Source organism: Flavobacterium sp. FlaQc-52 (assembly GCF_044007495.1).
In the GTDB taxonomy this organism is placed as follows: domain Bacteria; phylum Bacteroidota; class Bacteroidia; order Flavobacteriales; family Flavobacteriaceae; genus Flavobacterium; species Flavobacterium cupriresistens.
The window spans coordinates 1-115,343 of the sequence record NZ_JBIPCV010000009.1 but is presented as its reverse complement, the minus strand read 5'-3'; the positions used below and the strand labels follow the sequence as shown (position 1 = coordinate 115,343).

Sequence of the window (115,343 nt, the reverse complement as noted above, 5' to 3'; positions counted from 1 at the left end):
ATTTTATGGCTATTCTACAAAAATAAACTCATTTTTAAGGTTTAGTGTGTTTTTTTAACCATATAAGTCATGTAAGTTCATTTAAACCGGGGCTTAAAAAAGGATTCAAATCTATTTACTGACATGACTTGTATGCTTTAGGGAAATGCTGTGACTTTATAGGCTTTTCATGAAATCAGCGTTTTACAGAAATTAAATAAGTTTTAATTATGAATTAATTAAAATCAATTCATAAAAAAGTCTATTTTTGCACAAAATTTAAAAATCGCAAGAAAAATGGCAACTAATAGAACTTTTACAATGATTAAGCCGGATGCTGTTGCAAACGGACACATCGGGAACATTTTAGCAATGATTACTGACGGAGGTTTCAAAATCGTTTCATTAAAATTAACTCAATTAACTGTAGCTGATGCTCAAGCATTTTATGCTGTTCACGCTGCAAGACCTTTCTACGGAGAATTAGTTGAATTCATGTCTCGTGGACCAATTGTTGCTGCTATTTTAGAAAAAGACAATGCAGTAGAAGATTTCAGAACTTTAATTGGAGCTACAAATCCAGCTGAAGCTGCTGAAGGAACTATTCGTAAAGCATATGCTACTTCTATTGGAGAAAATGCAGTTCACGGTTCAGACAGCGATGAAAATGCTGCAATCGAAGGTGCATTCCACTTTGCTGGAAGAGAGCAATTCTAAATAAAGATTTTAGATTTCTGAAGTTAGACTTCAGATTTAAATCACAAAAAAGAAATCCCGTTTCAAATTTGAAACGGGATTTTTTTATAATCAAATTCAGGTGAAGAACTAAAAATCTCGCAGAGTCGCAAAATTCCTTAAACCTAACAGGTTTTTAAAACCTGTTAGGTTTGTTTTTTGGGGTATTTAATTAGTAATTCCCACCACAGCAATCCAAAAATCACATAAAAAAACCACTCTTTTTTTTTAAGAGTGGTTTCTTGCTTTTATATAACTTATAGAATATTAAAGATTATCAGCCGTCTTTTTAACGATTTTAGCCACTTTTTCATCTAAATCTTTTAGCAGTTCTTCTAATGCACTTTCACACATTGGTAGTACTTTCTCAGGCGTTAAAACAGGAATTCCGCCTACAATAACTCCCGTTTTCTTAGAGTTTTCTCCTTCGGTGAATGCAAATACTTTTTTACCGTTTTTATCGTACAAAGCAAGTCTTACATTCGCTCTCATTTTAACTGTTCCGGTTCCACCAACAGCGAATCCTTTTTGTAGAGAAAAATGGATTTCTGTAAACAAAACACCATCGGCAACTTCTTTAAAGATGGTAGCTGTTCCAACTTCATTGGCTTCACCTGCCATACCTTCGTAAATATATTTGTATCCAGGGTAATTGATGATCGTTTTTCCTGCATCACCTTCTCTGGCAAATTTTGGTGTAAAATCAATATACTCTTGTTTTTGAGTCACTTCATTCTCAGGAATCAAATCAAACGGAAATTTCTTAGAATACACCTCAAAAAAAGCAGTGTGATATTTCTCTAAAATAGGAGCAAGATTAAAATTCGGGTCACTTCCTAAGTCCGCTATTGCGGCTAAACCATTTAGTCCCAGACTAGAAAGATCAATTGTTTTGTCAGTATAAAAACCGACAACTGCCACTTTTTTCTTTTGTGAATAACCGTTTAAAGTGCATAACACTGTTAAAATAAGTAATGCTTTTTTCATTTTTTAGAATTTGTTTTTTTAGGTTTTGATTAATTAAATAAGCACTTTTTTTTATTTATTAAAAAAATACTTACCGGTCAAATGTATCATAAAAAAAACACTTCCAAAACAGAAGTGTTACTTTTATTTTTAAGACCGAAGTCTACTAATCTAATTCCTTTTGAAGGTCAAAAAAGCCTAACGTAAAATAACGTCTTTAACCACGTCTCTACCCAATTCTTCATTAATCATCCTGATGATTTTAGACTTTCCGTGACTCAATTCATCTCTTAAAACAGATGACCCAAGCTCGACATATAAAGTACCATTTTTTAAAACGACGTTTCTGGTATAGGTATTAACACCATTCCCCATCAGCTGTCTCCAGGCCTCCTTTACATCAATCTGATCCATTCCGGGTTGCAATTTGTTTACCTGAATGATCTGCTTTAAAACAGCCCCAATCGTACTTTCGTTATTTAGTCTCTTTGCCATCGTTTATGATATTTATTGGTCCTGCTTTTTTATAATGATACTCTTTATTCTCAGCATTTTTCACCACCAATTCATCATCAGACAACGTTAGTAATTCCTCGCTCCACTTTGCATAATCTGTTTTATAATCCAAATAAACTTTATCATCGGTAAAACGAACGGAAACATCTTCAAATGTATCTGTAGACAAAAAAGTACCATCGAGTTGCGGTGCTACTTTTGTTCGTACTCCTTTGTTATTCTTTTCAATTTTAAAGAAATCAAAAGTTTCATTCATTTTAAAATCCTTTATTTCACCTTTATCAAAAACCACTTTAGTAATTTCCCAATAACCATTTAACTTCGCAATATCTGCCGGTTTAATATCCTGTTTGCATCCCACAAACAAAAGAGACAAAACCAAAATCATAAAAGTGTTTTTCATATTCTAAATTAATTAAAAAATTCAATTGTTCCCATTCTTGCTGCCTTGGGACTATAATTAACAGAAGAGCCTGTTTTTAATCCGACACCGGTCCTGCATTCAAAAGAAAATCCGTGAACTACAAAGTTAACTTTATAAAGATTCAAAAGAAATAAAAATACACAAAACCCATTAAACTATTTTGCTAATTTTAAGTCAAACTCCAAACCAAAACCTAAAAACATGACCAAAGCCATTTTTAAACTCCTGATATTCTTAAGCTTTATCAGTTGTAGTAAAGAGTCCTCCGATACAGCATCTACACCTGCACAAAATATGTATTTCCCTCCATTAACAGGAACTATCTGGGAAACACAATCGGTCTCAGACCTCAAATGGAATCAAAATGCAGTACAGCCTCTTTTAGATTATTTAGAATTAAAGAACTCCAAATCTTTTATTCTTTTAGTAAATGGGCGAATTGTTTTAGAGCACTATTTCAATGACCACACTGCCACCACCAACTGGTATTGGGCAAGTGCAGGAAAGACATTAACAGCAACCATCACGGGAATCGCACAACAAGAGGGTCTGATCAATATTAACAATAAAGTCTCACAATACATCGGCACGGGTTGGACAAGCGAAACAGCCGCGCAGGAAGACGCCATAACCTGTAAACATTTACTAACCATGACATCGGGACTTGACGACAGCTCTGACAATGTAGATCCTGCCAGTTTAATTTACAAAGCCGACGCAGGAAAACGATGGGCGTATCATAATGTATATGTAAAATTACAGGATGTTGTGGCGCAGGCAAGCGGTCAAACCTGGCAAAATTATTTCAACAGTAAATTAAGAGATAAAATCGGCATGAATGGCAACTGGGTTCAACTTGGCCCTAACAGCGTATATACGAGTACCACAAGAAGCATGGCACGCTTTGGACTTTTAATGCTCAACAAAGGCAAATGGAACAACGATGTGATTCTAAATGAAAACTACTTCACAGAGGCCACAAACACTTCACAAGCGATCAATTTAGGATACGGTTACTTATGGTGGTTAAACGGCAAAGCAAATTACCATTTACCACAATCACAGCTTACCTTTCCAGGAAGTATAATTCCAACAGCTCCAAATGATATGTTTATGGCCTTAGGTAAAAACGACCAAAAAATATATGTCGTACCAAGCAAAAATATGGTTGTAATCAGAATGGGGGACGCGGCAGACAATGTCAACTTAGCCTTATCTGATTTTGACAAAACTTTATGGGAGAAAATTAATGCTTTGTATCTCTAACTATTTTTTAGTACGGATTCTTTTTAGCATTCCCATAAAGAAGAATCCTAAACCAAGAACCAATAAGACGTAATAAAACGATAAACTTTTATCTTTTAAAACATTCGCTAATACAAAACTTACAACGCTTGCGAAATAGAAAGCAACAGGCGTTATATTTTTTAAAGAAGAAAAACTCATTCTGCTATTATTTAAAAAAACTATCTACAAATTCATATTTATTAAAGACCTGAAGATCTTCAATACCTTCACCAACACCAATGTATTTTACAGGAATCTGAAATTGATCTGAAATACCAATCACAACACCACCTTTAGCAGTTCCGTCTAATTTAGTTACGGCAAGTGAAGTCACTTCTGTAGCGGCAGTAAACTGTTTTGCCTGCTCAAAAGCATTTTGACCGGTTGAACCATCTAAAACCAAAAGTACATCATGAGGAGCGTCTTCTACTACTTTCTGCATGACACGTTTTACTTTGGTCAGCTCGTTCATTAAATTGACTTTATTATGAAGACGTCCCGCTGTATCAATAATAACAACATCGGCATTTTGAGCTACGGCAGACTGCAAAGTATCAAAAGCAACAGAAGCAGGATCACTTCCCATGTTTTGTCTCACGATTGGCACATCTACTCGATCTGCCCATACCTGCAATTGATCAATAGCAGCGGCTCTAAATGTATCTGCAGCTCCTAAAACAACTTTGTAACCGGCTTTTTTAAACTGATAAGCCAATTTACCAATAGTCGTTGTTTTACCAACTCCATTAACACCAACCACCATCAAAACGTAAGGTTTTTTATCCTTTGGAATTTCAAACTCAGTAGCTTCACCTCTATTGGTTTCAGACAACAAACCACCTATTTCTTCGCGAAGAATTTGATTCAACTCTTCGGTTCCTAAATATTTGTCATCAGCAACTCGTTTTTCAATTCTTGAAATTATTTTCAACGTTGTATTTACACCAACATCAGAAGCTACCAGAATTTCCTCCAGATCATCTAAAACAGCATCATCAACTTTAGATTTTCCGGCAACGGCTTTGCTTAACTTTGAAAAAAAAGTACTTTTTGATTTTTCAAGACCCTTGTCTAAAGTCTCTTTCTTTTCACTAGAGAATAATTTTTTAAAAAAACTCATTTGTTATTTGTTGTTAGTTTTTCAGATTAGCTGATTTTTTGAGGATCTAAATAATCTTAAGATACACAGAAGAGATTTTAGTATTCACCGGCTTTACCACTACCTCATCCATTACTAAAGAAGAGATCGGAAACCTTTTTAAAAGTGCAATACTACTCACTTCTATAAAATTTTAGACAAATATAAAAAATAAAAAAGCTACTTCCGAATGAAAGTAGCTTTTCTATATACTGTGTATGTTATTATTTCTTTTTCAAGAAATTATCAACTTCTTCAGGAGCCATAATAGATTCTACGAATGTATATGCACCAGTTTTAGGAGATTTTATCATTTTAATTGCTTTTGATAATCTCTTAGAAGCTGTCTGTAACGATGCTACGGTTTTCTTTGCCATGACTTAATTATTTAATTTCTTTATGAACAGTTACACGTTTCAAGATTGGATTAAATTTCTTAATCTCAAGTCTATCCGGAGTATTTTTCTTGTTCTTAGTTGTTATATATCTAGAAGTACCTGAAACACCAGAAGTCTTGTGTTCCGTGCATTCTAAAATTACCTGGATTCTATTACCTTTCTTTGCCATCTTGCTATATATTTATTTAGGAAAAGATTATTTGATAAATCCTTCTGACTGTGCTTTTTTCAAAACAGCAGTGATTCCATTTTTATTAATTGTTTTTATCGTAGATGCTGCTACTCTAAGAGTAATCCATCTATCTTCTTCTGGAAGATAAAAACGCTTTTTAACTAAGTTTACAGAAAACTTTCTCTTAGTTTTGTTCATAGCGTGAGAAACGTTATTTCCTACCATCGCTCTTTTACCTGTAAGGTCACAAACTCTTGACATTATACTTTACTTTTATCGTTATTCAAAATCAGGGTGCAAAGAAAAGAAAAATAAACCATTGTAGCAAAAAATTATTGCACAATTTTTAAAATTTCTTTCTGTAATATTTCTAAACTCTTAATACTCGCCCTATCTATCACTTTTTCACGGGGTTGCCCAAAGTTAAACTCTTCGACAATTATATCGTCCGGAGTAGCCAAAGCGATAAAAACGGTGCCAATTTCAGCATCCGAGTCTCCTTTTGACGGTCCGGCGTTACCAGTTGTCGCAATTGCATAATCTGTTTTAAGCAGCTCTTTTACACCCAAAGCCATAGCTGATGCCACCTCTTTACTTACTACCGAAAATTCCTCTACTAATTCCCGCGAGACACCAAGAACATTAACCTTCACATCAGTATGATACGAAACAACACTCCCCATAAAATACTTTGAAGCCCCGGGAACGGCCGACAAAATCGACGCTATTTTCCCTCCGGTAAAACTTTCTGCTGTAGCAATGGTTTTATTTTCTTTTTTAAGCAATTTACCGACTACAGACTCTATTGTTTCATTTTCTTCATAGCCAACTATAATATCATGAATTATAGCGTCTAAAGCCTTTATATTATCCTCTAATGCCGCTTCAAGAACCTCTTTATCCGTACCTCGTGCCGAAAGACGCAAACGCACTCTCCCGGGATTTGGCAAATAGGCCAGTTTAATAAAATCAGGTAAATTATTTTCCCAATCTTCAATACGTTCCGCGACTAAACTCTCTCCCTGACCGTAGGTCAAAATTGTTTTATGAATAATATAGGGACGTTTATATTCGCGAACAATCTTGGGAACTATTTCATTCTCGACTAAATACTTCATCTCATACGGAACTCCCGGAAGCGAAATAAATACGGTGTTTTCTTTCTTCATCCACATGCCCGGTGCTGTACCCACTTTATTAGGCAAAACGGTACAGGTTGAAGGTACCAAAGCCTGATCTTTATTCAATTGCGAAATAGGACGCTTGTAAAAACCTTCAATCAATTCCGTTACATGAGCCAATACTTCAGGATTCACAACTAGCTCATCATCAAAATATTCGCAAAATGTTTTTTTGGTTACATCATCTTTTGTTGGTCCCAAACCACCTGTTACGATTACAACATCGACTTTGTTTTGCAGTTGCGCAAAGGTGTCCAGAATATGCTTTTTGTCATCACTTATCGAAATCATTTCTGTGACTTCTACGCCAATTCTGTCTAATGATTTAGCAATAAAACCCGAATTGGTATCAATGATCTGACCAATTAATATTTCATCCCCAATGGTTATAATCGTAGCCTTCATATAAATGCTGTTTTTATTTATTGTGATTCAGTTAGTATTAAAAGAAAAAATTAACGTAAGAAGCAGAAAAAGTGCTCTTTCACTACAAAAGAAACACTTGATTAATCCAAAATTTCAAAAACAAAAAAAGCCAGCATATAATCCGACTTTAATTTTTAATTTTAAGTTACAAACACAGAAAGAACAAATTCAGGCTAAGCCAAAATTTTACAGGTCAAAGTCTTTTTTAATTTCTTTGACTGCATCTTTTACCTGCTCTCTGATACTTTTGAAAGTTTCGATGATTTCTTTTTTCTTGCCTTCGGCTTTTGTCCAGGCTTCTACTTGAAGAATTTCTTCAAATGCCATATTCAACCCCATTAAATCTAATGTTGGTTTAATCTTATGCGCATAAGAATAAGCGTACTTATGATCTTTCTTTTTAATCCCTTCTTTAATTTGTTTCAAATCTTCAGGGACTTCCGTAACAAATAGTTTTAGAATTTCGTTTACGAATTCAGGATCATTGTCTGAAAGCGCATAAACTTTCGAAAGGTTATACTTTAAAGCCATTATTTTACTTGTATTCTAAATAGTTTTTTATCTTCCAAAAAGCCTTCTAAAACGTCGTTTGGTTTTACAGCAGCAACACCTTCGGGCGTTCCTGTAAAAATAATGTCGCCAATTTTTAATGTAAAATACTGTGACACATACGCAACCAGCTCATCAATTTTCCAAAGCATAAAGCTTGTATTTCCTTTTTGAACCGTCTTAGAATTATTTGTTAATTCAAAAGTAAGATTTTCCATAGAAACAAAATCAGTTTTAGGCAAAAAATCACCAATGACAGCAGAGCCATCAAACGCTTTTGCTTTCTCCCAAGGCAGTCCTTTTGCTTTCAATTTCTCTTGTAAATCTCTGGCCGTAAAATCAATACCTACACTAATTTCATCATAGTACTTATGAGCAAATTTTGGCTCTATATACTTTCCAACTTTATTAATTTTAACGATTATCTCTATTTCGTGATGAATTTCTTCGGAAAATTCCGGAATCACAAACGGATGTTGCTTTAACAAAACAGCCGAATCCGGTTTCATAAAAACAACAGGTTCTGTTGGTCTTTCGTTTTTTAACTCTTCAATATGATTGGTATAATTTCTACCGATACAGATGATTTTCATTCTTTTTTTTAAGTTACTAAGTTTACCAAGCTGCTAAGTTGCTAAGAAAATGAGCCTAAAAACTCAGGATTTTAAAACCTTAGATTCTCAGAATCTTATTTTGTAATATATGATCTAACTTTTACCTATACAGATAAATTTCTTTTTTTACAGACTCTAAGTCACTAAGGTTCTGAAGCTCTAAACAAATAAGAACATAAGTCGCAAAAAACTCAGAAACTCAGAATCTTAGCCTCTCAGAACCTTACTTCGTATTTAATCTTCTTAGTTTAATAGCTGTTAAGACCTTTTTGGTATATAATGGGAAATCCGCATTTTGAATCCAGCTAAAATATCCGGGCTCTGTTTCTAACACTTTCTCTACTTTCGCACCTTTGTGCTTTCCGAAAGTAAAAACTTCTTCATTGTCTTTATCAAAAGCAATCATTCCGGCAAAATCAGCAATTTTTTTTCGGGTTGTAAATTCCGACAACACTTTCATATCATTCTCCAATTCCGGATAACGATCTAATTGTGCTTTTAAAATTTCATACGTTGCCATGGTATCTGCTTCCGCTGAGTGTGCGTTTTCTAAGCTTTTTCCACAATAAAACTTCAATGCAGCACTTAAAGTACGCTCTTCCATCTTGTGAAAAATAGTCTGCACATCTACAGAAACTTTATTTTTCATATCAAAATCAACTCCGGCACGAAGCAACTCTTCAGCCAATAGCGGAATATCAAAACGATCTGAATTAAACCCACCCAAATCACTGTCTTTAATCATCGTATAAACCTGCTGAGCAAGCTCATTAAAAGTAGGCTCATTCGCAACCTTCTCATCTGTTATTCCATGAACAGCAGTAGTTTGAGGCGGAATCGGAATTGTAGGATTCACTAACCAAGTTTTACTTTCTTTATTTCCGTTTGGAAAAACTTTGAATATTGAAATTTCTACTATTCTGTCTTTTCCGATATCAATACCTGTCGTTTCAAGATCGAAAAAACAAATTGGTTTATTGAGTTTGAGTTCCATTTTTGAATTTTATAAGTTTACAAATATAATTTTTAAAGCTGAATTTCACTTCTTTTTTTCATAAAGTTCCCAATTCCCACTTTGACTTTAACACTAAAGCCAAAAGAAAAACCCTTTCAACGTTTAAATGTCGAAAGGGCTTTTTATATATCAAACAGCTACTTTTAGAAATCTCTGTTTACATCAAATGCTTCTAAATATTCTGCCACTCTTTTTACAAAACTTCCACCTAAAGCACCATCTACAACTCTATGATCGTAAGAGTGAGACAAGAACATTTTTTGACGGATTCCAATAAAGTCTCCTTCAGGAGTTTCGATAACTGCCGGCACTTTACGAATTGCTCCAAGAGCTAAAATTCCAACTTGCGGTTGATTGATTATTGGCGTCCCGAAAACACTTCCAAAAGTTCCCACATTTGTAACCGTGTAAGTTCCTCCTTGCGTGTCGTCCGGTTTTAGTTTTCCTGCTTTTGCACGACCACCAAGATCATTAACCGCTTTTGCCATTCCAACAAGATTTAATTGATCCGCATTTTTAATAACCGGTACAATTAAATTTCCGTTTGGTAAAGCCGCAGCCATTCCTAAATTTATATTTTTCTTTTTAATGATATAATCACCATCAACAGAGATATTCATTCCAGGGAAATCTTTTAATGCTTTCGCAACCGCTTCCATCATAATTGGAGTAAAAGTAAGTTTCTCGCCTTCTCTTTTCTCAAAAGCGGTTTTAACTTTATCTCTCCATTTTACGATATTCGTTACATCAACTTCAATAAAGGATTGTACGTGAGCCGAAGTCTGCACGGAAGCCACCATATAACCTGAAATCAATTTACGCATTCTGTCCATTTCGATGATTTCATCACCTCCATTTACAGAAACAGGAACTGCTTGTTGACTTTTCTGAACCACTGGTTCTGCCGCTTTTGGAGCCGCAACTTCTTTAACCGTTTCAACAACCGCTTTTGGAGCAGCTACTGCACCCGCTTTGCGATCACTTATATACTTAAGAATATCTTCTTTTGTAACACGTCCGTCTTTTCCTGAACCCTGAATACTATCCAGTTCAGCAACAGAAACACCTTCTTCTTTTGCAATGTTTTTTACAAGTGGGGAAAAGAATTTTTCTGATGTCGAAAAATCCTGAGGAGCAGCAACCGCCTCTTTAGCTCCTTCAATCGTTTTTTCGATTTCAGTTGCCTCAGCAGGAGTTGATTCTTCGTCTGCAATTTTATCTACCAAAAACGACGATGCTGTTTCAACACCACCTTCAGTTTCGATAATTGCAATTACCTGTCCTACCTGAACTAAATCATCTTTGCCAAATAATCTTTCGACTAAAATCCCAGTTACTTCACTCGGCACTTCACTATCAACCTTGTCAGTTGCTATTTCCAGTACCGCTTCGTCAGCTTCAATTTTGTCTCCAACCTCTTTCAACCAGTTTGTAATAGTTGCTTCAGCTACACTTTCTCCCATTTTAGGAAGCTTTAATTCAAATCTTGCCATATTGTTAACCTCAAGGGTGATTTTGATTTTCCGATTGCGAAATTACTGAATATTTTATATATAAATTACATTTAATATAATTTTTTACTTGATTTTTATAATTTGCCCCCTTTCATTTCTGGAATTGCTTCCAATAATAAAATTTGCATTTTTGGGGAAAATCTTAAAAGTAATACGCTTATCTTTAATAGTTTCTATGATTTTGATACAATTTCTAAATGAAACATGCTGATTATCTAAAATAATCTCCACTCTTTTACCCTTCAAAACCTGCCACGAATTTACCATTTTTTCTTTTTTGAAATCGAATATATCGACTTTATTTTTCAAAATAACAGACAATTTTTCAGACAAATTTATATCTGAAGAATACAAAACATAACTTTCCGGTCCCGGTTTGACTTTTGATTTTCCCTGAAACATTTTAACAAATGAAAAAAAGAGAATTCCCATTTTTATGAAAACAGAAAAAAACAACGATTTCTTAAAATGTTTTTGGTAAAAAAACGTCATAGCTTCCTGGAAATGTTTCATGTATTTTTCGTCTTTCACAGTACTCTCACCCTTGTAATGCAGTACTGTTGTGTCGTGAAAATAATAGTTTTCTTTTCCCTTTAACAAAGCCCGATACGAGAGATCAATATCGTCTGCGTACATAAAACAAGCTTCATCGAAACCTTTCAAATCAAGGTACAAATCTCTTTTCATCAACATAAAAGCACCTACCAGAATAGTCACTTTTCCGGTTTCATTTTCTGAAATATGTTGTGCGTAATATTGATTAAAAAGAGACCATTTTGGAAAAACTTTATACAAACCAAAAATCTTGGTAAAAGCTACCCAAGGTGTTGGGATTCCACGTTTACTTTCAGGTAAAAAATTACCTGTTCCGTCAATCAATTTACAACCTGCAATTCCTAAATTGATTTGTTCTTCGGCGAAAGCCAAAATTTTAACAAAACTATCTTCCGCTACAATTGTATCGGGGTTGAGAATACAAATGTATTTCCCCTGTGCTTGTGCCACTCCAATATTATTTCCTTTCGGAAAACCGAAATTCTCTTTGTTCTCAATTAATTTCACAGTAGGAAATCGCTCTTTCATCATCAAACAGCTGTCATCTGACGAATTATTATCTATTACTATAATTTCGGCATCAAGAGTGGAGATAGCATTTTGAACACTTAAAACGCATTGTTCCAGAAAATAACGGACATTATAATTGAGAATAATAACTGATAATTGCATGAAAAGAAAAAATATAGATTTTTGCGAAAGTTAGAAATTTTCAGCCAATCCCAGTCGCAATGACCAATCGTTTTTACTGACTCCAAAATCTAAAACTAAATTACTGCTGTTTTGTTTGTTCCATTTAATCCGCAATCCTGTCCCGACGGCCGGATTCCATTTGGCGAATTGATAGGTATCCAATTTCGAAACGGAAGAAACATTGGCAAAAAACACCGCGCCAATAAATCCGTTTTTGGTTATATCGGTTCTGTATTCACTTTCAAAATAGAGCAGCGCATTACTTCTGTATCTGTTTTTGGTAAAACCACGTCCTGTTTTTCCTTCACGATCCCAGCCAATACTAGGCAAATCGAGATAATGGGGTTTTCCACCAAAAGTTGACCAATAAAAGGCTCTTGAAGCCCAAACCCTGTGCTTGGTCTTGCTGAACGAATGGTACTTTCTGGCATCAACATACAAAGACCTCCACTTATCCCCTTCTACTCCGCTTGTATTGATCCTTAGATCTGCTTCAACATATAAACCCTGCTCGGGATTAATGGTATTCTTTCTGGAATCGTACAATCCCTGAAAAGCATATCCGAATGAAGTTTCATTAGAAAAATCACCCTTCATATATTTCGAGTAATCCGTTTCTTCTTCGATATAAGACTCCTCGGAAAGATTCTGATAATTATCGAATAACAACCCTAATCCCATTCGGAAATTACCAACGACCTTGCGGTTGGCAAATTGATAAAAACGCCACTGCTGATAATCTAAAGTTGACATTTCTTCTTTGGCATTGTGCTCTCCTAAACCATAAGTGAGCTGGGGATAAATCAGATACCGATAATCGCCTATAAAATTCCATTTATCATCTTTGGTATAAATATAAGTCTGAATCGGAAAAACATACTGATTGGAGAAACTGAAATAGGGCGAAAAAGTAACTTGTGACATTTTGGTTTTTTCATGATCGTCGCCCAGATAAAAACTCGTCAAAAAAGAAACCACCAATCCCGTACTTGAATTGGCATCAACAGGAACGGGTAATAAAGAGAAAGCCAATTTTTTGTCTTTACTTTTTTTAACAGAATCATTTTTATTGAAGAGCTTATAGAGAACATCCCGAATGTCTTTCTTTTCCACAGCGGTACTGTCATTTTGCGAATAACAAACCGACATCAAAAAAAAGAAAAACAAGAGGGATTTTGTTTTCAAACTATTCATTAAAAGCAATTTAAGAATCGATTCTTACAAATTTAAAGTTTTCTTAATAAAATTAGATATATTCGGGGAGAATATTTTCCAGAAGAGTATATTTGGAATTGTTTAAATCCTATAAGTTATTTAAGTTCATTTAACTGGGTATTAATTGAAAAGATCACTGTTAACGAAAATCACTTATTTTTGGGCTTTTTGAATTATCCTTGTTTCTTTTAAAAATAATTATCTAATAAACTAAAAACATGATTCGTTTACCAGTTTCATTTCTTGTTGTTTTATTTTTTATTTCCGGTTTTACTAACAAGAGAAATACTCGGGATCTGGTAAAAGAAAATGATTGGTATATAGCGGGGCCGGCAGAAGAGAATCAGACAACTCTAAACGAAATTCGGAAGAAAGAAGGGGTTCTTCGCGTAACGGCCAAAGACAGTCCGGTTGGGGAAATCGAATTGAATGTGATGATCACAGCATCCGACTCCAATGATGGTGCCGCGACTAATTTATCGGATCACTCTAAATTTGTGAGCATTACCTATAAATCCACCCAACTTATTAAATTGCAGGCTCGCGAAGGAAACGAGGAAGGAACGGGTTGCATACATGGAGGTTCACACCCGAGAGTTGATTTACCTGCAACTCCGAGTAAATTTACAACCTTGAAAATTCCGTGGCCCCATTTTAAACAAGATGGCTTGCCGAACGGAAAACTTTTAGACATACACAATCTTTGCAAATTCAATTTTGTGAATTACAATCCGGTAACGGGATCTGTTCTGGAAATAAAATCGGTTATCCTTCAAAACTAAAATCAATATGAAAAACAAAATTCAGCTCTTTCTTTTCTTCTTCTTGGTGTTTTCAAATTTCGGCTTCAGCCAGGAAAAAACTATTCCGGTAAAAACAAATATAAACGGTGTTTGGGAAGACATCAATTCAGGCGTTCAGAATGCTGTGGCCATTATCACAGAACAAAATGGAAAAGTCATTTTTTCTCATTATTTAGAATGGAAAGGACAAAAATTTACAGAAAGCGGCATCGGAAAAAGAACCGGAAATACCATAATCTATACCGTAGATGTGACACTACCGATTGAAGGCTGGGCAACACAAGGCACCCATACCCTGACGCTTTCTGCAGACGGCAATACTCTTGAAGGCACTTATATAGACAATAAAAAAAGAACCGGAGCGATTGCTTTTAAGCGCGTGAGGTGAGAGTTTTTTAGTCCCGGTCGCAGTTATGCTGAAGGGTGAAAAAAGTCGCAGTCTCAGTTTTCAGTCGCGGTTAACCTGGGACTGAAAACTGGGACCGGAAACTGAGACTGAAAACTGAGACTGAAAACTTTCACAGATGTAACTGAATCTTATATCTGTTGCAGATTTTCATTACCAGTAACATAATTGTCGAAAAAACTAAAGACCAGATAATTCCGGGAAGTCCTTCGCGAAAATAGTCGGGAATTATATGCAGATTAAAAGCCTTACTGAAATAGTAAATAACACCCGGTAAAATATAAATCAATAAAGGATTTGCAGCGGCGGGCATAAAGAAATTACTCCATTTGGTTTGTTTTTTGATCTCCATTAACCAATAAAGAAAATAGAACAACACCGTGCAAATTGTTGCTGAAAACATAGTCCACGATGGAGTTCCTTTTATTTTTGAGATCCCGAAATAGGGTCTTAACAAATAGCCGGTTACAAAAAACAAAACCGCAAAACCGATCACAGCCCAATTTACTTTTGGCGCTACTTTTCGATCAAAAAACAGTAACGAAATAACCACACCTGCCGCTACCAGCGAAGCATGCGTTAAATGTCCTGCAATAAAACTAAACCACGAGTTTTGATGAAGTGCTGATTCCGGTATTAGATTAATTGAATTAGCGACAACACAAACAATCAAAAACAAAATCATTGCTCCTAATTTCCCTGAAACCAACCAATAATAAACTACTGTTAGCAGATACGCCCATCCGATTAAGCCTAAAATTCCCCACCATTGTGGAGTCATCCCTATTGCTCCGGTGTTCTGAACGTATAGAAAATAGAGTGTCACTAACACGGCTATTCCACCATATTGCAAGGTGTTTTTTAGCCACAGCGGGAAATTTTTGTCGTACTTATTCCAAATCGGAATTGGCATTGTAAACGCTAAAAGTCCCCAAAAGGCTGGAGTTATAATCATCTTTGCAGCGTCGTAACCGTCACTTGCATTGACCATAAAAACACCAATAATTATTAAAGCCAAAGCCCTTTTTAAAGTATGTGTCCAAATCGTTTTAGCACTATCACCTTTTACTAATCGCGCATTAAAAGCAAAAGGAATCGACATTCCGACGATAAATAAAAATGCCGGAAAAACTAAATCAACAAAGGTCATGGCATCTGCATCTGCGGGCATGTGCTTCATCCATTGTGGCACATTTTTAACGCTTGCCAGTTCATTGACAAAAATCATTACAAAAATGGTGATTCCACGTAAAGCATCTATCGAAATAATCCTTTGATTGTATAAATTTTCTTTTATTTTCATAAATTCTTGCACTTTTAACACCGCCAAATATACTATAAATCTAAAATGATAACTTAGATTATTGCCTTAATTTTGGGGCTTAAAATTCCATTTAACAAATTCTCTAAAAACACCTCTTTTTTTTTACTTTTGCCGCATGTTATCATTTTTAAAATCAAAACCGTTTCTAAAGGATCTTCTTTCGGAAAACTACGTCGATATTCATTCCCATTTACTACCGGGAATCGATGATGGCGCCAAAACTATAACCGAAACGATCGAACTTACCAAAGGGTTTCAGGAAGTTGGAATTTCTCAATTTATTACAACGCCACATATCAAACATCATATTTGGGATAATTCTTTTCAATCTATTACTGCAAATCAAAAACAAGCAGCACTTGCCTTAGAAGAAAACAGCATTAAAATTCCATTTCAGGCTGCAGCGGAGTATTTCGTTGATGATTGGTTTGAGCATCATTTTAAATCTGAAAAACTACTGACCTTAAAAGACAATTATGTGCTGATAGAGATATCCTATATCAGTCCACCTATACAATTGCATAAAATACTTTTTGACTTACGGGTCGCAGGTTATACGCCCATTTTAGCACATCCGGAAAGATATCTGTATTATCATAAAAACTTCAAAGAATACGAAAAACTAAAGAAAACCGGTTGTTTGTTTCAACTAAATTTACTGGCTGCTGTTGGCTATTATGGTAGTGAAATTACCCAAATCACAGAAGAGTTGTTAAAAAGAGGAATGTATAATTTTGTGGGATCTGATGTGCATCACCATACCCATATTAAGGAATTTTACAAAAAGGTAAAAGTGCGAGACATTACTGCTCTAAAGGAAGTTATCTCGAACAATCAATTTTTTAGGTTCTAATTAATAAGCGTTCTCTTCTCCATTAAAAACATTAATAATCGTTCTGACGATAATTTTCATATCCAATAATAAACTCCAGTTTTCGATATACCAAATGTCATACTCGACTCTGTTTTCCATATCGATAAGTTCTTTTGTTTCGCCACGATACCCATTAACTTGTGCCCAACCTGTAATTCCGGGTTTTGCGTATTGTCTTACTAAGTAATTATTGATCAGTTCACTGTATTCTTTCGCCAGATTTACCATGTGCGGTCTTGGACCAACAACGGACATATCGCCTAAAAAAACATTAAAAAACTGTGGCAATTCATCAACACTTGTTTTCCGAATAAAAGCACCAAACCTTGTAATCCTGCTATCTCCCTTTCCTGCTTGTTTATCGTGTGCCAAATCATTGACATACATACTTCTGAACTTAAAACACATAAAAGTTTGATTGTCTCTTCCTGAACGCTCTTGCTTAAAAAAAATCGGTCCGGGTGATTCTATTTTTATAATCAGCGCTACGATTGGCAAAAGCCATGGAAAAATCAATACAATAACGGCTAGCGAGAAACAAATATCAAATACTTTTTTAACAAGTCTGTTTGAAGCAAATTCTAAAGGTTCAGGACGAAACATGAGAACAGGTGTGTTTTCATAGAAGACCACCTCAACTTTACTTGATTTTGTGTACAATTGAAAATCGGGAATAAACTTGATCCGAATCATATTCTGCTCGCAAATTTTGATGAGTTTATTAATTATTTCCACTTTATCGATGTGAAGTGCTACATACATTTCATCCACTTTTTCTTTGACAATAAAATCCTGAATACTATCAAACTCTCCTAAAAAAGGGCCTGAAATAGTAGACGAAACGGCCGTTCTATCATCAAAAAAACCTAAAAATCGATACCCATAAGTTAAATCCTTGGCTAATATTTTACGCATTCTTTCTCCGGTATCATTGGCACCAACAATAATCACTTTTTGAAAGTTATAACCATTGGCTCTGATTTTCTTTAAAATTTTCATCAGTATATAACGGAAGATCATTATGATAAAAAAGAAAAATAAATAAAAGAACAACAGCCGAAGTCTTGAAACATCTTCGTATTTCAGGAAGACAACAAAAATGGAAACTATTGCAGCATGAATGAGGATTTTGTTTATTGTCCTTCTTAGTATCGATTCTATGCGTTCAATTCGCACCATTCGATAAGAGTCTCTATAAAGCAACAAACCGATCCAGATTAAATTCATCAGCAAAACAATAGCCCTCTCTTCTTTTGAAGAAAGCTCCTCTAAATTTCCAAATCGCGCCAAGGCTGAAAGATTGATTGCCGCATTTAATAATAAGATATCAAAAAAGACAAACAAAAGTTTGAAATAACGGGAAATACGGTAATTGGAGATCTTTTGTGAAATTGTCATATTTGAGGGATCAAGCTTAATCGTTTTGAATCTAAACTTAATAAAATTTTACTAGCGCAAAGTACCATTTTAATTATATAATTCAAGATGTTCGTTATATTAATCTGTTTAATTGTAATGTGAATAGAAAGCGTATTACAACGACTTAAAAAAACTACTCGAGCAAGAGCTATCACATAGCTTGGTTCTTGCAAAAAGGTTTTCAACGGCATTGAATATTGTTTCTGTTCTTCTTTATATCAACTGTCTTCTATTCTAAAGCAACCGTCATTTTAAAATTTAACAATCAGCTACTCTCTCTAAAAGCATACTTTAAAACTTATACTACAAATCTAGCCAGAAATTATAAAATTAAACATCTAAAATCACAATGCGTTAATATCCGCATAGTTTTAATTAATAATCATTGAACTGCTGTCCGTAATCAGTCAAAAAAAGCGAGCTACTTTCCGCTTCTTAAAACATTGATTTTAAATAGGTGTCCAAAAAAACTGCTTCTTATCTTACTTCCTGATCCAAGACCAGTCCTTTAAATTATTTTTATACTGTTCTTTTATTTTTTACTTTTAGCTGACCTGATCCTAAAGTTTGCGCAATGATAAAAACATTTTCCTTATTTTTCTTAATCCTATCATCAACATATGGTCAAGTTTCAGGTTGTACAGATCCTCTTTCTAAAAATTACAATCCGTCTGCCACATTAAATGACGGAAGTTGTTTGTATCAAAATTTAAAAATAAAACCAGAATACTCCATTAGATTAAGTGATTCTATAAAAGAAACCTCAGGACTAATTGCATTCGACAACTTATTATGGACACACAATGACGATCACGATACGACCCTCTATGGATTAGATACTTTAGGAAAAATCAGAAAAAAAGTTGTTCTTAAACCTGTAGTTAATCAAGACTGGGAAGAAATTTCGCAAGACAGCACCCATTTATATCTGGGTGATTTTGGAAATAATTTGCACGGAAACCGAAACGATCTCCATATTTTGAAAATCGAAAAAAGAGGCTTCAGAGAAGGAAACCCCACTATAGACACTATTTCCTTTTCGTATTCCGATCAAAGAGATTTCAAACCACAGAAAGGGAATACAACCAATTTTGACTGTGAAGCGTTTATAGTATCTAAAGACAGTATTTATTTATTTTCTAAACAATGGGGCTCCTCTAAAACCCACATTTATGCATTGTCAAACCAACCCGGAAATCATATTGCCCAATACAAAGAAAGTATTGATACAAAAGGTTTAGTAACGGGCGCCACTTATTTAGAGTCCAAAAAACTGGTCGCCCTTTGTGGTTATTCTAAAACCGGAAAAACCTTTTTATACCTTTTATACGATTTTAAAGACCATCATTTCTCTAGCGGAAATAAAAGAAAAATAGCGCTTAAACTCCCTTTTCATCAGATAGAAGGAATCGCTACGAAAGATGGTTTACATTATTATTTAACTAACGAATCTTTGACTCGCAAACCAATTCTGAATGTACCACAGCAAATGCATTATTTTGATTTGAGTACTGTATTAAATTCTTATCTGAATAAATAATAACAAACCCGTTAACTGTAATTCAGCTAAATGCTATTTAACACATAGATTTAGAATTATCAATTTGAGGTATTTCAAGAAAATCGCAATTTCTTCACATAGCCCTATGTGTTTTATTTAAAGTAAAACGTCTTTTCTAATCTTTGTTAACTATGGCTCTAAGTGTTAAAATTAATTGTACCCAAAGGGTTTAATAATAGTTATGCATTTAATTATTTAAAGCTTCTAATGGCGTTACGGATTGTTTTTCCTTTGCTCCCATTATTAATAGCCACAAACAGGTTCCTATTTCTCCGAGAGTTGCCGGTAGTTGTACAAAAGATGAAATCCCTAAATCTGAATAATTAGACCATAAAGAAAACCCTAAAAAGTTAATCAGATAACTAAAGCAACCCAAGATTAAAAGAACACCCAAAAACTTAGGAATAATTCCTGATTTAAAAACCAAATACCCAAAAGGAAACAGCCATAATCCCCAAAATATCTGAACAATCAAATTGCCATTATCATACTGGTTCAGATGAAACAAAACCTGATCCTGCAGCTGCGTGCCGGTGTAAACTTTGACATTATTATAACCGTTTACAATAGATAGAACCGCATATTTATGCTGTATGTTTATAAAAGATATCGGCACACTGACTACTGCCAAAACAACCATCAGTTTTGCATACGTAGCCTGAACTGACTTTAACAGTCGATATAAAGCAAGAGGTAAAAACAAAAAGAAAGTATAACAAATTAAGCTGCTCACTATCCCTAAACGGAAAAGGAATTCAGCCCCCTTTATGTTATTAAACGTGACTAAAGCATTGTCCCAAACAATTAATTGCGATGGAACATAAGCCAAACTGAAAATACCGGTTAAGACTACAACTAAGTACAATAATCCTGCTATTCTGGCCTTCTTTTTATTGGACATCTTTCTTTGATTCTTCATTTTTTGGTGGTTATTTAGTTAGTCATTCTTTTAGGCTCTTTTTCTAGCGGTTTATTCTGGGCCATTTATAGGCATTCCAAACAATTAGTGCCGTAATAAAACTTTCTACGACTGCCAGAAACACATAAAAAGTCCACCATGGCGCAATTGAAGTAACGGCTATTAAAAGCATAATTGCAGTGTACAAAATTCCAAAAACAATATTCAGCCCTCTATTTATTTTAGGCTTTAGTACCACTGACAAAAAAATCATTAGCGCAGGCACTGTCATTAATAGTGTTGCTGCAAATAATTTAAAAGGAGTATCCAACATTGCTTCTCCATCGATAAATTCCTCTACTTTATTGGGTACGTAAAGCGAAAAATAATCTCCATAAATATAACAAAACATCACCGACGCCCACATCGCCGAGAGTTTGATTTTTATATTGATTTTGAAGTCCTCCAAATTTCCTGATTTTATTTTATTTTCACTCATTTTTAAGGATTTATGTTTTTTAATAGGTCTAAACTTTTTTGAATTTGTTACAGTTTGTTTTACTCCGAATTATTTATTTGAACATTTACTTTCTGCAAAAATTACTTTTTGGGGTTTACTTCAAAAAATTACCATTTCGATCCCGTTTAGTCGTATAACGTTAGTACAAATAATTTATACTAACCGTGTGTAAATTATTTACCTTTGTTATGATGAATAGAAATCTTTATATAATTGCAGGTTGCAATGGTGCGGGTAAAACGACCGCCTCATTTACTATTCTTCCAAAAATATTAGATTGTAAAGAGTTTGTTAATGCAGATGAAATTGCAAAAGGATTATCCCCTTTTCAACCTGAAAAAGTTGCATTTGAAGCAGGCAGAATAATGCTAAACAGAATAAAAGATCTCTTAGAAAATAATATAACTTTTGCTTTTGAAACAACTTTGGCAACTAAAAGTTACAGATCAAAAATAGCTTTAGCACAGGAAAAGGGTTATAATGTCGTATTACTTTTTTTTTGGCTTCAGGATGTTGATCTGGCCATTGAGAGAGTAAAAACAAGAGTTCAGGAGGGCGGGCACAACATTGAAACCGATATAATTAAACGTAGATACATTAATGGTATAACAAATTTATTTGATATATACTTACCCATTGTTAATGAGGCTATGATTTTTGACAATACAAGTGCGAAAGCTGAATTAATTGCAAAAAAAACATTAGATACTACTATTGATATTATCAATAAAATAAAATTCAATAAACTTAAAAACAATCAAATATGAAAGAGCACAAAACAACACCGACCCAGGAGAAAGTTTTAGAGGGAATGGATAAAGTTTATGAAAATTTAATTGAGTTTAAAAAGAAAGCGAATAGTGATTTGGTGGTTATGGAAAATGGCAAAATTATACGAATAAAACCTTCTACGTTATAAAACTTTCAAAAACAAAGAATCTTCAATCGGAGCCCTCTTCCTAACCCTTTCAAATACGACCTAATATCTAAATTATCGTTCTCCAATAACAGCAGAGCACTATCAATTTCAGACTTTCGCTCAACTCTTTGATTACTAAAAAAGCAGCGTTACAAAATATTCAAAATAATCCTGAAAAGAAAAAACGCACTGAATTGCAAGAAACAACCTTAAAAAATCACCCCTAAGCGGCAATTCATAAAAAGATTTAAGGCCATCAAATCATCAAAATCTCAAAGCAAAAAGATAGTTGCAAAGCTCTCTTTTTTTGTTTGCTTCAAAAAGCTATCTTTGCGCCATCTTTTTTAGGGCACTCAAAAGTTAGAGACTAAATTAGTTACCTATTTTTAAACAATAAAAAACTGACTTTCAGTTACCAATTTTCATGAATTACTTATCAGTCGAGAATATATCCAAATCATTTGGCGAAAGAACCTTATTTGACAACATCTCATTTGGAATCAATAAAGACCAAAAAATTGCTTTTATTGCCAAAAATGGTTCGGGAAAAACAACCATTATGAGCATTATTAATGGTCTGGACGAACCGGACACGGGTCAGGTTGTTTTAAGAAAAGGGATCCGAATGGCGTTTCTTTCACAAGACAATAATCTTCAGGAAGAATTGACAATCGAAGAAAGTATTTTTGCTTCGGACAACGAAACCCTTAAGGTAATTGAAGCCTACGAAAAAGCATTAGAAAATCCAAATGATGAAGAAGCCTATCAAAAAGCTTTCGACGGAATGGATCAGCACAATGCGTGGGATTTCGAGACGCAATACAAGCAAATTTTATTCAAATTAAAACTGGAAGATTTTAAACTAAAAGTAAAAAATCTTTCGGGTGGACAGAAAAAACGTCTTTCATTGGCCATTATTTTGATCAATCGTCCTGATTTATTGATTTTGGATGAGCCTACCAACCACTTGGATTTGGAAATGATCGAATGGTTGGAGAGTTATTTTGCGAAAGAAAACATTACGTTGTTTATGGTAACGCACGACCGTTTCTTCTTAGAGCGTGTTTGTAACGAAATCATCGAATTGGACAACGGAAAATTATACCAATACAAAGGAAATTACTCGTACTATTTAGAGAAAAAAGAAGAGCGAATTACTTCTGAAAATGCGAGTGTTGACAAAGCCAAAAACTTATTTGTAAAAGAATTGGAATGGATGCGTCGTCAGCCCAAAGCGAGAACGACAAAATCAAAATCGCGTCAGGATGATTTTTACTTAATCAAAGAAAAAGCACAAAGCCGTCGTCAGGAGAACAAAGTGGAACTCGAAATTAACATGGAACGTATGGGAAGCAAGATTATCGAGCTTCATAAAATTTCTAAAAAGTTTAAAGACCATGTTATACTGGATAATTTTAGTTTTGACTTTCAACGTGGAGCGCGTATCGGAATCATTGGTAAAAACGGAACCGGAAAATCTACTTTCTTAAATCTACTTACCGGAACACTACCGTTAGACAGTGGTCGTGTGGTAAAAGGTGATACTATAAAAGTGGGTTATTATACACAAACCGGAATCAATCCGAAACCCAATCAGCGTGTCATTGACATTATAAAAGAATACGGTGAATTTATTCCACTTGCAAAAGGCAGAATGATCTCGGCCTCTCAATTGTTGGAGCGTTTTCTTTTTGATGCTAAAAAACAGTATGACTTTGTAGAAAAATTAAGTGGTGGTGAATTAAAACGTTTGTATTTATGTACCGTTTTGATTCAGAATCCAAACTTTTTAATTCTGGATGAGCCTACCAACGATTTAGATATTGTAACCCTAAACGTTTTAGAAAGTTTCCTTTTGGATTATCCGGGTTGTTTGCTGGTAGTATCGCACGATAGATATTTCATGGATAAAATTGTCGATCATTTATTTGTTTTCAGAGGAAACGGAGAAATCGAAAATTTCCCTGGAAACTATTCTGACTTCAGAGCTTACGAAGACAGTGCCGATGTGGCCCAAAAAGAAGAAAACAAAGCCGAAAAGAAAGATTGGAAACAAAATAATCCAACCGGAAATTTAACTTTCAACGAGCAAAAAGAATATCAAAAGCTGGAAAGAGAAATTAAAGATTTAGAGATCGACAAAACTAAAATCGAACAATTATTCTCCGATGGTAAAGTTGCCGATGCTGATATCGAAAAGAAAGCAAAAGAGCTTGAAAACATTATCAAGAAAATCGACCAGAAAGAAGAACGCTGGTTCGAGCTTTCAGCTAAAATTGAAGGATAAACACTAATATCCCAAACACAAAAAAGGGAAATTAAAAAACCTAAATTCTCCATATCATACCCCGTATTTCTAGATTTTAACATCTAAAAATACGGGGTTATTTTTTACCCTGAAACCAGTCCTTTATTAGCAAGAATAAAATCTCAAAAAAAGCTTTTATTCTATAATTTGTAGCATTGTTTCTTATATATTCGCCACCATAAATTTTTATTTAATCTAATTTTCTATCACCACGCAGTTCCAGCTACTTACGATAGAAAAACAAAACCAATTAACAATTAAAATAATGAAGAACTATTTTGACTTCACCTTAACAGGGAAGAAACTGTTGCCTGTTTGGCTACTTTTTTATGCTCTTTTTATCACTCCCTATGTTTGTTTAATTTTTACTTTGAAAAACATACAACAAGGAAAAATGCCTAACCCTTACATTTTTCCCCTTTTTCTAGTATTATTTTTGACGGCATTTGCGTTAACTTTTTATATTGTAAAACTAATCATAGGGCATTTTGTCTTTAAGGGAAAAAATATAGTTTTTGAAGGATCATTTGGCGGATTTATTGCAAAAATACTATTAGGCTACCTTTTGAGTATGATAACTTTGGGTATATACATGCCTTGGTTTATGCGTGATATGCATAGTTTTTTTATTGATAATTCCTCATACGATTCGGCTCCGTTTAAATTTAAAGGAACTGGCGGCAAATTATTTAAAATCTTCTTACTTACCTTATTCTTACCTATGATTGTCCTGTCTATCATAATGGTAAAATTTGTCTTAAGTTATTCAGGTCAACAAATACCTCTTTTTATATCGTATATCCAACAAGTAATTACTTGGATAATATTGATTCCCTACATGTATTGTTTTTACAAATGGGCTTTAGATATTGACTATAAAAACTACAATATCTCCTGGGAAACAAAATTTTGGGACTCCTGTCTTCAATTTGCTATTCAAATTTTCTTGACGATTATCACTTTTGGTATCTATATGCCAATGGCTATTCTAAAATTATATAAATATTTCGCAGAAAGAACCGTTGCAGCAAATGGTGAAGTAAAAAGAAATTTTGGATTTGATAATGATGATAGAAAAGACTTCCTTTTTATATGGGGTCAAATACTGCTAACTATCGTGACCTTAGGAATCTATTATCCTTGGCATTTGTGCAATATCTTAAAGAGGCTTACTAGTAAAACTTATTTAGAATAATCTTAGTCTATTTTTACAGATTACAGAAAGACCGGAAAGAAGAGCGTTGGTTTGAGCTTTCAGTCTCAGTCGCAGTTTTCAATTGTATTGCCGAAGTTCTTTAACTATAAAAAATCCGTAACGAAACTAGTTTTGTTACGGACTTTTTTATGTTCTTAATTTTTCGATTAATTGAAATGAACGTTAATAGCACATTTTAATCAAAAACTAAGTCTGAGAATGAGACCAAAAACTTAAATTGTCAGGCTGAGCGAAGTCGAAGCCCTTTCTAATTAACCAGCCTTCGACTACGCTCAGGGTGACACTAAGTACAACTGAGACTAAAACCGAAGACTCAAACTGTCAGGCTGAGCGAAGCCGAAGCCCTTTCTAACTAACCAGCCTTCGACTTCGCTCAGGGTGACACTAAGTACAACTGAAACCGAGGCCGAAAACTCAAACTGTCAGGCTGAGCGAAGTCGAAGCCCTTTCTAACTAACCAGCCTTCGACTCAAGGTAACACTAAGTAAAACTGAGACTGAAACCGAAGACTGAAACCGTCAGGCTGAGCGAAGTCGAAGCCCTACCACGGAATCGGGTTATAATCTTTCAAAAACTTCCCACACCAGTGTTTTCCTGTATTAATACCATCAAACAACGGATCCATAACCCTTGCGGCTCCATCAACAATATCCAGTGGTGGTTGAAAATCTTCCAATTCTTGTTTCTTTTTGGCTAATTCTGCAGGATCTTCGTCGGTTACCCAACCGGTGTCTACCGCATTCATAAAAATACCATGTTTAGCCAATGTTCCAGATGAAGTATGTGTCAGCATATTTAAAGCCGCTTTCGCCATATTGGTATGCGGATGACGGTCTTCTTTAAAAAAGCGATGGAATTTCCCTTCCATAGCCGAAACATTAATAATATGTTTTTTTCCGGTATTGTCTTTCTTCATTACCTCCGAAAGACGATTACACAATACAAAAGGCGCCACCGAATTTACCAATTGAACTTCAATCATTTCTGTCGTTTCTATTTGGCCCAAACGCAAACGCCAACTATTTGTTTTTCTTAAATCTACCTGCTGTAAATCGGCATCTAATTCTCCTTCCGGGAAAACTTCATTAGCGACCAAAGCATTATCAAAAGAATACGGGATTTGAGATAATTTGGCCGAAGCACGTAATCCAATACCCGGTTCCGGTCCGTGCCAGGTGACCGGCATATTTTGATTGGAAGAAGCTCCAGAAGTCAGCACTTTTAATTCGTCCAGACAATTGGTATGATCCAGTAATAATTCTTGCGCTTGTTTTGGTAAAGAACTTATCTGGCGTTCTTCATTTTCCATTAGATGGGTATAGAATCCCGCAGGACGTCTTACCGTTTGCGCCGCATTATTGATTAATATGTCCAATCGTTCGTATTTTTGCTCTATAAAATTGCAGAAAATCTCCACACTTGGAATGTGTCTTAAATCTAATCCGTGAATTTTCAAGCGATGACCCCATTCCATGAAATCATCTTCTTTAGAAAAACGCAATGCAGAATCCACAGGAAAACGAGTTGTTGCAATAACAGTCGCTCCACCTCGTAAAAGCATCAGCGTGATATGATAACCAATTTTTAGTCGGGAACCTGTAATAACGGCAACCTGCCCTTTTACATCGGCCGTTTGAAAACGTTTGGCATAATTAAAATCACCACAATCTGTACACATCGTATCATAAAAATGATGCATTTTGGTAAAACTAGTTTTACAAACATAACAGTTTCTCGGTGTCTCTAATTCTAATTGTTCCTTATGAGCAAGATCATTAAAAGCCAATAATTTGGGGGCTACAAACACACGTGCTTCACGTGCATAACGAATTCCGGTTTCTTTACGAGCCGTTTTATCTTTCTTTTCTTTTTTGCGTTTGGCAGCTTCCTTACCCTCTTTCACTCGTCTGGAAAATTCCCCACGATCCGGTCTGGAAAACATCCCGGCTTCCTTAAGCAAAGCTATTCTTTGCTCTTTAGGAATCTCAAAGATCTGATTCGTTTCTGCATTCAATTGCGCCAAAACAGCGATGCAACGTTCAATATCCTCCGAAGTTAGTATACTCTTATCCTCTATTTCTTCCTTCAACATCATAAAATGTGTATTTTTTCAAGGCCGCAAATATAGTCTTTTTAGCGCCTTAAATGTGAAAAGCAGAAAGGTCTAGTCAGGCTTAATGACTTTTCATATTACGATTCTCACATTTCATGTTTCATGTTTGGTGTTTCATGTTTCATGTTTTACAATTCACATTTCACAATTCTTTAGTATCTTCGCCGCTACTTTGCAACTGTTTCTATGCTATTTCAAATAAAATCATATCTCCAATTTCTTTGGAATTCCAAAAATGAACATGCTGTTCATTCTCCGTTTGTATTTCATTTATTGACGAAATGTTTTTACGACAGAAAACCAAAACCCGAATATTCGATTCTAAAAAAATACCGAAAATCACTTTTGCAAAACAAAAACTTTATTGAAGTAACTGATTTTGGTGCGGGCTCAAAAGTTTTTAAATCGAATACCCGACAGATTGCTAAAATTGCCAAGACTGCCGGAATTTCTCCAAAACGCGCCGAATTATTATTTCGTGTGGTACGCTATTTTCAACCCAATACGATTTTAGAGATTGGAACTTCATTAGGTTTAGCCACGTCTGCTCTGGCTTTAGGGAATCCGAAAGCGAAAGCAATTACACTGGAAGGCTGCCCAAATACAATGGCAATTGCAAAAAATCAATTACAAGATTTCGACTGTAATAATGTCGAAAGTATCGTTTCAGAATTTCAGTTCTATTTGAGCAACTTGAAACAGGAAACTTTAAACTTCGACTTGATCTACTTCGACGGAAATCATTCTAAAAAGGCCACTTTAGCTTATTTCGATCTTTTATTACCAACCATTACCAACGATACGGTTTGGATTTTTGATGACATTCATTGGTCTCCAGAAATGGAAGAAACCTGGGAAATTCTTAAAAATCATCCAAAAGTAAAAGTGACCATCGACACGTTTCAATGGGGAATTGTCTTTTTTAGACGCGAACAGGAAAAAGAACATTTTATCATTCGCGCATAAAAAAATGACAACCATTTCTGATTGTCATTCTTTACAGTAATTCAAAATTTTTATTTTTTTTGCTTCTTTATTTTATTCGTATTTTGCTCCCATATTCTAAATTCGGATACAATATCTTACAAAAAAATGTTTTATGATTTTTTTTTAGTGCAGATAGCTTTATCTTTGAACCTTTAGAAAAACGATACTCATTATGGAACAGAAAATTCATCAAGGAAGAAACGTAAAACGCTTCAGAGAAATGCTTGGCATTAAACAGGAAGCATTGGCTTATGATTTGGGAGAAGACTGGAACCAAAAGAAAATTTCTATACTGGAACAAAAAGACGTAATTGAAGATAATCTGCTTAGACAAATCTCTAATTCTTTGAAAATTCCTGTTGAAGCTTTTCAAAATTTTAATGAAGAACAGGCAATAAATGTTATTGCAAATACTTTTGGAGACAATGCCTGCGTCGGGAAGAATCCTACAATCAACTTCAACCCTATTGAAGAGGTAAAAAAACTTCATGAAGAAAAAATTGCTTTATTTGAGCGTATGTTAAAAGAAAAAGATGAAATGTTGGCAAAGCTTGAAAAATTAATCATCAAATAAATTTCAGGATCATCTCGCAATTGAGCATAAAAAATGACAACCATTTCTGACTGTCATTTCTCGTTTAATATTTACAATTTTTTTATTTTTTAGCTTCTGCGGTTTCTTCTGACTTAGCTCCCATTCTATTTAAGGTATACATTGGAGCAAACTTCAACTTTAAACCGGCAATTTTTCTATTATCTTCACCGGTAAGTCCTTCTTTTTCAACCGTGTTTTTACGACTGTCCAATGCCTCGTACATCAATTTAATTTCATCCCAGTCTTCACGGGAGTAACTGTCCTTGTTATTTTCTACTGTATGAACAAATTGTTGGTACACACTGTGAATATTCTTAGCATTTACCCAGGCAAAACTCATATCATCACCAATTTTTCCTTCGCCAAACAAGGCATTTCGCAATTGTTGTTTTGGACTGGGCTTTGGAGTAAAAAGGACTGTCATTTCATTTTTAAACTCTTCGTATTTTATTTTACTTGTATTTATTTTTTCGGTCGCGGCCGAATTGTCTTTAATGTCCGCTAACGCTACCTGAGCATCTTGAGCTCTTTTGTCGTATTCGGCATCAACTGCTTTCCAATTTTCTTTCAAATCGGCAGCTGCAACCTTTTTCACTGAATCGACATAGGCAACATAGGAGTCGATTTTCTTCTGAGCATTTACTTGTTTTTCATCCTTACATGATGCAAAACTTAAAACAAGCAATGCAATTCCTGATATAATTTGTATATTTTTCATAATCTTGATTGTTTAATTAATAGATATCAAATATACCTATAAAAATGAATAATTATAAATATTTATCATAATTTTAGCATTTTAAATAATTATAATTCAGTAAAAATAATTAAATATGATAATTATGTAAATATCACCTAAAATAATGTAACCCTTTTTCAAACAATTGAAGTATACTTTATAGATAATAGCATCATGATCTGAATACGTCCTTGCCTTTATCCTTTTTTGTAACAAAAATCAAATAATGCCTACTCATTAATTATTGAAAAGCGTTTTGTACTTTTAAATCCAAAATTGTAAACCGAAATGGCAAATCCATTAATTAAAATAACCGACATAAGACGAGACTTTATTCTGGGTAATGAAATCGTTTATGTTTTAAAAGGTATTGACTTAGAAATAAAAAAAGGAGAGTACGTCGCTTTGATGGGACCATCGGGTTCGGGAAAATCGACTTTAATGAATTTATTGGGTTGCTTGGATACACCAACTTCGGGAGGTTATATATTAAATGGTAAAGATGTTAGCCAAATGCGTGACGATGAATTGGCAGAGATCAGAAATAAAGAAATTGGTTTTGTTTTTCAAACCTTTAATTTATTACCGAGAACTACCGCTTTAGACAATGTAGCGTTGCCCATGATTTATGCGGGTCATTCTAAATCGGAACGCGTTGTACGCGCTACACAAGTGCTGAAACAAGTAAATCTTGGCGACAGGATGGACCACCAACCCAATCAGCTTTCGGGAGGACAACGCCAGCGCGTGGCTATTGCCCGTGCTTTGGTCAATAAACCTTCTATTATTCTCGCCGATGAACCAACAGGAAACCTGGACAGCAAAACTTCTGTAGAGATCATGAAGCTTTTTGGCGATATTCATGAACAAGGAAACACTGTCATTCTGGTAACCCACGAAGAAGACATTGCCGCCTACGCACATCGCGTGATTCGCTTGCGCGATGGTATAATTGAAAGTGACACAAGTAAGTAATTTTAGATTTCTGAATTTAAACGTTTTATGTTTCAAGTTTCAAGTTTTAAACTTTAGATCTACATCGAAAAACTTAGCAACTCAGAAACTTAGCAACTCAAAAAAAATGAAAGTATATACAAAAACAGGAGATAAAGGCACTACTGCCCTTTTTGGCGGTGATCGTGTCCCTAAAGACCACATCCGGATTGACAGTTACGGAACTGTTGATGAACTGAATTCTTATATAGGACTTATTCGGGATCAGGAAATGGATGCTCATTATAAAACGATTTTAATCGAAATTCAGGATCGTTTATTTACAGTAGGCGCCATTTTGGCAACTCCGGCGGAAAAAGAAGTTTTGAAAAACGGAGAACTTCGATTAAAAAATCTTGGAATTATCGATACGGATATCGAATTATTAGAAAAAGAGATTGATCAAATGGAAGATAGCCTTCCGCAAATGACTCATTTTGTTTTACCGGGTGGCCATCCAACTGTGTCACATTGTCATATAGCACGCTGTATATGCCGTCGTGCAGAGCGTTTGGCAGTCCATTTAAGCCATAATGAACACGTTCCCGAAATTGCAATTCAGTACTTAAACCGACTTTCTGACTACCTTTTTGTCTTGGCACGGAAGTTGTCCTCAGACTTAAAAGCGGATGAAGTAAAATGGATCCCCAGAAAATAAATTTTCTGTAAATTCCAATTTTTTAAATTCCAAATTCCAAACCGGAGATACCGGAAAACATAGGGTTTCTGATTCCTTTTTGGAATTTGGAATTTAATTTTTGGAATTTTAAAACAAGACGTTCTTAAATTTTCTTAAAATAAATCAAAATTTACTTGTCTTTTTCAGTAAAAAATTTATTTTTGCACAAACTAAACAGATAACAGATGTATTGGACATTAGAATTAGCATCTTATTTAAGTGATGCGCCATGGCCTGCTAACAAAGACGAACTTATTGACTACGCTATTAGAGCTGGTGCTCCGTTAGAAGTAGTAGAAAACCTTCAGTCTATCGAAGATGAAGGAGAGATATATGAATCAATGGAAGAAATTTGGCCTGATTATCCAACAGACGAAGATTATCTTTGGAATGAGGATGAATATTAAAAAATAAACCAAAGGAAAAAGTCTCATCACCGAGGCTTTTTTTTTGGTTCAAATACACATTTACATATAATAGAAATACACTAAATCATGAGTTTCATAAACAGTATTATTAAAGTCTTTGTAGGTGACAAGTCACAGAAAGATGTCAAAGCTTTACAACCTTATTTAAACAAAATTAAAACATTCGAAACCAGCTTAATGGGTTTGTCTCACGACGAACTAAGAGCGAGAACCGTGTATTTTAAAGAAACAATTAAAGAAGCAAGAGCAGACAAAGATGCTAAAATTGCAGCGCTTAAAGCTGAAGTTGAAAACATCGAAGACATCGACAAAAGAGAAGATCTTTATGATGCTATTGATACGCTTGAAAAAGAAGCATACGAAATCTCAGAGAAAACTTTATTAGAGATTTTACCTGAGGCATTTTCTGTTGTAAAAGAAACGGCTCGTCGTTTTAAAGACAACACACACATCGAAGTTACGGCTACTCCAAAAGACCGTGAATTTTCTGCTGCTAAACCTTACATCGAAATTAATGGCGATAAAGCGGTTTGGGCTAATAAATGGAATGCTGCAGGTAAGGAAATTACCTGGGACATGATTCATTATGATGTGCAGTTAATTGGTGGAATGGTTTTGCATGAAGGTAAAGTTGCCGAAATGCAAACGGGTGAAGGTAAAACATTAGTGGCTACACTTCCATTATACCTGAATGCTTTGACTGGAAACGGAGTTCACTTAGTAACCGTGAATGATTACTTAGCAAAACGTGATAGTACTTGGAAAGCACCTTTATTCGAATTCCACGGTTTAACCGTTGATTGTATCGATAATCACCAACCAAGTACAGAACAAAGAAAAAAAGCATACGATGCTGATATCACTTACGGAACCAATAACGAATTTGGTTTTGACTACTTAAGAGATAACATGGCACATTCGCCAAGTGATTTAGTTCAAAGAAAACACAATTATGCCATTGTCGATGAGGTCGATTCTGTATTAATTGATGATGCAAGAACGCCACTTATTATTTCAGGACCGGTTCCACAAGGAGATCGTCATGAATTTAATGAATTGAAACCAAAAATCGAAAACTTAGTTGCACAACAACGTCAACTGGCAAACGGATTTTTATCTGAGGCTAAAAAATTAATCAAAGAAGGAAACACTAAAGAAGGTGGATTCTTATTGTTAAGAGCGTACAGAAGTTTACCTAAAAATAAAGCATTAATTAAATTTTTGAGTGAAGAAGGAATCAAACAATTGCTTCAAAAAACCGAAAATCAATACATGCAGGATAACAATCGCGAAATGCACAAAGTCGATGAAGCTTTGTATTTTGTAATTGAAGAAAAAAACAATCAGGTTGAATTGACTGATAATGGTATTCAATACCTTTCAGGAGATACTGATCCGGACTTTTTCGTACTTCCGGATATCGGAACGGAGATTGCTGCTATCGAAAAACAAAAACTAGACAAAGATTCTGAAGCGGAAGCCAGAGAAAGATTGTTCCAGGATTTCGGAGTAAAAAGTGAGCGTATTCATACTTTGACGCAACTTTTAAAAGCATATGCTTTATTCGAAAAAGATGTAGAATATGTGATCATGGAAAACAAAATCATGATTGTAGATGAGCAAACAGGTCGTATCATGGATGGTCGTCGTTATTCTGACGGTTTACACCAAGCGATCGAAGCGAAAGAAAATGTAAAAATCGAAGCTGCTACACAAACTTTTGCAACTGTTACTTTACAGAACTATTTCCGTATGTACAGCAAATTGGGTGGTATGACAGGTACAGCGGTTACAGAAGCTGGCGAGTTATGGCAGATTTATAAATTGGATGTTGTTGAAATTCCAACAAACCGTCCAATCTCAAGACAAGACAAAGAAGATTATATCTACAAAACGACACGTGAGAAATTCAACGCTGTAATTGAAGATGTAACGGAATTATCAAATGCAGGAAGACCAGTTTTAATTGGAACAACTTCTGTAGAAATTTCAGAATTATTAAGCCGAATGCTAAAAATGAGAGGCGTTACCCATAACGTTTTGAATGCAAAAATGCACAAGCAAGAAGCACAAATTGTAGAAGAAGCAGGTAAAGCCGGAGTTGTAACTATTGCAACCAACATGGCTGGTCGTGGTACCGATATTAAATTATCTCCGGAAGTAAAAGCTGCGGGAGGTTTAGCAATTGTTGGTACAGAGCGTCATGATTCGCGTCGTGTAGACAGACAGTTACGTGGTCGTGCAGGACGTCAGGGAGATCCGGGAAGTTCACAGTTTTATGTTTCTCTTGAAGACAACCTAATGCGTTTATTTGGTTCTGAAAGAGTAGCGAAAGTAATGGACAGAATGGGATTACAGGAAGGTGAAGTTATTCAGCATTCTATGATGACTAAATCGATCGAGCGTGCTCAGAAAAAAGTAGAAGAAAACAATTTTGGTGTTCGTAAACGTTTATTAGAATATGATGACGTAATGAACTCGCAACGTGAAGTAGTTTACAAACGTCGTCGTCACGCCTTATTTGGTGAGCGTTTGAAACTGGATATTGCCAACATGCTTTACGATACTTGTGAAGTAGTGGTAAGTCATAATAAAGCAATGAACGATTTCAAAACTTTCGAATTTGATTTGATCCGTTATTTCTCTATCACTTCTCCAATTTCTGAAGCTGATTTTACAAAGTTAACTGATATCGAAATCACCGGAAAAGTATACAAAGAAACTTTAGCATTCTACACTGAAAAAACAGAAAGAAGTGCCAGAGAAGCTTTCCCAATCATTAAAGGAGTTTATGAAGAGCCTAACAATCATTTTGAGCGTATTGTAGTTCCGTTTACTGATGGAATCAAAACGTTGAATGTGGTTACAGACCTTAAAAAAGCATACGATACCGAAGGAGCTCAGTTAATTGCTGATTTCGAGAAAAACATCACGCTTTCTATTGTTGATGAAGCTTGGAAAAAACATTTACGTAAAATGGACGAATTGAAACAATCTGTTCAATTAGCCGTTCACGAACAAAAAGATCCATTGCTTATCTACAAATTAGAAGCTTTCAAATTGTTTAGAGGAATGTTAGACAACGTTAACAAAGAAGTTATTTCATTCTTATTCAAAGGTGATTTACCGGCTCAAAACGTTCCTGAAATTCAAGAAGCAAGAGAAGTTCGTCAGAAAGAAAATTTCAAATTGAGCAAAGATGAAATTGTAAACAGCGAAGACATCAACCGTGAAGCGGGACAAACGCAAGAACGTCAGATTACAGAAACTATCGTGAGAGATATGCCAAAAATCAATCGTAACGATACTGTAACTGTTCAGGAAGTGGCTACCGGAAAAACGGAAACAATGAAATTTAAAAAAGCAGAAACTTTAATCGCAAATGGCGAATGGGTTATTGTTAAATAATACTATGTTATGAATTAAACCTAACAGGTTTTAGAAACCTGTTAGGTTTGCGAAATATAAAATCTCCAATAGCTTTGTGGCAATTGGAGATTTTTTTTTTGACCTTAAGGACTTCGAATAAAACCTAACAGGTTTTCAAAACCTGTTAGGTTTAAAAAAAATTAAAAAACAACAATAAATAGTCAATCTAAAACGAATAAACTGTATTTTTGCTCCTGAAAACAACGAAACACTCTTTGAAACGCATTTTCATCATATTGCTTTCCTGCATGCTATTAGTTCCCTCTTTTGGCAGTTTCTTTGTTTATACCTCCTTCAAATTAAATCAGGACGAAATTTCAAAAACCATTTGTGTACAGCGTAAAATGCTTTTCAACAATTGTAATGGTCGATGCGAACTTCAGAAAAGTTTGAAGAAATATGCCGATAACGAAAAGAAAATGCAGGACAATCTGAAAGAAAAAGCAGAAATCGTTTACATTCAGAATACCCTTCTAAATACTTTCAAATTAGTAGCCCCAATCGAATCAAAAACAAATCTTTTTGCTTCTTTTGACGGGAAACCAATTTCGGTTTCAAAAACTACTTTCCGCCCTCCCTCCTATTTTATATAATTTTTAAAAATTTATTTCAATTGCTATTGAAATGATTTCTCATTGTTTTTAAAAACAATGAAATAGTGCTTACGCCTATTCTAAATTTAAATTATATAAAATTCATAAAAATGAAAAAAATAGTATACAAGACTATAGTGCTTCTGGCACTTAGTATTTTTATTACAGCCTGTTCTAGCGATGATAACAACGAAAAAAACACAACAGGAACGGGAAAATTAGGTTTGAAATTTGACAATTCTTTTGGAGACAATGACTTAATTTTAGAAACCCAACCCAATACTACCAAAAACAACGAGGTTTTAAAAATCAATCTCGTTCGTTATATTGTCAGCAATATTGTTCTGACAAAAGCAGACGGAACTACTTTTACCTATCCAAAAGCACAGAGCTACTTTATTGCCGATGAAGGGGATGCTACCGCAGGATACCAATTTAATCTTACTGATGTTCCTGCCGGAGATTATACCAAAGTTAAATTTGGCATTGGAGTAGACAAAGAACAATGGCTTTTGGGAGCATCGGGACAAGGTGATTTTTTAGCCAAGGCACAAGCCAAGGATCTGATTTGGAGCTGGTCTGCAGGTTATAAATTTATAGCCTTCGAAGGAACTTTTACCTCCTCTACCGTTAAAACTGCAGTCCCTTTTATGGTGCATACAGGGCAAATTGGTACAGCATATAATTATACAGAAGTAACGCTGGACTTACCTACCAAAGCCTTAGTGCGAACTACTATCACACCGGCTATTCACATCGTAACAGATTTATCTAAAATTCTGGACGGAGAAAACACCATTAAACTATCTGATTACAACAAAGGCGGAATGGGTGCTATGATTATGGGAGGTGAAGCCTTACCTAAAATCACTACTAACATCTCAAAAATGTTCAGAATAGATCACGTACATAACAATTAGTCCAATTCCGAAAATATAGTACTTATTATTTTTCAGAATGCTAATACATCCTTTGCCTTTTTATTTTTCGAGTTTGTTCTAAACTTAAAAAATAAAAAGGACACTGATGGACTGAAAATGTAAAATACTGTTTTCAAAAAGCATCATACCATGCAGAAAATAAAATTTGTTCTCTGGCTGTTTATTCCACTATTTTTAGGTTGCTCCGATAATGAAGAAGATCAAGAATATGTAAATCTTCCTTTAGCGTTTACTGTTCCATCCAATTTTCCGGATATGACCTATAATATAGCTTTAAATAAGCCTACAGAAAAAGGTTTCGAGTTAGGAAAAAAATTATTCTACGACGGGCGCCTGGCCTCTGATGGCTTGGTCTCCTGTGGTTTTTGCCACATACAGGCTAATGCTTTCACACACCACGGTCACACAGTCAGTCATGGCGTAAATAATGAGCAGGGTACTCGTAACGCAACACCAATTCAGAATATGGCCTTCCAGTCTGCTTATATGTATGACGGCGCTGCCACTAATCTGGACTTACAACCCATTATTCCGTTGACAAGTATCATTGAAATGAATGGCGATCTGAACGCTATTCTGGCCATGATGAAAGCAGATAAAGAATACCGAAAATTATTTGGTCAGGCTTTTGACGACGGCACAATCAGCACAGAGAATATGCTCAAAGCTCTCTCGCAGTTTATGGTCATGATGGTTTCATCTAATTCTAAATTTGATAAATACAGACGAAATGAAATTGGTGGCACTTTTACTGCTGATGAAAAAGCGGGTTATGATTTATTCCAATCAAAATGTGCCTCCTGTCATGCAACAGATTTAATGACGGACCATTCCTTTCGCAATAATGGCCTGGCAGTAAATCCTAAAGTAAAAGATGTCGGACGTTACAGAGTCACTGAATTAGTATCTGATTATTATAAATTCAAAGTACAAAGTCTCCGTAATATAGAAGTTTCGGCTCCCTATATGCACGACGGACGATTTGGAACGCTGCAAGCAGTACTTAATCATTATGCCTCAGGAGTAGTGGACTCTGAAACTTTAGACCCTATTTTGAAACAAAATGGAAATCTAGGAATTCCCCTTTCCGAAAATGAAAAAAAACAAATTATTGCGTTTTTAAAAACGCTCACTGATATACAATATTTAACCGATAAGCGATTTTCGGAATTTTAAAATAAAAAAGAATGAAAAGAATACTCTTAACAATAGTGCTTTTAGTTGGGCTTTCGGCCTATAGTTTTACAGAAAAAGACTCTCTGTCAAGTTTTACCTTTCAGCGTTTGGCCATGCTGGAAAATTTTGATTGTGACGCCTGCGGGTGCTCGGCAAGTGGCGGAAGCATGGGATTTAGTTCTATGCTAAATAATAACTTTGTCGGAGTTCGTTACTTCAAACAAAGTTATACCAGCCGCGACGGGATTTTCAACAATTCTCCGTGGATCGACGAGAATTTTAATACTGTTCAGGCCTGGGCAAGGATTCCGATTACGCAAAAAATCCAGATTTCGGCATTGGTTCCGTATCATTTTCACGAACGTGAATTAACATCAGGTACCGAAAGTATTGCAGGTTTGGGGGATATCACCGTAATGGGATTGTATTCTGTTTATGAAACCAAAAAAGACAGCACCCTTTTTACCCATAAAATAAATCTGGGCGCAGGAGTAAAAATGCCAACCGGAAAATTTGCCGAAGCCAATAATTTAGGAAGTATCAATCAGAGCTTTCAATTAGGAACCGGAAGCTGGGATTATTTATTGGTTTCGGAATATGTGATTAAGAAAAACAATTTAGGATTGAACACCATGCTAAATTATGTTTTCAAAACGGAGAACAGTAAAAACTATCAGTACGGAGATCAGTTTAACTATGCCAGTACGCTATTTTATTTATTTAATCTGGAGGCTTTACAATTGGTTCCGCAATTAGGTTTGGCCGGAGAAGTTTATCAGACCAACAAACAACATGGTTTAGATTTACCCGATACGGCAGGTGATATACTGTTTGGAAAATTCGGAATTGAAGTCGGAAGAGACAAATTTTCTTTGGGTATAAACGCCATGTTGCCTATCAACCAAAATTTATCCAGCGGAAAAATGGAAGCCAATTACAGATGGGGTATTAATTTGAATTACACCCTTTAAACATTAAAAAACAAATTCATTAAACAACGAAATTTATCTTGAAACGCTTTCTTATTATATTGCTTTCTTGTATGCTATTAGTCCCCTCTTTTGGCAGTTTCTTTGTATATACTACCTTCAAATTAAATCAGGAAGAAATCTCAAAAACCATCTGTGTACAACGAAAAATGCTTTTTAATGATTGTAATGGTCGATGTGAACTTCAAAAGAGTTTAAAAAAGTATGAGGATAACGAAAAAAGAATGCAAAACAATCTGAAAGAAAAAACAGAAATCGTTTACATTCAAAATCTTGGCATTACTCCTTTTGAACTCCTCCTGCCAATCGAAACTGAAGCAAAACTTTACGCCTCTCTCAATGAGAAACCGGTTTCGATTTCAAAGACTGTATTTCATCCTCCCTCCTGTCTTCTATAAATTTTAGTCCTTTTTTCAATGAAAATTGAAAAAATCTTTCTTGGCATAAAGCCAAAGAATATCGGTTACTCCTTAAAAATTTATAGCATTTAAAATGAAAAAAATATACTTTATCCTACTGATCATAGGACAATGTGTTTTTGCACAAAACAAAATAGAGAAAGACACCACCAAATCTCAGGAACTGGAAAATGTTTTTGTAACGGCCAATCGAACTGCCACTTTACGCAAAGAAACCCCTGTTGCCATTAGTAAAATAACGGCCAAAACCATCAATGAAACCAAGGCAACTGCGGTTTATGAAATCATCAACAAAACACCGGGTGTATTGATGGCCAATATAGGAAACGAACAACACATGATGTCGATTCGTCAACCTATGACAACCAATGCCTATTATTTGTATTTGGAAGATGGTTTACCGATTCGCCCCATGGGAATCTTCAACCACAATGCGTTATTAGAAATTAATCAATTTAACATTCAAAATATTGAAGTCGTAAAAGGCCCCGTTTCTTCACTGTACGGACCCGAGGCTGTGGGTGGAACCATCAATTTAATTTCGCTAAAACCACCTGTTAACCCCGAATTTAAGTTTGGAGTTCAGGCAGATACTTATGGCTACAGGAGATTTCAGGCTGCCGGTGGTGCAACTGTTGGAAAAGTCGGTTTTCATATTGCCGGAATTTCAAGTTTACAAGAAAATGGCTGGATGGCGTATTCTGATTACAACAAAGACAATCTCAATGCCAGAATCGATTACAATATCTCCCCTTCTACCCGATTGATCAGTAACACGATGTATGGAAAATACTATTCGGATATGAGCGGTACGGTCAACGAAGATGCTTTTAACAACAGAACCTACAAAAGCACTTCTAATTTCACGTACAGAAAATCGGAAGCCTTACGAACACGACTAACATTAGAACACGACTGGAATAACAATTCAAGCAGTTATCTTACAGCCTATTATCGTGATAATAAATTAGGACAAAATCCATCCTACGGAATCAGATGGAGTCCTACTGTTAATCCTACCACAGCCAAAGGCGAAGTAAATTCTAATAATTTCAAAAGTTACGGGGCAATTGGGCAGCACACCCAAAAGTTCGATTTACTGAATACTAAAATTGTTGCAGGTGCCTTATACGATTATTCGCCAGTAACCTATCGGTCTTATGTCCTTGATTTGAAAGCCAATCTAAATCCGGGAGAAGCAGGAAAACAAACCGTAGATTCTTATGAAATCATTGCCGAACATCCAGACTCAAAACTCGCGGATTATACTGCCGATATTATCAACACCGCCGGATATGCTCAGGTAAGTATTAATCCGGTAAACAACTTAATCTTTACCGTTGGTGGTCGTTATGACAATATGAAAGTGAAGTATAACAACGCCCTCGATCTTTCCTCCGGGAGTAAGGTTTATGATAAAATAACGTATAAAGCCGGAGCCAATTACAATCCGTTTACATTTGCGGGGATATATGCAAACTACTCACAAGGTTTTGCGCCTCCCGGAATTACCTCCATTTTCAGAACTAAACCCGGTACAGGAGGGACAACAGCTGTTCCTGCCGAGTTTTATTACAATCTGGAACCGGCTACTTTCAATAATGTCGAAATAGGCGGATGGTTTTCTCTCTTAGAAAATAAACTAAACTTGGATTATGCATTCTATTATATGGAAGGCAAGAATGAATTACTAAATGTAAAACTTGCAGATAATACCACTGATTATCGTTCGGCCGGAGAAACCCGCCACAAAGGAATTGAATTTGGTGCTACTTATAAACCTTCCAAACAATTCAATATTCGTCTTGGCGGAACTTACGCACAACATACTTACATTGATTTTAAACTTTCGGACAAACCGTCAGATCCTGTTCAGAATTTAAACGGTAAAGAAATGCCCGCAGCTCCGAGATGGTCCGGAAATTCTGAAGTTAGTTATTACCCCAATTGGCTTCCCAATTTGAGAACTTCAATTGAATGGCAGCTTGTTGGCAGTTATTACCAGGATCAGATTAATACCTTCAAGTACAGCGGGTATAACTTGTTTAATGCCCGAATTGGTTATCAATGGAGAAAAATTGAAATCTATGGAAACGTAATGAATCTTACGGATAAATTATATGCCTACAATGTCTCCAGAGCCAATATAGCAAATGCTCAACCCACTTATACAGCGGCAGCACCGAGAACTTTTGTATTTGGAATTCAGTATAATTTTTCCTTAAAAAAATAACCATGAGTAAAGAAACAAACAGAAAAACGGCTAAAAAGAAGGATTCAAAATTCATTAAAAAAATCAAACAACACATGTACAAATGGCATCGTGTTATTGGATTAATTACAATTGTTCCTGTAATTTTCTGGACCTTATCGGGTTTGATGCATCCTTTTATGGCACATTTTTTTAAACCTGAAATCGCCCGCGAAAAACTGGAACAACAGCATATCGATAAAAATCAGCTAAAGTATTCTATTCAGGAAGTTCTACAAAAAAACGAATTGACACAGTTCAAAAATTTTAGAATTGTATCTTTTAATAATGCTACTTATTACCAAGTAAAAACAATCCTTGGTGAGCTATGGTATTTTGACACCGCCACTGCCAAAAAACTGGAAAACGGAGATCAAAAATATGCCGAATGGCTATCGCGTTACTTTCTGGAGGATCAAAAAAGCGCCGTTAAAAAAAGTGAAGTCGTAACCGAATTTACTTCACAATACAAATATGTCAATCGTTATTTACCGGTTTACAAACTGACATTCGATCGTACGGATGGAATGGAAATTTATGTAGAAACTTCCTCAGGCAAACTGGCTACCTTCAATCCAACTTCAAGGCAAGCTTTTATTTGGTTTTTTGACGTTTTTCATAATTGGTCGTTTATTGATGCCATCTATAACAACAGTATCCGGATTATAACGATGATCCTCCTCTTGTCTATAATTAGTTTTTCTGCTTTAAGTGGTATTGTAATTTATGGTTTACTGTGGAAACAATTTAAAAAAACAGATAATTTACAACCCAAAAAAGGACTTCGAAAATACCACCGCCAAATCGGAATCTGGGTTTCTCTTTTTACTTTGACCTTTGCTTTTAGCGGTGGATATCACGCTACCACCAAATGGGAGCCTTACACTTTATCACAAATGGTTTACGAGCCTACTTTTGAAACCAAAGATATTGGCGTTGCAAACAACATTCTGAATTTAGATTGGAGTCGTTTTCAAAACATTGGAATCATTACTTTAAACGACAGCATTTATTATCGTTGTCAGTTGACCGAAAAAGAAACCGGAAAATTCAAAAAACCAAAATCGGACACAAATTCAAAATGGGGCAAAAAAAAGGAGCCCAAATCAGAAGTGGTTTACCTCAATATGGCGACCAATACCATCACACCCAACCTTGATCTGCAATATGCGGAATTCCTTGCGTATTATTTTACAGATGGCGCCCCAAAAGCCGCTTGCTGCGAAATGACCGAAAGTTCAAATGACGAACCTCAACCCACTCTGGAAGATGTAAAACTACTGGAATCAAAAGTCTTAACTGATTTTGAAAGTCGTGAATATGGCTTTGTCAACAAAAGACTGCCAGTAACCAAACTAGCCTATGATACCCCTGAAAAAACAACTTATTTTATCGAAACAGCAACTTCAAGATTAGCCGCTGTTATCAAAAATTCGGATAAAGTAGAAGGGTACTCTTTTGCCTTTTTGCATAAATTTTTATTCATGGACTGGGCAGGAAAAAACATTCGGGATCTGACAATGGTAGTAGCGGCACTGATTATTTTAGTTGTCAGTGTCTTAGGGTTTGTTCTTTTTTTGAGAAAATAGGTGCTGAGTTATTAAGGTTCTAAGTGCCTAATTATAACTATCAAAAAATCACAATTTTTCTAAACCATATAAGTGATTTAAGAAAATATAAGCTTCAGTTTAAATGAACTTAAATTACTTATATGGTTAAAAATACTAACAATAATCTCTAATGATTTGCTATTCCACTCATAAAGATTCTAAGCCATTTAAGAAAGTACGAGCTCCAATTTAAATGAACTTACATCGCTTATATGGTTAAAAAAACAAAACCGTCAAGTCTTCTTATCGTGGATTTTCCTCAAAATATCTGGCTTCGATTCTCTTAATGTCTTTGATTGAACTTTTAGCCCAAGCTAATCGCTTTTCAAGGATTTCTTCATCAGACAATTGCCAGTTTATAGTTGAATTGCGTAATCGATTGGTAAGGTTTTGAATGATGATTGCTGCAGAAACAGAAATATTTAAACTTTCTGTAAAACCAACCATTGGTATTTTTAGGAAACCATCGGCTTTATCTAATACTTCCTGAGAAAGTCCGTCGCGTTCTGTACCAAAAAACAAAGCACTTGGTTTGGTAATATCGAAATCTTCCAGCAAACAGTCATTTTCATGCGGTGTTGTAGCGATAATTTGGTACCCTTGATTTTTTAAAGTTGAAACACAATTTGCAATCGAATCAAACTGATTGATGTCTACCCATTTCTGGGCACCCATTGCAATTTCTTTATCAATTCTTTTTCCGTAACGCTGCTCTATAATATTCAGTTCCTGAATCCCAAAAACCTCACAGCTTCGCATAACAGCGCTTGTATTATGCATCTGAAAAACATCTTCTACAGCAATTGTAAAATGCTTGGTACGGTTAGATAAAACTTTTAGAAATCTTTCCTTGCGGTTGTCGGTTAGTATATTTTCAAGAAATGCGAGGTAATCTAAATCAATCATTTTGGTTGTATTTGCCGCAAAAATACTAAAAAAGAATTAGTAACAAGGAGCCGTTAATTCCTTCCGGCCAGTTGTGCTGTCAATTTCTCTTGCAGTTTTTCATATAAATGATTCACCTTAACCATGTCAATTGCTAAATTTTCACCTAAAAAAGAATCCCCGTTAAAAACGTTTGTTTCATTTTTAGAATGTTTTTTTAGACGTTCATACATTTGGTCAACCTCTTCGATATAATAATCCACATCTATAATATCCATTACTTTTTCCAGAATTTCCCTCATTCCTTCTTTGTAATTATACACTGCAACATTTTGATCCTTTTCATAAAAATCAGAATACGCCTCAAAATATTTTTCCAGAACCACGGCACCATACTGCTGAAAAGTAAGTTCTTCCATCTGTTGATCATTAATTCCAAAAACTTTAGACGGAAGCAAATTGGGAACCATGTGCATTCCTTTTAGTTTTGAATGAGATTTTAGTACTTCTGTTGGATTTCTGTACAGCAGAATAAAAGGCAATTCAGGAAAAATGGCTCTTAATTGATTTGCTTCAAAAATGTGCCAGGAATCTAATTTCACAATCAGATTCTTTTCTTCCGGGAATCTTTTTTGTCCCAACAAGGCAATTACCGCCTTGATAAGAATCTTTTTTTTATCCAAATCAAAAAGGTCACTTCTTATAATTGCATCAATAATCGGAGCTTCTGCAATTACAATATTTTGCGGAGAAACCGCCAAAGACTGCGCCAACATTGTAGAACCACAGCGCGATACATGAAAAACAAATGCTTTTAAATCAGTAGAAACTAACTGTTCCGACCAATCAATAAGATTTTCAACTGTGCTTACCAGTTTAAATCTTGTTGAATTATTAGAATATCCCACGCATTTCACCAGTGTTTCTTCGAAAAAGGGATCTAAATATCTTTTATCTCCCAAATAAATCCACTCAAAATAGACCTCGCCCTCTTTTTCAATTAACTTATTCGGAATCCAATGTAAAAGGGGATGATCGCTATTTTCCATGTTTAAAGATTTATTTTATTTATAAGATGGTATTGCTCCTGAACAGAATCCGTTAGGTTATCTACTATAAAAGTATAAAGTTTATTAGTTGAAACAGTTTCAGATTCGGAATCTGTTTTTATTATTAAGTCAGCTTTTACGGGGACTTCGTAAACAGCACTGATTCCTGTAAAATTATTGATCTTGTTGCTGTCAGTATCCGGCAGCAGTGCTTTTTTGTATAATCCTTTCGGGTCTCTTTTTATGAGGTTATCTATTGAACAGTCCAAAAATACGGTTCTTACAAAAGAAAATTGACCGATTTCGTTTCTTAACTCTTCATAAGGATTGATGACCGACATTAAAACAATTACTTTTGACTGCACAAAATCCTGACCTACCTTAAATAAGCGTCTGACGTTTTCACAACGGTCTTCTTTAGAGAATCCCAAGTCTTTGCAAAGTGTTTGTCTGTAAACATCGCCATCTATTATTTCTACTTTGTGTCCTTGCTCGGCCAGCAAATACGAAACATTCTTTGCTAATGTAGTTTTTCCGGAACCTGACAAACCTGTAAATTGTATTAGTATCATTTTTAGCTTTTACATAAAAAAAACAAAGCTATATAGAGCAGTAGCTTGTCAATTATTTATAGTAAAAATACTAAAAAAAGAAAACGAAAAGACGAATAATCATTTTAAGATAAAAGTAAATCCTCTACGTTTAATTTCACTTTTGGTTTATCTAACTTTTTGACTGCCTCCTTCACCCTTAATTGCTCTTCATTAGAAAGAAAAAGCGGAATTAATAAGCTCACATCAATTTTTAGTATTCTATTAATAATTACCAAATCTTTTAAAGTAAAGGGCTTTATTCCATTAACAAGCTCAGACATATGAGTCTTACTTTTATGACCTAAGAGCGTAGCCAGATTTTCTTGAGTCAAATCAAGTTCTTTCAATTTTTTCCGAATAGATTGTTTTCGGTTTTCGATAAAAACTCTTTCCAGTTCTGCTATTTGCTCAAACTTTTCAACTTCTAAAAGTTTACTTTCATCAATTAAATTAACATCACCCCATTCCGAACTTTCATATTTCGCAATTAAATCTCGAAGTTTTGATCTCAGATTTTTAAAGTGAATACTCTCTTTTGCCAAAAGTCTTAATTTTCTATCAGCAATAAGCGCTCTCTCATAGTCTAATTCATTTGAAATGAACCCGCTATCAATTATACTTTCAATGTCAAAATTTGCTTTCATTGTGTTATATATCCATTTTTTCTCAACCACTTTTCTATAGTTGATTTGTTATTTTTAAAAACAACTTCATACTCCTGATGCGTTCCTGCCCATGCAATTGTAGCTTCTCCCTCATCATCTAACTCAACTAAAATTAATGTTCTATGAAAATGAATATTGAAAAAGTAAAATCCATCCTTATGAACACAATCTGCATCAGTCCAAACTTCCCTGAGCTTCCCAGTTTTAGAATCAAAGTTTTCCAGATCAGTAATGAGTTTATCAATCGCACTGCATAACTTTTTATTTCCTATATTTTTAATTTTAATCTTTAAGATTATCTTTTTTCCTATAATTCTCATTGCAATGATTTTACAAAGTAAATGAAAAGTTCTGATAAAAACCGAACTTTAACATCTGTTTTTATAATTTGACTTAAAAAAATAAACAAAGTTGCCATATATTACAGCAATACACAATACAAATATATAAGATTTTACTTACTTTTAAGCGCTTTTGTAAAGAATTGATATCACAAATAAAAACATCTAATACAGCAATTTCCTTATATTTGAAATTCAAAAAATCAAAATGAAAAAGAAACTAGTCGTTTTAACCGGTGCCGGAATTAGTGCCGAAAGCGGAATAAAAACTTTTCGCGACAGCGATGGTTTATGGGAAGGACATGATGTTATGGAAGTGGCTACACCAGAAGGCTGGTATAAAAATCAGGAACTGGTACTGGATTTTTACAATAAAAGACGCCGACAACTCAAAGAAGTAAAACCCAATTTAGGCCACGAGATTTTAGCCGAACTAGAGCAAGATTTTGAGGTACATATTATTACTCAAAATGTTGACGATTTACATGAACGTGCCGGAAGCACAAAAGTCCTGCATTTGCATGGCGAATTGTTAAAAGTAAGAAGCACTCAAAATAAAAACCTGATTTTAGACTGGACAGAAGATTTATATACCGGTGACTTTGATGAAAATGGACACCAACTCCGCCCCCATATTGTTTGGTTTGGCGAGGAAGTTCCCGCTCTTGAAGAAGCTATTGGTATAGTGGAGAAAGCAGATTATCTTGTTGTAATTGGAACTTCATTACAGGTATATCCAGCTGCCGGACTAATTTCATATACCTACAGCACAACGCCAGTCTTTTACATTGATCCAAAACCAATTGCAATTCCTAATATCAGTAATAAAGTAGAAACGATTGCCAAAATTGCTTCAGAAGGGATGCTGATTTTAAGAGAGCGATTAAATTCAATTTAAAGAGAGAAAGGAAATCCTTTTTAATCTTAAAAATCTGTGGCTATCTTTTTATTTTGCCACAGATTAAAGGATTAAAATGATTAATAATTTGTGACGCAAAAAAAACAGACACGAATTGCACGAATTACACAAATTAATTCGTGCCAATTTGTGTAATTCGTGGCAAAAAGAGCAAAATAGTCAAAAAACACGCTATAAAAACTATCTATTTACCAAGAGCAAAAAGGGTTCGATAGAATTAAAGAATTAGATAATCCGTGCGAATCTTTTAATCTGTGGCAAAAAAATAATTCGTGCAATTTGTGTAATTCGTGGCAAAAAGATCCTAATAATCAAAAAACACGAAATAAAGACACGACAACTTTTAGATTTGATCCCACAATTGCCCCTTTTGATTACTTTTTATCCCCAAATTCTGTTTATATTTGCTCCTTTCGAACAAACAACATAACAATGACTACTTTAAACGAATTGAATGCTATATCACCAATTGATGGAAGATATAGAAATAAAACCCTTTCATTAGCGCCTTTTTTCTCAGAAGAAGCTTTAATCAAATATCGCGTATTAGTTGAAGTTGAGTACTTTATCGCCTTGTGCGAAGTACCTTTGCCACAACTAAAAGACGTAAATTCTAATTTATTTGACAGCTTACGTGACATTTACAAAAACTTTTCTACTGAAGATGCTCTTTGGATCAAAGAAACAGAAAAAGTAACCAATCACGATGTAAAAGCAGTAGAGTATTTTATTAAAGATGCTTTCGAAAAGTTAGGTTTATCGCAATACAAAGAGTTTATTCACTTCGGATTAACATCACAGGATATCAACAATACTGCTATCCCGCTTTCTACAAAAGACGCTTTTGAGCAGGTTTATATGCCTTCCTTGATCACTTTAATTTCTAAATTAAAAGAATTGAGTGTTGAATGGGCAAACATCCCGATGTTGGCACGTACGCACGGACAACCGGCTTCTCCTACCCGTTTAGGAAAAGAAATCCTGGTTTTCGTAGAGCGTTTAGAAGAGCAAATGCGTTTGTTGTTTAATATTCCTTTTGCTGCTAAATTTGGCGGAGCAACCGGAAATTACAATGCCCACCACGTAGCTTATCCACAAATTGACTGGAAACAGTTTGGAAATAAATTTGTTGAAACAGATCTTGGTTTACACCATTCTTTTCCAACAACTCAAATTGAACATTACGATCACTTTGCAGCCTTTTTTGATGCTTTAAAAAGAATCAACACTATCGTAATCGATTTAGATCGTGATATCTGGACGTATGTTTCGATGGATTATTTCAAACAAAAAATCAAAGCAGGTGAAATTGGTTCATCGGCTATGCCACATAAAGTAAATCCGATTGATTTTGAAAATTCGGAAGGAAACTTAGGAATGGCAAATGCTATTTTTGAACATTTAGCTGCTAAATTGCCTGTTTCAAGACTACAACGTGATTTAACAGACAGTACTGTTTTGCGTAATATCGGAGTTCCAATTGGACACACCATTATTGCTTTTGAAGCTTCTTTGAAAGGTTTAAACAAATTACTTTTAAACGAGGCAAAATTTGCTGAAGATTTAGAAAAAAACTGGGCAGTTGTGGCTGAGGCAATCCAAACGATTTTACGTCGTGAAGCTTATCCAAATCCTTACGAAGCGCTAAAAGGTTTAACAAGAACCAACGAAGCAATTGATAAAAAGGCTATTCATAATTTTATTGCCACTTTAGAAGTTTCTGATGCTGTTAGAGCCGAATTAATGCAAATAACACCTGCTAATTACACAGGAATTTAAAGAAAACCTAAAATATTTTACCAAAAAAAGCTATCTTTAACGGTAGCTTTTTTTATTTAATCCGATTGGAAGTTAGCCCAGATTATTTCACTTAATTTTTATTTTATAAGAGTTGAGTGAATTTCATTTGAAATAAAAAGCTTTGTGTACAAAACTACATTTTTTTCACAAAAGTTTGAAATGGAAAACTGGATTAAACTCCTGAAAAAACATTCCCTATATGATTGCCATAAACGCCGCCGCCGCAACTACACACCACTTACAACCTTTAATCAGCGACTTGGGATTAATCCTGATCACCGCCGGAATTGCTGTGCTTCTCTTTAAAAAAATGAAACAGCCTCTTGTTCTGGGCTATTTAATTGCAGGTTTTTTGGCAGGAAATCATTTTGATTTTTTCCCTTCGATTACAGAGATGAAAAGTGTTGAGGTCTGGGCTGAGATTGGTGTAATTATTCTCCTTTTTAGTCTCGGACTCGAATTTAGTTTCAAGAAATTAATGAAAGTCGGCGGTACCGCATCGATTACGGCTATTACCCAGATTATCACTATGGTCATCATGGGGTATCTGGTCGGGCAATGGATGGGCTGGTCACAGATGGACAGTATTTTCCTCGGGGTGATTTTATCGATTTCGTCAACGACCATTATCCTGAAAACTTTTGATGAACTGGGTGTAAAAGCGCAAAAATTTGCCGGAATTGTTATTGGTTCCCTGATTGTACAGGATCTCGTTGCTATTTTAATGATGGTTTTACTTTCAACAATTGCAGTCAGTCAGCAATTTTCGGGTAGCGAATTGATGATGTCTGTTCTAAAATTAGTTTTCTTTCTGACCGCTTGGTTTGTCGGTGGTATCTTTTTTATTCCGACACTTCTAAAAAAAGCCAAACATTTACTGACAGACGAAATGTTACTTATTATCTCCCTTGCTTTATGTTTGATGATGGTAAGTTTTGCTGCAAATGTCGGTTTCTCTCCAGCATTAGGTGCCTTTATAATGGGTTCAATTATTGCCGAAACTACACAGGCTGAGCATATCGAACATTTAATAAAACCTGTAAAAGACTTATTTGGGGCGATCTTTTTTGTATCGGTCGGAATGTTAATCGATCCTAAGATGCTTTACGAACATGCTGTTCCTGTAGCGATTTTAACGATTTTAACAATCGTAGGTCAATCGGTAAGCTCTACTATTGGTGCTTTACTGGCCGGTCAACCCTTAAAACAGTCTGTACAAACCGGAATGAGTTTGTCGCAAATTGGGGAGTTCTCCTTTATTATTGCCACTCTCGGGATGACGCTAAATGTCACAAGCTCCTTTTTATATCCAATTGTGGTAGCCGTTTCTGCTGTTACTACTTTTACGACTCCGTTTATGGTAAAATATGCAGTTCCTTTTTCGGAACTTTTAGAACGTAAACTTCCAAAAAAATGGGTCAAAAACATCAACCGTTATAGTGTCAACGCACAAGCTATAAAATCGGTCAGCACTTGGCAAAAAGTACTTCATGCCTATATTATTCAAATTATACTGCATACGATTATCATTGTTGCTGTAATTCTATCGTCGTCAAAATTTATAGCGCCACTAGTAGCCGATACGCGATTTGGAAACACTTTAGCTGCTCTGATCACTTTGGTAGTAATTGCTCCGTTTTTATGGGCACTTTCTTTGCGACGTGTGGCAGTAGAAGAAGTTGAAGAGTTATGGGCAGAACGCAAATACAGAGGGGCTCTTTTAATGTTGATTTTAATCAGAATGAGTCTTGGTTTGTTCTTTGTCGGATTTCTGTTGAATATTTTCTTTTCGCCCCTAATCGCTTTTATCGCCTTGATTATTGCTATTGGAGCGTATCAAATATTTCCTAAAAAGTTAAACGAACAATATCATAAAATCGAAAATCACTTTTTGAAGAATTTAAACGATCGCGAAAACAAAAAAATCGACAGAAGATATGCCAACTTAATGCCTTGGGACGGACACATGTCGTTTTTTGACATTGGAAAAGAATCCAATTTAGTGGGTAAAACACTCGAAGAATTAAGAATTCGGGAGCAATTAGGAATCAACATTGCGTATATAAAACGTGGCGATGTAACCATTCCAATTCCAACCAAAAATGAACGTTTATTCCCAAGCGATGAAATTTGTGTCATCGGTACCGATGCTCAGGTTACTGAGTTTGCACAATATCTGAATCAAAATGAGGTAGAAGCTCCTAAAAAAGCAGAAGAAACAGATATTGTATTGCGCCAACTGGAAGTTTCACAAGACGAATTTATACAAAAAAGCATTGGACAATTTCGAGTAAAAACCAACGGTCTGGTAGTAGGTATAGAACGAAACGGTAATAGAATCCTAAATCCCGAATCCCAATTAATCTTAGAAAAAAATGATATTCTTTGGGTGGTTGGAGACAAAAAAAGAATGTCGGATTTATTGAAATCCTAAGGTTCTGAGTTACTAAGGTTCTGAGTTACTAAGGCTCTAAGTGACTAAGTATAATACTTTAAAAAAAAGAAAGCCCTTAAATCTCTAAAACTTTATTTTAGGGACTTAAGGGCTTAATAAATTACTAGTTAAATTCACCCGGCAAAAAACTCCTATCTTAGAAATTTAGTCCCTCAGAACCTAAGCAACTTTATTTATTCGGTTGCGGAGTCATACGTAAATAAGGTTTTATAGGTGTGTGTCCTTTTGGGAACTTTGCAGGGATATCGCTGTCCGGAACTGCCGGAGTAATAACCACATCTTCTCCATCTTTCCAGTTTGCCGGAGTTGCTACACTATAATTTGCTGTTAATTGCAAGCTATCAATAACACGTAGCAATTCGTCAAAATTTCTTCCTGTTGATGCAGGATAAGTTAGCGTCAATTTTATTTTTTTATCAGCACCAATTACAAATACCGAACGCACTGTAAATTTATCACTGGCGTTTGGATGAAGCATATCATATAACGTTGCTATTTTTTTATCTTCGTCTGCAATGATCGGAAAATTAACCGTTGTATTCTGAGTCTCGTTGATATCTTTTATCCACTCCAAATGAGATTCTAAACCATCTACACTCAAAGCGATAACTTTTGTATTTCTTTTTGTAAATTCCGGAAGATAATTGGCAACTGTTCCTAGTTCAGTTGTACAAACCGGAGTAAAATCGGATGGATGCGAAAATAAAACACCCCAGGAATCTCCGAGCCACTCATGAAAATGAATGGGTCCTTCGGTTGTTTCAGCCTGAAAATCGGGAGCTATATCGCCTAATCGTAATGTTGACATAATTGTACTTTTTTTAGTTCCTCTAAAATTACTCAAAAAAAGAACAAAGAAAACATTGATTTTCACAAAAATAGTTAAAAAACGCCCCTACTTTTTCGTTTGAATATTCGGTAAAAAGTAAGCCAAAACTCCAATTAAAGGCAAATAGGAACTTATTGTATAGACATATTCGATACTCGTTTTATCTGCAATATAGCCCAAAATAGCCGATCCTAAACCGCCCATTCCAAAAGCAAAACCAAAGAACAAACCAGAAATCATTCCGACTTTTCCGGGTTTCAATTCCTGAGCATAAACTAAGATTGCCGAAAATGCAGAAGCGATAACAATTCCGATAATAACGGCCAAAACTCCTGTCCAGAACAAATTAGCATAAGGCAAAAGCAGGGTAAATGGCGCTGCTCCTAAAATAGAGAACCAAATAATATATTTTCTTCCAAAATGATCCCCTAATGGACCACCTATTAAAGTTCCTGCCGCAACAGAAGCTAAGAAAATAAACAGATAGTACTGCGATTCCTGAATGTCTAAAGAAAATTTACTCATTAAATAAAAAGTGAAATAACTGGACATACTGGCCATGTAAAAGAACTTAGAGAATATTAACAACAATAAAACAATAATCGAAATAGTGATTTTTCTATTGGATAATGGAACTGTTTCCTCTAAACCTGATTTTTTTGCCGCTCTCAGGCTCATATGATTTTCATACCAAAGTGCAATTCTCGACAGAATCATGATTCCTAAAACTCCTGCTATTACGAACCAAATCACATACGATTGTCCATAAGGAGCAACTACCAAAGCAACCAACAAAGGTCCGATAGCACTACCGGCATTTCCTCCCAACTGAAAAATTGATTGTGCCAAACCACGCTTCCCTCCTGAACCCAAGAAAGCAACACGGGAAGCTTCAGGATGGAAAATAGAAGAACCAACTCCTACCAAGGCCACCGAAGTCAAGATCATCCAAAAGGAAGTTGAGATAGACAATAAACCTAATCCAAGAATAGTAAAAAGCATTGCAGCCACTAGTGAGTATGGTTTTGGCTTTTTATCGGTATAAAATCCAACAAAAGGCTGTAACAAAGAAGCGGTTAACTGAAAAACAAACGTAATTAATCCGATCTGTGTAAAACTCAGATTGAAGTTTTCTTTTAAAATCGGGTAAGTAGATGGAATTACAGATTGCATTAAATCATTCAGCAAATGGGCAAATGCAATGGAGAATAATACCGAATAAACGGTTTTTTGAGCTAAAGCACTGCTATCAATTGTAGCAATCTGAGTAGATGAATTCATATTATGGTAACAAAAAAATTATATATAACTAACTATAAAATACCAGATGGTAAGGGTGATGAAGGAAGCCGGTATTCCGAAACCAATCATCATGCTGCTGAGCTTTGGTTTTAATCCGTAAGTCGAGGCCAAAATTGCACCGGTTATCATGGGTGCCATTGCCATTTCCATAAGGGTGATTTTGATCGCTTCTGAATGTTGTTTTAAAATAAAAACATACAAAACCAGAATGATAAAAGGAGCCAGAATAAGTTTGTAAAAAAGCCCTAATTGCAAGAATTTCCAATGTCGGCTTCTTCGGTCAAACGTAAGTTGCAACCCTACAGAAAGCAAGGCTAAAGGAGTTACAAAACTTCCAATCTTCAACAAAATGGCTTGCAGGCTTTCGTCAAACTCCACTTGAAAAACATTCAGCAGACAGGCGACAACAAACGTAATAAATGGAGGAAAAAGAACAACCTTCTTTAAAATCCCTAATGCATCAGGACTTCCCTTTGAATAAAATGCAGCCACAAAAATCCCTAAAGTCGAAACCACCACAAAGGTTCCCGGCTGATCGACAAGAACGGCGGTTTCCAAACCTTTTTTTCCAAATAAAGCCTCAATAATCGGATAGCCTAGAAAGGAACTGTTACTTAATCCTGCCGTCAGAATCAAACAACCGATCAATTTATTAGACCAGCCTAACTTTTTTCCCAGAAAATGAAAAAACACAAAGGCAAGTATAAAACTAATCCATCCTGATCCTATCGGAAACAGTAAGTCAGCATTCCATTTTATTTTCGGTATGTGATACAAGGTAATGGCCGGCAGACAAACGTAAATGACTATTTTATTCAAAAGCTTATAAACAGAAGTCGGAAACTGCTTTACTCTTTGTAAAAGCAAACCCAAAGTCAAAAAGAAGAATATTAGAATAAAATTGTTCATAGCGCAGAATGATTGCAAAAATAAGGTTTTATAAAACATTGAATACTATTAATTTTCAGTTAAAACTTTTTTTTATTGAATAAAACCTTATACATTTGTAACATATTTTATTACAGTATGATTTCAGGTAAGTTTGCCATAACGATTCACATTTTAACTTTACTCACTAAATTCCCAAATGATTATTTGTCTTCCGAATTTATTGCAGGAAGCATTAACCTTAATCCGGTTTTGGTTAGAAAGGAAATTGCGAATCTAAAAGCGAATCATATTGTAGAAAGTAAAGAAGGCAAAAACGGCGGTACAAAATTGTCTAAAGCGGCTTCGAATATTACTTTGAAAGAAGTATTTGAAATGACGCTTGACACAATCAATTTAGGTTATGCGAAAAATCAGCCTAATCCTGATTGTCCGGTTGGAAAAAAAATCAACCAAAATTTAGCCGAATTATATGCCGAAATGAATGAAAAAGTTAGTCTGCAACTGAGTGGTATCACCTTAGAAGATTTTTCAAATCAGTTCTAAAACTTTTTTTTATACAAAACTGTAACATTTTTTATTACTAATAAAACAGATATATTATGAAAATTGCAATCATTGGAGCTACCGGATTTGTTGGCTCCGCTATTTTAAACGAACTGGCTACAAGAAATCATGAAATTACAGCCATTGCCAGAACTCCAAAAGAAACTCCAAATGTAAATTGGGTAGCTGCGGATATTTTTAACACGGCTGCATTGGCTGATGCCTTAAAAGGAAATGACCTTGTAATCAGCGCGTACAACTCCGGTTGGACCAACCCAAATATTTACGATGATTTTATTGCCGGTTCAAAAGCCATTCAGGAAGCGGTAAAAAAATCGGGAGTAAAACGTTTTATTACCATTGGCGGAGCCGGAAGTTTATTTGTAGCTCCCAATCTACAAGCAGTGGACACTCCAGATTTCCCAAAAGAATACCATGCAGGTGCGACTGCAGCAAGGGATTACTTAAACCTCATCAAAGAAGAAAAAGAATTGGATTGGGCCTTTTTCAGCCCTGCTTTTGAAATGCACCAAGGTATTACAACTGGAAGAACAGGTAACTACCGTTTAGGACTGGAAAATCCGGTTTTTAATGACGAACAAAGAAGTATCTTATCAGTACAGGATTTAGCGGTTGTTATCGCTGATGAAGCAGAAACTCCAAAACATCATCAAGTACGTTTTACGGCGGCATATTGATTTTTTTTTAAGTTGCTGAGGAACTAAGATTCTAAGGTTCTGAGTTTTTCTTATAGCCACGAATTACACTAATTACCGCTAATTTTTTTTCTCACTTACAGCAAAAACGATTCGTGAAAATTCGTGTAATTCGTGTTAACCAACCTCAACAGTTTCAAAAGCTAAATCGCCTTTTGAAACTATTTTTGTTTTCTGAGTCGTTAAGTTTCTACTTTTTTATAGTCCTGAATTTTCACAAATTTTTCGTTCTCACCATAAAGCAAAAAAACAATCCGTGAAAATTCGTGTAATTCGTGTTACTAACCTCAACAGTTTCAAAAGCCAATTTGCCTTTTGAAACTGTTTTTGTTTTCTGTACTTTTACACTACCAAAAAGAATGTTTTGTCGAGTTCAAAAAAACAAGTTAGCAGTCTGCAAGAAAAAGCCGGAATTTCACCTCCTGAAATTACCAGCATTTCTGCTATTAATCAGATTCAGAAAAACAGAAAAAAACAACCTTCTGCCGAAGAATTGATTGATGGAATTCTTAACGCCAACAGGACTTCCTTAAGTCGGGGCATTACTTTGGTTGAAAGTACCAATCCCGAGCATGCCGAAAAAGCAAATGAAGTTATCAAAGGTTGTCTTCCTTATGCCAATAAATCGATCCGAATAGGCATCACAGGGGTTCCCGGTGTTGGAAAAAGTACTTTCATCGAAACCTTTGGAACCTTTCTGACTGGCTTAGGTAAAAACGTAGCGGTTTTGGCCGTTGATCCCAGTAGTTCACTTTCTCACGGCAGTATTCTAGGCGATAAAACCCGAATGGAAGAACTCGTAAAAAATGAAAATGCTTTTATAAGACCCAGCGCATCAGGAGATACTCTAGGCGGAGTGGCCCGAAAAACAAGGGAAACAATTATACTTTGTGAAGCCGCTGGCTTTGATACTATATTAATCGAAACAGTAGGTGTCGGACAAAGTGAAACCGCTGTCCACAGCATGGTCGACTTTTTTCTTTTATTAAAAATTTCGGGTGCCGGCGACGAACTTCAGGGCATCAAACGGGGTATTATGGAAATGGCGGATGCTATTGTCATCAATAAAGCTGATGGTGATAACATCAAAAAAGCTACTCAGGCCAAATTGGAATTTAACCGGGCTTTGCATTTATTTCCACCAAAAAAATCAACCTGGCAACCCAAAGTAACTACCTGCAGTGCCATTACCCACGAAGGAATTTCTGAAATCTGGGAAACCATTTCCAGTTACTTCGAAATGACAACTAATACGGGCTATTTTCACGAAAAACGAAAAGATCAGAATCATTTTTGGATGATGGAAACCATCAACGAACAACTCCGATTGAACTTCTACAACCAACCGGAAATAATTTCACAACTGGAGCAAAACAAAAAAGCAGTGCAAAATGATGAATTATCACCTTTTGCAGCTGCTCAAAATTTGTTGGCGTTATATTTTGGAAAAGATACTAAGTAACTAAGTTGCTAAGATTCTAAGAAAATTAAACTTAGAATCTTAGTCACTCAGAACCTCAGCCTCTTAAAAATTACTTTTTTCGAAGCTTATACTTATTCTCCTTATATAAATTTCCTGCCGTAATAACGTGTGCCAAAGCATCTTTGGCTAATTCTTCGTTTAGTTTTACAGGAACTAAAGTTGTATCATTTTTGATTTCAAATTGCAGAGGCTTTAAATTGGGCTGCATGATTACAACCTGATTCTCTACTCTGAACGCATTGATATCATTAAACTGCATAATAGATCTTCCCTGAACTTTAGCATCGAGTTTATTTAAATTTCTACCTACCATCGGTGTCTCAAACGGAATTCCTAAATACCCTAATAAAGTTGGGGGAATATCGATCTGACTTGCCAATTTGCTGTAAACACTTCCTTTTTGAACTCCAGGTCCCATTATTAAAGCCGGAATATGAAATTTATTGATCGGCACTAAATTCTTTCCGTAAGTTCTTGTATTATGATCTGCAATGACAATAAAAATGGTGTTTTTAAAATACGCTTCTTTTTTAGCCATTTCAAAGAATTTTCCAATTGAAAAATCCGCATACTTCATGGCGTTATTTACAGTTGCCGGTTTTTGATCGTAAGGTTTTATTCTTCCGGCCGGATATTCAAAAGGCTCATGATTGGAAGTCGAAAACATTAAAGAAAAGAACGGTTTATCGCCTTTAGCTTTAAAATAATTGTTTGCTTTTGTTACCAGATCTTCATCTGAATACCCCCAAGTTCCTTTGAACGCATATTTGTTTCCATCCGATTCAAAGTCTGCCTGATCTACAATGTCCTGAAAACCATTTCCGTTGAAAAACGAAGCCATATTATCAAAATTTGCCATTCCACCATAAATAAAACTGGTATCGTAACCTTTTTGTTTTAAGGCATCAGCCAATGTAAAAAAGCCTTGTTGTGAATTTCCTAATTTCACCACACTTTCAGATGGCGATGGTAAAAATCCTGTTACAACTGCTTCGATACCACGAACACTACGCGTTCCTGTACAATACAAATTGGTAAACAATAATCCCTCTTTTGATAATTTATCAAATTCCGGTGTCAGGGGTTTTCCTCCTAAGATTCCAACGTATTCCGCACCTAAACTTTCTTGTAGAAAAATAACCAGGTTATACGGTTTTGCTACAGCAGTATCCGGTTGTTGCACATGCAGAAACGGAATTTCAGCATCAGTAAAATCTGTTGGTCCGGCAATCATGTATTTTTTCACACGAGCAATAGCTTCCGCTTCCTCCATTTTTCCGTACATTTTGGTGTTCCCTTCGTTTTTAATCGAATAGGCTGCAAAGGCAACCGTATAAAAAGAATTCAACCCCAAAGTATTGGTTAATTGATCAGTAGAAAACACTGCATTACTGGCGTTAATTGGTCGTTTTGAAGTCAAACTGGAACGTGCTCCAAAAAACAATAAAAAAGCCACTAACGGAAAAAGCATCAATTTGAATTTATATTCGGTATTGGTGGTGTGAAAGAAACGTTTTCCTTTTTTGAAAGCAAAATAAAGTACCACTCCCAAAATTAAAAACGTAACGATAATAGACGTCAGATAACTTTTCAACAACATTCCCACCACTTCTTTTGGGTAGATCAGATAGTCCAGAAAAATTTTATTGGGACGTGTGTCGTATTGTTTTACAAAATCGGGCGTTGCTAATTCTACGAAAAGAATTAAAAACAGGAACAAAAAACTATAAATCACCAAAAAGTTATTCGTGAATTTTATCCATTTAGCAGGCAAAAATGTAATTAAAACAGCCGGAAGAAAAGACAAATAACACAATAATATTAAATCCATTCGCAGACCGATTGGGAAAATATACCAGAAATTTGGTGTTTCGACCACTCTGTCTTTAAAGATAAAAAATAAAAATAGTCGGCTTAAAGTACTAATTAGCAATCCGATTGCTATAAAATTAAAAACGGGTTTTAAAAAACTTATTTTTTTCATTAAAGATAATTTAAGGTGAAATTTTTGGGTAGACGCACAGTAGAGACGCACTGCTGTGCGTCTCTACCAATGTGTGTGTGTCTATTCTTCGTAACGATTTATTTCTCTGTCGTAAAAGTCGTTGGCCAAAACAATCAAACCTTCCATTTCGGCATTTAATTCTGCTTCATCAAGGTCTTCGGCTTCTTCCATAAACTCCACCTCATCATCTTTTAAATTGATTATAAATCTTGGATAATCAAGGTGAATGATAAAAATATCATCCGGGAAATCAGTATTGTCTCCGAGTAAAAATTTAGGTAATTCCATATTATTTATTTTATTTTTTTAGTCTTTGTAATAATCTATCAAACCGATTATTAGTTTGCCACAGATTACACGGATTAAAAAGATTTTAAAATAATCCTTTGAATCCTTGTAATCTGTGGCATTATTTATTTTTAAGTTTCAAATTTAGTTATTTGCAACTGAATTATTAATTAATTTTTTGGTTAAGTAATGAAAACGTATGTACAGGAATATGGCTGCTGTGGTTAAACCTGCCAAAAGTCCAATCCAAACCCCCTGTGCCTTCCAAGGCGTGTATTCTGCCAAATAGTACGAAATCGGGAAACCAATTACCCAATACGCCACAAACGTAATGTACATGGGTATTTTCACATCTTGCAAACCACGTAAAGCTCCTAAAACAACCACCTGAATTCCGTCAGAAATTTGAAAAACGGCTGCAATTAAAAGCAATTTCGAAGCAATACTTATCACTTCGTTGTTATCCAGCAATTGTCCTCCATTTTCCATATTCAAAAAGAGATGAGGCAGATAATTATGAAAAACAACAAACAGAATAGCAAAGAAAGTTTCTAATATAATAGCCAGCAAAAATATAGAACGGGCCACCACGACTAATTTTTTAAAATCATTTAATCCTCTTTGGTTACTAACTCTAATCATCGAGGTTACGCTTAATCCCATAGCAAACATAAAAGTCAAAGAAGACAGGCTCAATGCAACCTGATTTGCTGCCTGACTTGTTTTACCGATATTACCACAAAGCCAGATCGAAGCTGTAAACAAGACCACTTCAAAAAGCATTTGCATAGCCGAAGGAAAACCAATACTTACGATCTTTTTTATGGTTTCTTTTTTAATTTCATTGAAACTGAAACCATTGAAAAAACGCTTTAAATCATTTCTTCTCGAGAGCATGATATGCATAAACATCACCAAAAAGATTCTGGAAATTACGGTTCCGAGTGCTGCTCCAATAATTCCCATTTTAGGAAAAATCCAGATACCGTAGATCAAGAGATAATTTATCCCTACATGCAGGACATTTGCCATTACCATCGCATACATCGAATATTTAGTCATCGACATTCCGTCAGCAAATTGTTTGTATCCCTGATACATAATTAATGGAATCAATGAAAACGCCACCCAATCCAGATACGGTTTTGCAAGTACAATTACCTCGGCTGGCTGATCTAACATTTCCATTATTGGTTTTGCTAAAACAATCACACCGAACATCACCAATCCTAAAATAGTACATAAAAATAGACCGTGATGAAATGCAGAACGAATTTTGGTATCATTTTGCTCCGCATCACCTTCTGCAACAATTGGGGTTATTGCGGTCGAAAATCCAATTCCTAATGACATTGCAACAAAGATCATACTGTTTCCCAACGAAACTGCCGCCAGCTCTGTACTACCTAATTTCCCAACCATAATATTATCGACGATACCTATTAAAGTATGTCCAACCATTCCCAAAATAATTGGGTAGGCTAATCTAAAATTATAAGAGAACTCTTTTGTGTATTGTTTTATATTCAATTTTAATGTTTTTAAGTGAACAAAGATACTCAGAAGCTTTGAATTCTCTCCTATTATCAGAAATATAAGCCAATGTTAAGAATATCCTTAATAACGCTAAGATTATATAACAATTCCTGCGAATTGTATAACAACCTCCGAGTGGTTAGAATCTACTTTTACCTTATTAATAATTCAAAAAAAAGGATCATGAAAAAATCTGAAAATCTAAAAATGTTATGCGTAGCGGTTATGGCATTTTTATTCGCCAATACAACTTTTGCCCAAGAGACTGAAGCAGTTAAAAACGAGGGTGAAATCAAAACTTACAAGCCAGGTTTTAGATTAGGTTTTGGCTTAAACGGTGGTCTCCCGACAGACAATGCTTACGATTGGTCGCTTGGAGGAGATGTGCGTTTGCAATATGATTTATCTAAAAGAACTTCACTAACCCTGACTACAGGTTTTACAAATTTATTTATCGGAGATGATGTAAAAGACCTTGGATTTATCCCTGCAAAAGCGGGTTTTAAAGCCTTTATCTGGGAGGATCAATTTTATGTATTAGGAGAAGTTGGTGCAGGTTTTGCGGTAACAAACGGATACAACGACACCACTTTTTTATGGGCTCCGGGAATCGGATATGCCAACAAATACATTGACATCAGTGTACGATACGAAGATTACAACAAATTCAAAACCAATCAGGTCGCGCTTCGTTTAGCGTACGGTTTTGATTTGTAAAAATACATTCATTATTGATCCGTTGGGTGTAATTAGATAAAGGATTATTTAACATATAGAAACATAGACTTTGAATTCACAATTTGAGATGCTTCAAGAAAATCATATTTTTTTCACATAGTCTCAAGTAATTTATTTCAAGTAAAACGTCTTTTTAGGCCCTGTTATCTATAGTCTCTATGTGTTAAAATTAATTGCACCGAACGGATTCATTATTATTCTTTTGTTTTTGGTAAAACCCGGCAGTTTCTCATGGACTGTCGGGTTTGTAATTTTATTACGCTCCCAATTCCTTTTTGTACATTTCAAAATTGGCTCTTATTTTATCGTCTAGTTCGGGTTCTTTGATATCGGTGTGTTTTTGCATTTCTTCCCAAATAATTTTGGCTACAATATAACGGGCCATTTCTTTATCGTCTGCCGGAACAATATACCAGGGCGCGTGCTCTGTTGAAGTCTTATTTATTGCTTCTTCATAATATTTCTGATATTCATCCCAACGCTCCCGTTCTTTCAAATCAGCAGGAGAAAATTTCCAGTGGTGTCTTTCTTCTTCCAAACGTCGCAGTAAACGTTGACGCTGTTCTTCCTTACTCAAGTGCAGAAAAAACTTTAATACGATCGTTCCGTTTTGTGCAATGTGTTTTTCGAAATTCGTAATCTGTTCCATCCTATTTTCCCAAAAATCGGGTGTAATATCATCAATCGTATTAATTCCGGGTAAATTCTCTCCTAAAATATATTCCGGATGCACCCGTGTTACCAAAACATTCTCGTAATGGGTTCTGTTGAAAATTGCAAACTTTCCTTTTTCGGGTAATGCGATATAATGCCTCCACAGATAATCATGCTCTAATTCAGCTGAAGTAGGCGTTTTAAAACTATGCACCACTACTCCACGCGGATTAAATTCTTTAAAAACCTCGCGAATCAAACTGTCCTTTCCCGAAGTATCCATTCCCTGCAGGCAAATCAGAACACCGTATTTGTTGTGGGCATACATCACATCCTGCAAATTGCTCAATTTTGCCTGAACCTTATCGAGCTTATGTTCCTTTTCATCCTCATCTGCTTTTATGTCCAACAAAGTCGGAATATGCTTTAAACTTATTTTTTTTACAACTTTAAAATTATTCGGATCTATAGATTTCATACTATCAGTTTTATCATATAAGTAAATATACTACTTTTACGAAGCATATTTTTGCTATTTATGGTAATACTTTTTCAATAGGTTATTTTCATTTTTAGCACGATTAAACTTTAGTTTTCAAAACAACATTCATGGAAAAATTCACACTGGAAATATTATTTCAAATCATCGGAATCGGGTCTGCTTCGGGATTATTCTTCAATAACAATTCTCTTTATGTCATTGGTGATAACAGTGGATTCTTGTACGAATACAACATGCAGAATCAGCAATTAAATCAACATGCTTTAATCGATAATCCGACGCAAAACATTCCAAAAAATCTAAAACCGGATTTCGAATCGATCACCAATCACAATGATACTTTATATGTATTTGGTTCGGGCTCTACTGAAAAACGAAATAAAATGATCTCGTTTGATCTCAAAACGAAAACCATTCTTCAGAAAAACAATCTGGTTGATTTATACGGCTTAATGCAAAGTTTTGGCGAAATAAAACCGGAAGACTTCAATCTGGAAGGGGCTATTTTCGATGGAGAAAACTGGTATTTATTCAATCGTGGTAATGGAATTTCAAACAAAAACACCATTTTTACGATCCATGCGAAAAACCTGGGCGAAGAATTTGCTTTGGTCGCTGTCAATTATAAACTGCCCAAAATAAAAGGAGTTCGTTCCAGTTTTACAGATGCGATTTTAGTCGAAGATAAAATTTATTTCCTCTCTACAGCCGAAGACACCAAATCGACTTACGACGACGGAGAAATCCTCGGAAGCTTTATCGGACGCATCGATCTTAAAACTATGAAAATCGACTTCACGCAGAAAATAACGTCAACCAATAAATTTGAAGGTCTGACCTTCTATCAAAAAGCAAACGGTAAAATCGAGTTTTTACTGTGCGAAGACAATGACACCGAAGTTCTGGAAACGAAAATCTTTAAACTTAGTTTGCCTTTAAAAGACTAGTTTTTCTGGTGAAGTAAAGGTTCAGAAAAGCAAAGGCCCAGAACTTTCCTATCCGGTCGCAAAAAAAAACAATTCGTGAAAATTCGCGAAATTCGTGGCAAAAAATAAAAAATAATTCACTCCCAATCCAGTATCGGATTGCACTTTTTACAAGAATGAAACAAACCATCAAAAGCTTACTTATCTTCTTACTCTTTCTTAACACTTCAATTTATGCACAAGATCGAGAATGTATCATTTTTTTTCACGAAGGAGATTCTATTGAAGGTGTTGGCCAAATAAAAAATAATAAGGTAAAATTTAAAATTACTCCAGACAGCAAGGCTGATTCCTGGGATTTCGAGACTATTTCCAAAATTAAATTCGTTGGACTTGATTTTGTGGAAACCTATGAATATGTAAAAATAAATTCGTCTGACAAACCGAAACTACTGGAACTTGTTCTTGATGGAGAAGTCCATTTGTACCGAATGACAAAACTGCAATACTTTACAATGCCGGATTTAAAACCAACAGCCATAGCGAAAGGTGGTGTACGCTATTCGGAGACTACAGAACAATTTACGGAGCTTTACTATTTGAAACGAAAAAAAGAGCAATACCCAACTTATATCAATCTTGGAATTCTTTCTAATTGGAAAAAAACGGCTACTAATTACTTTTCCGATTGCGATATTCTTATTAGAAAAATAAAAGACAAGACGTTTAATTCTATTCAAATTAAAGAAATCGTCGAATATTACAACTACATTTGTTACGAGCAATAAGAAACATAAAATCAACCACTTACAACCAATCATAAATTATTTTTACTTTTTTTTAATAATCGTCCCAACCTTTTTATCTTTTTATCTCTCTTTAGTATAAAGACAACAATTGTGATAAACGAAACTCAAATTTCTAACTGTAAAAAAATGAACCGCGATGCACAGCGTCAGGTTTATGAGTATATGGCTCCAAAGCTGTATCGCCTCTGCAAGCGCTATCTAAAAAAGGAGGAAGAAATCGAAGAGGCTATGGCCGACGCTTTCTATACCATCTTTACAAAAATGGATCAGCTTAAAGAAGTTCAGGCTTTTGAGGCCTGGGCCAGAAAAATAACAGTGAATCATTGTTTGGCAACCATCAGAAAACATACTAATTTCAATATGTATCTTGATGATGTCAAATTGCAGTCTCAGCCTTTTACAGACGAAATCAATCACTTAGAAGAAGAAGATTTACTCAATTTATTAAACCATATTCCAGACGGCTGTAAAACGGTCTTTAACCTTTTTGTAATTGAAGGCTACGGACATAAAGAAATAGCCAGCATGCTAAACATTTCGGAAGGCACCTCCAAATCACAATTGAATGCCTCCAAAACCAAGCTAAAGGATTTAGTAAATAAGTTGTATTATCAAAAAGCAAAATAGTCATGGACAATCAAGATAAATTATTCGAAAAAATTAAACAAGCTTCGCATAACGCCGAAAGCAAAGATTTTCCGGCAATGGAAAAAGTCTGGTCGCGTGTTGAAGAGAAGCTTGACAAAAAAGAAGCTAAAAAAACAATCGCGTTATGGAAAAAGATTGCAATTGCTGCTTCTCTTTTACTCGTGATTTCTTTAGGATCTCAGTTTATAAAAACAGACAACAGTCAAACTATTCAAAACACCAATAAAGTAGTCACAACCGATACTAAAACAGAACCTGTTCAGAAACCAATTTTAGAAGAAAGTAAAGTCGCTGTATCAGAAAACTCAAAAATAGTTTCCCAAAAAGAGGCTGAAAAAATCATAGACAACCAAATTAAGCAACAAAAAGAGGTTGTACAAAACGACATACAAAGTCCAAATGCTGCAGCGGTAATTGCTTATGAAACAGTAAAGGCCGAAGCTTCTACTAAAGCTTACATTCCGCCTCCGGTAATGGAACCCGCTTATGCAACAGAAGAAAGATCTTATCTAAAAGACAAAGCTTTTGCAACTGAAGAATTATCAAAATCGGCAAAAAACGAATCTTACCGAATTGCAGATGCTGAGGCGTCCCCGCAAATGGCTAAAAAAAGCGCTCCACTAGTCATCATGAACGGAAAAGCAATTTCTCACAATGATGATGTTAAGAGAGACAAAATGATGCAGGCCGAACTTTCGAATCTGAGTCCTGAAAATGTAGAGTCTTTGGTAGTACTAGCAGAACCTTTGTATATCATTGATGGAAACTACTATTCTGAAAATGATTTATTCGGAAAGAATCCGACAAGTCCTTACGCTCCTTTAAACAAACAGGAAATTAAAACCATCACCATCCTTCAAGATCTTGAAGCCACCTCAAAATATGGCGAAAAAGGAAAAAAAGGAGTCATAATCATCACTACCAAAACAGGGAAACCAGCTTCGCAGCACTAGTTAAAACCTAAAATTCAATCTTAAAATTTACTATCATGAAAAGTCTAAAACTTATTTCATCAGCCATTACTATGCTTATATGTTTCGTATCTATGGCGCAGGAAAGAACAATTAAAGGAACGGTTTCAGATTATAGTTCTGTCGCACTTCCGGGGGTTAGTATCACCATAAAAAAAACAAAAACGGGAACTGCAACAGACTTTGACGGGAAATATTCGATTCGAGCTCAAAAAGGAGATATTCTTATTTTTAGTTATATCGGATTTAATACGGAAACTGTTGTTGTAAATGACAAAGACCTTATCAATGTTAAGATGAAAGAAGCTTCACAAAATCTAAATGAGGTTGTCGTTGTAGGATACGGAACAAGTGATTCCGAATATACAACTCAAAACTACACCCGCTCGGAAAGAAAAAAAGATAAAAAATCAGTTACCGAAATGCTTCAGGGGAGAACTCCTGGTTTGCAAGTTCAAACTAACACGCAATATGTCGCTCCTTCGAACATCAAAATTCATGGATCCCAGTCTCTTCCATCATCAAATGAGCCTTTGTATGTTCTAGATGGTGCTCCTGTAAAATCGCAGCAAATAGCAAGAATAAATCCAAATGACATTCAGGACATGAAAGTCTTAAAAGAAACATCGGCTACTTCTATTTATGGAAGCAGAGCAGCAAACGGTGCTATCATAATTGCTACTAAAAACAACATTTACAAAAATCTTACGGAGCAGGAAATTAACAAAAAACTAAACATAACCGTTCCTGTTCAGCCAGAAGTAACTAATGAAGATTATGATACGTTTACCGAAAATGCATTCGAGAGCCCAAAAGCAGCGCCTTTGTCAACTTTCTCAATAGATGTTGATAATGCTTCTTATACGAATATCAGACGTTTTATAAACAATGGACAGGCGGTTCCAAAAGATGCCGTTCGTGTAGAGGAAATGATCAATTTCTTTAAATATACCTATCCGCAGCCAAAAGATAAAGATCCGTTTTCTATTAATACCGAGTTAAGCGAATCTCCATGGAATCCTGAAAGCAAAATTCTAAGAATTGGTTTACAGGGTAAAAATATTCCAACCGAAAATCTACCGGCATCAAATCTTGTTTTCTTAGTAGATGTTTCGGGTTCTATGAATAATGCTAATAAGTTGCCTTTATTGAAACAATCTATGAAAATATTGGTAAACGAACTTCGCTCAAAAGACAAGGTAGCTATTGTAGTTTATGCCGGTGCAGCCGGATTGGTTTTACCTCCAACTTCTGGAGACGAAAAAGAAACTATTATTAAAGCGTTAGACCATCTTAGCGCCGGAGGAAGTACAGCCGGAGGTGCCGGAATTGAATTGGCTTATAAAGTTGCGGTCGAAAATTTTATTAAAGGCGGCAATAACAGAGTGGTTTTAGCAACAGACGGCGATTTTAATGTGGGCAGTTCATCTAACGCTGATATGGAAACTTTAATTGAACAAAAAAGAAAAACGGGTGTTTTCTTAACTTGTCTTGGATACGGCATGGGAAATTACAAAGACAGCAAAATGGAAACACTGGCTGATAAAGGAAACGGAAACTATGCTTATATTGATAACATTCAGGAAGCGAATCGTTTTTTAAGCAAAGAATTTAAAGGTTCGATGTTTGCTATCGCGAAAGATGTAAAAATCCAGATTGAATTTAACCCCAAACAAGTTCAGGCATATCGATTGATTGGGTATGAAAACAGAAAACTTCGTGCAGAAGATTTTAAAAATGACGCTATCGATGCCGGCGAATTAGGAAGTAATCATACGGTTACGGCTTTGTATGAAATTATTCCGGCCGGAGTTAAAAGTGATTATTTAAATCATCAGCCGGATGCCTTAAAATATACTCCCGTTGAAGAAAACACAACTAAATACAGCACGGAATTGGCGACGATAAAATTCCGTTACAAAAAACCCGACGGAGACAAAAGTATCGAAATGGTAGCTATAATTGAAAATAAAACCATCTCACTAGAGAGCTCAAGTACCGATTTTAAATTCAGCACAGCCGTTGCCTGGTTCGGATTAAAATTGAGAGATTCAAAACTAATAACGAACAAATCTTCTGATGCTATTTTAAAATTGGCCAAACAAGGAGTAGCGAACGATACTGACGGATATAAAGCAGAATTTATTCGTCTTATTGAAGGAGTAAAGCTAGCTTATTAATAGCGGTTTTATTACATTTGGTCTCGCTTCAAAATTGAAGATTTCCATTTATAACCTAATTTTAAAAAATTAAAATGAACCCTATTTTAAACCAGAATTTATTTCTTGTAAAAGAGCATGTTGGGATGTTTAAAGCAGCAAACAATTACGACATTTACAATCCGGAAACCAATCAGATTGTTATGAATTGCCGTGAAAATAATCTTGGCTTTTTCACAAAAGTATTGCGTTTTACTGATTATAAAAGAATGACTCCTTTTAATGTTGAAATTACAACTGCCTCAGGAGAAAAATTAGTAACCGTGAGACGTGGCATCGCTGTTTTTCGTTCAACAGTAGAGGTTTTAGATGAAAAAGACCGTTTGATCGGAACTTTCAAACAAAAATTCTTTTCTTTTGGAGGCAGATTCGAAATTCTGGATAAAAACGAAAGACCATGCGCTACCCTTCAAGGAAAATGGACGGGTTGGGATTTTAAATTTTCGCATGAAAACAAACCATTGGCTCAGGTAAGTAAAAAATGGGCCGGATTGGGGAAAGAGTTTTTCACAAGTGCTGACAATTATGTCCTTCAAATCGAAGAAAGTGTAGCGGCAGACAGTCCACTTAGACAATTAATCCTTGGCGCGGTAATGTGCATTGATATGGTTCTTAAAGAATAACAAAGTTGTTAAACTTAGATTAAGAAAACGGCGGAGAGCATCATTTTAGTACGCAAATGAATTATTTTTGTATGACTAAAAATGATGCTTTCTGCATTTCAAAAATACTATCATGACAGATTTAAAAAATAAAAATGCTCTTATTACCGGAGCTGGAAAAGGAATCGGAAAAGCCATTGCAATTGCTTTAGCCAAAGAAGGCGTAAATGTAATTTTAGTTGCAAGAACGCAATCTGATGTAGATCAATTAAGTACTGAAATCTCCGCTTTTGGTGTAAAAACTTTGGCATTGAGTGCTGATGTTTCGGACATTAATTCCATAAATACAGCAGTAGAAAAAGCTTTAGCTGAATTTAAAACTATCGATATTCTGATCAACAATGCCGGTATTGCTGCTTTTGGTAAATTCCTTGACTTAGAGCCAGCAGCCTGGGAAAAAATCATTCAGGTGAATCTTATGGGAACGTACTACGCTACTCGTGCTGTTTTACCTAATATGATCGAAAGACAAACGGGAGACATTATCAATATATCCTCTACAGCCGGATTAAACGGAAATGCTTTGACCAGTGCATACAGCGCTTCTAAATTTGCTGTTTTGGGTCTAACAGATTCCTTGATGCAGGAAATGAGAAAACACAACATACGTGTTACCGCTCTAACCCCAAGTACTGTTGCAACCGACATGGCAAAAGACCTGAATCTGACGGATGGCAATCCCGACAAAGTAATGCAATCGGAAGATATTGCAGAATTGATTATTGCTCAACTTAAATTAAACCGCAGAGTTTTTATTAAAAACAGCAGTATCTGGTCTACAAACCCTTAAACTTACAGTAAATTTCAAATTTTAAAATTCCAAATTACAATTCTTCTTTGGATTGAATTTGTTTCTTTGAAATTTCAATCGCATTGATTGGAATTTGGAATTTTCGGATTTGGAATTTAAAAAAATAATATTATGGAACAGTATTTAAGACAATTAATTGCAATAGAATTTACCGATAAAAAAGAAATTTTTACCGGATTTCTTATCGATTATTCTGATGACTGGATTTTATTGAGAAATAATCCGGTTGACTATATCCTTGATGGTTTTGTGATTTTGAGAAACAAAAATATCGAAGCCGTTCACAGAGACCAGGATCTTGCTTTTACCGAAAAAGTAATCCGAATGAAAGGCCTGAAAACAAATGCCGAAGATATTATTCCGATTAGGGACCTTGCGGCTATCATAAACTTCTTAACGAATAAATACGAGATTTTTCAGATTTCAAAAAAATCAGCCAAATCTGCTTATTTAGGCAAACTAATCGAATTAACAGACGAAGAACTCACCATCGACTTCTTAGACACAAGAGGTAAATTTGGAGGCGAATTGAGCTTTAATCCGCAAAAAATTAGAGTCATCGAGTTCGACACCGATTATATCAATTCCTTGAAATTGGTTGTTCAGGAAGATGTGAAGTAATATTTCACTTTATAAAACAGAAAAGTCCTTTACAATAAAGGACTTTTCTGTTTTACATTGTCATTTCGAGCGAAGTCGAGAAATCACACAAGAGACTCCATACAGTTTGTCATCCAGAGGAACGAAGGATCTTCGTTTGCTGAATCGATACCGTTGAAGTTCACTTTACAGAATTACTTGTGAAGATACTTCGTTCCTCAGTATGACAAAACTGCGCAAAATAGAAATGGAATACCTGGTGTGATTTCTCGACTTCGCTCGAAATGACAGACTGTATGTAACACTCTTTAAACCAAAAACTATAAAGAAGTTATGAGATTTTCATTTTAAATTCAAAAAAATAAGAGTCATTGAGTTTGACACCGATTATATCAATTCCTTGAAATTGGTTGTTCAGGAAGATGTGAAGTAATATTTCGCTTTATAAAACAGAAAAGTCCTTTGTAATAAAGGACTTTTCTGTTTTACATTGTCATTTCGAGCGAAGTCGAGAAATCACACAAGAGACTCCGTACAGTTTGTCATCCTGAGGAACAAAGGATCTTCGTTTGCCGAACCGATAACGTTGAACTTCACTTTACGGAATTACTTGCGAAGATACTTCGTTCCTCAGTATGACAAAATTGCGAAAAATAGAAATGGAATACCTGGCGTGATTTCTCGACTTCGCTCGAAATGACAGACTGTATGTAACTTTTTCTAAACTTTAACTATATAAAAGGCTCTGAAATCTCAAATTTCCTACCTCATCATACATTTCACATCTCACAAAGAACATTTCGCAAAGAAACATTTTACACCTCTGCCAATTTATTCAAAAACTCTAAACGAACGCTTCCGTCTTCGTCTATTTTGGTCAGGTTAATTTCTTGTAATGTATTGATTAATTCGGGATTCCAAGGTGTTTTTACTTTTACGTAGTTTTCAGTAAAACCGTGAATATAACCTTCTTTATTTTCGCCTTCAAACAAAACAGTTCTGTTTGTTCCTAATTGACCTTCGTAAAAAGCACGACGTTTCTTAACCGACAATCCACGCAACATTTTACTGCGTTTTGCTCTTACATTTGCAGGAACTGCTCCCGGCATATTTGCTGCCTCGGTATTGTCTCTTTCCGAATACGTGAATACGTGCAAATACGAAATATCCATTTCATTCAGAAAATGGTAGGTTTCCAGAAAATGATCGTCTGTCTCACCAGGAAAACCAACAATAACATCAACACCAATACAGGCATGTGGCATTACTTCGCGAATTTTATTGACACGTTCTGTATAAACTTCACGTAAGTAACGACGTTTCATTAATTTTAAGATATCATTACTTCCGGATTGTAGCGGGATATGAAAATGCGGTACAAAAGTTCTGCTTTTAGAAACAAAATCAATGGTTTCATTTTTCAATAAATTAGGCTCAATCGAAGAAATACGCAAACGCTCAATTCCCTCTACTTTGTCTAAAGCCTGAACCAAATCCAGAAAAGTATGCTCGTGTTTTTTATTTCCGAATTCTCCTTTTCCGTAATCCCCGATATTTACTCCGGTTAAAACAATTTCTTTGATGTTTTGTGCTGAAATTTCTTTTGCGTTTTGCAAAACGTTCTCCAACGCATCACTTCTTGAAATTCCTCTTGCTAATGGAATGGTACAATACGTACATTTATAATCACAACCATCCTGAACTTTCAGAAAGGCACGGGTTCTGTCACCAATAGAGTAACTTCCCACATAAAAATCGGCCTCAGCAATTTCGCAGGAGTGTACTTCCCCCATGTCGTTTTTGCTTAAGTCGTGAATATAATCGGTGATTTTAAATTTTTCAGTGGCCCCCAAAACCAAATCAACTCCATCAACGGCTGCCAATTCTTCCGGTTTTAATTGCGCGTAACACCCAACGGCAGCTACAAAGGCTTTTTCGTTGAGTTTCATTGCTTTTTTTACGACCTGCTTAAATTGTTTATCAGCATTCTCTGTAACAGAACAGGTATTGATGACATAAATGTCTGCTATTTCTTCAAAATCAACACGATCAAATCCTTCGTCGTTAAAATTTCGGGCGATTGTGGAAGTCTCTGAAAAATTCAGTTTGCAACCAAGCGTATAAAAGGCAACTTTTTTTCTATTTTCCATAGGAATACACTACGTTTTAAGTAGTAAGATATTATATTTACATTCTCAATTGAAGAGTTGGCAAATTTACATACAATATTCTTTAAAATAAAATCAATAATACACTATATATCAACATTTTGCATTATCCAGACAATTAAGTTTGGCTTAAAAACTATAAATTGAACCTGCTAATGACTAAAATAAGTTTTATATTTAAAAGATCTTAAATGTCCTTTCAATAGGAATAAAATGACAAAAACATCGATTAAATGCAAATAATATCGATTAAATACATTTTTTAAAAAATTAGATTAAAATTTTCTTACATTTAACTGTTCAAAATAATGCTTTCGGCTAAAAAAGTTAAGCAATTAATAAATTAATTGATCTCTCGACAGATTTTACCATAACAATTTTGATATTCTGTCGTTATGTTGTTGTTTTGTTTAATAAAAATAATGGGGAAAGCCGAAAACCATAAAGAGTAGGCAACAATTAAAAATTCCAGACTTACTATGAAAGCATTTTTACCCACAATCTGCTTGATGTTCTTAACCCTTTTCAGTTCGCAAGCGCAAACTGCAGCTGCCCCTGCAACTAACCCATTCCCGTCAATTAGCACTTTAACAGGTTGGGCCAGTTTAAACAATCAATCACAATTTGATATTGCAATCCGTGCCGTTGGGTTTAAATTTGAAGTAAAAGAACCAAGTGAAGGATCTACAGCTTACACTTACATCCGTAAGGTAACGGTAAATGAAGTAAACTATACGGATAGAATTGTTTACAGAATTACAAACAATAATTCTGCAAGTATTATCTCTTTAGTAACTGCTTCTACTGATTTAGTTAGTCTGTACACTCCACAATTGTCAACTTTCAAAAACAACAATTGTAAAACAGAAATGTCTAAGGACAAAAACACTACTTGTGCTTGTTACGAAAGCGTGAATTTCGCAATCGATCTTTGCGACGAGCGTGTAAAGCTAACTATGGGTGACGGAAATAAATATTTTGTTTCTGTAGCTAAAAAATAATTCGAAACATTTCGGAAACCTAAACTACGAGCTGTTTTCCAAATCTTTTTAATCTGTAAGAAGTACATTTGAAAAGATTTGGGATGCATTTCTTAGGGTATTATATCAAGTTTGGATTCTTATATTCATACCAAACTTCTCTTTCGTCTTCGTAATCAAACGAATTCACATAACGGAAACCCAGTTTTTCTAGAACCTTTCTTGAGTTTTCGTTTCCTTCATCTGCATAGGCATAGAGCGCCTTTACTTTCATTTCATTAAACGCATAATCCACAAAAGCTTTTCCGGCTTCGGTAGAATAGCCCTTTCCCCAATGTTTTTCAATGAAACGGTATCCGATTTCATAAAAATCTTTATGGTTATTGATTTCGTCTGTGATAAACTTTATTCCGGACCAACCCAAAAACTCATTGGTTTCTTTTAAAACAACCGCCCAGCGGCCAGTGCCAAAAGTTTTGTATTGCTGTTGCAAATTTTCAATATAAGCAATGCTTTCGGCAATAGTGGTAACGGGTTTCTTTCCCACAAAAAGATGCACATTGGGATTCGAATCCAATTCAAACATTCCATCTACATCAGCAGAAATCACTTCTCTTAAAATCAGTCGTTCTGTTTCAATTGGTTTTCTCATCCGGTTTTAGTTTTAATTTAAAATATAACGTTGTACTACTTCTGCCACTCCATCATTATTATTTGAAGCCACAATTATATCAGCTCTGTCGCGCAATTCGGGCGTCACATTATCTACCCAAACACCCAATCCGGCATATTCAATCATACTTAGATCATTTCCGGCATTTCCTACTGCAATAATCTCACTTTGTTGGATCTTTAGCTTTTCAGCCAAAATTTTTATGCTTGCTGCTTTATCGATTCCATATTGAGCGGCTTCTAAGAAAAACGGTTTAGACATTGAAATACTTAAATGTGGCATCGCCTCTTTCAGATCCTGCTCTACTTCTTTCAAATAAGAAGGTTCCTCCAACAAAATACATTTTACTGCAGACCTGTCAACAGCCTCTTTAAAACTTGGTACTTTGCGATGTGGCATTCCGGTAATTACTTTTTCAATTTCAATAAACTCTGAATCGGTTTCGCTTATAATTTCTCCGTCAAGATAGGTAATGATATGCGTTTTCATCTTCACACTGTAATCGTACAGTTCGTGAATCTGCTTTTGTGTCAGCGTTTGCTCAAACAAAATAACGTCGTCTTTAACCGTACTAATAATAGCACCATTAAACGAAATGATATACGAGTTATTCAAATCCAATTCCAACTCTTTAGCATAAGCCGTCATAGCAGAGGTTGGCCGACCTGAAGCCAAAACCACATAAACCCCCTTGGCCTGCGCTTCAAGAAGTACTTTTTTATTTAAATCAGAAATTTTATGATCGTCAGTCAACAAAGTATCATCCATGTCGAGCACCAGCATTTTGTATTGCATTTTTTATTAGTTTACTTTTCTCCGTCCTCAGTCGCGGTTTTCAGTCGCAGTTTACAGAAGACTGAGACTGAATACTGAGACTGAGAGCTATTAAATATTCATTCTAAAATCCTCTATAACGGGATTTGCTTTTGCAAAGTCAGTTTCCTGAATAAAAACTTCAACCGCTAAATCTGAACCTCCAAAACCACCTAGTCTTGCCGATTGAATGTTGTCTTTTTTTACCGTTTCTACTCCGGCTTCTTCTAATCTTTCTTTTAAAGCAATTGCTAATACTTCACTTCCTGAAAATACCTTCATTAATCCCATAACATTGTTTTTTATTATTATTTTTTATTTTCTATTCTAATATTGTCTTTAAATGATTTTGAAAATCTTCATTTTCGTTCATTCCAATGTGTCCTTGCTTTTTTAATGGATAAAAAGAGCTGTTAGACCTCAATAATTTGTTTAAGCGAATTGAATTCTCATAGGGAATTAATTGATCGTCAACTCCGTGAAAAATGTAAATCGGCGCTTTTATTTTCGGCAAATATTCAAACGTTTCCAAATGAAACTTTTTCATGAAATTTGGAAAATAGGGCACTTTACTACTCGATAATTCTGTAAAACTGTAATAAGGCGATTGCAGAATTAAAGCTTTTGGTTTATTCTCCGCAGCCAAAATTGTAGCTAATCCTGAACCTATAGAATAACCCGCAATAATGATTTTATCTTCAGAATAGCGCTTCTTTAGTGTTTTATAAACCGTAGCCACATCTTTATTTAACTGTTCTTCATTTTCAATTTCACCTTCACTCTTTCCAAAACTTCTGTAATCTAAAATAAAAAGATCGTAACCTAAATGGGTATAAACTTTAGCCATCTTCCCCCAGGTTTCCAGTGTTCCTGCATTTCCATGAAGATAAAAAACCAAGCCTTTTGATTTTTCGCTTTTAAACAACAATCCATTTAAGGTTGTACCGTCGTAAGATTTGATATTTAGCTCTTCGAATTTCTCCTGATAATCAAACTGATATTCTTTGGGAAGCGCGGCACTTTGAAAAACCATCCCAACCTGATTGAAATACACATAAGAAATCAGCAGCAGATAAATCACAACAAAAAAGACAACAAGTACAATCGATAAAAATTTAAGCGTTTTAAATATCTCCATAAAATTTATCGCTTCGCCACCTTATTCCTCTTCAGTCTGATCTTCTTCTTCGTCAAGTTCTTCTTCCTCATCAAATTCTTCATCCTCTTCTTCTTCCTCCATATCAAAAATATAAGGCTCCAGTAAAAATTTCTCCGCCAAAATTTCGATACGTTCCGTTAATTGCTCAGCAAAAATGATTCTTTGTGTTTTTGCAATACTATTCGAGATACGCATGATTTTAGTTTCATGACGTAACTTCAAAATTGGATCTGCATCATCTAAAACAAACATTTTCAAACGGTTTACATTATAACCTGCCGTTGTAAACATGTCGCTTAATTTATTTGGTGTTCCGATTAAAACATCAATTCCTGTTGAAATATAGTTTTTATCGTAATCCATATCTCCTTTGTCATGCACTCCGTACACTTCAAGATCGGTATACTTTCCGTATTTTGCAAAAAGCTCTACCATTTCCAAAACTTTAGTTTTGTCTTCTACAATAATCAACGCTCTTGGAGATTCTTCGACTGAACCTGCCAATTGCTGAATTACATTGATTACTATGGTAGTCGATTTTCCGCTTTTTTCCGGAGAAAGAATGATACAGTCAGCACCACTTTTAATAGTCGAAAAAGTCTCTTGTTGCAATACATTTGCCTCTGTTAAACCATTTTCGATTAAAGCGTCTTGTAATTGTTCTTTTATTTTTTTTAGTTTCATTTTTTTTATGCTTTATGCTTTAAGCTTTATACTCTAAGCAAAAATTATTTATATTATTTAACGAAGTCCAAAGCTTAAGGCCTAAAGCCTATTGCTTATAGCCCACTACTTGCTTGCGAACATTTTCACATCCGTTTCAGAGATTTCGTTTCCTCCTAAGATAATCAATCTTTCTACTACATTTCGAAGTTCACGGATATTCCCTGTCCAATCGTATTCCTGTAATAGTTTTATGGCCTGTGTTGAAAATACTTTGATTGCATTTCCTTGCTCGGAAGCAATTTTCTCTGTAAAATGGGTAATCAAAGCCGGAATATCGTCACGTCTTTCGTTTAAAGGCGGTACTTTAATCAAAATAACAGCCAGCCTGTGGTACAAATCTTCACGAAAACGACCTTCGGCAATTTCTGTTTTTAAATCTTTGTTGGTAGCTGCTACAACACGAACGTCAACTTTTATATCTTTTTCGGCACCGACTCTTGTAATCATACTTTCCTGCAACGCACGCAATACCTTTGCTTGCGCAGAAAGACTCATGTCACCAATTTCATCTAAGAAAATAGTTCCTTTGTCTGCCGCTTCAAACTTTCCGGCGCGATCTTTCACTGCTGATGTAAAAGCACCTTTTACGTGTCCGAACAATTCACTCTCGATCAACTCACTTGGAATTGCAGCACAATTGACCTCAATCAAAGGGAAATTAGCACGTTCACTTTTTTCGTGTAATTGATGTGCTACTAACTCTTTTCCGGTTCCGTTTGGTCCTGTAATTAAAACCCTGGCTTCTGTTTGTGCTACTTTATCAATCATCACTTTGATATGAGAGATTGCTTCACTTTCGCCAACCATTTCGTAATTTTTACTGACTTTTTTCTTCAGAATTTTATTCTCAACTACCAGTTGTTTTTTATCTAAAGCATTACGAACGGTATTTAACAAACGATTTAAATCGGGTGGTTTTGAAATATAATCAAAAGCGCCTAATCGCATGGTATGAATCGCCGTTTCCATATCCCCGTGACCTGAAATCATCACCATCGGGATTTCCGGTTTTATTTTTTTGGCTGCTTCTAAAACCTCAACGCCATCCATTTTTGGCATTTTGATATCGCACAAAACCAAATCGTAGTCGTTATTTTTTATTTTTTCGAGACCCACAGCACCATCCTCAGCTTCTTCGACCTGATAGGTATCATTTTCTTCTGATAAGATTTTTACCAAAACTCTTCTAATCGCTGCTTCGTCTTCTATAATTAATATTTTACTCATCTTTATTAAATTTGAAACCAGTACTTATTCTTTCTCTTTTTTTGAAGCCAAATTTACCGGCATGCTTATTACGTTTAAGTCCCTTTGCGGGAACGGAATTGAAATATTGTTTTCTGCAAACAGATCATTTATTCGGAACCTAATTTCGCTTTGAATCCCCGGCGTCTGCATACCATGAATAACATAAAAGTGAACTGAGAAGTTTAGCGAAGAATCTGCAAAGTCATCAAAAGTAACTTTAACCGTTCCTCCTTTGACAATTCCTTCAACTGAATCTACTGCCTGATGCAATAATTTTTCAACTAAACGAACATCGCTTCCATACGCTACTCCAACGCAAACACTTTCCCGGTTACTCGAATTATTCTGAGTCCAATTAAAAAGTGTGTCGTCCATAAATTTATGATTCGGAATGATCATCACACGATCATTTCTGGTCACAACAATGGTGGTTCTTAATTTGATCTCTTGTACCAATCCAACACGACCATCGACTTCAATGATATCACCAACATGCAAAGACTGATCCAAAATGATTAGAACTCCCGAAATAATATCCTGAAAAAATGTTTGTAACGCAAATCCCAAACCTACAAACAAGGCAGCAGAGGCGGTTAAAAACACATTGACATTTACTCCGGTTGCGTTTAGCATTAATACAATTACAAAAAGGTAAACGATATACTTAACGACCTGAAAAACACTATTGAACTTCTTTTTGTCTGCGACAGGAAGTTTTTTACTAAACAACTTCTGAATTAACTTTAATACTATTGATGTTGCCGTTATAGCAAGAAAAAGCAGCATTAAATCAAGTAGCGAGATTTTTACATTTTCGCCATTAATAAAATTGTAATTAATAAATTCAATAATATCCTTCCACATAATTTTTAATATTTAAGCCATTTGTACAACTCTTTCCAGGTTGGTTTCTTTCCGTACATTAAAATACCGACACGATAAATTTTTGCAGCGAACCAAACGACAAGCAAAAAGGTCGCAAACAATAAAGATACTGAAATTGCAATTTGCCACCAAGGCACACCAAACGGAAGTCGCATTAACATTACAATCGGTGATGTTAACGGAATCATCGAAAACACCACTGCAATAGTTCCATGCGGATCATTCACAACGGTAAAAAATCCGATATAAACACTCAGAATTAGAGGCATAATAATTGGCAATAGGAATTGTTGTGAATCGGTTTGATTATCAACAGCAGCCCCAATCGCGGCATAAAATGAACTATATAAAAAATACCCTCCAATAAAATAAATAACAAAACCAATTACAATACTGGCAATAGGCAAATTCCATAATTCGGCAATGTACATTTGTGCTGTTCCTGAAAATTCCTGTTGTGCAGACTGCATTACTTCGGGAGGAATTCTTCCTTCGGGTCCTACATTCACGCCAAAAAAAGCAGAAGCGACAAACATTAATCCGAGACCAATGACGACCCAGATCAAAAACTGTAACAATCCTGCAAGTGAGGTCCCGACAATTTTACCGATCATCAACTGAAAAGGTTTCACCGACGAAATAATGATTTCAATAATACGATTCGTTTTTTCTTCGATCACGCTGCGCATTACCATATTGCCATAAATGATAATAAACATCATAATCAAATAACCAAATCCGCCACCGATTACAATTTTCATCCAATTCAACCCTTTGAATCTCTTTTCACCCTTTGTATTTTTCAAAACCACATCTACTTTAGATTGTGCTTTTTTAATTTGCAAAGTATCTATGTTTGCTTTTTGCAGGTTGAATGCGGTAAGCTTTTTCTCTACTAAATTTTGTACATCTTTTATGAAAGGTCCCGGAAGACTTTCGCCCGAGATCAATTCTACTTTACTTTCCAGATCTTTTAAATTACCGGTTTTAGGGATCACAATTAAACCACTAAAATTTTCATTGGTAATACTATCCTTTAAACTCTTAACACTTAGCTCCGATAAATTCAGGTAATGGTATTCGGCCTCTTTTTTATTCTCTTTCAGAAAATCGTCTGCAAACAAACCCGTTTCATCATGAATTGCAATACGTTTTGTATCTGCTTTCATTGAAGCTAAATAACCAATAAATACGGTAATGGCAACAAACAACAACGGACTCAAAAATGTCATGACAACAAAAGACTTGTTACGAACTTTTGCTATAAATTCTCTTTTTATAATTAATGATATAATGCTCATTTTTTATTTTAGATTTTAGATTGCTGACTTTAGATTTTCAGATCTTAGGTTTTCACTCTAAAATCTAAAATCCAAAATCTAGTTTTTGTTTTCCGTTACGGTTTTAATAAAAATATCATTGATACTTGGAATCTTTTCTACAAAATGGGTGACTTGTCCACGCTGTGTCAAAAGATGCAATAGTTCGTTTGGAGTCGCATTTCCGATTTGGATCTCTAACTTCAGATCTTCATTTAAGGATTTAAATTGCGCCGGGGCAACGGTAAACTTCTGTGTAATATCATACATCAGACCTTCTACATTATCGCTCAGGATACCCACTTCAAAACTATTGGTTCTAAACTGGCGTTTTACATCGCTAACCTTTCCTTCGATTAATTTATTTGATTTATGAATCAGCGCAATATGGTCGCAAAGTTCTTCTACACTTTCCATACGATGCGTAGAGAAAATAATTGTTGCGCCTTGCTCTTTTAATGCCAAAATTTCATCTTTTATGACATTGGCGTTTACAGGGTCAAAACCTGAAAAAGGTTCATCAAAAATCAGTAATTTAGGCTTATGCAAGACACAAACTACAAACTGTATTTTCTGTGCCATTCCTTTAGAAAGTTCCTGAATTTTCTTGTTCCACCAACCTTGAATTCCCAGACGGTCAAACCAGTATTCTAACTGTTGTTTGGCTTCGGCCTTAGAAAGACCTTTCATTTGTGCCAGATACAAACATTGCTCGCCTACTTTCATTGAAGTATACAAACCTCTTTCTTCGGGTAAATACCCTATTGTTTGTACATGTTTGGGTTGTAATTTCTCTCCGTCCAGAATTATTTCACCGCTATCGGGCAAAGTAATCTGGTTTATAATACGAATTAGAGATGTTTTTCCGGCTCCATTGGGACCTAATAGTCCATAAATACTACCTTTTGGTACATTTAATGAAACTTCGTTAAGCGCTACATAATCACCGTATTGTTTTACGACTTTATGTACTTCGAGTAAGTTGCTCATGCTGTTATTAGAATTTTCTGCGTCAGTTTGATCATTGTGCTATCACGGGGTTGTAAAAGTAAATAATTCGAAGCGAATCTGCGTTACAATACGCAAAAAACCCATCCTAATGTTTCTATTAGAATGGGTTTTAGTATTTATTTCAATTTTTTAAAAAGAGTTTGCGCTATGAAAACATATCTTTCACTTTCTCAAAAAATGATTTTTCTGACTTTTCAGGACTTGGAATAAAATGATCGTCGTTTAACGCATTTTCAAAAAATTGTTTTTGCTCTTTATTTAACGTTTTTGGTGTCCAAACATTAACGTGCACTAACAAATCTCCGCTTCCGTAACCATTTATACTTGGAATTCCTTTTCCTTTTAATCTTAAGATTTTTCCGGATTGAATACCTTCTTCTAATTTGATACGAACTTTTCCGTTGATAGCTTCGATATCCTTAGAAATTCCTAAAACGGCTTCCGGAAAACTGATATATAAATCAAAATGAATATTCTCTCCTTCGCGTTTCAAAAACTCGTGTTCTAACTCTTCGATAGCAACAATCAAATCACCAGGAATACTATTTCCCGGAGCATCATTTCCTTTTCCGGAAACTTTAAGCTGCATCCCGTCAACAACACCGGCTGGAATTTTGATTGATACGGTTTCGTCTTCCAAAACCATTCCTTGAGAATCTGCTTCAGAAGGTTTTTTATCTAAAATTTGTCCGGAACCACCACAAGCAGGACAAGTAGATGCTGATTGCATTCTTCCTAAAATAGTGTTGGTAACACGCATCACCTGACCTTGACCGTTACAAGTCGTACAGGTTTTGTAGGTAGCTCCTTTGGCTTGAACTTTACGTTTTACTTTTACTTTTTTCTCTACTCCATTGGCAATCTCTTCTAAAGTCAATTTAACTTTAATTCTAAGATTACTTCCTTTTGAGCGACGAGGGCCTCCGCCTCCGCCACCACCGAATCCACCAAATCCGCCACCAAAAATATCACCAAACTGACTGAAAATGTCATCCATATTCATCCCGCCATGGCCACCACCGCCAAATCCGCCGGAACCATCAAATGCCTGGTGTCCGTATTGATCGTATTTCGCTTTTTTGCTCGGATCACTTAAAACTTCATAAGCTTCTGCTGCCAATTTGAAGTTTTCTTCTGCCTCTTTGTCGCCCGGGTTTTTATCCGGGTGGTATTTTAGTGCACTTTTTCGGTACGCTTTTTTAATTTCAGCAGCATCGGCACCTTTTGAAATGCCAAGTATTTCGTAAAAATCTTTTTTCATAATCTAAGTTAAATTCCAAATCTTAAACTCTAAATCCCAATGCTTAAAAAATTGACTTTCAGAATTTTATTTGCATTTTAGTTACCGATAACTACTTTAGGGAAACGGATAATTTTGTCTCCTAATTTGTATCCTTTTTCTATAACATCAACAATTTTACCCTTCATTTTATCAGAAGGTGCAGGAATTTGAGTAATTGCTTCAGCAAAATCGGCATCAAAAGCATCACCTGCTCTAACTTCAACCTGCTCTAAACCTTTACCTACTAAAGTGCTTTTTAGTTTTTCATGAATTAACTCCACTCCTTTTGTCAAAGTTTCATCTTCAGATTTGTTAATTTCTACAATTGCTCTGTCAAAATCATCTAAAACAGGAAGCATTGCTAACAAAACCTCTTGATTTGCCGATTTAAATAAATCGATACGCTCTTTTGAAGTTCTTCTTTTGTAATTTTCGAATTCGGCAAATAATCTCAGAAACTTATCTTTTTCTTTTGCCAAGTCTTGAGCTAATTGCTCTTCAACACTTAATTCTTCAACAATTAACTGCTCACCGTTGGCATTGTTCTCTAACGTTACATCATCTAATTCCTGATCGAATTCTGTATTTTCCGTAGTCATATTACTATTATTTTTAAAAATATTTTTAAACTTCATTTTTTATTCTTTCTGTTGGACTGCAAAAGTACTGCCAAATCTTCTAAAATGTCAAATTGTCACTTTGTCAAGAATAGTAGCAGTCCCTCAAAGAAGTAGTCCTCAAAATACATTCACAAAAACAAAGGGCAACATACAGCTACAAACAACTACATATCAACAAATTAACAACCAAGTAATTTATAACTCACCTCCTGACTTGTTAAACTGCTAAAAAAACAAATAAAAAGTAAGAATATTACTATATTTGCAATATACTATAACGTAAACAAATCTGATTTTGCAAAACTTTTATATCGTAACGTAATACTAAAATAAAATGATTAAACTTTATAAAACAATCCAAAACCAACTCCATTATTGGGAGATCTGGCAAGTGGATGAAAAAACAGCCATCGTCTATTGGGGTATTGTTGGGAAATTGGGGCAATACAAAGAAATTAAAAGCGGTATTTTTATCAATTTGCCAAGAACGCTTAAAAACAGAATTAACGCAAAACGAAAAGAAGGATATACAGAGCTTGATGAAAAGCAATTTCTATATCTGGAGATTGCATATAAAAATCAAACTTTCGAGAAAGAAAACGACTTAGAAAAACGATACAATCTTGAAGAACGAATCAGTCATATACTCGAATTAAGAAGTCTTGGTCATTGCAACAGCATTGCTACCAAATGTGATAGCTTAGAAATTGGGTGTATCGTTACCGATTATAATCTTGCAAAAAAAGTAATTGACGAGGAATTAAAAAATATCGAATTTGGTGACTTTACCATAATTTACAAACACTCCTGCAAATCCAACCTGACCAAAATGCTTTTGCGCACCCAACAGAATTGATTACCTTCAAAAACAATTAATTGCACTTTAAAAAAAGTAGTCAATCGTTCGTTTTTCACTTTAAAAATTTAGTATAATTTTAAGACTATTACGTTTTAGTATATGGTATATTTGAGCATCAAACAAATACAAAAGTATTACCAAATTAAAATTGAATTTAAGGGTTTAGCCTCGGCTTTATAAATAATTATTAATTCAAGTTTACCTTATATTAAAAAAAAGCTTCGTCTACATTCAGACGAAGCTTTTTTTATACTTTTTTCTTTCGAAAACCTCTCAAAAAATAATCAATAACTATTTTATGTTGAATATGGTTTTATTGCACGGGCGGAGGGATTCGAACCCCCATCAACGGTTTTGGAGACCGCTATTCTACCCTTGAACTACGCCCGTAACTTAGTGCCGCAAATTAAAAGGTTTTTTTCTGTTCCTGCAATTATTTTAGGCAGTTTTAGAAAGATTTTAGCTGATTTTTTTAATTAAAAATTAATCCAAATCCACTAAAATTCGCTAAAGTCATGTGACACAAAACCTTACCAAATTATTCCTTAAAGCAATGCTTCTTTCAATCCTTCGAAATCAACAGAAATTTGTTCACCACTTACTAAATTTTTAAGCGAATAAGAATTGGAAGCTATTTCCTGCTCGCCTGCGATTACGGCAAAAGGAATTAATCGTTTATCTGCGTATTGAAATTGTTTACCCACTTTTACATTATCAGGATAAAGTTCCACCTTTATATTTTCTTTTCTTAATTTCTGAATAGCTTGTGAAGCATATAACGCCTCTGTATCTCCATAATTTATGAATATCGCTTTGGTAGTTGCTGCAACGGTTTCAGGAAACAACTGAAGCTCTTCGAGAACCAGATAAATTCGGTCTAATCCAAAAGAGATTCCAACTCCACTCATATTTTTCAAACCAAAAATACCCGTTAAGTCATCGTATCTTCCACCACCACCGATAGAACCCATCGCAACTGTTTTTGGCGCTGCTACTTCAAAAATCGCTCCTGTATAATAATTCAAACCACGCGCTAAAGTCACATCAAGATCTAAGGTTGCTGTTGACAAACCTAAAGTAGCTACATTATCACAAATAAAACGCAACTCTTCTACTCCTTTCATCCCTTCCTCAGACGAAGTCAATAAACTAGAAAGCTGAGCGATTTTATCTGCAAAAGTTCCTGTAAAACCAAAAAGCGGTTGTACTTTAACTAAAGCTTCTTCAGAAATTCCTTTTTCGATCATTTCTTTTTTTACACCTTCTTCACCGATTTTATCCAATTTATCCAAGGCAACCGTAAAATCAATCAATTTATCCGAAGCACCGATTACTTCTGCAATTCCGGATAAAATTTTTCTGTTATTGATTTTAATGGTTACACCTTCTAAACCTAAAGCTGTAAAAACAGTATCATACAATTGAACCAATTCTACTTCCTGCCACAATGATTTTGAACCTACAACATCGGCATCACATTGGAAAAACTCCCTGAAACGCCCTTTTTGTGGATTATCTGCTCTCCAAACCGGTTGAATTTGATATCTTTTGAAAGGGAATTCAATTTCGTTTTGGTGTTGTACCACGTATCTGGCAAACGGAACGGTTAAATCGTAACGCAATGCTTTTTCTGAAATCGTTCCGGTAAATTTATTCAACTGAATTCTTTGATTCGTATCAATTGTTTCAGCAGAATTTATTTGCAACTCTGCTATCGCTTCCGGCAATTCGATTTTGTTCTTTTTATTGTAGAAAAAATTACCTGAATTCAATATCTTAAAAATCAAACGATCTCCTTCTTCTCCATATTTCCCCATTAAGGTTTCAGAATTTTCAAACGAAGGTGTTTCAATAGGCTGAAAACCAAATTTCTCAAAATTACTTTTTATGGTTTGAATAATATATTGACGTTTTGACACCTCTGCAGGTGAAAAATCTCTCGTTCCTTTTGGTATACTTGGTTTAGAAGCCATCTTTAATATTTTAGATTGTCGATTCTAGATTTTAGATTTTCTTTGAAACCTATAAATTAAAAATCTTTAAGTTAATTTATTCCTGATTTTAGAATTTTATTCAAGTCTTAAATCGTTTGCAAATATCTTATTTTTTAAAATAAATAATGCCCGATCGAAAACAAACTTGTAACAAAAAACGTATTTTCGTGACAAATTGGTCATGATGCTAAAATTATTCAGAGAAAATATTCGAATTGCGTTTGGTTCTATCAAAACACAATTACTCCGTACTATTCTTACCGTATTAATTATTGCTATTGGAATTACGGCTTTGGTTGGAATTCTTACCGTTGTAACGGCATTAGAAAATACCATTTCTACCAATTTTGCGTCTATGGGCGCTAATACTTTCAACATTAATCAGTACGAGAATAATCTTAAAAACAGAGGTGGGAATGAGCGTGAAATCGTAAATCCGATCATCTCTTACCCGGAAGCAGTCGCTTTTAAAAACAAATACAAATATCCTTTTACCGAGACTTCGCTTTCGTTTACAGCGACTTCAAAAGCGGAAGTAAAATACTTAGACCAAAAAACCGATCCGGAAATTACAATCCTTGGTGTCGACGAACACTTTATAACCAACTCAGGTTTAGAGGTAAGTTCAGGTCGTAGTTTTAATCAGTTTGACATTGACAACAATACCTATTCTTGTGTTGTAGGATCCGATTTTGAGAAAGGGCTTTTAAAAGATGTGAATCCAATTGATAAAATAATCTCAATACGAGGTGCCCGATTTAAAGTTATCGGCGTTTTAAAAGAAAAAGGATCAACGTTTGGGAACAGTCAGGATTTAAGGGTTTTAATCCCAATTCAGGTGGCACGTTCCTTATTTACCGCTCCTAACATTAATTACACCATAAGCGCCATGGTTTCAAAGAAAGAATTTTTGGACGAGGCTGTTGATAATGCCACCAGTACGATGCGAAGAGTACGAAAATTAAGTCCCGTTCGCGATTCCAATTTTGGTATCGGCCGAAGTGACGACTTAATCAACCGAATTTTAAGTATTACGGTCTACTTGCGCTGGGCTTCCGTGATTATAAGTGTCATCACCATATTAGGTTCTTCAATTGCCTTAATGAACATCATGATTGTCTCGGTTACGGAACGTACTCGAGAAATCGGGGTTCGAAAAGCATTGGGAGCAAAAAAATCAACGATTGCCGTTCAGTTTTTTATCGAAACTTTATTGATTGGACAAATTGGCGGTTTAGTTGGGATTATATGGGGAATACTGTTGGGTTATGGTATCGCCACCGCCATGGATTTTGTTTTTGTTATTCCGTGGGTAGCGATTATTGCCGCTTTTATAACCAGTTTCCTTGTTGCATTGGCCTCTGGTTTGTACCCTGCTATAAAAGCTTCTAAACTAGATCCTATCGAAGCTTTGAGATACGAATAGTTCTTAGTTTTCAGTCGCAGTCGCAGTTTACAGTAAAACTGAGATCGAAAACTGAGACTGAGACTGAAAACTGAGACTGAGACTAAAAAGAACCTCTCAACATCCTGTCATTATCATAAATATCCTTACGTAATTCGATGTTTTTAAATTCCATTTCTTCAAGTAAATCAATCATTTCCTTGCCCAGGTATTGATTAATTTCAAAATACAACTGTCCATTTTTGAATAGATTATCCTGAGCCAGAGTAGCAATTTTTTTGTAAAAAATCAAGGCATCATGATCTTCGACAAAAAGCGCTAAATGCGGCTCATAGTCCAATACATTTTTTTTGATTTCTTCTTTTTCCAGATGGCGAACATAAGGCGGATTCGAAACTATGATATCAAAATCATAAGGCAGCTCCTCTAATTCCAGCACATCATTTAGTAAAAAAGTAACTTCTACTTTATTATTTATCGCATTTCGTTTCGCTGTCTCCAATGCTTTTTTCGACACATCAATGGCATAAACCTTTGCGTTTGGTAAATTCTTAGCCAATGAAACCGCGATGCAGCCGCTTCCTGTACCGATATCTAAAATTTTTAAAGTCTTAGTTTTATCCGTTTTTGCGTTTTCTTTTACAATCCATTCTACCAGCTCTTCGGTTTCCGGTCTCGGAATCAGAACATTCTCATTGACTTCAAAATCCAAACCGTAAAAATTCGTTTTCCCTAGTAAATACTGAATCGGAACTTCTTTTTTTAACTCCTGCAAAATGACATCCCAAAACGCAAAATCAGATGGATTAAAAACCAATTCATGATTTAAAGCCAAATCAATTTGTCGTAGTTTATGTTTGTTTTCTAAAATTAAATAGAAAAAACTTTCTGCTTCATAAGCATCATAAAAAGATGACAGCTCTTGTATAAATTGGGTACGGTATTGTTTGATTTTCATTTTGGGTATTTGAGCATTAATTTTCGATTAAAACCGGCAGCATTTCAGGATAATAAGTAATGAAAAGTAAAATATGTTACAATTCGCTTCGTAAATCTTTCAACATCCAAACAGGGCAAGAACTGTGCCCAGTATTTCCCATCGGAGCATCGAGATACTCAAAACCCGCTTTTTTATATAATTTTTGGGCCGCATGCATAAAAGGCATTGTTTCGATATAACATTTTTCAAAACCAAAATCCCGTGCTTGTTGCAAACACATCTCCATCATTTCGCTGCCAATTCCCAAACCTCTTGTTTCAGGCAAAAAGTACATTTTTTGTAATTCGCAAATTTTAGAATCCCCATTCTCTAAAGGCGCAATTCCGGCACAACCCAAAACTTTACCCTCAGATTCAACTACAAAATAAGCCGATTTTGGTTTTTGATATTCTTCAAACATCAAATCTAAATAAGGATCCTCATAAGCAGTTCCAACTTTTGGAATTTCCATTTCATCAAAAACGGATCGTATTAATTTTGCAACTTCTTGATTGTCTTGTTTTTGAATTATTCTAATACTCCAATTTTCCATTTTACTTTATTCAGCTTATAATTACAAAAGTAAAAATAGTTTTCCGATAGTTTTCTTAACGAAATCGTAAACTGAAAAATAACTACTTTTGTAGTGTGAATATACAGGAGAAATATATCAAACGTTGCATCGAATTGGCCAAAAATGGTCTGGGAACGACTTATCCGAACCCAATGGTAGGAAGCGTGATTGTTTACCAAGACCGGATTATTGGTGAAGGCTGGCACAAAAAAGCAGGAGAACCGCATGCAGAAGTAAATGCGATTCGATCCGTAAAAGACAAATCGTTATTAAAAAAAGCTACCATTTATGTAAGCTTGGAACCTTGTAGTCATTTTGGTAAAACACCACCCTGCTGCGATTTAATTATAGAACATAAAATTCCAAATGTAGTAGTAGGCACTGTCGATCCAAATGAAAAAGTCGCCGGAAGAGGAATCAAAAAAATAATCGAATCGGGCGCTACTGTTATTGTAGGCGTTTTAGAAGACGAATGCAATGAACTCAACAAACGTTTTTTTACTTTTCACCAAAAGCAAAGACCTTATATTATTCTGAAATGGGCAGAAAGTCAGGATGGCTTTTTGGCACCAGAAAAAGAAAACAACCCAAGCAGAAAACCTGTTTGGATCACCAATGCTTATTCGAGACAATTGGTTCACAAATGGCGCAGTGAAGAACAAGCTATCCTTGTGGGAACACAAACTGTGGTAGATGATAATCCAAAATTAAACGTTCGGGACTGGAGCGGAAATAATCCGACAAGAGTTGTTTTAGATCAGCACAATCGAATCGAAAAAGACAGTTTTATTTTCGACGATAGTGTTAAAACGATCGTATTAACAGGCTCAAAAATTGCCAGCGAAAAAGAAAACACTACCTTTGAAGTAATTGATTTTAATCAAAATATAATACCACAACTCTTAACGATTTTGTATCAAAACCAGATACAATCTATTATAATTGAAGGTGGACTACAGACGTTACAAACTTTTATTGATCAGAATATCTGGGACGAAGCTTGTATTTTTATCGGAAAATCTACTTTCGAAAAAGGAATAAAGGCACCGACAATAACACGAAATAAAACAGCTACAACGCACCTTATAACTGATGAATTAATACACATTAGAAATCATGATTGATACTATAATTTTTGACTTCGGAGACATTTTTATCAATTTAGATAAACAAGCTACCATTTCTAAATTGCAGCAATTAGGCATGACAGAATGGAGTTCTGAATTGGATCGTTTAAACCTGTTGTTTGAAACCGGTGATATTTCACCCGAGGAATTTATTGGTGGTTTTCAAAAAGAACTTCCAAACGCATCAAAAGAAGAAATTCTTGAGGCATGGAATGCTATTTTGGCAGATTTCCCTTTGTATCGTTTAGAGTTTCTGCAGATGCTTTCCAACAGATACCGTTTGTTTTTATTGAGCAATACCGATTCTATTCATATTGAAACTTTCGAAAACAAAAGCGGCATTTCCTTTTACAGCGATTTCTATCAATGTTTTGAAAAAGTTTATTTTTCATTTGAAATTGGAATGCGCAAACCCAATGCAGATGTTTTTCAATACCTGATCAACAAACACGAGCTGTCTCCCAAACGCACCTTATTTATAGACGACAAAAAAGAAAACACAGACGGTGCTGCTTCTTTGGGCTTTAATATATGGAATTTACAAGTTGGACAGGAAGACGTAGTTGATTTGTTTGAAAAAAACATACTTTAATTTTTTTACATTTCACCTCTCACTTTTAACTTCTCACTTTTAACTTCTCACTACTAACTCTTGGACTACAACGACACCTATCAAACCATTGCCTTTGAATCAGAAGAGATTTTATTAAAAGAAAAAGGCAGCAAATTCTTTGGTTATGCTTTCCCTATCGAAAACGAAGAAGAAGTAAAACCCATCATTGAGACTTTAAAAAAACAACATCCTCATGCGGTTCATTTTTGTTACGCCTATCAATTAGGTACCGCGCCCAACATTAGCTATCGCGCCAATGACGACGGAGAGCCGAGCAATACAGCCGGCGCACCTATATACGGACAAATACAATCTTTTGGTGTAACAAACGTTCTTATAGTCGTAGTTCGAATTTTTGGCGGTGTCAAACTGGGAGTCGGCGGATTGATTGCTGCTTATAGAACAACAGCCCAAATGACACTTGAAAGTTGTGAGATCATCGAAAAAACGATCGACGTGCATTTTTTAATCTCTTTTGATTACAAAAACATGAATAAAGTGATGCGGGTTATCAAAGAAAAAAAACTGGATATCGTTTCTCAGGAAATGGAAATGGATGAAGATTCGGGACTGCCAATTGGCAAAATTGAGACCAAAACGAGAAAAAAAAATGCCGAAATAATATTCGACATTTTTGATTTAATGTTTGAAATCGATATTAAAACTTTATAAATTCTAATAAAAATACCCCTCATTTTAACAATTATACCAGAGTTTCAAACAACTCTAAAATGTATTTTGGAGGAGCTGTCGGGCGACCTGTTTTTAACGAAATAAATACCAAAATAAACACTGCAGTTGTTAATAACTCATTTGCTTCATTGTAGATCTCGCAATCGAATTCGATCTTTACAGAGGATTGACTTTTGAACTTGGTATGGATGGTTAACAGCTCATCATAGCGTGCCGATTTTTTATAATTTATTTGCATCGAAACAATCGGCAATCCAATACCGCTTTCTTCCATGCTTTTATACGAAACCCCTTTATCTCTAAGCCATTCCACGCGTCCTATCTCAAAATAAGGAACATAATTTCCGTGGTAAACGACCCCCATTTGGTCGGTTTCAGAGTAACGAACTCGTACTTGAGTTTGATGATTTTTCATTATTTATAGATTAAAAAATTTTAGTTCCTAAAAGCCCCCTTACAACATTTTTTTATAAAATTAGACTTCAAATTATTTTTTTTTAAAGAAATTTGTTCACATATTTGTTATCCCGAAATACGGAATAAAATTGCTCCTTTTTTATTAGGAGAATCTTTATCAATAATATAAAAATTTATTCGAATATATGACTAAAACTGCTCAATCGGTATGGGAAAACTGTTTGTCTTTTATAAAAGACAATATTCAAGACCAGGCGTACAAAACTTGGTTTGAGCCAATCAAATCAGTTGAGCTAACCGACAATGCATTATACATTCAAGTACCGAGTAAATTTTTCTACGAATGGCTAGAAGAACATTACGTTAAATTATTGAAAGTTGCGCTTACCAAAGAACTAGGAAAAAACGCAAAGTTACTGTATAAAATTAAAATGGAAAACACTTATGGTAATAAACAGCCGTTTACTGAACAGCTGCCAAGTGCCAACAGAGTGCCCATGAAACCGCAAGAGGTTGATGCTCCGTTTAAAAACTTAAATCCGGAACTTAAAAATCCATTTGTAATTCCCGGAATCAGAAATTTAAAAATTGAATCGCAATTAAATGCCAACTACAGTTTTGACAATTTTCTTGAAGGGGATTCGAATCGTTTGGCTCGTTCCGCAGGTATGGCTGTTGCCAACAAACCTGGGGGAACTTCCTTTAACCCGCTATTAATCTTTGGTGGTGTTGGTTTAGGAAAAACGCACTTAGCGCATGCGATAGGTGTAGAAGTAAAAGACAAATATCCAGAAAAAACGGTTTTATATATTTCTGCCGAAATTTTCACACAACAATATATTGACTCGGTAAAGAAAAACAATCGTAACGATTTTATTCACTTTTACCAATTGATCGATGTTTTAATTATTGATGACGTTCAGTTTTTATCCGGAAAATCGGGAACTCAGGACGTTTTCTTCCATATTTTTAACTACTTACATCAAAACGGAAAACAGGTAATTTTAACCTCTGACAAAGCGCCTGTTGATATGCAGGATATTGAGCAGCGTTTATTATCCCGTTTTAAATGGGGATTATCTGCAGAATTGCACCAACCGGACTACGAAACCCGTATTTCGATCTTAAAAAATATCTTATACCGTGACGGTGTTGAAATGCCGGAAGACATTATTGAATATGTTGCCCGCAATATCAAATCTAACGTTAGAGAATTAGAAGGTGCTATTATTTCGTTAATCGCTCAATCTTCTTTCAACAAAAAAGAAGTAACAATTGAGTTGGCTAAAAGTGTAGTAGAGAAATTTGTTAAGAACGTAAAAAGAGAAATTTCAATTGATTATATTCAAAAAATTGTCTCTGATTATTTCCAATTAGACATTGAAACACTTCAATCTAAAACCAGAAAGAGGCATGTCGTGCAAGCAAGACAATTGGCCATGTTTTTTGCAAAGAAATTTACCAAAGCTTCTTTAGCAAACATTGGTTCACAAATTGGAGATCGCGATCACGCTACAGTATTGCACGCCTGTAAAACGGTTGACAATTTAGTTTCTACAGACAAACAATTCAAGAAATTTGTCGAAGATATCAACAAAAAACTAACGCTATAAACGCGCATCATGCCAGTAAAGATTCTAATGGTTTGTTTGGGAAATATTTGCAGATCTCCTTTAGCTGAAGGAATTTTAGCTTCCAAATTACCCCAAAATACATTTCTGGTAGATTCTGCAGGAACCGGTTCCTGGCATGTAGGTCATTCACCCGATAAACGTTCGATTGCTGTTGCCAAAAAAAATGGCATCGATATCAATCATCAAAAAGGAAGACAATTTAAAACTTCTGACTTTGATGAATTTGACTATATCTACGTAATGGATATTTCCAATTACGATGATGTACTACTTCTTGCAAAAACAGCCGAACACAAAAACAAAGTACAACTTATTCTGAACGAGTTATTTCCTGACGAAAATGTAGATGTCCCTGACCCTTACTTTGGCGTCTCTAATGGTTTTGACAATGTTTACGAAATGCTGGATGAAGTTACGGACATCATTGCCCAAAAACTTATCGAAAAATATTCATAACTTACCTCCTTTCAATTCGTTTGTAAAATGACAATTGAGAGCTAATTCGTTTTATAAATTTAAAAAAACGCACATGAAACTTCTAGGAAAACTATATTTAATTCCAACCACTATGGGCGAAAGCGATCCGATGGACGTTTTACCGCAAACAGTAAAAAGAAGTATCGAGCTTATAGACCACTACATAGTCGAAAACGACAAAACAGCCCGAAAATCCATAAAAGCAGTTTATCCCGAAAAGAAACAATCCGAATTGGTTCTTTTTACCTTAAACAAACGTACGGAGCCAAACGAACATTTAGACTTTATAAAACCTTTGCTAGAAGGAAAAAACATGGGTTTAATGAGCGAAGCCGGATGTCCCGGTGTTGCTGATCCCGGTGCTGTAATTGTAAAATTAGCACATGAAAAAGGAATCCAGGTTGTTCCTTTAGTAGGACCTTCTTCTATTTTATTGGCTATGATGGCTTCAGGAATGAACGGACAGAGTTTTACTTTCAACGGTTATTTACCTATTGATAAAGACGAAAAAAAATCAGCATTAAAGTACTTTGAAAAATTATCTCAGGATAAAAATCAATCGCAGCTTTTTATCGAAACACCGTACCGAAATAACAAATTGGTCGAGGATATTTTGCAGATCTTAAACCCTGCAACGCATCTTTGTATTGCAACTGATATTACCTTACCAACAGAATTCATTAAAACAATGCGCATTTCAGATTGGAAGAAACTTAAAGTTGACCTTCATAATCGACCGACTATTTTTATCATTCATAAAATGTAAACCAACCAAAAAAACCACCATAAAATGAAGAAATTTCTAATTTTGATTCTGATTTGCACTGTTCAAAGTGTTTTTTCTCAAACGGAAATTATTACCATAGACGAGCCTACAAATAAAATACCGCCACAAGGAGCTGTTCCAAATGACGATAATAGTATTTACAGTACAGCAGGAATAGAGGTAAAGCCGGAATTCCCTGGCGGAATAGCCGTTTTTAATACCTACATGGAGCAAAACTTCCAAATTCCAAATGTAACTCCGGCACTTAAAGGAAGAATTTATGTCACCTTCATAATAGAAAAAGACGGATCTTTAAGCGACATTAAAGTACTAAGAGATTTGGGCCATGAAACGGGTCGCGAAGCTATTCGTGTTCTAAAAAATGCTCCAAAATGGATTCCCGGAAAACAAAACAATAAGTTGGTCAGAGTGCTTTATTCACTCCCAATTCCTATAAATATTCCTGCAAAATAATTTTAGCAAAAAACTATTACTTATCGTACATTTAACTCACAAGTTTCTAACCTCAAAACTTTTTCATGAGTAAATTACCTAATATCACCACCAGTATTTTTACGGTAATGTCAAAAATGGCCGCAGAATACAATGCCATTAATCTCTCGCAGGGATTCCCAAATTTCCCTGTCGACGAAAGATTAACAGACATTTTAGCGAAGTTAACCAAAGAAAATGTACACCAATATACTCCAATGGCAGGTTATCCGCCGTTAATGAGTCAGATTGCTAAATTGGTTAAGAGTTCTTACAACAGAACGATCGATCCTGAAACCGAAATTTTGGTTACGGCTGGTGCAACTCAGGGAATTTTTACCACTATTTTGGCTTTAGTAAAAACCGGCGATGAAGTACTAATTCTGGACCCGAGTTACGATTCTTATGAATCTCCTGTTTTACTTTGCAACGCAAAACCCATCAGAGTTGCCCTAAACGATGATTACACCCCAAACTGGGAACGAATAGAAAAATCCTGCTCTTCAAAAAGCAAGATGATCATCATCAACAATCCGCACAATCCAACAGGAAAAATCCTGAAGGAAGCTGATTTTCTTGAACTCGAAAAAATACTTTCAAAATATCCCGATCTCCTTGTTTTATCTGACGAAGTGTACGAATACATCACTTTCGAAGAAAAACACATTTCGGCACATACCCGACAAGCTTTACTAGATCGTTGTATAATGATTTCTTCTTTCGGAAAATCATTTCATATCACGGGTTGGAAAATTGGCTATACCGTAGCACCGGAATATTTAATGAAAGAAATCAAAAAAGTACATCAGTTTTTGGTTTTCAGTGTCAATAGTATTTCACAAGCCGCCATAAGTCAATATTTAGAAGTTGTCGACGTCAATCTTTTAGGGAAATTCTATCAGGAAAAAAGAGATTATTTTCAAAAACTGTTGCAGAATAGCCGATTTGAATTAAAGCCCTGTGAGGGAACTTACTTTCAGGTTGCTTCTTATGCCGCTATTTCAGAGGAAGATGATGTTACTTTCTGCAAGAAACTCATTACAGATCATGGTGTTGCAGCAATTCCGATATCGACTTTCTACTCCGATCATAAAGACCAGAAATTAATACGCTTTTGTTTTGCCAAAGATGATTTTACTTTAGAATCGGCTGCAAAAAAATTATGTAATATATAAAGTTTATCAAAATTTTATAACAATATTATGCACGCATACTATATATTTGATTAATATTGTAAAAAAAAAAAAATATGAGCTATACAGATAAAATGTTACGAGATGATGCTTTAAAAGGCAAAGTTATCGTAGTTACAGGCGGCGGAAGTGGTTTAGGAAAAGCCATGACCAAATACTTCTTAGAATTAGGAGCTCAGGTGGCGATTACTTCAAGAGATTTAGAAAAACTAAAAAACACGGCTACCGAGCTGGAAGCAGAAACTGGCGGAAAATGTTTGCCTCTTCAATGTGATGTTCGTCACTATGAAGAAGTAGAAAACATGCTTCAGGAGGTTCTGAAAGCTTTCGGAAAAGTAGATGTTCTTTTGAACAATGCGGCCGGGAATTTCATTTCTCCAACAGAAAGATTGTCTGCAAATGCATTTGACACTGTTATAGACATCGTTCTTAAAGGTTCTAAAAACTGTACACTGGCTTTTGGAAAACACTGGATCGACAGCAAACAAAAATCAGCTACGATTTTAAATATCGTGACCACTTATGCCTGGACAGGTTCTGCTTATGTAGTACCTAGTGCAACAGCAAAAGCGGGAGTTTTGGCAATGACACGCAGTCTTGCTGTAGAATGGGCCAAATACGGAATCCGTTCTAACGCCATTGCTCCGGGACCATTCCCAACTAAAGGTGCGTGGGATAGATTATTACCTGGAGATTTAGCTGAAAAATTCGACATGGCTAAAAAAGTACCTTTAAAACGTGTAGGTGATCACCAGGAGTTGGCCAACTTGGCAGCTTATTTGGTTTCAGATTTCTCTGCTTATGTAAATGGTGATGTGATCACAATTGATGGTGGTGAATGGTTGAAAGGTGCCGGACAATTTAACTTATTAGAGGCTATTCCGGAAGAACTTTGGGATCAGCTTGAAATGATGATAAAAGCAAAAAAGAATAAATAATTAATGTGCTTACTAAATTCAGAATATTTTCAAAAGACTATACTGATTGCACTAAATCCCGACGGTAGTAACTGTCGGGATTTTTTTTTATTTTTTTCACCATATAAGTCATGTAAGTTCATTTAAATGCAATGCGAATCTACGGGACTGCTTATATTTTCTTATATAACTTATATGGTTTAAAAAAAGCGTTAAACAATTCGCAATTAAGGCAAACAATTCTAAACCTTCTTTAAACTTCTTATTATAATATTGACTTAAATTATTATTTTTGCAATACAAATATATAACAACAAATTTATGCTCATTATTGGACTTGCAGGAGGAACAGGAAGTGGAAAAACAACAGTAGTACACCAAATCATGAACGAATTACCAGACACAGAAGTTGGCGTAATTTCTCAGGATTCATATTACAAAGAAACCACTAATCTATCATTTGACGAAAGAGCATTAATTAATTTTGATCACCCACGTGCGATTGATTTTGAATTATTAGTAAAACATTTAAAAGCATTAAAAGCAGGAGAAACGATTGATCAACCTGTATATTCTTTTATACAACACAACAGAACAGACGATACGGTTTCAACACATCCGAGAAAAGTAATGATCGTTGAAGGAATCTTAATCTTAACAAATCCGGAGCTTCGTGATCTTTTTGATATTAAAATATACGTTCATGCCGATTCAGATGAAAGATTAATCCGTCGTTTAAAACGTGATATTTCAGAACGTGGTCGTGATATTGATGAAGTTTTAACACGTTATCAGAACACCTTAAAACCTATGCATGAGCAATTTATCGAACCATCAAAAGCTTTTGCAGACATCATTATACCAAATGACAAATACAACACCGTAGCTATTGATGTAGTTCGTGCCGTAATAAATCAGCGAATTTTATAATTTTTATTGTAAATTTATTGCATTAAAGCTAAAAGCCATAACCCGCTTTTCCTTTATCCTTTTATGATCGTCAAACCATAAAAGATAAAGGAGCAGCCGGGTCAAAAAAGGAATCAAATACTAAAATTACAACCGTTTAAAATGAAAATAACAAACCCTTTCAAAGGAAAATCCTGGCTCAGTCTTCTGGGCAATAAATACGTTTGGGTATTATTATTTTTTGTGGTCTGGATGCTATTTTTAGATAATTACTCCTATTTTGATCACCGTTTCCTGGACCATCAAATTGATGAACTCGAAGACAATAAAAAATATTATCAAGAGGAAATCCGAAAAGATCAGGAACAAATCAAACTATTGAAAAATCCCGAACAAATAGAAAAATATGCCCGCGAGAAGTACTATATGAAAAAAGACAGCGAGGACATATACATCATTCAATTTGAAGGAGACACTATTCCCGAAACCAAAGAATAATCAGAAAAAAAAACACTAAATGGCTACTACCCTATTCGACGATTTTAGTCCTATTTCATCCAAACAATGGAAACAAAAAATTCAGTTTGAATTGGATGGAGCTGATTATAACGAAACCGTAATCTGGAATTCCCCTGAAGACATTCAGGTAAAACCATTTTATCATAGAGATGAATTCTCAAAAGCTGCTGCCGTAGAGACAAAAGTCACTGAATTTAAAATATGTCAGAACATCTTTGTTTATGATATTGATAAGTCCATTCAAAGAGCTTTAAATACCATTGAAAGAGGTACTGAAAGCCTTCGTTTCACGATTGAAAACGAAAAAACTGACGTTCAGCAATTATTAGAAAATCTTCCTTTAGAAAATAGAATTGTTTACTTTAATTTGAATTTCATTTCAATCGATTTCGTAAAACAACTCGACACTATTGCCATTCAAAAAAAGAGTACTTTTTACTGTAATTTAGATCCAATTGGTCATTTTGCAAGAGAAGGAAACTGGTTTACTACTTCTGATAAAAATAATTTTGAGACGATTGAAAACATTTCAAAAGCAACTTCAAATACAACATTATTAAGTGTAGATTTAGGTTTGTATCAAAATGCAGGAGCCACAATCACACAACAAATCGGGTATAGTTTAGCGCACGCCAACGAGTACCTGAACCGTACACCCAACGCGCTAAAACAGATTGTATTTCAGGTTTCGGTTGGAACTAATTATTTCTTTGAAATTGCTAAACTTCGCGCCCTGCGAATGCTTTTCAAATTAATAGCCAACGAATACCATCCGGATATTGACTGCCATTTATTAGTTACACCAACAAAACGCAACAAAACGATTTACGATTATAATGTAAATATGCTTCGTACCACCACCGAATGTATGTCGGCTATTCTTGGCGGAGCAGATTCAATTGCCAATTTGCCTTATGACTCCTTATATCACAAAGACAATGAATTTGGGGACCGAATTGCGCGGAATCAATTATTGGTCTTAAAACACGAAAGTTACTTTGACAAAGTAGACAATCCGGCCGATGGAAGTTATTATATTGAAAGCCTGACCATGCAACTTGCAGAAAAAGGACTAGCATTATTTAAAGATATTGAAGCCAATGGAGGTTTTCTGAAACTTTTAAACGATGGAACCATCAAAAAGAAAATTCAGGAAAGCGCCGCTAAAGAGCAGGAATTATTTGATTCTAAAAAAGAAGTTTTACTGGGAACCAATAAATACCCTAATAAAGACGACAAAATGAAACATGATTTAGAGTTGTTTCCATTTGTAAAAGTAAAACCTAGAAAAACGTTAATTACGCCAATTATAGAAAAACGATTAGCTGAAAAACTGGAACAGGAACGTCTGGAATTAGAATAATAGTTTTCCATAGTAATTAATCAAACTACTCAAAAGAGTATTTCCATGATAAGAAAAGACCTTACACATATAAAGTTAGATTTTAAAAGCGAGAAGCCCACTGTTGAACAACAACCGGCAAGCAGCTTTTTAACTGCTGAAGGAATTGAGCTGAAACAAACCTATTCTGAAAAAGATATAGAGAACTTAGAATTTTTGGACTTTGGAGCAGGCTTTGCCCCTAATTTACGAGGCCCTTATGCGACCATGTACGTAAGACGCCCGTGGACGATTCGTCAGTACGCAGGATTTTCTACAGCAGAAGAAAGCAACGCATTTTACAGACGAAATCTTGCAGCAGGACAAAAAGGGCTATCGATTGCCTTTGACTTACCTACACACCGCGGCTATGATTCAGACCACGAACGTGTAGTGGGCGATGTCGGAAAAGCCGGTGTAGCCATAGATTCTGTTGAAGATATGAAAGTACTCTTTGACCAGATTCCTTTAGATGAAATGTCGGTTTCAATGACCATGAATGGCGCAGTATTGCCAATTATGGCCTTTTATATTGTGGCAGCCGAAGAACAAGGAGTCGCCATACAAAAACTTTCAGGAACTATACAAAATGATATCCTGAAAGAATTTATGGTTAGAAATACCTATATCTATCCGCCCACCCCTTCGATGAAAATAATTGCAGATATTTTTGAATTTACGAGCAAGAAAATGCCCAAATTCAATTCGATCTCAATCTCAGGATATCATATGCAGGAAGCCGGTGCAACCGCCGATATTGAATTGGCATACACTCTGGCTGATGGTTTAGAATACATCAGAACCGGTCTTTCTACGGGAATGACCATTGATGAGTTTGCTCCGCGCCTTTCTTTTTTCTGGGCCATTGGAATGAATCATTTTATGGAGATTGCCAAAATGAGAGCGGGAAGAATGATCTGGGCAAAATTAATCCAGCAATTTAACCCAAAAAGCGATAAATCTCTCGCATTAAGAACCCACTGCCAAACCAGTGGTTGGAGTTTAACTGAGCAAGATCCTTTTAACAATGTGGCCAGAACTTGTATCGAAGCAACTGCAGCCGCTTTTGGAGGAACCCAATCTTTACACACCAACGCCTTAGATGAAGCAATTGCTTTACCAACCGATTTCTCGGCAAGAATTGCCCGTAATACACAAATCTTTTTACAAGAAGAAACAAAGATCACCAAAACAGTCGACCCTTGGGCCGGTAGTTATTATGTTGAAAGCCTGACAAACGAAATTGTAAAAAGTACTTGGAAACTGATTGAAGAAGTAGAAGAATTAGGCGGAATGACCAAAGCCATCGAAGCCGGAATTCCAAAACTAAGAATCGAAGAAGCTGCGGCCAGAAAACAGGCAAGAATTGATAGCGGACAAGATATTATCGTAGGTGTAAACCAATTTAGATTAGAAAAAGAAGATCCTTTACATATCCTCGATGTAGACAACCAAATGGTTCGAAAACAACAAGTAGAGCGTCTGGAAGAAATAAAATCAAATAGAGATACTGAAAAAGTAAATCAATCACTGGAAAAATTAATTCTTTGTGCTAAAACCGGACAGGGAAACTTACTCGAAATTGCTGTTGAAGCTGCCAGAAACAGAGCAACTTTAGGCGAAATCAGTGATGCTCTGGAAAGTATCTTCGGAAGATTTAAAGCACAAATTAAATCCTTTAGCGGTGTGTATAGTGCAGCAATAAAAAACGACGAGACTTTTGAAAAGGCAAAACAACTAGCAAATGTCTTTGCAAAACAAGAAGGAAGACGCCCAAGAATCATGATTGCCAAAATGGGACAAGACGGACATGATCGTGGCGCAAAAGTAGTAGCAACAGGTTACGCCGATGTTGGTTTTGACGTAGACATTGGCCCACTTTTTCAAACTCCTGCCGAAGCAGCCAAACAAGCGGTCGAAAATGACGTACATATATTAGGCGTTTCATCATTGGCCGCCGGACATAAAACATTGGTCCCTCAGGTAATTGAAGAACTTAAAAAACACGGTCGCGAAGATATCATGGTAATTGTAGGTGGCGTAATTCCCGCACAAGATTATCAATATTTATTCGATGCCGGTGCCGTTGCCGTTTTTGGCCCTGGAACTAAAATTAGTGAAGCAGCTATAAAAATTCTAGACATTTTAATTGACTAGAAAATTAAACATCATAAAAACTACTTTTTTTGAGCAGGTAAAGTAATTCTAAGAGAGACAGTTGTCTCTCTTTTTTTTGTCCCATTGTAAGAAATGATAAAGGCGGTGAAAACTGCTATCAAACATTGGACGCGATTTCTCCTTCCTCGAAATTTCGATGAAGGAGAAATCACACCAGAAGTCACGCCCAGTATGTCATCCTGAGGAACGAAGGATCCACGTAAGAAACTCCGTAAAGTAAAATTCAGCACAATCGATTCAGTAAACGAAGATCCTTCGTTCCTCAGGATGACAAGATTGCGTGAAATTAAACAAAAAAAAACCTGCTCTAAAAAGCAGGTTTCCTCATAAAGCTCACACTCTATTAATCATTAATTGTAGCATTACTATCTGCTTCGATATAAGAAAGGTCATAACCTCCGAAAGCTTTCATATAACTTCTCAACGAAGTACCAAAAGCATCTCTGAAATGCCTATTTCCTTTGTTTTTAAAGAAGTTTTTTACTGAACCAGCTCCTCCAAGGTGTGCGGCAGCCAAAATTCCAGATTCTGTAATTTCGATACCACTAATCACTTTCCCTTCATACTTTTCAATTTCGTTACGCAAAATCCATTTGTTTTTAGACAATAACGCCACGAATGCTTTTTCCTGTAAAGCGGGATCTTTCAAAAAGGCTTTTTCATTACGGACACCGATTGCTCGTAAAGCTTGAGAACCAAATTGGTATTTCCCCATATATCCTAGGGAATTTACTAATCGGTATTTACCTTGAGATTCTTTAAAAGCTACTGCTTCTTTAAAACCAATAAGATGATTTCCGGTGTAGGGAAAGTTGTAATTTAAATTAGGATAATCATCCTTTTCTTGCGATGGAAATAAGTATTCGGATCCATCTGTTTTTTCGATTAAAAACCAAGGTTTGGTTTTTAGATTAAAGGGTTTAAAACCCAGGCTTAAAAATGTAATAACTACGATCAAACTCGAGTAAAAGTACCATTTCTTTATCATAAATTGTTTTTCTTCAAAACGCTGTCACCTTTTTGAAATTTCTACGGTGCAAAGGTAAAACAATTTACAAATATACTGATAATCAATTAATTAACTTTTTTAAAAATAAAACGCATGTGCTTTAAGCCCTTTATTGGCGGAGTATTCCAAAGTTGGCGCCGGAATTTTAATCGTGTTCAAAACCGAGAAAATAGTTTTCAAAAAATGCGATTTTGTGTTAATTTTAGCTAAATCAACATCAAAACTAAGAAAAAACTGACGATATCTTTCGGGATTTTCGACCGAAATCGGAATTTCGTTTTGCACATTTCCCGATAACATGCCTTCGGCTCCATATCCAAAAGCAACATTAAACCACTTCGGAATTTTTGATTTTTTTGTAAAAGAATGAAGATTTACAGAAAGCCAATACGTCTGTCCATTATAATCTTTTAGTACTTGCTCATTAAGAGATTTTCCTAAAACATTTGGTCTTTGATTGGCATATGAAGTTGTATGAAAAGAAAACTTAGGTGTAATGCGCTGCTCTTTCCAAAGTAATTCCTGAGAAACATACAATGCGGTTCCTGCAGTATTAGCAATAATATCGCCCGAAGAAGCTCCCCATTCAGACGAATAGCCATCCATTACTTCAACGGCAGCCAGAAAAACAAAACCGATACCCGCACCATAAATTAATTGCTTTTTAGTATCAGCGCCGCTCCAATTAAGCGCTTCCGCACCAAATCTTCCCAAATGATAAGCAGAGTAGAAATGACCTACTTTATCCATTTGCAGCCACTCTTTATTATCATTTATAAAATGAAAATTTGACTTCGGATAATCAGAATACCAGATCTGATTTAAACCCAATAAAGTGACTGAAGCTAAAGCAGCTTCAGTCACTATAACTGTATTTTGTCTCTTTAGATTTAAAGTATCCGAGGGTGTTAAAAAAGCATCGATTTTACTTTGAGCTTCCATCCAATGAAAATTCAAAAAAAATAAAACCGATAAAATAAGGATCTTTTTAAAACTCAAAACTATCTTGTTACGCCCTGACTAGCGATCCAGTCTGAATATTTTTTTGCATTTACAGTATGTTGCTCATAAGTAGAAGCAAATTCATGGTATCCAAAACGATCTACGCTGGCACAAAAATAAATATAATCATGCTTCTCCGGATTTAAAACCGCATCAAGAGCCGTAATGTCAGGCATCGCAATTGGCCCCGGAGGAAGACCTACATTTACATAAGTATTGTAAGGAGATTTCATAATCAGATCATTATAAAAAACTCTTTTTATAACCTGATCAAAATCATTCGCTTTTAATTTTAAAGCATAAATAACAGTCGGATCAGCCTGTAACGGCATCGCCAAACGCAAACGATTTAAATACACACCTGCAATACGAGGTCTTTCATCTTTTTTAACGGATTCTTTATGAACAATAGAGGCCAAAATTGTAGCCTGAACCGGAGTTAATCCCTGAGCTTTTGCTTTTGCAATACGATCAGCTGTCCAGAAATTATGGTATTCCTTGATCATTTTATCACGAAACTTTTCTGCAGAAGTATTCCAATAAATTTCATAAGTATTCGGAATAAACATCGCAAAAACATTCTCTTCATTAAAACCGTTTGCTTTTAAGAAAGTCGAATCTTTAATCGCTTTCATTAACGACAAACTGTCCGCTTCGATTTCTGCTCCTACTCTTCCGGCAAAATTCTCTAAACGTTCCTGGTTATTAAAAGCTAATTTCACAGGAACATTAGAACGCATCGCACGAACCAAATCGATATTATTCATATCTTTTTTAAGCAAAAAACGACCTGATTTTACATTTTCAGGATAACTTCTTTTATTGGCAACCATTTCAAAATTATCGAAATTCTTGATATACGGTTGTATTATCTTTTTCACATCCGTATAATTGGTTCCGGTAGGAACGTATACGTACACTTCTTTTTCTTCGAATTTAGTATTGGCACTAAAAATTCTACTGATTAAAATAAATCCGTAAATCATTAAAACTGAAATTACGGCTACGGCAGCTAACGTGATTATTTTTTTTATACTCAAAGCTAAGATTTTAAATTTGTTTGTTAATTAACTGAAAAATTGCTTCGTCCTGATATTGGTTGTTTACCAGAATCCAATCTTTTTTAATTCCTATTTCCTTGAAGCCAAATTTAGTAAAAAGTGCTATACTAGCTACATTCCCTACATTAATATTTGCATATAATTGATGCAGATTTAAATTGTGAAAAGAGTATTTAATCAGTAGCTCTAAAGCCTCAGAACCAATATTTTGCTTTCTGTTCTCTTTACTTTGAATCACAATTCCAACTCCGGCTCTGTTATTTTTAGGATCAAATTCAAATAAATCAATCAATCCGACAGCCGGAAAATCTTCATCCTGACAAATCGCCAATCGCAATTGTTTGGCTTCATAAATATCCTGATGCGCATTTTCGAGATACTGCCGAACTAAAAACCTACTATAAGGCGTTTGGGTATTACTAACCTCCCAAATACTCTGATCGTTCTCCATTGCATACACAAATTCCAGATCATTAGGTTCTAATGCCCGCAGGTAAACCGATTCTCCTTTTAGAGTTATCATAGTTGATTTTAGATTTTAGACTGTAGATTTTAGATTGCTGATATTCGATTTCTGATTTCAGATCTTTCACTTATAACTTTTAAACCTCAATAGTTCCTTTAAAAACAAATTTTGCAGGTCCGGTCAAAAACACATTCGAAAAATGATCTCCGGTTTTATCAAAAGAAACGATTAGTTTTCCACCTTCAACATTCAAATTAATTGAAGTTTTATCGGTTTGACCAATTGCATTCATTGCTATTGCAACAGCTGTTGCACCGGTTCCACAAGCTAAAGTTTCATCTTCAACACCGCGCTCGTATGTACGAAGCGAAAAAGTGCTGTCATCAACTTTTTTAACAAAATTAATATTGCTTCCTTTTTCTCCATATAAAGCACCATAACGAATTGCCGCTCCATTTTCTTTCACATTGTAATGCTCTAAATCTTCAACAATTTGCACGTGATGCGGAGAACCTGTATTCAGAAAAGTATAAGAATCTTTCTTTTGAATTTCATCAACATCTATCATTTGCAATGAAATAATAGCATCCTCTCCAACAGACGCGTGGTGTAAACCATCTGTTGCTATAAAAGTTGTTTTATTTTCAATTACTCCTAACTGATTAGCAAAAGCAACCAGACAACGACCACCGTTTCCACACATGGAACTCTGATTTCCGTCTGAATTATAATAAACCATTCTAAAGTCAGTTTCGGAATCATTTTCCAGCAAAATAAGTCCGTCAGCTCCGATTCCGAAACGTCTGTCGCACAGGCGTTCAATCAGTTTTATATTGTCTTTAGGAAAAAATTCAGAACGATTGTCAATCATCACAAAATCATTCCCTGTACCTTGATATTTATAAAATTCTACTTGCATTTTTTGTCTTTAAGAAGTACAAAAGTACGAACTATTAATTAATGAAATGTTAATCATTGTTAAAGAGCGTTAAACCATTTTTCTAAATAATTTTTTGAAGTAATTTTACGTTAAATAACTTAAATATAAATTCTAATTATGAAAAGATTTTCAGCCTTATTTTTAGTGTCATTATTTAGCGGCGCTATTACCCTTGGTGCTTACAAGTTATTATTTGAAAGCAACACTTCTTTTTTTGGAAAAGGAAATTCTGTTGTAACTCTTGCTCCCAATTCGTTTGGCAGAAATGTTGCATTAGCAGCAGAAACTGTAGATTTCACAGCAGCCGCAGACAAAACAATCCACACCGTTGTTCACGTAAAAAACGTCTCGCGACGAACTGTCAGTAACCCCATGATGGAATTTTTCTATGGTTATGGCGGACAGCAGCAGCAGGAACAAGTAGGAACCGGTTCGGGTGTAATTATTTCTGAAGACGGGTACATCGTAACCAACAATCACGTAATTAAAGATGCTTCGGAAATTGAAATTACGTTGAACAATAAAAAATCATATACAGCCAAACTTATTGGTACAGATTCTAAAATGGATATTGCTTTATTAAAAATCAATGCAGACGAAAAACTTCCTTACACCACTTTTGCGAATTCAGATTCTGTAAAAATCGGTGAATGGGTTCTGGCCGTTGGAAATCCGTATAATTTAACTTCGACTGTAACTGCGGGAATTGTTTCGGCAAAAGCCAGAAATTTAGATACAAAGGGCATTCAGTCCTTCATTCAAACGGATGCTGCCGTAAATCCCGGAAACAGCGGTGGCGCTTTGGTGAATACTCGTGGAGAATTAATTGGAATTAATACTATGATTTCTTCAATGACGGGTTCTTATGTTGGATACTCATTTGCCGTTCCGTCTAATATTGCCCGAAAAATTATCGAGGACATTATGGAATTCGGGAATGTTCAAAGGGGTATTCTAGGTGTTGAAGGAGGAGAATTAAACAGTACTGCTTCAAAAGAATTGGGAATTACTGAAACGCAAGGTTTTTATATTAGTAAAGTTTCCAAAAATTCCGGTGCAGAAAAAGCCGGACTGACAAAAGGTGATATAATTGTAAAACTGGACGAACAAAATATTTCAACTTATGCAGACCTTTCAAGCTACATCAATGCCAAACGCCCAAATGATGTTGTTAAAGTGACTTATATTAAAGACGGGAAAACAAAAACTGTTCCGGTAACTTTAAGCAAAAATGAATTTTACAGCACCGAATTTAAAGGTATAGAACTTGAAAATATTGATGCTGCCGATAAAAAGAAATTCAACATAAATTACGGCGTAAAAATCAGAAGTATTTCTAATGAAAACTTAATGCAGTACCAAAATGAATTACAAGGCAATATTATTTTAAGTATAGATAATGTTAAAGCGACAAATATTGAAACGGTTTCAAAACTCTTAAATAAAAAAGATGAGGGACAAAGTATGCGTCTTGAAATGATCAATAAAAATGGAGAAATTCTAAGAATTATTATCTAAACATCTTACTCAAATTAAAACGGAAGGCCATCTTATTTTTAAGGTGGCTTTTTTATTTTTCTTCCCAAAACCATTTCCGTTTTTGTTTTCAGGAACCCAATTTTAATTTAACAGGAATAAAATATTTTTTTCGTGAGTTTCAAAAAAAAATGCTAAAATAGTTTACGAAATCGATTGAAATGGGTACTTTTGCGCAAAATTTTAAAATAGTCCTCTATTTATTTTTCCAAATTTCCAATTATGAGCAAAAAATCTTTGTACCAAAAAGAAGTATCACTTCAAGTCGACCGAAGAAGAGCTGGTGTCGAATTAATCAAAATCATAAGTGATTTATGGTATGACAAATCCATCGAAATGGTTTTATTCAAGAATCAATTATTGGATAAAAATGTAAGCGATATTATTAATTTACATCAATACGCAGGTGAATTTGTTGGTAAGCCAATCACCATTTTTGATTCAGTTGAAATTGCTCAGGTTATCCTGTCGTTAGATCTTCCGCCTTCAAAATTAGATTTAGGAAAACTAACTTACGAATATCGTCTGGAAGATGAGAAATATCCTGACGCAAGATATTTTGTACTTGATAAATTAAAAGAAGCCAAATCATCAGAAGAAATTCAACCAAAAGATGTGGTTTTATATGGTTTTGGAAGAATTGGTCGCTTATTGGCCAGAGAATTAATGTCTAAAACTGGAAAAGGAAATCAATTGCGTTTAAGAGCAATTGTAACTCGTGATACAAACGATGCCACTAGTTTAGAAAAAAGAGCATCTTTATTACGATACGATTCAATTCACGGAGATTTCCAAGGTTCTGTAACTACTGACCCTAAAAATAATGCTTTGATCATCAACGGAACTACAGTTCATATGATCACAGCCAATACACCGGAAGAAATAGATTACACACAATACGGAATCAATGATGCTTTGATTATTGACAATACCGGAGTTTTCACTACCGAAGTTGCTTTACAAAGACACTTGACTTCAAATGGTGCCGGTAAAGTTTTATTGACTGCGCCAGGAAAAGGAGTTCCTAATATTGTACATGGGGTAAACCATAACGAATACAATCCTGATGAGATTAATATTTTCTCAGCAGCTTCTTGTACTACAAATGCCATTACACCGGTATTAAAAGCTATCGAAGATACATTGGGAGTTGTAAAAGGTCACCTGGAAACCATCCATGCCTACACAAACGACCAGAATTTAGTAGATAACATGCACAAAAAATACCGTCGTGGTAGAGCTGCAGCTTTAAATATGGTAATCACTGAAACAGGAGCCGGAAGTGCTGTAGCAAAAGCTTTGCCTTCGCTAGAGGGTAAATTGACTTCAAATGCAATTAGAGTTCCAGTTCCAAATGGTTCATTGGTAGTGCTGAATTTAGAAGTTAAGAAAGGAACAACAGTTGCTGCGATCAATAAAATAATGAAAAAATATGCTTTAGAAGGAGAATTGGTAGAGCAAATTAAATATTCATTAAATAATGAATTAGTTTCTTCAGATATCGTTGGTACATCTGCGCCTTCAATTTATGACAGTAATGCTACAATTGTATCTAAAGACGGAAAAAATATTGTATTATACATCTGGTACGACAATGAATACGGTTATAGCCATCAGGTTATCCGTTTAGCCAAATATATTGCAAAAGTAAGACGTTTCACTTACTATTAATATAAACCAAAACCAGTGTTAAATAAAACCATCAAGTTTACTTGGTGGTTTTTTTATTTAGATAGGCAAGACCGTGGTACTTTTTACTTCAGAAATTACAAAAACGGTATTTAACAAAGAGACTTCCGGTAAAACTGATAATTTCTGTTGGTGAAAACGATGGTAGCTTTCCATGTCCGGAATGATAATTTTGAGCATATAATCAAAATTTCCCGAAACATAATTACACTCTACCACTTCCGGTAAATTCAAAATAGATTGATTAAACCCCTCCGAAGTGTCATAAGTTTGTTTGGTCAACGTAACTTGGCAATACACAGTAAGATTATTTCCGAGTTTTTTCTTGTTTAAAATCGTGACATATTTTTCTATAACACCCTCTTTTTCAAGACGTTTGACCCGATCATGAACCGGCGTTAACGATAAATTAATCTTATTTGCAATGTCTTTTAACGTGTAATGCGCATCTTCCTGTAAAAGTCGTAGGATTTTTTTGTCAGTTTCATCTAAAGCCATAACGAAAACGATATAAATTTTGATTTAAAAAAAGTCTTTTTTTCTCTTTCACGAAAGAAAAGCACTTCTCAAAAGAATATTTTTCTGTAAAAGTAACAAATAAAATAATATTTTCTTATTTATCAATCAATTATCAATAATATATTCTCTAACTGTAAATTTGTAAAAAACAATTTCAAAAAACAAAAAAATATAACAATATGATAATAGGTGTTCCAAAAGAAATCAAGAATAACGAAAATCGTGTAGCTTTAACTCCAGCAGGAGTTTCTGAAATGAAAAAACACGGTCATGTAGTTTACGTTCAGGCAACTGCAGGTGTAGGTAGTGGTTTTGCTGATGAAGAATATGCAAAAGCTGGTGCAACAGTTTTAGCAACTATTGAAGAAGTATATGCTATCGCTGAAATGATTATCAAAGTAAAAGAGCCTATTGCTTCTGAGTACCCATTAATCAAAAAAGATCAATTACTTTTCACTTATTTCCACTTTGCATCATCTGAGCCATTAACACACGCTATGTTAGAAAGAGGAGCGGTATGTTTAGCTTACGAAACAGTTGAAAAAGCAGATCGTAGTTTACCTTTATTAGTTCCAATGTCTGAGGTTGCAGGTCGTATGGCTATTCAACAAGGAGCAAAATACCTTGAAAAACCATTAAAAGGAAGAGGAATCCTTTTAGGAGGTGTTCCAGGTGTTCCACCGGCAAAAGTTTTAGTTTTAGGTGGAGGTATCGTTGGTACTCAAGCAGCTAAAATGGCAGCAGGTTTAGGAGCTCAAGTTACTATTATGGATTTAAGCTTACCACGTTTACGTCAGTTAGATGATATTATGCCAGCTAACGTAAATACAGAAATGTCAAATCACTATAACATTACCAGAGCAATTGCTGATGCAGATTTAATTGTTGGTGCAGTTTTGATCCCAGGAGCAAAAGCGCCTCACTTAATCACTCGTGATATGTTAAAATTAATGCGTCCGGGAACTGTTGTTGTTGACGTAGCGGTAGATCAAGGTGGTTGTATTGAGACTTGTACTCCAACAACTCACGAGAACCCAACTTTTATTATTGATGATATTGTTCACTATTGTGTAGCAAATATGCCGGGAGCTGTTCCTTACACTTCTACATTAGCTTTAACTAATGCTACTTTACCGTATGCTGTACAGTTGGCTAACAAAGGATGGGAAAAAGCTTGCGCTGAAAATGAAGAATTGAAAAAAGGATTAAACGTTGCTAATGGTAAAATCCTTTACAAAGGAGTTGCTGAAGCATGGAATCTTCCTTTTAACGAAGAAGTAGTGTTAGCAAACGCATAGTTGCTAGCATTATAATAAGTGCTTACTAAATAAAAAAGGCTTTTCTTAATTGAAAAGCCTTTTTTGTTACAAAAAACCCTGTCTCGAATTAAGACAGGGTTTTTAAATTTAATATTGTCTAGTACTGAAATAACGATGTTTTTACCTCAATTATTTAGAACTACCAATCCTAGATTACTTCTTTTCATCCAAAACTTCTTGAAGTACTTTCGCTTCTGTTCCATTTGGAAAGGTAACTTTTATTTTTTGTGCTATTGTTGGTGCAATTTCAGTTATCCCTTTTTTATCATACGACTCTCCTTTTTTGATATGCCAGCCATAAAAAATCGCAGGAACATGCGTATCATAACTATAAGGTGTCCCGTGTGAAGTTCCCGTATTTGAATATTCAATATCACCCGGTTTGTCTACAATAATCAAATCTCCATTTTGAGTTACATCATACCCTTTTGCGACAAAGTTTAAATAATAATCATTTCCGGAATTAGCCAAAATTTCTTCCTCGGTATACACTCTCTTTACTTGTGGTTGTGCAATTAAAAAACTTTTAAAAGCCTTCTTTACATTAACTAAATCCAATTTTTTATCCTTAACAAGTTTCTTATTGAAGAAAATATTAAAGTTAGAATAATTTAAAATTAAATCTACTCCAAAAGTTTTCACAGAAAAATCCTGTAAGCTTTTCCTAACGTCTTTTGATGGATAATTATCTACATTATATTTATGATCTTTTAAATAGATAACATTTTCTGCCCCTGCATGATCAGCAGTTAGAAAAAGTAAATAATTGTCTTTTCCAACCGTTTTATCAAGATAAGCTAAAAAGTCAGCAATAGTCTGATCCAATCTCAAATAAGTATCCTGAAGCTCCATAGAACGAGGCCCAAGTAAATGACCAACATAATCAGTCGAAGAAAAACTAACAGTAAGGAAATCGGTAGTATTGTCTTTACCCAGATCTTCCTTCGCAATAGCTTCCATAGCAAACTCAGCTAACAAATCATTCCCATACGGAGTCGCTCTTAAGATACCTGCATCATTTTTCTCATACATTGTTTTCAAATCATATGGAAAAACAGGCGCTGCACTACCATATAGTTTCCCTTCATACGGGTTATTATCCGGTAAGCTTTCATTGTATGTGCTAGCTGGTTTATATAAATCCCAACCTTTATTAATATACTTCAAATAACGCTTCTCATTATTGAACTGGGTAACCCAATCAGGTAATTTATCCCCATAAAAAGTACTTGAAATAAAAGAACCTGTTTTGCTGTACCAGAATGCCCAATTTGCAAAATGTCCTGCAGGCAAAATTGCTCCACGATCCTTCAAACTAAGACCGATTACTTTTCCAGTAAAATTTGTTGCCATTCTAACTTCGTCAGTTATAGTAGTACTTTGCAGATTCTTTGGTGACATTGCACCCTCTTCTACAGTACCATCTCCAACCGTTTTAACAGATGCATCATCTGTACAGTACATTTCTTTACCAAGCGTTCTGCTAAACCATTCATTACCTACAATTCCATGTGTTGCCGGTGTCGTCCCTGTATAAATAGAAGCATGTCCCGGTGCAGTATAAGTTGGCATGTAATTATAATGCATATTCTGAAAAGTATATCCATTATTTATTAATCTATTAAAACCATTTGGAGAAAAATCATCTGAAAACCGATAGAGATATTCCATTTTCATTTGATCAACTACAATACCTACAACTAATTTTGGGCGCTCTTGAGCACTTAAACTTGTGATAGCAAATAATACCAACAATAAAATACTTTTTTTCATATTTAGATTATAATTAAAAAACAAAAATACAGATTCGCATTTAAAAACTCTAGTCGCTCCTACTCTAAAATCCTTTATTTACTATAATTTAACAGATTTTCAGAAGTTTAATAACAATAACTAGTCATTTAATTTTAAAGTTAATCCGTTACTTGCGAAGATTTCTAATTTGTAATACTAAACAAACACAAAATTACCCTCTAACCTCTTCTAAACACCAAGTTCGCAAAGATTTCATAAACAATACAAAGAAAAATTTTGGATGAAACTGCCCAATTTATATCTGTAAATTTGATCATTACTGCAGTTATAATGGCGTTTCTTATATGTGCTGCTTAACCCAAAGCACGCAAGGATTTACGCAAGGAGTCGCAAAGTAAATCTAAAATGAACTTACATCACTTATATGGTTAAAAAAAAAAAAAACAACAACCAAAAAGCTATATAAAACAAAAAACCCTATCCGATTTGGATAGGGTTTTTCAAAAGAAAGGCGACGACATACTCTCCCACATAACTGCAGTACCATCTGCGCAGGCGGGCTTAACTACTCTGTTCGGGATGGGAAGAGGTGAGCCCCGCCGCAATAACCACCTTAAGGTCGTTGTTAC

At 35.2% G+C, this 115,343-nt stretch carries 114 protein-coding genes, 1 tRNA gene and 1 rRNA gene (1 of these 116 running past the window's edge); 58 read left to right on the top strand and 58 right to left on the bottom strand.

The genetic code is table 11. From position 1 onward, the window contains the following. Together ACHRV5_RS16050 and ACHRV5_RS16045 are read left to right on the top strand one after the other, a co-directional pair. A protein-coding gene (locus ACHRV5_RS16050) for an acyltransferase family protein (protein WP_395427411.1) crosses the window boundary here: on the top strand, window positions 1–45 show its final stretch. It extends 1,227 nt beyond the left edge of the window; the window shows 45 of its 1,272 coding nt (coding positions 1,228–1,272); its start codon lies beyond the left edge, outside the window; it ends in the stop codon at window positions 43–45. Window positions 46–276: 231 nt separating this feature from the next. Further along, entirely contained in the window at window positions 277–696 is a 420-nt protein-coding gene (locus ACHRV5_RS16045; RefSeq protein ID WP_047778452.1) for a nucleoside-diphosphate kinase, read from the top strand. Window positions 697–981: 285 nt separating this feature from the next. Here the strand turns inward: ACHRV5_RS16045 and ACHRV5_RS16040 are convergent, their stop codons facing one another. The 3 genes from ACHRV5_RS16040 to ACHRV5_RS16030 form a co-directional block, all read right to left on the bottom strand. Next, window positions 982–1,701, bottom strand: a complete 720-nt coding sequence (locus ACHRV5_RS16040; protein ID WP_230002947.1) for a hypothetical protein — start codon at window positions 1,699–1,701, stop codon at window positions 982–984. 177 nt (window positions 1,702–1,878) lie between these two features. Beyond that, on the bottom strand, window positions 1,879–2,175 hold the full coding sequence (locus ACHRV5_RS16035; RefSeq protein ID WP_047778454.1) for a DUF721 domain-containing protein: 297 nt from the start codon (window positions 2,173–2,175) through the stop codon (window positions 1,879–1,881). Beyond that, complete coding sequence (locus tag ACHRV5_RS16030; protein WP_395427410.1) at window positions 2,156–2,599, bottom strand: lipocalin family protein; 444 nt, start codon at window positions 2,597–2,599, stop codon at window positions 2,156–2,158. The genes ACHRV5_RS16035 and ACHRV5_RS16030 overlap by 20 nt, the downstream gene beginning before the upstream one ends. A 222-nt stretch (window positions 2,600–2,821) precedes the next feature. Between ACHRV5_RS16030 and ACHRV5_RS16025 the strand changes: the two genes are divergently transcribed. Beyond that, the gene (locus tag ACHRV5_RS16025; protein ID WP_395427409.1) at window positions 2,822–3,886 is read left to right on the top strand and encodes a serine hydrolase domain-containing protein; all 1,065 of its coding nucleotides are present in this window, start codon (window positions 2,822–2,824) and stop codon (window positions 3,884–3,886) included. Here ACHRV5_RS16025 and ACHRV5_RS16020 read toward each other — a convergent pair whose 3' ends face one another. The 12 genes from ACHRV5_RS16020 to ACHRV5_RS15965 form a co-directional block, all read right to left on the bottom strand. Beyond that, the gene (locus ACHRV5_RS16020; protein ID WP_230002950.1) at window positions 3,887–4,066 is read right to left on the bottom strand and encodes a hypothetical protein; all 180 of its coding nucleotides are present in this window, start codon (window positions 4,064–4,066) and stop codon (window positions 3,887–3,889) included. It lies immediately after the preceding gene. Window positions 4,067–4,073: 7 nt separating this feature from the next. Next, complete coding sequence (gene ftsY, locus ACHRV5_RS16015) at window positions 4,074–5,027, bottom strand: signal recognition particle-docking protein FtsY (protein WP_047778458.1); 954 nt, start codon at window positions 5,025–5,027, stop codon at window positions 4,074–4,076. A gap of 242 nt (window positions 5,028–5,269) precedes the next feature. Continuing rightward, window positions 5,270–5,422 carry a DUF4295 domain-containing protein gene (locus ACHRV5_RS16010; RefSeq protein ID WP_082210668.1) on the bottom strand — a complete coding sequence of 51 codons (153 nt, stop codon included), beginning with the start codon at window positions 5,420–5,422 and terminating at the stop codon, window positions 5,270–5,272. Between the two features lie 7 nt (window positions 5,423–5,429). Continuing rightward, window positions 5,430–5,612, bottom strand: a complete 183-nt coding sequence (gene rpmG / locus ACHRV5_RS16005) for a 50S ribosomal protein L33 (protein WP_047778459.1) — start codon at window positions 5,610–5,612, stop codon at window positions 5,430–5,432. 27 nt (window positions 5,613–5,639) lie between these two features. Then, window positions 5,640–5,876, bottom strand: a complete 237-nt coding sequence (gene rpmB, locus ACHRV5_RS16000) for a 50S ribosomal protein L28 (protein WP_008468080.1) — start codon at window positions 5,874–5,876, stop codon at window positions 5,640–5,642. A 71-nt stretch (window positions 5,877–5,947) separates the two neighbouring features. Then, window positions 5,948–7,201 (bottom strand): CinA family nicotinamide mononucleotide deamidase-related protein, encoded by a 1,254-nt coding sequence (locus ACHRV5_RS15995; RefSeq protein WP_230002951.1) that lies wholly within the window; start codon window positions 7,199–7,201, stop codon window positions 5,948–5,950. 207 nt (window positions 7,202–7,408) lie between these two features. Beyond that, complete coding sequence (locus ACHRV5_RS15990; RefSeq protein ID WP_047778461.1) at window positions 7,409–7,753, bottom strand: Hpt domain-containing protein; 345 nt, start codon at window positions 7,751–7,753, stop codon at window positions 7,409–7,411. Next, window positions 7,753–8,364, bottom strand: coding sequence for a fumarylacetoacetate hydrolase family protein (locus ACHRV5_RS15985; RefSeq protein WP_047778462.1), 612 nt, complete (start codon window positions 8,362–8,364; stop codon window positions 7,753–7,755). The genes ACHRV5_RS15990 and ACHRV5_RS15985 overlap by 1 nt, the downstream gene beginning before the upstream one ends. Window positions 8,365–8,608: 244 nt before the next feature. After that, window positions 8,609–9,379 carry a 3'-5' exonuclease gene (locus ACHRV5_RS15980; RefSeq protein WP_047778463.1) on the bottom strand — a complete coding sequence of 257 codons (771 nt, stop codon included), beginning with the start codon at window positions 9,377–9,379 and terminating at the stop codon, window positions 8,609–8,611. A 164-nt stretch (window positions 9,380–9,543) separates the two neighbouring features. Continuing rightward, window positions 9,544–10,893, bottom strand: a complete 1,350-nt coding sequence (locus ACHRV5_RS15975; protein WP_395427408.1) for a dihydrolipoamide acetyltransferase family protein — start codon at window positions 10,891–10,893, stop codon at window positions 9,544–9,546. A gap of 84 nt (window positions 10,894–10,977) precedes the next feature. Then, a complete protein-coding gene (locus ACHRV5_RS15970) occupies window positions 10,978–12,141 on the bottom strand; it encodes a glycosyltransferase family 2 protein (RefSeq protein ID WP_395427407.1) in 1,164 nt (387 codons plus the stop codon). A 30-nt stretch (window positions 12,142–12,171) separates the two neighbouring features. Beyond that, the gene (locus ACHRV5_RS15965) at window positions 12,172–13,356 is read right to left on the bottom strand and encodes a hypothetical protein (protein ID WP_395427406.1); all 1,185 of its coding nucleotides are present in this window, start codon (window positions 13,354–13,356) and stop codon (window positions 12,172–12,174) included. A gap of 239 nt (window positions 13,357–13,595) precedes the next feature. On the opposite strand from ACHRV5_RS15965, the gene ACHRV5_RS15960 reads away from it, so the two are divergent. Both ACHRV5_RS15960 and ACHRV5_RS15955 read left to right on the top strand, forming a co-directional pair. Further along, complete coding sequence (locus tag ACHRV5_RS15960; protein WP_395427405.1) at window positions 13,596–14,159, top strand: hypothetical protein; 564 nt, start codon at window positions 13,596–13,598, stop codon at window positions 14,157–14,159. 7 nt (window positions 14,160–14,166) lie between these two features. Then, window positions 14,167–14,568, top strand: coding sequence for a hypothetical protein (locus tag ACHRV5_RS15955; RefSeq protein ID WP_395427404.1), 402 nt, complete (start codon window positions 14,167–14,169; stop codon window positions 14,566–14,568). Between the two features lie 130 nt (window positions 14,569–14,698). On the opposite strand, the gene ACHRV5_RS15950 is transcribed toward ACHRV5_RS15955, so the two are convergent. Continuing rightward, window positions 14,699–15,889 (bottom strand): DUF5009 domain-containing protein, encoded by a 1,191-nt coding sequence (locus tag ACHRV5_RS15950; protein ID WP_395427403.1) that lies wholly within the window; start codon window positions 15,887–15,889, stop codon window positions 14,699–14,701. 136 nt (window positions 15,890–16,025) lie between these two features. On the opposite strand from ACHRV5_RS15950, the gene ACHRV5_RS15945 reads away from it, so the two are divergent. Further along, a complete protein-coding gene (locus ACHRV5_RS15945; RefSeq protein ID WP_395427402.1) occupies window positions 16,026–16,763 on the top strand; it encodes a tyrosine-protein phosphatase in 738 nt (245 codons plus the stop codon). Here ACHRV5_RS15945 and ACHRV5_RS15940 read toward each other — a convergent pair whose 3' ends face one another. Beyond that, window positions 16,764–18,182 carry an undecaprenyl-phosphate glucose phosphotransferase gene (locus ACHRV5_RS15940; RefSeq protein ID WP_395427401.1) on the bottom strand — a complete coding sequence of 473 codons (1,419 nt, stop codon included), beginning with the start codon at window positions 18,180–18,182 and terminating at the stop codon, window positions 16,764–16,766. It lies immediately after the preceding gene. Between the two features lie 595 nt (window positions 18,183–18,777). Between ACHRV5_RS15940 and ACHRV5_RS15935 the strand changes: the two genes are divergently transcribed. Beyond that, window positions 18,778–19,743 carry a T9SS C-terminal target domain-containing protein gene (locus tag ACHRV5_RS15935; RefSeq protein WP_395427400.1) on the top strand — a complete coding sequence of 322 codons (966 nt, stop codon included), beginning with the start codon at window positions 18,778–18,780 and terminating at the stop codon, window positions 19,741–19,743. Between the two features lie 208 nt (window positions 19,744–19,951). Here the strand turns inward: ACHRV5_RS15935 and ACHRV5_RS15930 are convergent, their stop codons facing one another. Further along, window positions 19,952–20,683 carry a DUF4386 domain-containing protein gene (locus ACHRV5_RS15930; RefSeq protein WP_395427399.1) on the bottom strand — a complete coding sequence of 244 codons (732 nt, stop codon included), beginning with the start codon at window positions 20,681–20,683 and terminating at the stop codon, window positions 19,952–19,954. A gap of 43 nt (window positions 20,684–20,726) precedes the next feature. Further along, window positions 20,727–21,161: a DUF6326 family protein gene (locus tag ACHRV5_RS15925; protein WP_395427398.1), complete on the bottom strand. Its 435-nt coding sequence runs from the start codon at window positions 21,159–21,161 to the stop codon at window positions 20,727–20,729. Between the two features lie 209 nt (window positions 21,162–21,370). Between ACHRV5_RS15925 and ACHRV5_RS15920 the strand changes: the two genes are divergently transcribed. The 4 genes from ACHRV5_RS15920 (at window position 21,371) to ACHRV5_RS15905 (ending at window position 25,604) form a co-directional block, all read left to right on the top strand. Further along, on the top strand, window positions 21,371–21,949 hold the full coding sequence (locus ACHRV5_RS15920) for a zeta toxin family protein (protein WP_395427397.1): 579 nt from the start codon (window positions 21,371–21,373) through the stop codon (window positions 21,947–21,949). Next, window positions 21,946–22,101 carry a hypothetical protein gene (locus ACHRV5_RS15915; protein ID WP_165579390.1) on the top strand — a complete coding sequence of 52 codons (156 nt, stop codon included), beginning with the start codon at window positions 21,946–21,948 and terminating at the stop codon, window positions 22,099–22,101. Before ACHRV5_RS15920 ends, ACHRV5_RS15915 begins: the two co-directional genes overlap by 4 nt. Window positions 22,102–22,525: 424 nt before the next feature. Then, window positions 22,526–24,388, top strand: coding sequence for an ABC-F family ATP-binding cassette domain-containing protein (locus ACHRV5_RS15910; protein ID WP_047778474.1), 1,863 nt, complete (start codon window positions 22,526–22,528; stop codon window positions 24,386–24,388). Window positions 24,389–24,674: 286 nt separating this feature from the next. After that, window positions 24,675–25,604 carry a DUF898 family protein gene (locus ACHRV5_RS15905; RefSeq protein WP_395427396.1) on the top strand — a complete coding sequence of 310 codons (930 nt, stop codon included), beginning with the start codon at window positions 24,675–24,677 and terminating at the stop codon, window positions 25,602–25,604. A gap of 562 nt (window positions 25,605–26,166) precedes the next feature. Here ACHRV5_RS15905 and ACHRV5_RS15900 read toward each other — a convergent pair. After that, entirely contained in the window at window positions 26,167–27,717 is a 1,551-nt protein-coding gene (locus ACHRV5_RS15900) for an SDR family NAD(P)-dependent oxidoreductase (RefSeq protein WP_395427484.1), read from the bottom strand. Between the two features lie 207 nt (window positions 27,718–27,924). Between ACHRV5_RS15900 and ACHRV5_RS15895 the strand changes: the two genes are divergently transcribed. Both ACHRV5_RS15895 and ACHRV5_RS15890 read left to right on the top strand, forming a co-directional pair. After that, window positions 27,925–28,704, top strand: a complete 780-nt coding sequence (locus ACHRV5_RS15895; protein ID WP_395427395.1) for an O-methyltransferase — start codon at window positions 27,925–27,927, stop codon at window positions 28,702–28,704. A 193-nt stretch (window positions 28,705–28,897) separates the two neighbouring features. Further along, window positions 28,898–29,299, top strand: a complete 402-nt coding sequence (locus ACHRV5_RS15890) for an XRE family transcriptional regulator (RefSeq protein ID WP_395427394.1) — start codon at window positions 28,898–28,900, stop codon at window positions 29,297–29,299. Window positions 29,300–29,381: 82 nt separating this feature from the next. Here ACHRV5_RS15890 and ACHRV5_RS15885 read toward each other — a convergent pair whose 3' ends face one another. Further along, window positions 29,382–30,038, bottom strand: a complete 657-nt coding sequence (locus tag ACHRV5_RS15885; RefSeq protein ID WP_047778479.1) for a DUF6565 domain-containing protein — start codon at window positions 30,036–30,038, stop codon at window positions 29,382–29,384. Window positions 30,039–30,347: 309 nt separating this feature from the next. On the opposite strand from ACHRV5_RS15885, the gene ACHRV5_RS15880 reads away from it, so the two are divergent. From ACHRV5_RS15880 to ACHRV5_RS15830, 11 genes are all read left to right on the top strand, one after another. Continuing rightward, complete coding sequence (locus ACHRV5_RS15880) at window positions 30,348–31,034, top strand: ABC transporter ATP-binding protein (RefSeq protein ID WP_395427393.1); 687 nt, start codon at window positions 30,348–30,350, stop codon at window positions 31,032–31,034. 106 nt (window positions 31,035–31,140) lie between these two features. Continuing rightward, window positions 31,141–31,710: a cob(I)yrinic acid a,c-diamide adenosyltransferase gene (locus ACHRV5_RS15875; RefSeq protein ID WP_047778481.1), complete on the top strand. Its 570-nt coding sequence runs from the start codon at window positions 31,141–31,143 to the stop codon at window positions 31,708–31,710. Window positions 31,711–31,916: 206 nt separating this feature from the next. Continuing rightward, entirely contained in the window at window positions 31,917–32,138 is a 222-nt protein-coding gene (locus ACHRV5_RS15870) for a DUF2795 domain-containing protein (protein ID WP_007138072.1), read from the top strand. 87 nt (window positions 32,139–32,225) lie between these two features. After that, on the top strand, window positions 32,226–35,567 hold the full coding sequence (gene secA / locus ACHRV5_RS15865; RefSeq protein WP_230002967.1) for a preprotein translocase subunit SecA: 3,342 nt from the start codon (window positions 32,226–32,228) through the stop codon (window positions 35,565–35,567). A gap of 269 nt (window positions 35,568–35,836) precedes the next feature. Further along, entirely contained in the window at window positions 35,837–36,181 is a 345-nt protein-coding gene (locus ACHRV5_RS15860; protein WP_230002968.1) for a hypothetical protein, read from the top strand. A 110-nt stretch (window positions 36,182–36,291) separates the two neighbouring features. Beyond that, window positions 36,292–37,101, top strand: a complete 810-nt coding sequence (locus ACHRV5_RS15855; RefSeq protein WP_395427392.1) for an MbnP family protein — start codon at window positions 36,292–36,294, stop codon at window positions 37,099–37,101. A gap of 150 nt (window positions 37,102–37,251) precedes the next feature. Continuing rightward, window positions 37,252–38,298: a cytochrome-c peroxidase gene (locus tag ACHRV5_RS15850; protein WP_395427391.1), complete on the top strand. Its 1,047-nt coding sequence runs from the start codon at window positions 37,252–37,254 to the stop codon at window positions 38,296–38,298. 11 nt (window positions 38,299–38,309) lie between these two features. Then, window positions 38,310–39,269: a transporter gene (locus tag ACHRV5_RS15845; protein WP_395427390.1), complete on the top strand. Its 960-nt coding sequence runs from the start codon at window positions 38,310–38,312 to the stop codon at window positions 39,267–39,269. A gap of 71 nt (window positions 39,270–39,340) precedes the next feature. Next, a complete protein-coding gene (locus ACHRV5_RS15840; protein ID WP_230002972.1) occupies window positions 39,341–39,685 on the top strand; it encodes a hypothetical protein in 345 nt (114 codons plus the stop codon). A 94-nt stretch (window positions 39,686–39,779) separates the two neighbouring features. Beyond that, window positions 39,780–41,939 (top strand): TonB-dependent receptor, encoded by a 2,160-nt coding sequence (locus ACHRV5_RS15835; RefSeq protein WP_395427389.1) that lies wholly within the window; start codon window positions 39,780–39,782, stop codon window positions 41,937–41,939. Between the two features lie 2 nt (window positions 41,940–41,941). Then, window positions 41,942–43,546, top strand: a complete 1,605-nt coding sequence (locus ACHRV5_RS15830) for a PepSY domain-containing protein (protein WP_395427388.1) — start codon at window positions 41,942–41,944, stop codon at window positions 43,544–43,546. Between the two features lie 264 nt (window positions 43,547–43,810). Here ACHRV5_RS15830 and ACHRV5_RS15825 read toward each other — a convergent pair whose 3' ends face one another. From ACHRV5_RS15825 to ACHRV5_RS15805, 5 genes are all read right to left on the bottom strand, one after another. Beyond that, window positions 43,811–44,473 carry an RNA methyltransferase gene (locus tag ACHRV5_RS15825; RefSeq protein ID WP_047778492.1) on the bottom strand — a complete coding sequence of 221 codons (663 nt, stop codon included), beginning with the start codon at window positions 44,471–44,473 and terminating at the stop codon, window positions 43,811–43,813. Between the two features lie 53 nt (window positions 44,474–44,526). Then, window positions 44,527–45,501 carry a sulfotransferase family protein gene (locus ACHRV5_RS15820; RefSeq protein WP_395427387.1) on the bottom strand — a complete coding sequence of 325 codons (975 nt, stop codon included), beginning with the start codon at window positions 45,499–45,501 and terminating at the stop codon, window positions 44,527–44,529. A gap of 2 nt (window positions 45,502–45,503) precedes the next feature. Beyond that, entirely contained in the window at window positions 45,504–46,073 is a 570-nt protein-coding gene (cysC, locus tag ACHRV5_RS15815) for an adenylyl-sulfate kinase (RefSeq protein WP_230002976.1), read from the bottom strand. 104 nt (window positions 46,074–46,177) lie between these two features. Then, complete coding sequence (locus ACHRV5_RS15810; protein ID WP_047778495.1) at window positions 46,178–46,738, bottom strand: helix-turn-helix transcriptional regulator; 561 nt, start codon at window positions 46,736–46,738, stop codon at window positions 46,178–46,180. Next, the gene (locus ACHRV5_RS15805) at window positions 46,735–47,079 is read right to left on the bottom strand and encodes a type II toxin-antitoxin system HigB family toxin (RefSeq protein WP_395427386.1); all 345 of its coding nucleotides are present in this window, start codon (window positions 47,077–47,079) and stop codon (window positions 46,735–46,737) included. The genes ACHRV5_RS15810 and ACHRV5_RS15805 overlap by 4 nt, the downstream gene beginning before the upstream one ends. Before the next feature lie 229 nt (window positions 47,080–47,308). Here ACHRV5_RS15805 and ACHRV5_RS15800 point away from each other — a divergent pair, with 229 nt between their 5' ends. From ACHRV5_RS15800 to ACHRV5_RS15790, 3 genes are all read left to right on the top strand, one after another. Beyond that, window positions 47,309–47,998 carry an SIR2 family NAD-dependent protein deacylase gene (locus ACHRV5_RS15800; RefSeq protein ID WP_395427385.1) on the top strand — a complete coding sequence of 230 codons (690 nt, stop codon included), beginning with the start codon at window positions 47,309–47,311 and terminating at the stop codon, window positions 47,996–47,998. 453 nt (window positions 47,999–48,451) lie between these two features. Next, window positions 48,452–49,798 carry an adenylosuccinate lyase gene (purB, locus tag ACHRV5_RS15795; RefSeq protein ID WP_047778498.1) on the top strand — a complete coding sequence of 449 codons (1,347 nt, stop codon included), beginning with the start codon at window positions 48,452–48,454 and terminating at the stop codon, window positions 49,796–49,798. Between the two features lie 220 nt (window positions 49,799–50,018). Next, window positions 50,019–52,253, top strand: a complete 2,235-nt coding sequence (locus ACHRV5_RS15790; RefSeq protein WP_047778499.1) for a cation:proton antiporter — start codon at window positions 50,019–50,021, stop codon at window positions 52,251–52,253. A gap of 190 nt (window positions 52,254–52,443) precedes the next feature. Here ACHRV5_RS15790 and ACHRV5_RS15785 read toward each other — a convergent pair whose 3' ends face one another. The 3 genes from ACHRV5_RS15785 to ACHRV5_RS15775 form a co-directional block, all read right to left on the bottom strand. Continuing rightward, entirely contained in the window at window positions 52,444–53,082 is a 639-nt protein-coding gene (locus ACHRV5_RS15785) for a peroxiredoxin (RefSeq protein ID WP_047778500.1), read from the bottom strand. A gap of 87 nt (window positions 53,083–53,169) precedes the next feature. Then, complete coding sequence (locus ACHRV5_RS15780; protein ID WP_395427384.1) at window positions 53,170–54,384, bottom strand: MFS transporter; 1,215 nt, start codon at window positions 54,382–54,384, stop codon at window positions 53,170–53,172. A gap of 18 nt (window positions 54,385–54,402) precedes the next feature. Continuing rightward, entirely contained in the window at window positions 54,403–55,314 is a 912-nt protein-coding gene (locus tag ACHRV5_RS15775) for an AEC family transporter (protein ID WP_047778502.1), read from the bottom strand. A gap of 117 nt (window positions 55,315–55,431) precedes the next feature. On the opposite strand from ACHRV5_RS15775, the gene ACHRV5_RS15770 reads away from it, so the two are divergent. From ACHRV5_RS15770 to meaB, 3 genes are all read left to right on the top strand, one after another. Beyond that, entirely contained in the window at window positions 55,432–55,839 is a 408-nt protein-coding gene (locus ACHRV5_RS15770; protein ID WP_395427483.1) for an Rrf2 family transcriptional regulator, read from the top strand. A gap of 56 nt (window positions 55,840–55,895) precedes the next feature. Continuing rightward, the gene (locus ACHRV5_RS15765) at window positions 55,896–56,537 is read left to right on the top strand and encodes an NAD(P)-dependent oxidoreductase (protein WP_395427383.1); all 642 of its coding nucleotides are present in this window, start codon (window positions 55,896–55,898) and stop codon (window positions 56,535–56,537) included. A 382-nt stretch (window positions 56,538–56,919) separates the two neighbouring features. Then, window positions 56,920–58,017: a methylmalonyl Co-A mutase-associated GTPase MeaB gene (meaB, locus tag ACHRV5_RS15760; protein ID WP_230002983.1), complete on the top strand. Its 1,098-nt coding sequence runs from the start codon at window positions 56,920–56,922 to the stop codon at window positions 58,015–58,017. A 70-nt stretch (window positions 58,018–58,087) separates the two neighbouring features. On the opposite strand, the gene ACHRV5_RS15755 is transcribed toward meaB, so the two are convergent. From ACHRV5_RS15755 to ACHRV5_RS15745, 3 genes are all read right to left on the bottom strand, one after another. After that, a complete protein-coding gene (locus ACHRV5_RS15755; RefSeq protein ID WP_395427382.1) occupies window positions 58,088–60,022 on the bottom strand; it encodes an LTA synthase family protein in 1,935 nt (644 codons plus the stop codon). Window positions 60,023–60,103: 81 nt separating this feature from the next. Continuing rightward, window positions 60,104–60,331, bottom strand: coding sequence for a hypothetical protein (locus ACHRV5_RS15750; RefSeq protein WP_047778507.1), 228 nt, complete (start codon window positions 60,329–60,331; stop codon window positions 60,104–60,106). A 144-nt stretch (window positions 60,332–60,475) separates the two neighbouring features. Next, complete coding sequence (locus ACHRV5_RS15745; RefSeq protein ID WP_395427381.1) at window positions 60,476–61,861, bottom strand: MATE family efflux transporter; 1,386 nt, start codon at window positions 61,859–61,861, stop codon at window positions 60,476–60,478. 189 nt (window positions 61,862–62,050) lie between these two features. Here ACHRV5_RS15745 and ACHRV5_RS15740 point away from each other — a divergent pair, with 189 nt between their 5' ends. Next, complete coding sequence (locus ACHRV5_RS15740) at window positions 62,051–62,584, top strand: hypothetical protein (protein WP_047778509.1); 534 nt, start codon at window positions 62,051–62,053, stop codon at window positions 62,582–62,584. 277 nt (window positions 62,585–62,861) lie between these two features. On the opposite strand, the gene ACHRV5_RS15735 is transcribed toward ACHRV5_RS15740, so the two are convergent. Beyond that, window positions 62,862–63,737 (bottom strand): PPK2 family polyphosphate kinase, encoded by an 876-nt coding sequence (locus tag ACHRV5_RS15735; protein WP_047778510.1) that lies wholly within the window; start codon window positions 63,735–63,737, stop codon window positions 62,862–62,864. 131 nt (window positions 63,738–63,868) lie between these two features. Between ACHRV5_RS15735 and ACHRV5_RS15730 the strand changes: the two genes are divergently transcribed. The 8 genes from ACHRV5_RS15730 to ACHRV5_RS15695 all read left to right on the top strand — a co-directional run bounded on the left by ACHRV5_RS15730 (window position 63,869) and on the right by ACHRV5_RS15695 (window position 71,428). Next, entirely contained in the window at window positions 63,869–64,708 is an 840-nt protein-coding gene (locus ACHRV5_RS15730) for a DUF6929 family protein (protein WP_395427380.1), read from the top strand. A 155-nt stretch (window positions 64,709–64,863) separates the two neighbouring features. Further along, window positions 64,864–65,475, top strand: coding sequence for a hypothetical protein (locus tag ACHRV5_RS15725; RefSeq protein WP_395427379.1), 612 nt, complete (start codon window positions 64,864–64,866; stop codon window positions 65,473–65,475). Window positions 65,476–65,622: 147 nt separating this feature from the next. Continuing rightward, the gene (locus ACHRV5_RS15720) at window positions 65,623–66,123 is read left to right on the top strand and encodes an RNA polymerase sigma factor (RefSeq protein ID WP_395427378.1); all 501 of its coding nucleotides are present in this window, start codon (window positions 65,623–65,625) and stop codon (window positions 66,121–66,123) included. Window positions 66,124–66,125: 2 nt separating this feature from the next. After that, window positions 66,126–67,097, top strand: coding sequence for a hypothetical protein (locus ACHRV5_RS15715; protein WP_395427377.1), 972 nt, complete (start codon window positions 66,126–66,128; stop codon window positions 67,095–67,097). 35 nt (window positions 67,098–67,132) lie between these two features. Then, a complete protein-coding gene (locus ACHRV5_RS15710; RefSeq protein WP_395427376.1) occupies window positions 67,133–69,295 on the top strand; it encodes a von Willebrand factor type A domain-containing protein in 2,163 nt (720 codons plus the stop codon). 74 nt (window positions 69,296–69,369) lie between these two features. Then, complete coding sequence (locus tag ACHRV5_RS15705; protein ID WP_395427375.1) at window positions 69,370–69,957, top strand: LURP-one-related/scramblase family protein; 588 nt, start codon at window positions 69,370–69,372, stop codon at window positions 69,955–69,957. A 112-nt stretch (window positions 69,958–70,069) separates the two neighbouring features. Continuing rightward, entirely contained in the window at window positions 70,070–70,786 is a 717-nt protein-coding gene (locus ACHRV5_RS15700) for a 3-ketoacyl-ACP reductase (protein WP_047778517.1), read from the top strand. Window positions 70,787–70,918: 132 nt separating this feature from the next. After that, window positions 70,919–71,428, top strand: coding sequence for a hypothetical protein (locus ACHRV5_RS15695; RefSeq protein ID WP_047778518.1), 510 nt, complete (start codon window positions 70,919–70,921; stop codon window positions 71,426–71,428). Window positions 71,429–72,222: 794 nt separating this feature from the next. Here ACHRV5_RS15695 and mtaB read toward each other — a convergent pair. Continuing rightward, complete coding sequence (gene mtaB, locus ACHRV5_RS15690; RefSeq protein ID WP_395427374.1) at window positions 72,223–73,557, bottom strand: tRNA (N(6)-L-threonylcarbamoyladenosine(37)-C(2))-methylthiotransferase MtaB; 1,335 nt, start codon at window positions 73,555–73,557, stop codon at window positions 72,223–72,225. A 497-nt stretch (window positions 73,558–74,054) separates the two neighbouring features. On the opposite strand from mtaB, the gene ACHRV5_RS15685 reads away from it, so the two are divergent. Next, window positions 74,055–74,576 carry a hypothetical protein gene (locus tag ACHRV5_RS15685; protein ID WP_047779176.1) on the top strand — a complete coding sequence of 174 codons (522 nt, stop codon included), beginning with the start codon at window positions 74,055–74,057 and terminating at the stop codon, window positions 74,574–74,576. A 100-nt stretch (window positions 74,577–74,676) separates the two neighbouring features. Here ACHRV5_RS15685 and ACHRV5_RS15680 read toward each other — a convergent pair whose 3' ends face one another. From ACHRV5_RS15680 to ACHRV5_RS15630, 11 genes are all read right to left on the bottom strand, one after another. Beyond that, the gene (locus ACHRV5_RS15680; RefSeq protein WP_395427373.1) at window positions 74,677–75,207 is read right to left on the bottom strand and encodes a GNAT family N-acetyltransferase; all 531 of its coding nucleotides are present in this window, start codon (window positions 75,205–75,207) and stop codon (window positions 74,677–74,679) included. Window positions 75,208–75,219: 12 nt separating this feature from the next. Then, window positions 75,220–76,023: a Cof-type HAD-IIB family hydrolase gene (locus ACHRV5_RS15675; RefSeq protein ID WP_395427372.1), complete on the bottom strand. Its 804-nt coding sequence runs from the start codon at window positions 76,021–76,023 to the stop codon at window positions 75,220–75,222. Window positions 76,024–76,113: 90 nt separating this feature from the next. Next, the gene (locus ACHRV5_RS15670; protein ID WP_047779179.1) at window positions 76,114–76,332 is read right to left on the bottom strand and encodes a putative signal transducing protein; all 219 of its coding nucleotides are present in this window, start codon (window positions 76,330–76,332) and stop codon (window positions 76,114–76,116) included. Window positions 76,333–76,363: 31 nt separating this feature from the next. Beyond that, window positions 76,364–77,179 (bottom strand): alpha/beta hydrolase, encoded by an 816-nt coding sequence (locus ACHRV5_RS15665; protein ID WP_395427371.1) that lies wholly within the window; start codon window positions 77,177–77,179, stop codon window positions 76,364–76,366. A gap of 21 nt (window positions 77,180–77,200) precedes the next feature. Then, the gene (locus ACHRV5_RS15660) at window positions 77,201–77,884 is read right to left on the bottom strand and encodes a DEAD/DEAH box helicase (protein WP_395427370.1); all 684 of its coding nucleotides are present in this window, start codon (window positions 77,882–77,884) and stop codon (window positions 77,201–77,203) included. A 105-nt stretch (window positions 77,885–77,989) separates the two neighbouring features. Continuing rightward, window positions 77,990–79,153, bottom strand: coding sequence for a sigma-54 dependent transcriptional regulator (locus ACHRV5_RS15655; protein WP_047779182.1), 1,164 nt, complete (start codon window positions 79,151–79,153; stop codon window positions 77,990–77,992). A gap of 24 nt (window positions 79,154–79,177) precedes the next feature. Next, window positions 79,178–80,038, bottom strand: a complete 861-nt coding sequence (locus ACHRV5_RS15650; RefSeq protein WP_395427369.1) for a mechanosensitive ion channel family protein — start codon at window positions 80,036–80,038, stop codon at window positions 79,178–79,180. Between the two features lie 5 nt (window positions 80,039–80,043). After that, window positions 80,044–81,360, bottom strand: a complete 1,317-nt coding sequence (locus tag ACHRV5_RS15645; RefSeq protein WP_395427368.1) for an ABC transporter permease — start codon at window positions 81,358–81,360, stop codon at window positions 80,044–80,046. Window positions 81,361–81,438: 78 nt separating this feature from the next. Next, a complete protein-coding gene (locus ACHRV5_RS15640; RefSeq protein ID WP_395427367.1) occupies window positions 81,439–82,368 on the bottom strand; it encodes an ABC transporter ATP-binding protein in 930 nt (309 codons plus the stop codon). 166 nt (window positions 82,369–82,534) lie between these two features. Next, window positions 82,535–83,650 (bottom strand): molecular chaperone DnaJ, encoded by a 1,116-nt coding sequence (dnaJ, locus tag ACHRV5_RS15635; protein WP_047779186.1) that lies wholly within the window; start codon window positions 83,648–83,650, stop codon window positions 82,535–82,537. A 77-nt stretch (window positions 83,651–83,727) separates the two neighbouring features. Then, complete coding sequence (locus tag ACHRV5_RS15630) at window positions 83,728–84,306, bottom strand: nucleotide exchange factor GrpE (protein ID WP_047779187.1); 579 nt, start codon at window positions 84,304–84,306, stop codon at window positions 83,728–83,730. A 319-nt stretch (window positions 84,307–84,625) separates the two neighbouring features. Between ACHRV5_RS15630 and ACHRV5_RS15625 the strand changes: the two genes are divergently transcribed. Next, complete coding sequence (locus ACHRV5_RS15625) at window positions 84,626–85,147, top strand: hypothetical protein (RefSeq protein ID WP_395427366.1); 522 nt, start codon at window positions 84,626–84,628, stop codon at window positions 85,145–85,147. A 322-nt stretch (window positions 85,148–85,469) separates the two neighbouring features. On the opposite strand, the gene ACHRV5_RS15620 is transcribed toward ACHRV5_RS15625, so the two are convergent. Continuing rightward, window positions 85,470–85,540: transfer RNA gene (locus ACHRV5_RS15620), tRNA-Trp, on the bottom strand. 155 nt (window positions 85,541–85,695) lie between these two features. Next, a complete protein-coding gene (gene hisS, locus ACHRV5_RS15615; protein ID WP_395427365.1) occupies window positions 85,696–87,123 on the bottom strand; it encodes a histidine--tRNA ligase in 1,428 nt (475 codons plus the stop codon). A gap of 202 nt (window positions 87,124–87,325) precedes the next feature. Here hisS and ACHRV5_RS15610 point away from each other — a divergent pair, with 202 nt between their 5' ends. Continuing rightward, complete coding sequence (locus ACHRV5_RS15610) at window positions 87,326–88,570, top strand: ABC transporter permease (RefSeq protein ID WP_395427364.1); 1,245 nt, start codon at window positions 87,326–87,328, stop codon at window positions 88,568–88,570. A gap of 82 nt (window positions 88,571–88,652) precedes the next feature. Here ACHRV5_RS15610 and prmC read toward each other — a convergent pair whose 3' ends face one another. After that, window positions 88,653–89,507, bottom strand: coding sequence for a peptide chain release factor N(5)-glutamine methyltransferase (prmC, locus tag ACHRV5_RS15605; protein WP_395427363.1), 855 nt, complete (start codon window positions 89,505–89,507; stop codon window positions 88,653–88,655). Window positions 89,508–89,583: 76 nt separating this feature from the next. Then, entirely contained in the window at window positions 89,584–90,081 is a 498-nt protein-coding gene (locus ACHRV5_RS15600) for a GNAT family N-acetyltransferase (protein WP_047779192.1), read from the bottom strand. Window positions 90,082–90,176: 95 nt separating this feature from the next. Here ACHRV5_RS15600 and ribD point away from each other — a divergent pair, with 95 nt between their 5' ends. The 3 genes from ribD to ACHRV5_RS15585 are packed head-to-tail and all read left to right on the top strand — an operon-like array spanning window position 90,177 to window position 92,514. After that, the gene (gene ribD, locus ACHRV5_RS15595; RefSeq protein WP_395427362.1) at window positions 90,177–91,226 is read left to right on the top strand and encodes a bifunctional diaminohydroxyphosphoribosylaminopyrimidine deaminase/5-amino-6-(5-phosphoribosylamino)uracil reductase RibD; all 1,050 of its coding nucleotides are present in this window, start codon (window positions 90,177–90,179) and stop codon (window positions 91,224–91,226) included. Then, window positions 91,219–91,821 carry an HAD family hydrolase gene (locus ACHRV5_RS15590; RefSeq protein WP_395427361.1) on the top strand — a complete coding sequence of 201 codons (603 nt, stop codon included), beginning with the start codon at window positions 91,219–91,221 and terminating at the stop codon, window positions 91,819–91,821. Before ribD ends, ACHRV5_RS15590 begins: the two co-directional genes overlap by 8 nt. Before the next feature lie 60 nt (window positions 91,822–91,881). Beyond that, entirely contained in the window at window positions 91,882–92,514 is a 633-nt protein-coding gene (locus ACHRV5_RS15585; RefSeq protein ID WP_395427360.1) for an IMPACT family protein, read from the top strand. 31 nt (window positions 92,515–92,545) lie between these two features. On the opposite strand, the gene ACHRV5_RS15580 is transcribed toward ACHRV5_RS15585, so the two are convergent. Continuing rightward, window positions 92,546–92,950, bottom strand: a complete 405-nt coding sequence (locus ACHRV5_RS15580; protein ID WP_395427359.1) for an acyl-CoA thioesterase — start codon at window positions 92,948–92,950, stop codon at window positions 92,546–92,548. Window positions 92,951–93,137: 187 nt separating this feature from the next. Here ACHRV5_RS15580 and dnaA point away from each other — a divergent pair, with 187 nt between their 5' ends. The 10 genes from dnaA (at window position 93,138) to scpA (ending at window position 103,397) form a co-directional block, all read left to right on the top strand. Next, entirely contained in the window at window positions 93,138–94,565 is a 1,428-nt protein-coding gene (gene dnaA, locus ACHRV5_RS15575) for a chromosomal replication initiator protein DnaA (RefSeq protein WP_041517015.1), read from the top strand. Between the two features lie 9 nt (window positions 94,566–94,574). After that, entirely contained in the window at window positions 94,575–95,042 is a 468-nt protein-coding gene (locus tag ACHRV5_RS15570) for a low molecular weight protein-tyrosine-phosphatase (RefSeq protein ID WP_047779197.1), read from the top strand. A 73-nt stretch (window positions 95,043–95,115) separates the two neighbouring features. Beyond that, a complete protein-coding gene (locus ACHRV5_RS15565; RefSeq protein WP_395427358.1) occupies window positions 95,116–95,829 on the top strand; it encodes an SAM-dependent methyltransferase in 714 nt (237 codons plus the stop codon). Between the two features lie 24 nt (window positions 95,830–95,853). Next, the gene (locus ACHRV5_RS15560; RefSeq protein WP_230003005.1) at window positions 95,854–96,303 is read left to right on the top strand and encodes an energy transducer TonB; all 450 of its coding nucleotides are present in this window, start codon (window positions 95,854–95,856) and stop codon (window positions 96,301–96,303) included. A 65-nt stretch (window positions 96,304–96,368) separates the two neighbouring features. Beyond that, window positions 96,369–97,496: a methionine aminotransferase gene (locus tag ACHRV5_RS15555; RefSeq protein WP_047779199.1), complete on the top strand. Its 1,128-nt coding sequence runs from the start codon at window positions 96,369–96,371 to the stop codon at window positions 97,494–97,496. Between the two features lie 74 nt (window positions 97,497–97,570). Beyond that, on the top strand, window positions 97,571–98,452 hold the full coding sequence (locus tag ACHRV5_RS15550; RefSeq protein ID WP_047779200.1) for an SDR family oxidoreductase: 882 nt from the start codon (window positions 97,571–97,573) through the stop codon (window positions 98,450–98,452). 300 nt (window positions 98,453–98,752) lie between these two features. Beyond that, a complete protein-coding gene (gene udk / locus ACHRV5_RS15545; protein WP_047779201.1) occupies window positions 98,753–99,361 on the top strand; it encodes a uridine kinase in 609 nt (202 codons plus the stop codon). 141 nt (window positions 99,362–99,502) lie between these two features. After that, window positions 99,503–99,838: a septum formation initiator family protein gene (locus tag ACHRV5_RS15540; RefSeq protein ID WP_047779202.1), complete on the top strand. Its 336-nt coding sequence runs from the start codon at window positions 99,503–99,505 to the stop codon at window positions 99,836–99,838. Window positions 99,839–99,857: 19 nt separating this feature from the next. Beyond that, window positions 99,858–101,222: a methylmalonyl-CoA mutase subunit beta gene (locus ACHRV5_RS15535; RefSeq protein ID WP_395427357.1), complete on the top strand. Its 1,365-nt coding sequence runs from the start codon at window positions 99,858–99,860 to the stop codon at window positions 101,220–101,222. A 45-nt stretch (window positions 101,223–101,267) separates the two neighbouring features. Beyond that, complete coding sequence (gene scpA, locus ACHRV5_RS15530; protein ID WP_395427356.1) at window positions 101,268–103,397, top strand: methylmalonyl-CoA mutase; 2,130 nt, start codon at window positions 101,268–101,270, stop codon at window positions 103,395–103,397. A gap of 364 nt (window positions 103,398–103,761) precedes the next feature. Here scpA and ACHRV5_RS15525 read toward each other — a convergent pair whose 3' ends face one another. From ACHRV5_RS15525 to dapF, 5 genes are all read right to left on the bottom strand, one after another. After that, window positions 103,762–104,406, bottom strand: a complete 645-nt coding sequence (locus ACHRV5_RS15525) for a hypothetical protein (protein WP_047779206.1) — start codon at window positions 104,404–104,406, stop codon at window positions 103,762–103,764. 99 nt (window positions 104,407–104,505) lie between these two features. Beyond that, window positions 104,506–105,369 (bottom strand): DUF2279 domain-containing protein, encoded by an 864-nt coding sequence (locus tag ACHRV5_RS15520; RefSeq protein WP_395427355.1) that lies wholly within the window; start codon window positions 105,367–105,369, stop codon window positions 104,506–104,508. A 59-nt stretch (window positions 105,370–105,428) separates the two neighbouring features. Next, window positions 105,429–106,469: an endolytic transglycosylase MltG gene (mltG, locus tag ACHRV5_RS15515; RefSeq protein WP_395427354.1), complete on the bottom strand. Its 1,041-nt coding sequence runs from the start codon at window positions 106,467–106,469 to the stop codon at window positions 105,429–105,431. A 10-nt stretch (window positions 106,470–106,479) separates the two neighbouring features. Further along, entirely contained in the window at window positions 106,480–107,013 is a 534-nt protein-coding gene (locus tag ACHRV5_RS15510; RefSeq protein ID WP_047779209.1) for a GNAT family N-acetyltransferase, read from the bottom strand. 79 nt (window positions 107,014–107,092) lie between these two features. Beyond that, entirely contained in the window at window positions 107,093–107,875 is a 783-nt protein-coding gene (gene dapF, locus ACHRV5_RS15505; protein WP_047779210.1) for a diaminopimelate epimerase, read from the bottom strand. 138 nt (window positions 107,876–108,013) lie between these two features. Between dapF and ACHRV5_RS15500 the strand changes: the two genes are divergently transcribed. Both ACHRV5_RS15500 and ACHRV5_RS15495 read left to right on the top strand, forming a co-directional pair. Then, entirely contained in the window at window positions 108,014–109,414 is a 1,401-nt protein-coding gene (locus ACHRV5_RS15500; RefSeq protein WP_047779211.1) for a trypsin-like peptidase domain-containing protein, read from the top strand. Window positions 109,415–109,654: 240 nt separating this feature from the next. Continuing rightward, the gene (locus tag ACHRV5_RS15495; RefSeq protein ID WP_395427353.1) at window positions 109,655–111,103 is read left to right on the top strand and encodes a glyceraldehyde-3-phosphate dehydrogenase; all 1,449 of its coding nucleotides are present in this window, start codon (window positions 109,655–109,657) and stop codon (window positions 111,101–111,103) included. A gap of 57 nt (window positions 111,104–111,160) precedes the next feature. On the opposite strand, the gene ACHRV5_RS15490 is transcribed toward ACHRV5_RS15495, so the two are convergent. Next, window positions 111,161–111,619, bottom strand: a complete 459-nt coding sequence (locus tag ACHRV5_RS15490; protein WP_047779213.1) for an Lrp/AsnC family transcriptional regulator — start codon at window positions 111,617–111,619, stop codon at window positions 111,161–111,163. Window positions 111,620–111,819: 200 nt separating this feature from the next. Here ACHRV5_RS15490 and ald point away from each other — a divergent pair, with 200 nt between their 5' ends. Beyond that, window positions 111,820–112,938, top strand: a complete 1,119-nt coding sequence (ald, locus tag ACHRV5_RS15485; protein ID WP_230003013.1) for an alanine dehydrogenase — start codon at window positions 111,820–111,822, stop codon at window positions 112,936–112,938. A 174-nt stretch (window positions 112,939–113,112) separates the two neighbouring features. Here the strand turns inward: ald and pafA are convergent, their stop codons facing one another. Then, on the bottom strand, window positions 113,113–114,732 hold the full coding sequence (pafA, locus tag ACHRV5_RS15480) for an alkaline phosphatase PafA (RefSeq protein WP_395427352.1): 1,620 nt from the start codon (window positions 114,730–114,732) through the stop codon (window positions 113,113–113,115). Between the two features lie 488 nt (window positions 114,733–115,220). Further along, window positions 115,221–115,330 (bottom strand): 5S ribosomal RNA (gene rrf / locus ACHRV5_RS15475). Window positions 115,331–115,343: the final 13 nt, after the last annotated feature.

Bases quoted from the DNA above. Each gene is read 5' to 3' on its own strand.
- ACHRV5_RS15525 (WP_047779206.1), bottom strand. From the start codon at position 104,406: ATGATAAAGAAATGGTACTTTTACTCGAGTTTGATCGTAGTTATTACA.
- ACHRV5_RS15895 (WP_395427395.1), top strand. From the start codon at position 27,925: ATGCTATTTCAAATAAAATCATATCTCCAATTTCTTTGGAATTCCAAA.
- ACHRV5_RS15755 (WP_395427382.1), bottom strand. From the start codon at position 60,022: ATGAAAAAAATAAGTTTTTTAAAACCCGTTTTTAATTTTATAGCAATC.
- ACHRV5_RS15935 (WP_395427400.1), top strand. From the start codon at position 18,778: ATGATAAAAACATTTTCCTTATTTTTCTTAATCCTATCATCAACATAT.
- ACHRV5_RS15965 (WP_395427406.1), bottom strand. From the start codon at position 13,356: ATGAATAGTTTGAAAACAAAATCCCTCTTGTTTTTCTTTTTTTTGATG.
- ACHRV5_RS15925 (WP_395427398.1), bottom strand. From the start codon at position 21,161: ATGAGTGAAAATAAAATAAAATCAGGAAATTTGGAGGACTTCAAAATC.
- ACHRV5_RS15650 (WP_395427369.1), bottom strand. From the start codon at position 80,038: ATGTGGAAGGATATTATTGAATTTATTAATTACAATTTTATTAATGGC.
- ACHRV5_RS15730 (WP_395427380.1), top strand. From the start codon at position 63,869: ATGGAAAAATTCACACTGGAAATATTATTTCAAATCATCGGAATCGGG.
- scpA (WP_395427356.1), top strand. From the start codon at position 101,268: ATGATAAGAAAAGACCTTACACATATAAAGTTAGATTTTAAAAGCGAG.
- ACHRV5_RS15875 (WP_047778481.1), top strand. From the start codon at position 31,141: ATGAAAGTATATACAAAAACAGGAGATAAAGGCACTACTGCCCTTTTT.
- ACHRV5_RS15825 (WP_047778492.1), bottom strand. From the start codon at position 44,473: ATGATTGATTTAGATTACCTCGCATTTCTTGAAAATATACTAACCGAC.
- ftsY (WP_047778458.1), bottom strand. From the start codon at position 5,027: ATGAGTTTTTTTAAAAAATTATTCTCTAGTGAAAAGAAAGAGACTTTA.
- ACHRV5_RS15930 (WP_395427399.1), bottom strand. From the start codon at position 20,683: ATGAAGAATCAAAGAAAGATGTCCAATAAAAAGAAGGCCAGAATAGCA.
- ACHRV5_RS15750 (WP_047778507.1), bottom strand. From the start codon at position 60,331: ATGGAATTACCTAAATTTTTACTCGGAGACAATACTGATTTCCCGGAT.
- ACHRV5_RS15975 (WP_395427408.1), bottom strand. From the start codon at position 10,893: ATGGCAAGATTTGAATTAAAGCTTCCTAAAATGGGAGAAAGTGTAGCT.
- ACHRV5_RS15955 (WP_395427404.1), top strand. From the start codon at position 14,167: ATGAAAAACAAAATTCAGCTCTTTCTTTTCTTCTTCTTGGTGTTTTCA.
- ACHRV5_RS15655 (WP_047779182.1), bottom strand. From the start codon at position 79,153: ATGAGTAAAATATTAATTATAGAAGACGAAGCAGCGATTAGAAGAGTT.
- ACHRV5_RS15675 (WP_395427372.1), bottom strand. From the start codon at position 76,023: ATGCAATACAAAATGCTGGTGCTCGACATGGATGATACTTTGTTGACT.
- ACHRV5_RS15670 (WP_047779179.1), bottom strand. From the start codon at position 76,332: ATGGGATTAATGAAGGTATTTTCAGGAAGTGAAGTATTAGCAATTGCT.
- dnaA (WP_041517015.1), top strand. From the start codon at position 93,138: ATGACTAAAACTGCTCAATCGGTATGGGAAAACTGTTTGTCTTTTATA.
- ACHRV5_RS15905 (WP_395427396.1), top strand. From the start codon at position 24,675: ATGAAGAACTATTTTGACTTCACCTTAACAGGGAAGAAACTGTTGCCT.
- ACHRV5_RS15775 (WP_047778502.1), bottom strand. From the start codon at position 55,314: ATGAACAATTTTATTCTAATATTCTTCTTTTTGACTTTGGGTTTGCTT.
- ACHRV5_RS16020 (WP_230002950.1), bottom strand. From the start codon at position 4,066: ATGAGTTTTTCTTCTTTAAAAAATATAACGCCTGTTGCTTTCTATTTC.
- secA (WP_230002967.1), top strand. From the start codon at position 32,226: ATGAGTTTCATAAACAGTATTATTAAAGTCTTTGTAGGTGACAAGTCA.
- ACHRV5_RS15960 (WP_395427405.1), top strand. From the start codon at position 13,596: ATGATTCGTTTACCAGTTTCATTTCTTGTTGTTTTATTTTTTATTTCC.
- dapF (WP_047779210.1), bottom strand. From the start codon at position 107,875: ATGCAAGTAGAATTTTATAAATATCAAGGTACAGGGAATGATTTTGTG.
- ACHRV5_RS15590 (WP_395427361.1), top strand. From the start codon at position 91,219: ATGATTGATACTATAATTTTTGACTTCGGAGACATTTTTATCAATTTA.
- ACHRV5_RS15985 (WP_047778462.1), bottom strand. From the start codon at position 8,364: ATGAAAATCATCTGTATCGGTAGAAATTATACCAATCATATTGAAGAG.
- ACHRV5_RS15630 (WP_047779187.1), bottom strand. From the start codon at position 84,306: ATGAAGTTTAAAAATATTTTTAAAAATAATAGTAATATGACTACGGAA.
- ACHRV5_RS15920 (WP_395427397.1), top strand. From the start codon at position 21,371: ATGATGAATAGAAATCTTTATATAATTGCAGGTTGCAATGGTGCGGGT.
- ACHRV5_RS15680 (WP_395427373.1), bottom strand. From the start codon at position 75,207: ATGAGAAAACCAATTGAAACAGAACGACTGATTTTAAGAGAAGTGATT.
- ACHRV5_RS15565 (WP_395427358.1), top strand. From the start codon at position 95,116: ATGAAACTTCTAGGAAAACTATATTTAATTCCAACCACTATGGGCGAA.
- ACHRV5_RS15570 (WP_047779197.1), top strand. From the start codon at position 94,575: ATGCCAGTAAAGATTCTAATGGTTTGTTTGGGAAATATTTGCAGATCT.
- mtaB (WP_395427374.1), bottom strand. From the start codon at position 73,557: ATGGAAAATAGAAAAAAAGTTGCCTTTTATACGCTTGGTTGCAAACTG.
- ACHRV5_RS15555 (WP_047779199.1), top strand. From the start codon at position 96,369: ATGAGTAAATTACCTAATATCACCACCAGTATTTTTACGGTAATGTCA.
- ACHRV5_RS15830 (WP_395427388.1), top strand. From the start codon at position 41,942: ATGAGTAAAGAAACAAACAGAAAAACGGCTAAAAAGAAGGATTCAAAA.
- ACHRV5_RS15835 (WP_395427389.1), top strand. From the start codon at position 39,780: ATGAAAAAAATATACTTTATCCTACTGATCATAGGACAATGTGTTTTT.
- ACHRV5_RS15855 (WP_395427392.1), top strand. From the start codon at position 36,292: ATGAAAAAAATAGTATACAAGACTATAGTGCTTCTGGCACTTAGTATT.
- ACHRV5_RS15890 (WP_395427394.1), top strand. From the start codon at position 28,898: ATGGAACAGAAAATTCATCAAGGAAGAAACGTAAAACGCTTCAGAGAA.
- ACHRV5_RS15705 (WP_395427375.1), top strand. From the start codon at position 69,370: ATGAACCCTATTTTAAACCAGAATTTATTTCTTGTAAAAGAGCATGTT.
- ACHRV5_RS15685 (WP_047779176.1), top strand. From the start codon at position 74,055: ATGAAAGCATTTTTACCCACAATCTGCTTGATGTTCTTAACCCTTTTC.
- ACHRV5_RS15880 (WP_395427393.1), top strand. From the start codon at position 30,348: ATGGCAAATCCATTAATTAAAATAACCGACATAAGACGAGACTTTATT.
- pafA (WP_395427352.1), bottom strand. From the start codon at position 114,732: ATGAAAAAAAGTATTTTATTGTTGGTATTATTTGCTATCACAAGTTTA.
- ACHRV5_RS15840 (WP_230002972.1), top strand. From the start codon at position 39,341: ATGCTATTAGTCCCCTCTTTTGGCAGTTTCTTTGTATATACTACCTTC.
- ACHRV5_RS15710 (WP_395427376.1), top strand. From the start codon at position 67,133: ATGAAAAGTCTAAAACTTATTTCATCAGCCATTACTATGCTTATATGT.
- ACHRV5_RS15550 (WP_047779200.1), top strand. From the start codon at position 97,571: ATGAGCTATACAGATAAAATGTTACGAGATGATGCTTTAAAAGGCAAA.
- ACHRV5_RS15940 (WP_395427401.1), bottom strand. From the start codon at position 18,182: ATGACAATTTCACAAAAGATCTCCAATTACCGTATTTCCCGTTATTTC.
- ACHRV5_RS15520 (WP_395427355.1), bottom strand. From the start codon at position 105,369: ATGGAAGCTCAAAGTAAAATCGATGCTTTTTTAACACCCTCGGATACT.
- ACHRV5_RS15740 (WP_047778509.1), top strand. From the start codon at position 62,051: ATGAAAAAATCTGAAAATCTAAAAATGTTATGCGTAGCGGTTATGGCA.
- ACHRV5_RS15720 (WP_395427378.1), top strand. From the start codon at position 65,623: ATGAACCGCGATGCACAGCGTCAGGTTTATGAGTATATGGCTCCAAAG.
- ACHRV5_RS15735 (WP_047778510.1), bottom strand. From the start codon at position 63,737: ATGAAATCTATAGATCCGAATAATTTTAAAGTTGTAAAAAAAATAAGT.
- ACHRV5_RS15500 (WP_047779211.1), top strand. From the start codon at position 108,014: ATGAAAAGATTTTCAGCCTTATTTTTAGTGTCATTATTTAGCGGCGCT.
- ACHRV5_RS16040 (WP_230002947.1), bottom strand. From the start codon at position 1,701: ATGAAAAAAGCATTACTTATTTTAACAGTGTTATGCACTTTAAACGGT.
- ACHRV5_RS15945 (WP_395427402.1), top strand. From the start codon at position 16,026: ATGTTATCATTTTTAAAATCAAAACCGTTTCTAAAGGATCTTCTTTCG.
- dnaJ (WP_047779186.1), bottom strand. From the start codon at position 83,650: ATGAAAAAAGATTTTTACGAAATACTTGGCATTTCAAAAGGTGCCGAT.
- purB (WP_047778498.1), top strand. From the start codon at position 48,452: ATGACTACTTTAAACGAATTGAATGCTATATCACCAATTGATGGAAGA.
- ACHRV5_RS15805 (WP_395427386.1), bottom strand. From the start codon at position 47,079: ATGAGAATTATAGGAAAAAAGATAATCTTAAAGATTAAAATTAAAAAT.
- ACHRV5_RS15980 (WP_047778463.1), bottom strand. From the start codon at position 9,379: ATGGAACTCAAACTCAATAAACCAATTTGTTTTTTCGATCTTGAAACG.
- ACHRV5_RS15770 (WP_395427483.1), top strand. From the start codon at position 55,432: ATGATTTCAGGTAAGTTTGCCATAACGATTCACATTTTAACTTTACTC.
- ACHRV5_RS16035 (WP_047778454.1), bottom strand. From the start codon at position 2,175: ATGGCAAAGAGACTAAATAACGAAAGTACGATTGGGGCTGTTTTAAAG.
- ACHRV5_RS15785 (WP_047778500.1), bottom strand. From the start codon at position 53,082: ATGTCAACATTACGATTAGGCGATATAGCTCCCGATTTTCAGGCTGAA.
- ACHRV5_RS15715 (WP_395427377.1), top strand. From the start codon at position 66,126: ATGGACAATCAAGATAAATTATTCGAAAAAATTAAACAAGCTTCGCAT.
- ACHRV5_RS15645 (WP_395427368.1), bottom strand. From the start codon at position 81,360: ATGAGCATTATATCATTAATTATAAAAAGAGAATTTATAGCAAAAGTT.
- ACHRV5_RS15765 (WP_395427383.1), top strand. From the start codon at position 55,896: ATGAAAATTGCAATCATTGGAGCTACCGGATTTGTTGGCTCCGCTATT.
- ACHRV5_RS15725 (WP_395427379.1), top strand. From the start codon at position 64,864: ATGAAACAAACCATCAAAAGCTTACTTATCTTCTTACTCTTTCTTAAC.
- ACHRV5_RS15995 (WP_230002951.1), bottom strand. From the start codon at position 7,201: ATGAAGGCTACGATTATAACCATTGGGGATGAAATATTAATTGGTCAG.
- ACHRV5_RS15845 (WP_395427390.1), top strand. From the start codon at position 38,310: ATGAAAAGAATACTCTTAACAATAGTGCTTTTAGTTGGGCTTTCGGCC.
- prmC (WP_395427363.1), bottom strand. From the start codon at position 89,507: ATGAAAATCAAACAATACCGTACCCAATTTATACAAGAGCTGTCATCT.
- ACHRV5_RS15510 (WP_047779209.1), bottom strand. From the start codon at position 107,013: ATGATAACTCTAAAAGGAGAATCGGTTTACCTGCGGGCATTAGAACCT.
- ACHRV5_RS15600 (WP_047779192.1), bottom strand. From the start codon at position 90,081: ATGGAAAATTGGAGTATTAGAATAATTCAAAAACAAGACAATCAAGAA.
- ACHRV5_RS16010 (WP_082210668.1), bottom strand. From the start codon at position 5,422: ATGGCAAAGAAAACCGTAGCATCGTTACAGACAGCTTCTAAGAGATTA.
- ACHRV5_RS16045 (WP_047778452.1), top strand. From the start codon at position 277: ATGGCAACTAATAGAACTTTTACAATGATTAAGCCGGATGCTGTTGCA.
- ACHRV5_RS15560 (WP_230003005.1), top strand. From the start codon at position 95,854: ATGAAGAAATTTCTAATTTTGATTCTGATTTGCACTGTTCAAAGTGTT.
- ACHRV5_RS15860 (WP_230002968.1), top strand. From the start codon at position 35,837: ATGCTATTAGTTCCCTCTTTTGGCAGTTTCTTTGTTTATACCTCCTTC.
- ACHRV5_RS15915 (WP_165579390.1), top strand. From the start codon at position 21,946: ATGAAAGAGCACAAAACAACACCGACCCAGGAGAAAGTTTTAGAGGGA.
- ACHRV5_RS15900 (WP_395427484.1), bottom strand. From the start codon at position 27,717: ATGTTGAAGGAAGAAATAGAGGATAAGAGTATACTAACTTCGGAGGAT.
- ACHRV5_RS16030 (WP_395427410.1), bottom strand. From the start codon at position 2,599: ATGAAAAACACTTTTATGATTTTGGTTTTGTCTCTTTTGTTTGTGGGA.
- ACHRV5_RS15490 (WP_047779213.1), bottom strand. From the start codon at position 111,619: ATGGCTTTAGATGAAACTGACAAAAAAATCCTACGACTTTTACAGGAA.
- ACHRV5_RS15535 (WP_395427357.1), top strand. From the start codon at position 99,858: ATGGCTACTACCCTATTCGACGATTTTAGTCCTATTTCATCCAAACAA.
- ACHRV5_RS15580 (WP_395427359.1), bottom strand. From the start codon at position 92,950: ATGAAAAATCATCAAACTCAAGTACGAGTTCGTTACTCTGAAACCGAC.
- ACHRV5_RS15800 (WP_395427385.1), top strand. From the start codon at position 47,309: ATGAAAAAGAAACTAGTCGTTTTAACCGGTGCCGGAATTAGTGCCGAA.
- udk (WP_047779201.1), top strand. From the start codon at position 98,753: ATGCTCATTATTGGACTTGCAGGAGGAACAGGAAGTGGAAAAACAACA.
- ACHRV5_RS15665 (WP_395427371.1), bottom strand. From the start codon at position 77,179: ATGGAGATATTTAAAACGCTTAAATTTTTATCGATTGTACTTGTTGTC.
- ACHRV5_RS15700 (WP_047778517.1), top strand. From the start codon at position 70,070: ATGACAGATTTAAAAAATAAAAATGCTCTTATTACCGGAGCTGGAAAA.
- ACHRV5_RS15495 (WP_395427353.1), top strand. From the start codon at position 109,655: ATGAGCAAAAAATCTTTGTACCAAAAAGAAGTATCACTTCAAGTCGAC.
- ACHRV5_RS15695 (WP_047778518.1), top strand. From the start codon at position 70,919: ATGGAACAGTATTTAAGACAATTAATTGCAATAGAATTTACCGATAAA.
- ACHRV5_RS15780 (WP_395427384.1), bottom strand. From the start codon at position 54,384: ATGAATTCATCTACTCAGATTGCTACAATTGATAGCAGTGCTTTAGCT.
- ald (WP_230003013.1), top strand. From the start codon at position 111,820: ATGATAATAGGTGTTCCAAAAGAAATCAAGAATAACGAAAATCGTGTA.
- ACHRV5_RS15640 (WP_395427367.1), bottom strand. From the start codon at position 82,368: ATGAGCAACTTACTCGAAGTACATAAAGTCGTAAAACAATACGGTGAT.
- ACHRV5_RS15820 (WP_395427387.1), bottom strand. From the start codon at position 45,501: ATGGAAAATAGCGATCATCCCCTTTTACATTGGATTCCGAATAAGTTA.
- ACHRV5_RS15885 (WP_047778479.1), bottom strand. From the start codon at position 30,038: ATGAAAAATATACAAATTATATCAGGAATTGCATTGCTTGTTTTAAGT.
- ACHRV5_RS15990 (WP_047778461.1), bottom strand. From the start codon at position 7,753: ATGGCTTTAAAGTATAACCTTTCGAAAGTTTATGCGCTTTCAGACAAT.
- ACHRV5_RS16025 (WP_395427409.1), top strand. From the start codon at position 2,822: ATGACCAAAGCCATTTTTAAACTCCTGATATTCTTAAGCTTTATCAGT.
- ACHRV5_RS15610 (WP_395427364.1), top strand. From the start codon at position 87,326: ATGATGCTAAAATTATTCAGAGAAAATATTCGAATTGCGTTTGGTTCT.
- ACHRV5_RS15910 (WP_047778474.1), top strand. From the start codon at position 22,526: ATGAATTACTTATCAGTCGAGAATATATCCAAATCATTTGGCGAAAGA.
- ACHRV5_RS15970 (WP_395427407.1), bottom strand. From the start codon at position 12,141: ATGCAATTATCAGTTATTATTCTCAATTATAATGTCCGTTATTTTCTG.
- ACHRV5_RS15540 (WP_047779202.1), top strand. From the start codon at position 99,503: ATGAAAATAACAAACCCTTTCAAAGGAAAATCCTGGCTCAGTCTTCTG.
- hisS (WP_395427365.1), bottom strand. From the start codon at position 87,123: ATGGCTTCTAAACCAAGTATACCAAAAGGAACGAGAGATTTTTCACCT.
- ACHRV5_RS15660 (WP_395427370.1), bottom strand. From the start codon at position 77,884: ATGAAACTAAAAAAAATAAAAGAACAATTACAAGACGCTTTAATCGAA.
- ACHRV5_RS15850 (WP_395427391.1), top strand. From the start codon at position 37,252: ATGCAGAAAATAAAATTTGTTCTCTGGCTGTTTATTCCACTATTTTTA.
- ACHRV5_RS15950 (WP_395427403.1), bottom strand. From the start codon at position 15,889: ATGAAAATAAAAGAAAATTTATACAATCAAAGGATTATTTCGATAGAT.
- ACHRV5_RS15810 (WP_047778495.1), bottom strand. From the start codon at position 46,738: ATGAAAGCAAATTTTGACATTGAAAGTATAATTGATAGCGGGTTCATT.
- cysC (WP_230002976.1), bottom strand. From the start codon at position 46,073: ATGATACTAATACAATTTACAGGTTTGTCAGGTTCCGGAAAAACTACA.
- ACHRV5_RS15790 (WP_047778499.1), top strand. From the start codon at position 50,019: ATGATTGCCATAAACGCCGCCGCCGCAACTACACACCACTTACAACCT.
- ACHRV5_RS15870 (WP_007138072.1), top strand. From the start codon at position 31,917: ATGTATTGGACATTAGAATTAGCATCTTATTTAAGTGATGCGCCATGG.
- rpmB (WP_008468080.1), bottom strand. From the start codon at position 5,876: ATGTCAAGAGTTTGTGACCTTACAGGTAAAAGAGCGATGGTAGGAAAT.
- ACHRV5_RS15625 (WP_395427366.1), top strand. From the start codon at position 84,626: ATGATTAAACTTTATAAAACAATCCAAAACCAACTCCATTATTGGGAG.
- rpmG (WP_047778459.1), bottom strand. From the start codon at position 5,612: ATGGCAAAGAAAGGTAATAGAATCCAGGTAATTTTAGAATGCACGGAA.